This window comes from Solibacillus sp. FSL W8-0372 (assembly GCF_037969735.1).
Taxonomy (GTDB): domain Bacteria; phylum Bacillota; class Bacilli; order Bacillales_A; family Planococcaceae; genus Solibacillus; species Solibacillus faecavium.
The window spans coordinates 2345059-2458387 of the sequence record NZ_CP150204.1 but is presented as its reverse complement, the minus strand read 5'-3'; the positions used below and the strand labels follow the sequence as shown (position 1 = coordinate 2458387).

Below are 113329 nucleotides of genomic sequence, written 5' to 3'. Positions count from 1 at the left end.
ATTAAAAACAAAATATGCCGAAGAGGGTTTATCTTCTAGTAAAGTAGAAAAATCGATTATTAAGCATTCGGACGAAAAACTGGATGAAGATGAAGAAGTTGAAACAGTAAATGAATAAAAAAGTGAGGCTGGGACATAAGTAGAAATTTCTTTGTATAAGGGGAATGCTCTTATTAAGAAATCGATATTATATGAATTGATTGGAGTGAAGGGGCGACTCCTGGGGGAACAGCACGACGCCTGAGACTACAGGCTCAGGCCGTGCCCCCGGAAAGCGTCCCCGTAACGGAAATCAATTCTGACAGAAGCAGAAAAATATCTATTTTTTCTTTGAAAAATAGATATTTTTCGTTTTGTCCTAGGTTCTTTTTTAAAGGAGAAATATAAAATGAAAAAAAAGATTATGCATACAGTAGTTATTATTGGTGCATTAAGTAATGCAGTTATATTAGCCATTATGGACATGCCATCTTGGTTAATTATTTTAATGTCTGTAATTTACATTGTTATTTTTGAAGGGCTTCTACTATTATTAGAACCTAGGCTAGTACGAGCAGAAAGAGAACGAAATGTAAAAGCATATCCTTTTTTAAAGGAGCTAGTTGATGCAAAAAAAGCTACTGTTACATTACGAGACGGCACAGTACTTTACAATGTAACGTTTGAAGGCTATGCGAATCCGAAAGACGCAAAAACAATTTTATTGCATGTACATACTGTAAAGACAAAAAAGGATAAATCTACATTTACGGAACATCCTGTTAAACTAATTAACATAAAGAATGTAAAAAAAGTTCAATAATAAGAAAATGAGACAATTTGCGGAAAGATACTGCAAATTGTCTTTTTTGTTTACAAAGCTTTACGGTCAATTAACGAACGAAATATATGCGCTCAACAAATTTTCATTATAGTTGGAATTGTAAGAAAAAACATTTATTAAACAAGCGGAGGAATTACAAATGAAAAAGTGGCAGTACTTAACATCAACAGCTTTAATTAGTTCAGCAATTCTTTTAGGAGCATGTGGCCAGGAAGAAGATGAAGCTTCGACATCAGCAGAAACTCAAACAGAACAGGCTGAGTCAGGCAGTGCACAATTATCCGGTAACGTAGTAGGCGATGGCTCGTCAACAGTTGCTCCGATTACAGAAGCATTAGTTGAAGAATACGCAGCAGTACAAAAAGATGTACGTGTGGCAGTTGGTGTATCGGGTACAGGCGGCGGATTCGAAAAATTCATTAATGGAGAAACGGACTTCTCTAACGCTTCCCGTCCAATTAAAGAGTCGGAAGTGGAAGAGCTTAAAAATGCGGGTGTAGAATACACAGAATTTGAATTGGCATACGATGGTTTATCGGTAGTAGTACATCCGGAAAATACATGGGCAAAAGATTTAACAATTGAACAATTAAAGCAAATTTGGATTGAAGATGGATCTACTAAAAAGTGGTCAGATATCGATCCAACTTGGCCTGAAGAAGAAATAGTATTTTATTCACCAGGATCTGATTCAGGAACTTACGATTACTTTGATGAAGTAATTTTAGATGGTGAAGATATTGTAAAATCTGCAACATTATCTGAAGATGACAACGTATTGGTACAAGGCGTTACAGCAGATAAAAATGCGATTGGCTACTTCGGTTATGCCTATTACCTGGAAAACAAGGACAAGTTGCAAGTTGTTACTGTAAATGGTGTGGAGCCTACGAATGACACAATTGAATCAGGTGACTATTCTCCTTTGTCACGTCCACTGTTCATCTACGTGAAAAACAGTGCGGTAAAAGATAATGAAGCAACTTATGATTTCATTAAGTTTACATTAGAAAATGCTGGTGAAATGGCGGAAGTTGTTGGATATGTAAGTTTACCGTCCGAAAAGTATGATGAAAGTTTAAAAGTATTGGAAGGTTTAAAATAAGTGCACAGAACAAATAGTGTGGGGTGGCTCTCATGCCCCTCACATTTTTTAGTTCAAATTGTGTGTTAACTACATGGTTAAAAAGTGAAGTGTATAGATGACTACTGGAAGGAGTTTTCGTTCATGGCTCTTAAACAACAGGAGCAAGTAAGTGTCCAGCAATTAATCGAACGATCACGCAATCGTAAAGGAAAGAAAGTAATTGAAAAATTAGTGCCTAAAGGATTGTTTTTGGCAGCGACGATTTCAGTTCTTACAACGTTTGGGATTGTGTTTACGTTAATTTTCGAAACGATAGAGTTTTTCTCGCGCGTGTCGATAATAGATTATTTATTCGGCACAGAGTGGCTGCCATTCTCTGGAAAGGAACCATTGTATGGAATCTTACCGTTAATAATAGGGACTTTTAAAATTGCATTTATCGCAATTTTAGTAGCGGTACCATTTGGGTTAGGTGCAGCAATTTTTTTAAGTGAGTATGCGTCAGAACGTGTCCGAAAAATTATAAAGCCTATTTTGGAGGTGCTTGCAGGTGTTCCAACAATTGTTTACGGGTTCTTCGCTTTAACGTTTATTACCCCAATTCTGCAAACACTTATTCCGAATCTTAAAATTTTCAATGCTATCAGTCCAGGTATTGTTGTTGGAATTATGATTCTACCAATGATTACGTCCATGTCGGAAGACGCGATGAGCTCAGTACCCCGTTCAATTCGCGAAGGAGCTTTAGGCTTAGGTGCCACAAAGTTCGAAGTGGCAATTAAAATTGTATTGCCTGCTGCATTATCTGGAATTATCGCTTCTATTGTCCTAGGTATTTCCCGTGCAATAGGAGAAACAATGATTGTCTCTTTAGCAGGAGGATCTACACCAAAATTCGACTTTGGATTTACAGATTCCATTCAAACGATGACAGCCTATATTGTTCAAGTGACAACAGGTGATGCGGGATACGGCACGACAATTTACTACTCAATTTACGCGGTAGGATTCACATTATTTATTTTCACTTTGGCGATGAATTTGCTTGCAACTTACATTTCAAAACGCTTCAGAGAGGAGTATTAAAATGCGCTATATACAGGAAGACCTAGTCATGAAGCGAATGAATAAACGTCTCATTTCAAATAAAATGTGGAAGGTAATTTTTATTATTGCCACAAGTTTTGCCCTCGTTTCATTAGGAATGCTGTTATACCGGATTATATCTCAAGGAATTGGCTTTTTAGATTTAAATTTTCTCACAAACTTTGCTTCTCGCATTCCCGAAAATGCAGGAATTAAAGCAGCTTTAGTCGGCTCGCTCTGGCTGATGAGCGTTGTGGCACCTGTATCGATTATTTTAGGCGTAAGTACGGCAATTTACTTAGAAGAATATGCGAAGCAAAATAAACTAAATGATTTTATTCGAATAAATATCTCCAATTTAGCAGGTGTTCCTTCGATAGTATTCGGTTTACTTGGATTAACAATATTCGTTAGATTATTCGGTTTTGAAAAAAGTATATTAGCTGCTGGTTTGACGATGAGTTTATTGATTCTGCCAGTTATTATTGTTGCGGCTCAAGAAGCAATCCGAGCAGTACCGAATGAGCAGCGGGAAGCTTCATTTGGAATGGGGGCGACAAAGTGGCAAACCATTGTTCGTGTAGTTCTCCCAGCGGCGATTCCTGGTATTTTGACAGGCAGTATTTTGGCCTTATCTCGTGCAATTGGGGAAACGGCTCCATTAGTCGTAATTGGTATTCCTGTAATTCTACAATTCTTGCCAACAGGCTACTTGGATACGTTTACGGCATTGCCCATGCAAATTTTCGATTGGGCAAAACGTCCACAGGAAGCATTCCAATATGTCGCATCAGCGGGCATTATTGTTTTGATGGTTTTGCTATTGACGATGAACTCGGTCGCAATCTTTATTCGGAATAAGTTCCAAAAACGTTATTAGGAGTGAAGTGGAATGGTACAAATTTTAACTAAATATAATGGAACACAGCATGCGGTGCACGAAAAAAATAACAGATCCATTGTAATGCAATCGAATAATTTTAACTTATGGTATGGTGGGCATCATGCATTGAAAGATATTAATTTAAATATGCAGGAGAATGAAGTGACAGCGATTATCGGTCCTTCAGGGTGCGGGAAATCTACCTATATTAAAGCATTAAATCGAATGGTAGAGCTTGTACCTATTGTTCGTACAACAGGTGAAATCAATTATAGAGGACGTAATATTTTCGGGAATGGATATGAAGTGGAAGAACTACGGACAAAAGTCGGCATGGTTTTTCAAAAGCCAAACCCATTTCCAAAATCGATTTACGATAATATTGCTTACGGTCCACGGATTCACGGTATTAAAAATAAAAAGATTTTAGATGAAATTGTAGAAAAGTCATTACGAGGTGCAGCTATCTGGGATGAAGTAAAAGACCGTTTAAACCAAAATGCATATGGTTTATCGGGTGGTCAACAACAGCGTATTTGTATTGCTCGTTCCTTAGCGATTGAACCAGATGTAATTTTAATGGATGAACCGACGTCAGCACTTGATCCAATCTCTACATTGAAAGTAGAGGAACTTGTGCAGGAAATGAAAGAACAATATTCAATCGTAATTGTCACACATAATATGCAACAAGCAGCACGTATATCAGATAAAACGGCATTCTTCCTAAACGGAGAAGTGATTGAATTCGATCGAACAGATACGATTTTCTCCACACCGTCAGATCAGCGTACAGAAGATTATATATCAGGTCGATTCGGATAGGGGAAGGGGTTTAAAGTGAATATGATACGGGAGCGTTTTGAACATGATTTAATTGCTGTGCAGCAGGATTTAATGGAAATTTGTGATTTAAGCATAGATTCATTGCAAACTGCATTTAAAGCTTTTGTGAACAAAGATATCGACTTAGCCCTTCAAGTGATAAAAACAGATCTCAAAATCAATCGGTTAGAAGAAACAATCAATGATCGTGTAATTTTACTTATTGCAAAGCAACAGCCTGTGGCAACTGATTTACGCAGATTAATTGTAGTGATTAAAGCAGCAGCCGATATGGAACGAATAGGAGATCATGCGGTCAATATTGCAAAGGAAACTATTCGAATCGGCAAAGAACCATTTGTATCGAGTATTGAACCAATCGAGGAAATGTTCCATAAATCGATATCGATGTTGCGACAAATTACCGAGGCATTTTTGGAAGAAAATACGACAAAAGCTAAAGAAATCGCAAAGCTTGATGACGAGGTTGATGAGTTGACCGGCAATACAATCAGCAATTTAATGAAACTAAAGGTTTCCAATGAGCAAGTGGCCCAAATAACGAGCTTATCCTATGTATGCCGCTGTATTGAACGCTCAGCAGATCACGCAACAAATATTGCAGAGCATTTATTCTATCTCTTAAAAGGCAAGCATTATGAATTGAATAACTAATTTTAAAGTATAAGGAGATAAAAACTTCTTATACTTTTTTTGTTTTTTGAAACGTCAACTAATTGGCAATCGTTTACAATGTTAGAAAGGGGGCGGGCGTAAAATGAATGAGAATATCGAGCAAATTGTAGATGATTACAGTACGCATTTATTGCGGATCGCCTATTTTTATACTAAAAATCGACATGCAGCAGAGGATATTGTGCAAGATGTTTTCATTAAATTTTTGCAATCCAACTATTCAGAGCGAGGCCAACTTCGTGCTTATTTAACTAAAATGACCGTGAATCGCAGCAAAGATTATTTAAAAAGCTGGGCGTATAGAAAAATACAATTTGAAACGAAATGGTGGATGAAAACTTCTGACCATGATCATATCGTACAACAAGAAGAGCGCTCTAACATTGGTGCAGCCATTTTAAAGCTACCACTAAAATATCGGGAACCGCTTATTTTGTATTATTATGAAGAAATGTCGGTTATACAAGTTGCAGATTTATTACAAATTAACGAAAATACAGTGAAAACAAGATTAAAGCGTGGGCGGGAACAGTTACGACCTGTACTTGAAGGGGAATGGGAGGTACTACGTCATGAATGATTTTAAAAAAGCGTTAATTAAAGTTGCAGGAGATTTATCCGAAAGTGAAAAGGCTGTGAAAAATACAGTGCTATATAAAAAAAGCAAAAAGAAATACAGTAAAATCATCATTATCCCAGCTTTTGTTGTCGTACTTTTCTTCACAGTAGCCCTTTTGCTATTTCCAAATGAAGTTGACCAAAGACAAGCGGACAATATGTTTTACAATGATTATTTATATGATTATTTTGTCGCCCTGGAAATGATGACTAATTCCGATATTGAAATAACAGAGTTTCATAAAGAGGCAGCATTTACTAAATATATTAGAATAATTGGTGTAGAGCAATTGGCAAAAGGTTATCAGGTAGAGGTTTCAAAACAGGAAATGTCGGAGAGAAAAATTCTATCTGATCAGATAATGAATAAACAGCAGCTCCAGCAAGTTTTATCTAAAGTAAATTTAACATTTGAACAATATGAACAATATGTGCGACCTAAGTTAATCAAAAATTATGTTTTGGTAGAGAAGTTAAATAAAATTTGGCTAAAGGAAAATCCGCCCATGTTTTCTGAATTTGCTGCGGGCTATACGGAACAGTTAGCGAAACGTTATTTGCAGGAACACTTTGAGGAACAATATTTTGCAATTCAAAAAAGGTACAATGTGACTGATGAAAACAGAATGAGTGTGCCTAAGTCAGGCGTAATTGCGGCGATTGAAGGCAATATGTTGTTTTTTATTCAAAATAGTACATTTCAAGAACTACAAGTTTTGTCTGAAGAGAAAAAGTTCCGTTTAGAAGAGGGGAAAATTAAATCCTGGATTGTAAATATAGATGAAATTCCTGTCGAAATTGGAGATTATGTAAAAGTTTCAATTGATGGAGTAGGCTGGATTGATGGGGGAAATACAGCGAATGCTATGAGTGAAGGGTTGGAAGTAATTTTACCGGTGGAAGAGTCGAGTACCATCCCGAAAATAAAATTAGAACAAATAGCCGGTGCACAGTGGAATGAGCTTTTAATCGGTGTACCGTGGGAATCCCAAAATTTTGTTCATAACTTTTCCAAACCACTATATATTGTCGAAGCAGGTGGAAAAACATATACTATTTTCAAAAACGATTACAAGAATTTATTAATCGTACCTTATGGTGAAGCAAAAATTGCAAAAGTTACTCAAGGGAGAACGGAAAAAATAGAAGAGTTTCTTCAGCCATTCCTAACTAAATAATTCATGTATTACTTGGATACATGTTACAATAAAGGCAATACGAATAAGTGGAATTTTACTTATAAATTCAAAGGAGTTTGAAACATGTTAAAAACAATTGTATTTGATCAATTAAAACAAGCGATGAAAAATAAGGACACATTGGCTAAAGGTGTTTTAACACTTGTAAAATCTGCATTGGATTCAGCCGAAAAAGAAAAAGGCTCTGAATTAACACCGCTAGAGGAAACGGCAATCATTAACCGTGAAATTAAACAGACGAATCAGTCACTGGACGGGGCAAAGCAAGCGGACCGTGCAGACCTAATCGAAAAAGAAGAAGCGAAATTAGAGATTTTAAAAAGCTTCTTACCAAAACAACTATCAGAAGAAGAAATTGTTGTAGAACTTCAGGCAGCCGGTATTGTAACTGGCATGAATATGGGGGATGCAATGAAAATTGCGAAGCCTTTATTGGACGGTAAAGCAGATGGCGCAACCATTTCAAAAGTTGTTAAATCATTGATTTCTTAATTTAAAAATATTTGTTGGAGTGTCTAAAGTTTTATTTTAGGCGCTCCTTTTCGCTATGTTTTTATATTTCCATCCCTTACAATATAGAAAAGGGAAACTAATAGGGGGAAACCATTTTGAATTTACATGACCAAATACAATTATATGTACCTTTTAATGAACAAGAAGAAACGGATAAGGATATTATGCTGCGTGCGATGGTTACATTATCGGATGTACTCACACGAAATAATGAAGTGTTGCATTTTACTGCTTCCGCTTTTGTATTTAATCCTGCCCGTACACATGTTTTAATGGTTTATCATAATATTTATAATTCATGGGGATGGACTGGCGGTCATGCAGATGGGGATCCGAATTTATTTCATGTAGCAAAAAAGGAACTCATGGAAGAAGCGGGCCTTACGGAAGTGAATCCAATTCAAGAAGAAATCATTTCCCTGGATATATTGCCGGTAATTGGACATATGAAAAACGGAAAATATGTGGCAGCCCACTTACATTTTAACGCAACTTATGTATTTGAAGTGTCTGATGAAGCAACTCTCCAATCAAAACCCGATGAAAACAGTGCTGTAGGATGGATTGCCATCGATGAAGTTGCTCAAAAATGTTCTGAGCAGCATATGATACCTATTTACGAAAAGATAATAGAAAAAGTAAAGAAAATAGAAGGTTAAATTTAAAAGATGTGTTGATTGGTCATTCAATCAGCACATCTTTTTCACTACCAAGGCTTTAAATTAAATCAACAGGTCTTGTTCTTATAAATTCCTGAAATCTGCGAACTTCACGGTAAGGTAGGAGCCGCTGCTGATTTCTAAAATCCTCTACATCCATTTGGAAAGGCTCAATTCGCCCCTTTTGTAAATAGATGAGACGCTGGAAGGGATTGATCGCAATTGCTTTCGAATATTTTCCGAACAAAGTCAAATTATGACCTTTCATAAAATAGAGATTTAAAATAGCTCGATTATGAGCAATGGCGTGCGGTGTATCACATCGATACCAAACATCTTTAAAGGTTACCCCTAGCAAAACAGCATATTCTATATCTTCATCAAATGAAACTTCAATATAACCAGCATGATGATTGCTTATTAATTTGTAAATTGCTATCGTGGGATCGAAGGCTTTCAATTCATAATATATGAGAGGAATAGCTGATGATTTACTACGATCTCTTACCATTAAGTTTGATGGGGGACGTTTTGAACATAAAAATAAATTATTTTTCGCATAATAGGAAATATCCTTCCCAATTACTTGTTGATGCTGCGAATTTTCATAAACAACGGCATAATATTGATCATTAAATTTAATGACTCGATATAATTCATTGTCATAGTTTGTTGAGTAGATGTATGAGAGACAATCTTCCATTGTCTCAAAGCCTTCGTAAAATGAATAACTTTTATAAATGGATAATAACCATTCCCGGCATAGGCTATCTTCAGTTACGAAGCCGTATGTATCATCTGAAATGGCCCGGGAAGTCGCCAGTTTTCCGTTAAATGGTCGTAAAAAACGGATGGATAATAACTGTTTCACTAAACGAATTTCGTAATCCATTTGAGGAATATTTTGTAGCAAATTAACCTTCCTTTCATCAAGCTAACGCCGATTAATAGAAATACCTATTTTATAGGTAAAAGTAATTATAGCATATGTATAAATATCATTAGGAATAATTTGCCTATGTATTGTTTGCTGTAAAATTACTAAAAATGTCTGAATGGCTCTATGATTTTGAAATAAATACACAAAATTAAACAAGCATATGCTAAAATAACGTTGTATAAACAAAAGGGAGGCTGTTTTTAAATGGCAAAAAAAGTGAAAGAATATACAATTAATCCTGATCGTGTGGAAGAAGCATTATTAGTTCAAAACCGTATGCTTCTTGAATTATTAGTTCAAGTGTTAGATGAGCAATTAGTAATTGAGCGTCCAATTTTGCATGAACGCTTAGCTAACTTAGTTGAGCTTTCAAATCATGATCGCGAGTTAAAAGATACATTACACGGTTTAACTCAAAAATTATAATTACATACTTTATGTATGGCGCGACATCCTTAATTATGGATGTCGTTTTTTTATGGACATGGGCTGTTCACACTACCAAAAATTTGTTGGACTTTGTCAGTTTGAATTACTACTTTTTCATTTTGTTTTTCGCTATACTATCGATATTGATTTGAAAAAAAGATGGAGGAGTTTCGCATGACAAAAGAACATAGGCCTATTTTAACCGATGAAATTCTTCATTTTCTATATCGTAATGCATCTTTTCAAGCTTTGGAAGAAGAGCAGCAACAAATACTTTTCGCTAAATTTAAAAACGAACCATTATTTAAAGAAGTAATTGAAATATCCATCGCGCTTGAAGAAATGATTGAAGAAGTAGAGGCAACAATGCCCAAAATACAGGATAAAGACTTTTTATTCCCACCAGAACAGCAAAAACTACTATTAAAAAATCGAACAGTTTCTCGTGGTAATGTATTGTTTGTACGGTTTGAGGAACTTGAAAAACTTTACTCACCTATGATTGTAATGATCCAACAATCTGATTCAATGAGTGAATATGAAGCATTTAGTAAAGGTACCATTATGCCCCTGTTTAATCTTTGTGCTTTGCAAAAGAGAGATTTAATCATTCTTCCGTTCAGTCATACAACTGCTGAACCTCTTTTCTTTAAAAATGGAACTCTGGATGTTTCGTTATTTGAACGCTTTTTATACAAACACTTAAATGGAACTACACAAATCGTTCCTGCTTTAGAAAAGGTACTTGAACTATTCTCAAAAGATATAATCAATAATCAGCGTGATTTAATGATTATAACAGACAATCAATTTAATGATTTCCAACCTTTCATTGAATCTGATTTCACGGAGCGTTTACACGAGCTGTCTGTAGATGTTTCTGTAATAGCAATGAGTGAAGCTGATTTTGAAGTACAGCCTATACCATTTGCAGATAAAGTATTTTTTGCAAATGAATAAGTATTGAAATGACGAATCCGAAAAGGGTTCGTTTTTTATTTGGGAATATTTATGGAAAGCAAGGAATTTCCAGCAGGAATGCTGAATATTAAATGGAGGGGTACATAAATAGAGAGAAATGGAGTGTTACGATGTATACAGCTTATTGTAGAACATTTCAAAGTTCGATGCGTATGGGTATGAAGCTGATGAACTGGAGAAAGCCTGATTTACTGCAAGGCGAAAACACTATATTAAAATTACCGGTACTTATCCAGAAGTTAAATTTGAAGACTGTCCTGATTATTACAGATGAAGGGATTAATAAGCTCCAATTGATGGATTCATTATTAGAAGAAATGCATGAGCAAAATATTGAATTTGTCATCTACAGTAAAACTGTGCCTAATCCGACATTTACTAATATTGAGGAAGCATTGGCACTTTATTATCTACATGATTGTGAGGGAATTATTGCCTTTGGAGGAGGGTCGCCGATGGATTGTGCAAAAGCGGTCGCGGCTCGTATCGCACAACCTACAAAGTCTATTCCTGATTTGAAAGGCTTATTTAAAGTAAGAAAAGAAATGCCACCATTTTTTGCTGTTCCTACAACGGCCGGTACCGGAAGTGAGGGAACGATTGCAGCGGTTGTTTCAAATAGTGATACACATGAAAAGTTTGCCATTATGGATCCTGTACTTATACCGCATTATGCCGTTCTGGATCCCGTTTTAACGGTTAATTTACCGCCACATATTACTTCTACAACAGGGATGGATGCATTAACACATGCTGTAGAAGCCTATATAGGGAAAAGTAATACAGAGGAAACGAGAAAATATGCCCGCGAAGCTGTTATTCTTATTTTCAAATATTTGTTACGGGCATATGAAGATGGTTCAGATATGAAAGCGCGCGCGGAAATGCAACGCGCCTCCTATTTAGCAGGGTTAGCATTTACTCGTGCCTATGTTGGCTATGTTCATGCAATCGCACATACGTTAGGTGGCTTTTATCAAATTCCCCACGGCTTTGCAAACGCTGTAATTTTACCGCACGTCCTTCGGTTTTACGGAGAAAGTGCAACAAAGCCATTAGCAGAACTTGCTAATATTGTAGGGATAGGGAGCATTACCGATAGTGATGAAAGAAAAGCCCAGCTATTTATTGAGGAGATAGAAGCATTAAATCGGAAAATGAATATACCTTCAAAAATAAAGGGGATTATCAACAGGGATGTTCCGGTAATGGTAGAGCGTGCTATACAGGAGGCGAACCCTTTGTATCCTGTGCCACGAATTTTAAATGAAGAAGAATTGTTTTATTTGTATCAAATAATTCAGGAATAATTAAAAAATTGCGAATGGGACATAACTTAAAAATGCCATTCTCCTTGAGAGAAATGGCGTTTTTTTGCTGGCATAAAAAATTGATTTCCATTCCGGGACGCTTTCCGCGGGCACGGCCTGAGCCTGTAGTCTCAGGCGTCGGTGCTCCTGCGGTTACTCGTCGCAAAATAAATTTTGCTGTTCCCGCTGGAGTCGCCCTCCATTCCAATCAATTTTTAAAGTATCCGTTTTTAATAAGGGTCTTTTCCTTATCTAATGAAATTTCTACTGAAGTCCCGGCCCCTATATTCACTTTGTTACAGTTCAAGCTGGGCATCAAAGTAGTTGAGTAAACCTTGATAAATTCCCAGTGTTGCTTGTTCCCGGTAGTAATCTGTAGTGATTGCACGTTCTTCGGATGGATTACTTAAATAGCCCAGCTCCAATAAAATGGCATTTTGACGGTTTTCACGCAGCACTAAGTAATCACCAAATCGTGCTCCACGATCTTTTAGATCAACTTTGGATGCGAGGCCTGCATGTACATATTCGGCAAGCTCCTGCTGATAGCTATTCGTATAATAGGTTGTAAAACCATTAACTGAACTATCTTCAATTGCATCATAGTGAATGCTGATAAATGCATCGGCATTTGTCTGGTGTGACACAGCGACACGTTTTCGCAAGTCGACAAACACATCCGACTCACGTGTCATTACAACATTTGCACCAGCAGCCTGAAGCTTAGACCTGAGCAATTCTGTTGTCATAATGTTAATATCTTTTTCATCTGTTCCACGAGCACCTGTAGTACCGCGATCATTTCCGCCGTGCCCAGCATCCAGTACTATTGTTACGCCTTTTAAAGTCCCTTTTTTCCGATCTTCCGATTGATTTTCATGGTTTTGATAAGTTTGACCTGTTGCGTTGTTGTTCTCAGTTACAACCCAGTTTGCAACATAGGCTGTTCGTTCTTCATTTAATGCGATTTTATACCAATCGCCTTCGTTGTCTATAATCGGATATGTATTACCAGCATCTGCACGAGTCACAACATTTGAAGAAGTTGATGCAGATTCACGTAGATTTGTCCCGTTATAAATTACAGTGACAAAGTTATTTGTTTGTTCTTTTTTTGAAGATTGTTCAGATTTCAGCTGTTTTGTAAATGTTCCATAAAAGCTATAAATCCAACCTTTAGCGCCTTTTTTATATTCAATTTCAACCCAGTTATGATCCCGGCTAATTACTTTGAATTGCTGACCATTTGTTGCCACCCCAAGTTTTTTTGCAGTTAGATCAGGCTTTTTTCGGATATTTACGGCATTTACATTGATGGTAAATGTATTTGGATCAAATTGCTGAGGCGTTACATTCGACTCTTCATTGTTATTTGAAGGAGTAGAGGGTGTTTCTAATATTGTTTCTTCTTTAATCGTCACATATTTTTCAAATACCCAACCAACCAGTTCTCCATTTTGAATTTGAATCCAATCTTGTTCTTGATGTAAAAACTTACTTTCTGTCCCCGAAGAAAGCTTTGTTAGTACCGGAGAAGATAATGATGGACCTGCTCGAAGGTTTAAATCATTTACTTGAGCAATAACAGTTTTTTCGGATTTGGCAGCAGATCTACTGTCGGCCGATTTGACTAGCCACGCAGCAACCCACCCTTCCATCTCACCATATTTGACATGTTGCCAATCGCCTTCTTTCTTTATCGACAGCAGCTCTGTTCCTTCTTTTAATGTTTCAAGCACAGGATAGGAAAGACCAGGACCTTCACGCAAATATAATTTTTCTGCTTTTACAAATAATTGCTCGCCATTTGCCGCCACTTGGCTAGTGGAAAAATTATAGGGAAAAATGCTTGTAAATAGTAATAAAAGTGATAGACCTATTAATATTTTTCTTTTATTCATAGCTTCCTCCTTTTAGTGAGATTTGTACTTTTACAATACTTTCACATATATTCTCTATTATAAAAGGAAATATGACAAAAAATATAGCGTTTTATTGAAAATGGTTGACAACTTGTCATGACATCATTAAGATTAGTGTTAATTTAACAAAAGTAACATTGCCAATGACCAAAAAAGTAGCGGTTGCCAATGCTGAAAAGAGAGGGAAAGACATAGGCTGTAATCTTTCCTACAGTAAGTAACATGTGAACAACAGTTGAGAGGCGTTTCCTCGAAAAAATTTTTTCTAGTAGGGGAAGACGGAATCGGCCGTTATCCGAATACGAGAGGATGTAGCAATACATCAATTAGGGTGGAACCGCGGAAGAGTATACAAGCTTTCGTCCCTTGCATTTTTGCAAGGGGCGGGAGCTTTTTTTATTTTCTCTTTGTTCAGCTCGCGAACAGTTTGGTCAACTAAGAAAGGAGTGCTTTTAATGAATTTTAAAGTACCTAAAGGGACACAGGATATTTTACCGGGTCAATCAGAAAAATGGCAGTATGTAGAGCGTGTCATTCGAGATTTATGTGATAAATATCGTTATAACGAAATTCGTACACCGATGTTTGAAGCGACAGAATTATTTCAACGCGGTGTAGGCGATACAACAGATATCGTACAAAAGGAAATGTACACGTTTACGGACAAAGGGGATCGCTCGTTAACATTACGCCCAGAAGGAACAGCTTCGGCGGTACGTGCATATGTCGAGCACAAAATGTTTGGACAAGTAGATCAGCCGGTCAAGCTTTACTATACAGGTCCAATGTTCCGTTATGAACGTCAACAAGCAGGGCGCTATCGCCAGTTCGTACAGTTTGGTGTTGAAGCAATCGGCTCTGCTGATCCTGCAATAGATGCAGAAGTAATGGCACTAGCGATGGATGTGTATACAACACTTGGTTTGAAAGATTTAAAATTAGTTATTAATTCATTAGGTGATAAAGATACACGTGATGCACACCGAAGTGCATTAATCGCGCATTTCACACCGTTTATTGGAGAGCTTTGCAGCGATTGTCAAAGCCGTCTAGAGAAAAATCCATTACGCATTTTAGATTGTAAAGTAGATGCGAAACACCCGGCAATGGCTACTGCACCGTCTTTAACAAATTATTTAACAGATTCATCAGCTGAGTACTTTACAAAAGTTAAACAATATTTAGATGTATTGGGTATTTCGTATGAAGTGGATCCAAACTTAGTTCGTGGTCTTGATTATTACAACCATACTGCATTTGAAATTATGATTACAGGTGAAGGTTTTGGATCAATTACGACACTATGCGGTGGTGGTCGTTATAACGGTTTAGTTGAAGATATCGGTGGTCCGGAATCACCTGGTATCGGATTTGCACTTTCAATTGAACGTTTATTATTAGCGCTAGAAGCAAAGAATATTGAGCTTCCCACGGAAAATGATTTGGAAATGTATGTAGTGGCGATGGGGGAAGAAGCAAAGCTAAAAGCAGTTGAGCTTGTAAGTTCATTCCGTGCAAAAGGCATTTCAGCAGATATGGATTATTTAGATCGTAAAATGAAGGCACAAATGAAAGCAGCAGACCGTGCCAAGGCAAAATTTGTCATTGTGCTAGGTGAGACTGAGATAGAAGAGCAAGTAGTAAATGTAAAAACAATGGCAACTGGTGATCAAACAAAAGTTGAATTTGGTCAGCTAGTGCAATACGTTTTAGAAAACAAATAGGTGGAGGAATAACAATGGCGCAAAGAACACATGCATGTGGCTTAGTAACAGCTGCAGAAGCAGGGCAGGAAGTTGTTTTAAAAGGATGGGTACAAAAACGACGTGATTTAGGCGGATTAATTTTCGTGGATATGCGTGACCGTGAAGGCATCGTACAAGTAGTTTTCGGTGATCAGGCAAAGGATGCATTAGAAATAGCGGAAAAAATCCGTAATGAATATGTAATCGAAGTAAAAGGGAAAGTTGTTTTACGTGATGCTTCCCAAGTAAATAAAAATATGCAAACAGGCGAAATTGAAGTGGTAGCTTCTGAGTTAACAATTATTAATGAAGCAAAAAACCCTCCTTTCGCCATTGATAATAATGTAGAAGTGTCTGAGGAGTTACGTTTAAAATACCGTTATTTAGATTTACGTCGTCCAGTAATGTATGACACATTCAAAATGCGTTCAGATGTAACACGTACGATTCGTAACTTCCTACAAAATGAAGGGTTCCTAGAGGTGGAGACACCAATCTTAACAAAATCAACTCCGGAAGGTGCACGTGACTATTTAGTGCCATCTCGTGTACATGATGGTGAATTTTATGCGTTACCTCAATCACCGCAGTTATTTAAACAACTCCTCATGGTAGGTGGTTTTGAAAAGTACTTCCAAATTGCTCGCTGCTTCCGTGATGAAGATTTACGTGCAGACCGTCAACCGGAGTTTACACAAGTTGACATCGAAACTTCATTCTTATCGATGGATGAAATTATCGAAATGAACGAACGTCTGTTAACTCAAGTTATGAAAGATGTGAAGGGAATTGATGTTGTAACTCCATTCGCGCGTATGAGCTATAAAGAGGCAATGGATCGTTTCGGTTCAGATAAACCAGACGTACGTTTTGGATTAGAATTAAAACAGCTTTCTGACATTGTAAAAGATTCTGCATTCGGTGTATTTGCAAATGCTGTAACAAATGGCGGAGAAGTTAAAGCGATTAATGTAAAAGGTGCAGCTGCTAATTACTCTCGTAAAGACATTGATGCATTAGGCGAATTTGCAGGTCGTTATGGAGCAAAAGGTTTAGCTTGGTTAAAAGTAACGGAAGAAGGCTTAAATGGTCCGATTGCGAAGTTCTTTGAAGGCGAAGCGGCAAACGGCATTATCTCTGCAACAGAAGCAGAAGCTGGCGACTTATTATTATTCGTTGCAGACAAATCTTCTGTAGTAGCAGATGCACTTGGTGCGCTACGTTTAAAACTAGGTAAAGAATTAGGATTAATCGATGAGTCGAAATTCGAATTCTTATGGATAGTTGATTGGCCATTATTCGAATACGATGAGGCGGCAGGTCGCTATTATGCAGCACACCATCCATTCACACGTCCATTCGATGAAGACTTGGAGTTAATGAATACAAACCCTAAAGAAGTTCGTGCACAAGCATACGATATCGTATTAAATGGTTATGAGCTTGGTGGTGGTTCATTACGTATTTATGAGCCGGATTTACAAGCGAAAATGTTTGAACTACTAGGCTTCTCTGAAGAAGAGGCACGCGCTCAATTTGGTTTCCTACTGGAAGCGTTTGATTACGGTGTTCCTCCACATGGTGGATTAGCAATGGGACTTGACCGATTAGTAATGCTGCTTGCAGGCCGTACTAACTTACGTGATACAATTGCGTTCCCTAAAACAGCAACGGCAAGCTGTTTATTAACAGAGGCTCCATCACAAGTTTCAGATGCACAGCTTGAAGAGTTAAGTCTTCGTGTTGCTTTAAAAAAATAAAAATAGAACTCGGCAGTTTGAAAAGAAATTTCAAATTGCCGGGTTTTTCTAAATATTTCAATTAACATAGTACATTTTTAATATTTTACTTTAAAAATTGATATTTTAATTGAATTATCAGAAATTTGGTGTTAATATTTGTTTAACACGAATCCTAAAGTGTTCGTCGCTAAATTTGTTACTTAACACTTTTGACCGAACATTAAATCGTTGGGAGCTACTTATTACCGTAGCCGCAAACATGCCCCATTGGAGCGGGACGTTTAAAGCTACGACTAGTGCACCCCCTTGCTATTCATGCGGGATCAAAACGATGTTTTTTAGCAAGACGGCACATTTGGGATTCGTATTTAATTTATTTACTCTTCGACTAATAAGTTGGAAGGGTATTTTTTTTGTTAAAAAGTTCTCGATCCTATTTAAAAGAAAGTAAATTAAAACATTCTCAACACTAGTACACTTTTAATATGTTGCTTGCATATAAGAATTGTTGTCGTTATAATGCCTAGTAGAATGATAAAGATTGAGGGGTAAAATTAGATGTTACATCAATTTTCACGAAATGAGCTAGCTATTGGTACAGAAGGTTTACAAAAACTAAAAGATACAACAGTCGCAATTTTAGGAGTAGGAGGGGTGGGTTCTTTTGCAGCTGAAGCATGTGCACGCAGTGGAATCGGCCGAATAATTTTAGTCGACAAAGATAATGTCGATATAACAAATGTAAACCGTCAATTAGTTGCGTATTTATCAACAGTAGGGAAGTCGAAATCGGCTGTTATGAAAGAACGCATTGCAGATATTAACCCGGAATGCGAAGTTATTGATATGCATATGTTCTATACGGAAGAAACGTATGAAGAGTTTTTTGCACAGGGGATTGATTATGTTATTGATGCATCGGACACTGTCATGTACAAAATTCATATTATGAAAGAATGTTTAAAACGTAATATTCCAATTATCTCGAGCATGGGTGCAGCTAATAAGATGGACCCAACACGTTTCAAAATTGCTGATATTTCGAAAACACATACAGATCCGCTTGCAAAAGTAATTCGTACTAAGCTCCGTAAAGAGGGGATCAAAAAGGGCATAACTGTAGTATTTTCAGATGAATCACCAATTGTTGTGCGTCCGGATGTCGCGCAATATGTAGGCAAGCCTGAAGCAGAGATTCGTAAAGCAAAATTACCACCTTCTTCAAATGCATTCGTACCTTCTGTTGCTGGATTAATTTCAGCCAGCTGGGTGATTAATACCATTTTGAAAGATGTGGAAATTAACCGCGTTCAAGGGTAATATAAGGAAAAGGCAGTGTGGAAGTCAATTTGACTTTTCAACACTGCCTTTTTCGTCCTTATTGAATTATTTTTAATGCTTGTTGATAAGTTTCTTCAATATTTTTTGTTACATCAGTCTGGTCTTTAGTAATTTTCTCTAAGACGTTGCATAGTTGATCGATGGAGCTAGTACTTTGCTCGATTATTGTCGCAAATTCGTTTGTCGCAACTTGTACCGACTCCCCATTTTTTTCGATCGATTTTACGCTCGTTGAAAACTGGGTTAAATTCAATTGTAAATTGTTCATAGCTTTAAATAAATTTGTAAAAGTATTATTCGAGCTTTCAATCATTTGCACTTGTGTTTCGACATGGTTTAAACCATGTGTTAATCGATCAAGCGCAAGTTTATTATAAGAATTGACCTGTGCTAAATTTTCATCAATCTTTAATACAGTATCATCTGTCAAGCTTGCCAATTTACGAATTTCTTGGGCAACTACCGCAAACCCTTTTCCATGTTCCCCTGCACGTGCAGCTTCGATGGAGGCATTTAATGCTAATAAGTTTGTTTGTTCCGTAATTTTATGAATTGAATAAGCGAACTGATTCGTTTCATTAATTTTATCTGATAAAGACATAAATGTTGTATTGAGTTCATTGAAAAATGCAGTAAACTGATCAATTTCCTGCTTGAGCTTTGTCATGGAATTAACTCCCTCTACTGCACTCACACTTCCATCTTCTGCTTCAGTAACAATCTTGTTGAGCTCGGAAACGATGGAATGTAGCTCTCTATGCGTTAACTCCGTACTTTCAACAATAGATTGAACGTGATCGGATTGTTTATGTGCCCCGATGCTCACTTCTTTTAGTGATGCTAACATTTGTTGATGTGCAGCACTCGATTGATTAGTGCTGTCAGTTATAAGCTCAAGTTTTGATGTGATACCTTGAACGGAAGATTCCAGACGCTGATGCAGTTGTTCTTCGTGAACAGCGCGCTCGTTCGCCTGAGTCATATAGTTTTCAATATTATTAAACATTTTTTTGTTTTGTCGCACCTGCAGAAGAATAGCGACAAACATTAAAGTTTGAACTACGAAAACATTTGCTGGATCAACGGCAAAACCTTCAGTATCCATAGTGAAATTAAATACCAAACCAAGAGTAGAGGCAATATATCCCGCGCACAGAACTTTAATCCGATTGTGGACACTACTTAAAATTAGTACAAAAATACTTAAAATAATTGTGGCTAATGTTACTTTATTGGTAATGATTGTACCATACACAGTCAAGACTGACGCGATGATAACGACATATGGAAAGTAAGGATGCAATGCAACTACTTTTCTTTGAATAAAGTAACATATTAGTGTAATAGTCAAAGGGATAATTAACGATAGAGCGACTCCAATGGGACGATCGATAAAAAGTTGTGCCACACCGCCTAAGAAAGCAGCCATCCCATAGACAATCATTAAAATAGTATTTTTTTCATGTAAATCTTTTGCATTTAATTGATGAATCATAAAATCACCTTTCCATAAAATGTCGTTATTTTGTAACAAATTACATGCTTTGATATAATATATACAGTATTTTCCTCACAATGTCACGTCTTTTTGAATCGTTATTCATTAATACTTTTTGGATATTATTATTGTGATAAAATAATAAGGAGATAGGTGAAAGGGGGCTAACACAATGCCAATTCAGCAATTGGAGTACCGCGGGCTTAATCTATACGATGTGGTGGGAACAGTGGAGGTTGCGATTGACGCCGATTTGAAGCAGATTCATATTTATGATACGCAACATATTGTAGAACCCGAGTATGATTTCTTATCGAAAAGTTACATATTAAGTGAAGGGTTTTGGAAGATGGCAAAAATCATAAAAGAAAAACAACTTTTTCTTGAAAATGATGAAAGTAACTTGAATTTGTGGATTACACCTTTTAAATGGGTTTTTTATAGTTCAAATCAAACAATTAAAGTATTTGAAGAAGGAAAGATGAAAATACAACCTATATCATCATGTGCAGAAGATATGCTATTGTATGAAAAGTACTTTTCCCGTTTGAAGAATGAATCTTTGGGTGGCAAATGACATAATATTCTATTAAAGGGGTTAATTATGGCAAAATTATGGCAGGATTTGCGCTAATTCTTCGTTTTTGCCGTATAATACCTTTTTTTTGTTATAGTTAAGGTACGTATTGATTATAATGCATGGGGATGCAAGGAGGACATTAGAATGACAATCGAAATGAAGAATGAATTGTTAAACTTACCGAGTTTACAATTAAAAATGGATAATATCGTTTTTGATAATATTGATACAAAGCCAAACTGGTCTAAGGCATATGAGCAGCTTGACGAGTTATTACAGAAGGTAGCTTTCAATTTTAATAATTATATTGAAAAAAATAATGGAGAAATGCCACCATCAACTACTTATTGGACATTATATATGGACATTACTTCAAAACTTCTCTATTTTACTGGTTTAGCTCATTCGAATTTAATCGCAGAGGATGATGTGGACGCACGCGCACATGTTATTGAGCTTTATCATATTAGTGCAGGCTGTATTCCAAATGCACTTTTAGAAAATAACGAAGAATTGATTTCCGAAATTAAAAAGAGTATCCAACAATTAAATGGTCAACAAAAAGTAGATTTGCAAGTTGCTGAAAATTTAGAAAACTGCATGGAGAAATTCTATACTTTTACAAAGACCTACCAATAAAACAACAGAGCCATTTTCACTTAAACTGAAAATGGCTCTTTTTAAATTAACTTTTCGTATTGTTGTGAAATGATTTTAATTTTTCATAAATGGCAGCCATTCTTTTTTCTTCCCCTGCAATGACAGGATGATAAAATTCTGTTCCGACTAGTTCATCCGGCAAGTATTGCTGTTGAACCCAGCCGCCAAATGTACCAATCGGGGAGTCGTGCGGGTATTTGTATCCGACATGGCCAAGGGTAGCCGCACCCGCGTAATGTGCATCTTTAAGATGGTTTGGTATGGCGCCTGTTTTGCCATCATGTATTGTAGCGATTGCTTTATCAAGTGCTTTATATGCTGAATTTGATTTGTCGGAAAGGCACATTTCCACTACAGCTGTTGCTAGTGGAATACGGGCTTCAGGTAAACCGAGCTTCACCGCTGCCTCAGTTGCAGCCTGTACATGTGCACCTACGCTTGGATTTGCTAGGCCGATATCTTCATATGCCATGACGAGGAGTCGTCGGCATACTGCAATTAAATCTCCGCTTTCTAATAAATGGGCCAAATAGTATAATGCTGCATTTGGATCACTGCCTCGCACTGACTTTTGAAGGGCTGATAATAAATTATAGAAATTTGAGCCACCTTTATCACCAAAAACTCCAATGCGTTTAGCGAGCGCCTCTATCGCATTATCATTTAAGCTTGTTACGCCATCAACTTCATCTGATGCATAATATACAGATTCAAGCAATGTTAAAGCTTTTCTCGCATCACCGTTGGAAGCATTCGCAATATTCTCGATTTGTGTATTTGTTGCTTCTATTTTTTCATTCCCTAACCCACGTTCTTTATCTTCAAGTGCCATGTATAGTAACTGTTTCACGTCTTCAATTGTAAGCCGTTCCAACTGTAAAATTTCTCCGCATCTTGAGCGTATGGCAGGGTTGACATCATGAAATGGATTTTCAGTAGTTGCACCAATAAGGACAATCGAGCCGTTTTCAACATGTGGCAACAATGTATCCTGCTGTAATTTGTTGAAGCGGTGAATTTCGTCCAAAAACAAAATGACCTTTCCGCTCATTCGTGCATCCATTACAACTTGTTCAATATCTTTTTTTCCAGCATGAGTTGCATTTAAAGCAAAAAAAGGGAGCTTTGTACTACCAGCAATGGCATTTGCGATAGAAGTTTTTCCTACTCCTGGAGGACCATATAGCAGCATTGACGGAATATGATCTTTTTCAATCATTTTAAAAAGTGGTGTATGTGGACCAATAATATTCTGTTGTCCGACAATTTCCCGAATGGTACGAGGTCTCATTTTATAGGCGAGCGGTTCGTTCTGCACAATTGTTCGCTCCTTTTCTTTTTTATAGAATTAAACTTTATATCATTTATAATAAAGTATTTCCGAGTGGTTTAAAAGGAGTTATGGTATAATAGATGTTATAAATGGACTAGAAAATAGAGGTGTTACAATGAAAATTTCAACAAAAGGTCGTTACGGTTTAACAATAATGATAGAACTTGCTAAACAATATGGAGGAGGACCGATTCCATTGCGCCAAATTGCAGCAGACAAAGAGTTATCTGAAGCATACTTGGAGCAGTTAGTATCACCACTCCGTAATGCAGGACTTGTAAAAAGTGTTCGTGGCGCTTACGGCGGTTATATGCTGGCACATAAGCCAAACGAAATTTCAGCTGCAGATGTTATTCGTGTATTGGAAGGTCCGATCCAACCGGTCGAAGGAATTGAAAATGAAGAGGCTCCCCAACGTGAATTATGGATGCGCATCCGGGATGCTGTAAAAAATGTATTGGATACAACTACAATTGAAGATTTAGCGAAATATACAAATAATGAAGTAACTGATGGTTATATGTTTTACATTTAGTGTTATTTAAAGGAGTTAGTTAGTTTGAAAAATACAATTTACCTCGATCATGCAGCCACATCACCAGTAGCACCGGAAGTTATTGACGTGATGGCCCGTGCAATGGCGGAGGAAAGTGGAAATGCATCAAGTATTCATACAGTAGGGCGCAGTGCACGTAAAGCATTGGATGAGGCGAGAACGAGCTTGGCTCAAAAAATCAATGCGAAATCGTCTGAAATAATTTTTACAAGTGGCGGTACAGAAGCTGATAATATGGCCATTTTTGGTACTGCATATGCCCGCCAAGATGAAGGTAAGCATATTATTACAACTCAAATAGAGCACCATGCAGTTTTACATGCATGTGAAAAGCTTGAAAAAGAAGGCTTTACCGTGACTTATTTACCTGTCGATCGCACAGGTCGTGTAAGTGCAGATCAAGTAAAGGCTGCTTTGCGTGAAAATACGATATTGGTAACAATTATGTATGGCAACAATGAAGTTGGTACAATTCAGCCAATCGCTGAAATTGGAGAAGTTTTAAAAAATCATATAGCAACATTCCATACTGATGCCGTCCAAGCGTTTGGATTAGAGAAAATCGATGTTGAAGCACTTCATATTGATTTATTAAGCGTTTCTGCACATAAAATGAACGGTCCAAAAGGCATCGGTTTTTTATATGCAAAAACAGGTGTGAAAATTTCGAGTATACTGTATGGTGGCTCCCAAGAGAAGAAGCGTCGTGCAGGAACTGAAAATGTACCTACTGTTGTTGCGTTTGCAAAAGCAGCGGATATAGTGGAAGAAGAGCTTCAGCAACGCAAAGAAAAATATAATGGTTTTAGAAATATTTTAATTGAACAGTTCCGGGAGGCAAATATCGATTTCCATATAAATGGTCATCAAACAGACGTGTTGGCACATGTGTTTAACGTGACATTCCCAGGGACAGATGTAGAGTCATTTTTAATTAACCTGGATATGGCTGGAGTACTTGTATCGAGTGGTTCGGCATGTACAGCAGGTTCGATTGATCCTTCTCATGTACTAGTAGCAATGTTTGGGCAAGATGCGCCTGAGCTTCGTAGTTCCATTCGTTTCAGTTTTGGGTTAGGATTAACAGATGAGTTAGTGCGAGAAGCAGGGAAGCGTACTGCTGAAATTGTGAAACGACTAACTTCGTAAATATATAAGGAAGACTTCGCGCCTTTTACGCGATTTGTCTAAGAAAAGGTGAATAGTAAATGGTAGAAACAAGAGATCCATCTCAAATCAGAGTTGTAGTCGGTATGAGTGGAGGAGTAGATTCATCAGTTGCCGCTTATTTATTAAAGCAGCAAGGCTATGATGTAATCGGTATTTTTATGAAAAACTGGGATGATACAGATGAATTTGGTGTATGTACTGCAACAGAAGATTATGATGATGTAATCGCAGTATGCAACCAAATCGGCATTCCATATTATGCTGTCAATTTTGAAAAACAATATTGGGACAAAGTATTTACGTACTTCCTGGAAGAATATAAAGCAGGTCGTACACCAAATCCGGATGTTATGTGTAATAAAGAAATTAAATTTAAAGCCTTCCTGGAACATGCACTGGCACTTGGCGCGGATTATTTAGCGACAGGCCACTATGCACGTGTAGCACATGACGAAAACGGTGTGAAAATGCTTCGAGGCATTGATAATAATAAAGATCAAACGTATTTCCTGAATCAGTTAACTTCAGAACAACTGGAAAAGGTTATGTTCCCAATCGGACATTTACCGAAGCCTGAAGTTCGTAAAATTGCGGAAGAAGCAGGTTTAGCTACAGCGAAGAAAAAAGATTCAACAGGTATCTGTTTCATCGGTGAACGTAATTTTAAAGAATTTTTAAGCCAATATCTTCCTGCACAGCCAGGCAATATGGAAACATTTGATGGTGAAGTAAAAGGTACGCACGATGGTTTAATGTACTATACATTAGGTCAACGTCACGGCCTTGGAATCGGCGGAGACGGCGAACCTTGGTTTGTTGTAGGTAAAGATTTAACACGCAATGTATTATATGTTGGCCAAGGCTTCCATCATGATGCACTGTATTCCGATGCATTGACTGCTGTAAAAATGAGTTTTACAGGGGAAGCGAAAACAGGTACGTTTAACTGCACGGCTAAATTCCGCTATCGTCAGGAAGACTCACCGGTAACTGTAACAATGCGTGAAGACGGTACAGCTTATATTGAATTTGCCGAGCCTGTTCGAGCGATCACACCTGGACAAGCTGTTGTTCTGTTTGATGGTGAAGAGTGCCTAGGTGGCGGTACAATCGATGGCGTGTTTAAAAATAGCGAAAAGTTAACATATGTAGGGTAATTTACGGTAGACGTTCATAATAATTGAGCGTCTATACTTTTGTTTTGAGGTGGAATAATGGATATAAACTATAATGAAATTGGAATTAAAGCATTCCAGGAGAAGCGCTATGAAGAAGCTGCACAAGCTTTTACCGAAGCAATTGAATCAAATCCAAATGATGCAATTGGTTATGTGAATTTTGGTACACTCCTTGCAGCTATGGGAGATATCGAAAGATCAGAACGATTTTTCCAAAAAGCGATAACAGTTGATGAAAAAGCGGCCACGGCATATTATGGCTTAGCAAATCTATATTATGAAGCAGAGCGTTATACGGAAGCTGCAAAACTGTATCAAAAGTCGATTGATTTTGGTATTGAAGGAGCAGATGCGTATTATATGTTGGCGAAATGTTTTGAGCGTGAACAGCAATTTAAGTTGGCATTGCCTTTCATGCAGCGTGCAGCAGAGCTTGCCCCAAATGATCTGCAAATTCGTTTATCATATGGTATTTTACTATGTTCCTTAGAAATGTTTGACTTTGCAAAACCTGAACTGGAGTATGTAATTGAAGAAGATTGGAATAATGCCGATGCACACTATAATTTGGGTGTATTATATGCAGTTTCAACAACAGATACAGACAAAGCAAAATATCATTTAAAACAAGCGTATACATTACAGCCTGAATTCGATCAAGCAAAATATTTATATGATATGATTTGCCAACGTTCAAATTAAAATTTTTAATTTTATACAAAATATAAGTAAGCGGTGGATGAAAAAGTATTTTTCATTCACTTTTTTTTTGACTCTATAATGATAAATAAATGAAATATATACTAATAATACATATATGATATGATGAATTAAACTGACAATTTGAGGTGGGGATTTGACATGCAGGCTAAAATAGATAAAGCAGATTGTATGTTTTTAATTTCTGATGAGAAGTTGTATGAATTTCAACAATTAATAGATGAACTTGATTTATTTACACTAATCCTTCCGTTTGTTGAAGAATCCTATCAACGATCTGTTTCTATATTGGATATTTGGTATTTAATATCAAATGAAGAGATTAACCGTATATCCAATCCTGAAAATACGATGATATATGCTTATCGGAATTCTTTATTGGAAATCATTAAAAACTTTCAAATAAAACGCTATGTTCAGCTAGCTCTTTATGAAAATACGAAATTAGCATTTATATGTGCAATACATATTTATAATACATTAGATAGTTTTATTAATGAAAAAATGGCATTAAATGAAGAGGTATTACAAAATTTTAATCAATTAAAAAGATACAGCCATAAAAGTTTAAGGCCTTTTTATGATACAAAATACATTGAATATGAAAATTATCCAAAACAATTAGCTACGTTGCAAAGTAATGTAGTAACGCAATTGCAGGAAATTAAACAACAATTCGATATACCATTGGCTTGGACATTAGAGCAGGCAATTGATGAGGCTAGTAAAATGTATGAAGCTGTATTCGGATTGATCAATGATTGGGGTGGTCGTGTGCCATGATTATATCAAACCAAGTAGAACATTTAAGAAGTCTGTATAGAGAACTGAACTATTTTGAAGTAATTCACTTTGGCACGATAACATTACCGATTTCACTTGAAGAAAAACGTTATGATGAGGCGCTTATTTGTTATGAGTACTTAGCTTCAGCTTATTATGAAACTGGTAAATATGAGAAATTCCTCGTCGTTATGAATGACTATGAAAAGCTATGTTTAACATATGGAAAAGATGAAAATAAAATGTATTTTTACTATTTATACAGTCTTTTACAAGTAGTTGTTAAAAACTTTGATGAATCAATTGATGCGACCAAAAAATCAGTTAAATATGCGCATTATTTAAACTCCTATGAACTAATTTCTATTAATTATTATAATTTCGCTGCCCAATTAGTCCATATAAACCAATTTGAGAAAGCAAGAATAGCGATTAGTCTAGCGGAGTTTTATAAAAATAAGATTCCGATACAAGATTTAACAATTGCTAAAGGTTATATAGGTGCGCTCTATTATTTTGCTACAATAGCAGATAATGAGGGGTATCAAAATGTGAAGCAGGAATTTGTAGAACTTTTAAAGAACAAACACAGTTTATATAACGCCAAGATTTTATTTGCTGAAGCTATTTTAGCATTCAACATGGGGCAAAAAGAGAAAAGCACTTTATTATTTGAACAGGCTTACGTTGAATTCAAAAATCAGCAAAATATTATGTTTTTAATAACGGTGGATTACCATATTAAAACCTTTAAACTGTATGATACATTTCAATATACAAATGAGCTGCGTGAAATCATTGAAAATTCTAACCGTAAACCATTGGACGCAAATAATGTAAAAAGTTTGTTATCTGATTTATTTATTGATGAGGATGTTTCCGCCCTTTCTATAAAGTATCCGAAGGTCATTTCAAAAGAATTAATCGTACAACATGTTGAACAGGCACTTCAAAATAATGAATCATTGTATTGTATTCATTGGTGCTTCATAACAACGGAAATTGAAAGCTTATTTGGTGATAAATTCGTTGAACATTTGCTGTTTACAATGTTTGAAACAATTTATCATTTCATTTTTAAACATAATGCAGAAGTAAATGTCCTTTCAAAGAATGAAGGGGAAGCTTTTATAAAAGATATATCCGAACCGAAATTTTTTGAACTGTTAATGGAATTAGAAGAAAAGCTTCAATCTTCAGTAGTACATTCTACATTGGGCATGATGGAAATTCCTGTACATTTCGGATTTATTCATTCAAACCAATTACCTAAAGATCAGGCTACGTATGAACAATTGGCCGCTTATGCGGATGCCAATCTTTATTATGCAAAGTCACATGGTCAATTATATATTTATAATTAATTCGAAATAGTTTGAAAAAAATATCGTTAAGCTTTACAATATAACGTATAGTAAAAGCGATGATGAAAAAAGAGTAGTAAAGTTTTGTTTTCCAGAGAGCTAACGGTCGGTGGAAGTTAGTAAACGCACTTTATGAATGGGATTTCTAGCTGCACGAAGGAAATGTCGTGCCGTAGCTCTCACGTTACGAGATTTGAGTGGACTAAATTATTTTTAGTCAATAAAGGTGGCACCACGGCTCTTTCGTCCTTTAATAGCGAAAGGGCCTTTTGTATGCATTTTTAGTTGAGTTGAGGAGAGATGAGCATGGTAGTTGAGATGAGAAGTTATGTAGTAAAGAAAATAAATGGAGATACGCATACACCGATTTCCATTTATGAATCAGTGCAGGGAACGAAAAAAGTATTATTTGAATCAAATGCTAAATTTAAACATAATGGGCGCTATTCGTTTATTGCGTTCAATCCTGTAGGGGAGCTAAAAGGCGATGGAGCAACGAGTACATTCCAGATTCATGACGAGCCATTGGAAACCGAGCGGCTGCCTGTGCTGGTAAAGTTAAAACAATTACTGCCGATTTGTAATGAGCAATTTCCGTTTGCCTTTTTCGGAGGAGCAATTGGCTACTTCGGCTATGAAACAGCCTTCCATTTTGAAAACATAGGGGAAATTGTAGGCGATAAATATAATATGCCCGATGTTCATGTATATTTTTACGAAACTTTTATTGTAATTGATCACTTATTGCAGGAGATATCGATTATTGCCCTCGATCTTTTTGAAAAAGGCTATTCTGCTGAACAATTGCAGCAAAAAGTGGATGTAATTGAACAGATGATTACTAAAGCGACGCAGTTAACACCGAATAACCCGGTTGAAGTGAAATTCACTCCATCGATTGAAAAGGACAGCTTTATCGAAATGGTGGAAACGGCGAAAGAACATATACGTAAAGGTGATATTTTCCAAGTTGTTTTATCTCAAACTTTTGAGGCGGAATACAGTGAAAATCCATTTACACTATATAGGAAATTACGTACGTCCAATCCATCTCCATATATGTTTTATCTCGATTTTGATGATTATACGGTTTTAGGGACATCACCCGAAAGCCTGGTAAAAGTTCAGGATGGGATTGTGACAACTAATCCAATCGCAGGAACAAAGCCTCGGGGGAAAACAGCACAAGAAGATGAAGCATTGGCGACAGCTCTTTTACAGGATGAAAAGGAAATTGCTGAGCATAAAATGTTAGTCGATCTTGGGCGAAATGATGTTGGACGTGTTGCACAAATCGGAACGGTGCAAGTGACTAGATATATGGAAATCGAAAAATATAAATTCGTTATGCATATCGTGTCTGAAGTGTCTGGTAAATTGCGAGATGATGCACATTTAGTTGATGTTCTTGCATCAAGCCTGCCAGCTGGAACGGTTTCAGGAGCTCCGAAAATCCGGGCGATGCAAATTATTAATGACTTGGAACGTCGTAAGCGCGGCATATATGCTGGAGCAATTGGTTATTTATCTACTTCAGGAAATATGGATTTGGCACTTGCGATTCGGACGATGATTGTAAAGGATGGAAAAGCCTATGTCCAGGCAGGTGCCGGGATCGTGTATGACTCAGTGTCAGAGATGGAATACGAAGAAACGCTTAATAAAGCAAAGGCATTGTTGGAGGTGCGCAAATGATTTTACTTATCGATAACTATGATTCGTTTACGTATAATTTGTATCACCAAATTGCAATGTTAGGTGAAGATGTAAAAGTTGTCCGGAATGATACTGTAACAGTTAATGATATTCGTTCTATGAAACCGAAAGCCATTGTTATTTCACCTGGTCCGGGTAAGCCTAAGGAAGCGGGCATTGTAATTGAAATGATTCAACAGCTATACTCTGAGTTTCCGATTTTAGGTATTTGCTTAGGACATCAATCTATTGGAGAAGCTTTTGGCGCGGCAGTGAGCAGGGCGGAAAATATAATGCACGGTAAAACGAGCAAGCTTCGATTTGAAAAGAAAGGTTTGTTTGAACATTTTGAAGAGGAAATTGAAGTGATGCGTTATCATTCGCTTATTATCGAAAAAGAAACATTGCATAAGGATTTTGAGATTGTTGCAATAAGCGCGGATGATGAGGAAATAATGGCAATTCAACATTGTAAGTATCCTGTATACGGTTTACAGTTCCACCCTGAGTCTATCGGAACTAAGCTTGGTTCCGATATGATCAGGAAATTTCTTGAAGAGGTGGAGGTACGTGTATGATTCCAAAAGATAAACATGATTTAGCCGCAGTTGAACAGTTAAAAGAAGCAGATGCTGAATTGATCATCCCAATATTGCCACAGCTACTTGAGTGGGTTCAGGATATGAACTGGCCGGTAGCTGAGCCAATGGTCGAACTATTGCTTCAGTATCCAAATGAGATAACTCCACTTGTAGAAGAGGTTCTACGTGGAGACGATGATATGTGGATTTACTGGTGCTTAGTAAGAATTGTCCCGAAGCTGCCGTTTTATTCAAAGCTTGTATTGGTAGATGCAGTAGAGAAGATTGCTGCAATGGAGGAAACCCCATTTAATGAAGATAATATTGAAGCTGCAAAAGAAGCATTACAAAGTTTCGAACCCTAAAACTTTCGCCTAATCAGATATCTGGTTAGGTGATTTTTTTAAAAAACTAAAAAGAAAATGAGTCCAACTTTAAATTAGATACGTCTATAAGGTTGAAAGGGGGGCGGCAAGTGAATATTGAGCAGCTTATTGATACATATAGTGATTATTTGTACCGAATTGCCTTTATATATACGAAGGATCGCTTAGCGGCAGAAGAAGTTGTCCAGGACGTATTTTTAAATTTTTATCATAAATCGGATCAATTTGAATAGAAGGCGTCGATTAAAACATATTTAGTAAAAATGACGATAAACCGCAGCTATGATTATTTGAGAAGCTGGAAGAACAAGAAATTTGCTATTTTTCAGTTGTTTCAACCATATGAAAAGGGTGCTGAGCAAATTTATGTAGAGAAGGAGTTACAAGGGGAAGTAACTGCTGCAGTTCTTGCCTTACCCGTCAAAGATCGGGAAGTATTATTGCTCTATTATTATGAAGAGATGACAGTTATCGAGATAGCAGAGTTATTACAATTGGCGGTATCGACGGTTAAATCACGTTTACAGCGTGCAAGGGCGAAGTTAAGGCCAAAGTTAAGTATGGAGGTGATGAATGATGAATAAAGAAAAATGGCAAAAAGAGTTAAGTAAGCTGCAATTAACGGAACAACAGAAGATGAAGATAAAACAAACGATTATTCATTCAAAACGCCCGAAACGTCAGGTGAATTGGACAATTGTGATTGCACCGATTTTTGTTTTTACTGCATTGTTTTTTTGGTACCTAATTAGTAATGCTGATTTTGTTTCACCTATCAATCAAGCATCTAAGCCAGTAACAGATAGTTATGAAACAGAACATTTAACTGAATTAATAAGAAGAGGCAAACATGTAGCCGTCATTAGTTTATTGCTAATTATCAATGGTATCCTCGCGACAATGGTATTTTTTAAGATGAAGCGATGGCAAAAACCGAAAATACTTAAATTACGAAAAATAGTTTATAGTTGGCGATATGTGCTTATCTTTATTGTGCCATTTATCATCTCTGCAATAGGTGGAATGCTTCAGATGTTAGAAATGGACATTCAGTGGCTGAAGTTTAGTATTTTCATCCTAATTATTATTTTTCAAATTTTACTCTCATTTTATTTTGCCCGCAATACAACTGGTAATGTATGTTGTCTGCATTGTAGCCATTCATTTTCAAAAAGGGAGCAAATTAAAATGGTATGGCATTTTAAAATAGAATTGCATTGTCCATCATGTAATGAAAAATTATTTTACACAAAAAAATACCGTCAAATAATAGGGGTATTAACGATGCAAACAACGGCAACTTTAATCTTCTCGCCTTATTTGGGCTTACCGCTTCCATTGAATATTCTATGTGTTGCTATTTTTATACTCGTAATATGTTTGGTGATTATGCCATTATATCTGGATTTAAAAAAGGAAGAAGAGTTTTTGTTTTAAAAAAACTGCAGCCGAATTCAAATATTCGGCTGCTGAGACTGTAGACAAACTCTTAAAACCGTTGATTTCCATTCCGGGACCGATGCTTTCCCCGGGCACGGCTCCAGCTAACTAAATGGTGCCAAGAGCGGCAGGCACCATTTAGTGGATCTTCCGCACGTGCGGTTCCCGGTGGAGTCACGGTCCCTCCATTCCAATCAACTTATTCATCCCTTTAAATAAAGCGAGGTACGAACGATGACTAGCAATAAATTCAATGAACATGAACAACTTGTTCCTGCTAAGCACCTAATTAAAATTTATAATAAAAAGACAAAAGGTTTTTCGAGACCTTTTGTCGACAATCTGTGTAGCCGAATTCAAATATTCGGCTGCTTTTACACGTTAAAGTAATTTGGCAATATCGCTTTCTGCTTTTGTCGGGGAATCCTGTGGTGCATAACGTTTAATGACGTTTCCATCCCGATCGACTAAAAACTTCGTGAAATTCCATTTAACTGATTGGCCTAAAAGTCCTTTTGCTTCTGAAGATAAATGTTTAAATAATGGGTGAGCGTCCGCACCGTTCACTTTAATAATCTCGTGCATTGGAAAAGTTACGCCGTAGTCCATGCGACAAAATTCGGCAGCATCTTCACTTGAAGATAATTCCTGCTTAAATTGATCGGATGGGAAGCCAAGTACGACAAATCCTTCCTCTTTATACTTTTCATAAAGTTCCTCAAGCTGTGAAAATTGATTCGTAAAGCCACATTTACTCGCAGTATTGACAATCATCATTACCTGTCCTTTATAGCGGTCTAATTCATATTGTTCCCCTTTTTCTGTTTTAACAGGGATGTCATAAATATTCATTAATATTCTCCTCCTAAAAACTATTCATATTAAATTTTGTATTATTATCGTACGGAAAAAATGCCATTATGTAAAATAATCCATTTCATCGGAGTATAAAAATAAAATAAAATTTTTGTCGAAAAAATGTCGAACGGTAAATTTTATTAAGTAAAACGTGACAGTTGTCACTGTGTGGGAAATATGTTTGCGCTTACATTATGTTGAGTAAATAATTTTATACATCAAGGGGATTTAGAATGACAAAAAAGATTGCATGGGTTACAGATACAGCAGCACTATTATCGCCGGAATTTATAAAGAAGCATAACATACATGTGCTTGCATTAAATATTGTATTTGAAGAAGGCGCACTACGCGAAACAATTGATATGACACATGATGAATTTTACGATAAATTAAAAAATGCAAAAGCACATCCGAAAACATCCCAACCTGCTTTTGGTGAGCATGTAGCATTATATGAAAAATTAAAACAGGAAGGCTATGATTGTGCAATTGCCATTCATACATCCGAGCAATTATCAGGAACAGTATTAAGTGCTCCTATGGCAGCTGAGCAGGCAGGATTTAAAAATTTTGTTATCGATGCAAAAATTGGCTCCTATCCAATGCAATACATGTTGGAGTTAGGATTGGAACTTGAAAAAGACGGCCTGGAACCAGAAGAGATCGTGAAGAAAATTGAAGCAATGCGTGGAAATGCAGAACTAGCCTTTATACCAGCGAGTTTAGACCAGCTGCATAAAAGTGGACGAGTTTCAGGGACAGCTATGTTTCTTAGTAATTTATTAAATATTAAATTAGTCATTGAATATAATAAAGAGGGCGGCGTAGAAGTAGCACAAAAAGTTCGTGCAGATAAGCGTGCGAAAAAAGCCGTAATCGAAAAACTGCAACGTGCCATTCAGAAATCACCTGTAAAAGAAGTAGCAGTTATACATTGTAACAATATTACGGGAGCAATTGAGTGGAAAAAGGAACTGGAAGAACAGTTTCCTACTATTATATTTACGCCAACGCCATTATCTGCATGTGTAGGTGTTCATGCGGGCGAAGGAACATTAGGTTTAACTTGGGTACGTGAATAAGTAAAATGCAGGGCATCCATTTAGATGTCCTGCATTTTTTTGTTATTCAAATATAAATAATGAATTAAGACAGCGAAAATCAAAGTAATTAATAGGGAAGATACCATAAAAGTTACCGTTCCTATCCAGCCGTATTTAGACCAAAATAATCCTCCAATTGTCCCTCCTATACTAGAGCCCATATAATAAGCAAATAAGTATAAGGAAGAGGCCTGTGCTTTATCACTTTCTGCCAACTGACTTACCCAACCGCTCGCTATAGAATGGGACCCAAAAAAACCAAATGTAAAAATAATAAGACCAATAATTTTCAAAGTTAAACTTACCGGAAATGTCAAAAGAGCCCCTGTCAGCATAATAAGAATACCGCTGTATAAAACCTTTTGACGTCCATATGTATCAGATAAGCTGCCGAACCAGGCAGAGCTCCATGACCCGACTAGATATACGATAAAAAGCCAACTAATAATTGTCATACTTAATAAATAAGGAGGCTCGACTAATTTAAATCCAATATAATTGTACATTGTGACAAAGCTGCCCATTAATGTGAAACCAATTCCAAATAATAAAACGAGCTTTTTGTTCTTAATATGCTGAAATAATGTTTTTGATAATAGCTTAAATTGTAATGGGCGTGGGTTGAAATGTTTCGATTCCGGAAGTGCCCAGACGAAATAACAACTTATAATGATGCTTAATACACCAAGAACAATCATTCCTATTTGCCAACTGTAAAGGTCGGACATTGTACCGATAATGATACGACCGGATAATCCTCCAACAGCATTGCCACTTATATAAAGCCCCATTGCAGCTCCAAAGCTTGTGGGATCCATTTCCTCTCCTAAATAAGCCATCGCAATAGCGGGAACACCTGCAAATACAAAACCTTGCAGAATTCGCAGTACAAGAATTGCCTCGAAATTAGGTGCAAAAGCCAATGCGAAAGTAAGGAAAGATGCTGCAAAAATCGAAATCGTCATCAACTTTTTCCGTCCCCATGCTTCGGATAATGAACCGAAAAGTATGAGGCTAAATGCAAGGACTGAAGTAGCTGCAGATAGCGACAAACTTGCTGTAGCAGGGGAAACATTATAGTCTTTCGAAAACTGGGGCAAAAGTGGCTGTGTAACGTAAAGATTTGCAAAGGTAATAAAGCCCGCGGAAAATAGAGCGATATTCGTCATTGTAAATGCTTTCGTTCCTTTTTTTATGTAATCCATAATACCCCCCAATCATGAATAGCTGACCTGAATATAAAGAACAGCTTTTCGTATTCGCTATTCAATGGATTGTCCTGTTAATATCTTAGCAATTTGTTCAATTGTCATGTCTGAACTTAAATCAAACGCTCCTTTTTGAATGGAGCGCGCATAATCCGGTTTGGATAAAAACAGCTCAAGTTCGCGTCCATTTGCAACAATGCCAAAATCTTCTGCCTGCTGTCCGATTGTATAAATGGAAACATCTTCATATATATAAATCGTCGCTTCGGTAACTTTCTCAGTATTCGATTTTTCTTCATTTATAGAAGAGGAATCATTTGTTTTTTCAGCTGTTTGATTTTCAGATTTTTCATCTGTATGAGAATTTTGCTTGTCCAATTGTTCGGTTAATAAAGTTATTTGATTTTCATAATCTTTTAACTGCTGTTCATATAGTGCTATGTCTTTTTGTTTGGATTCGGTTTCACCAGAAGATAAATCAACTAAAGCGATGCTCGCCCCCGCGACAAATAGACCAATTCCAAATGCTCGCAAAGAGGTTTTCATTGTTTCCCTCCGTTTGCCAAAATCGACTGGATTTGGGCATGTGATAAAGTGGAAAGTTTACTTATTTCATCAATTGATAAACCTTGACCGTTTAATGCCAAAACCTGACTTACTAAAATGCCGTTAATTGGCTTATTATTCTTTTCAGATTTTAAGCCAGATTGGGTATAACTGCTTTGATCTGTCTTGATTTGAGCAGCCACTTTCTGAAAAGAAGTAAAAGCATCGGGTTTATCAACTTCAGGATGCTTAACCTGGAAATTCGGTTCTACTAGCAACTCTTCCTCCAGTAGTTTAATCCGGCGTTTTAAAGCATTTGTTTCTTGATAAATATTAATTGATAAATCTTCTACATCTTTTTCAACCTGAACGGACTTATCTTTTAAAAAGAACGATAAGATAATGACGATAATTCCTGCAATCATTAATATCGAAGAAAGTTCCATATGTAGTCCTCCATTTTATTACTAATCTTATTGAAGATGTAATGAAACATGTCTTGTTTGTATAAAAACTTTCTACCTCATTACAAATTACCTTTATTTTAGCATAGTAAAACTTAATAATAAATCATACTAGATTTTTTGAGAGAGTGTGTTATAATAGGTAAGTCGTATAAATCATGCTCAAATAAATTTATATTCTTAATTTAGAGTGGGAGGGTTAATGATGCGCGTAAACATTACTTTAGCTTGCACAGACTGCGGCGAACGTAACTACATTTCAAAAAAGAACAAGCGTAACAATCCAGAGCGTCTTGAACTTAAAAAATATTGCTCTCGCGAGAAGAAGTACACTCTTCACCGTGAAACAAAGTAATAATCGCTCAGTTAGCCAAAACCACTTGTGGGTTTTGGCTTTTTACTTGGAACATATGAACATTGTTGAACGTTTTTATGATAGATGGATTTAAAATTGATCTATGATAATAACTGTTAACCTATATGAAGAAAGTAGGGGGATTAGTTGGATAAAAGGGATTATCGTAAACAAGTGCAGGAAAATTTGGCACGAATGTCGTATCAAACATATCGTGAGCGCTCATTCAATTTAGCCCGGCAGTTATTACAAGAACCTTCTATTAAAAAGGCTAGTACCATTGCGCTTACTTTATCAAATCAACCTGAAGTAGATACTACGTTTATAATCGAGCAATTTTGGTTATTAAATAAGAAAGTTGTCGTTCCGAAATGCAACCCGGCGGACCGTTCGATGCAGTTTTACAAAATAGATAGCTTTGCTGAGACGGAACGGGCATACAAAAACATTTTAGAACCAATCCCAGAATTGACACAATTAGTCGAAAAAGAGGAAATAGACGTGATAGTTGTTCCAGGTGTAGTGTTTGATCGTCAAGGTTACCGTATTGGTTTTGGTGGCGGTTATTATGACCGATTTTTAGTTGGATACAGCGGAAAGCGCATTTCCCTCGCTTTTGAAGAACAGCTTTTAAATGAAGTACCGAGAGAATCACATGATCTACCGGTACATATACTACTTACAGACAAAGAGCGCATAATTTGCGGATAAATGTTGGAGGAACGACAAATGAAGTCAATGTTGGACATAATTGGATTACTGAAACAATACGGAATCTACATTTATACTAAGGACCGGATTGGTGATCTATATTTGATGGAAGATGAAATTAAGGAATTATATAAAACGAATGTTTTGGATATTAAAGATTTTCAGATGGCTTTGTTAATTTTACGTCAAGAAGAGCAAAGACTAAAAGCAGGAAAATAAACTTTATTTATTGTATAATAATAGGTAACGTTTACCTGACTGCTTGTGTAACTAGGGGTTTTGAACGTTTCTGACTCAATTATACCCTTAGTCAAACAGCGGAAGTTCACCGCTGTTTTCATATTTTACGAAACCTTTTCGTTTCTAATACGTACTAACTAATAGTGTATTTTCAAACTGCACTTTCATAATTTTCCCAACAGAATACTGTTGCGTATTAGACTGAAAAGCTTTAAGATATATTTTGTTTCACGTTGGAATTTACACAAATAAAATAATATATTTAAAAATTTGAATATGTAAAGAGAGGATGTATAGGAGATGAAAGATTTTAAATGGCCTAAACATTCGATATTAGCGATTGCCGTAATAGCAACATGGATTAAAACTGTAATTGTTTATGAAACAAGTTTTGATATGAAAATAGAGAATGCAATGCAATTATTAATTTTAATCATCAATCCATTAAGCTTTTTGTTATTTTTCTATGGATTGGCATTATTTTTAAAATCTCCAAAGGCACGAAATCGTTTTATCGTTGGCGGTAGTATATTACTGGCATTCGTCTTATATGGAAATGTAGCGTTCTACCGTTTTTATAATGACTTTGTCACATTACCGGTATTATTTCAAACAAGTAACTTCGGAGAGCTGGGAACATCTGCGGCTGCAATTATTAACTGGACGGATATTTTATATTTCGTCGATGTAGCGATTATTTTAATTGCACTTAAGCTTATGCCTAAATCTGTTGAATTCACGCCAATTCGCAAAGATGCACGTAAAGCATATTTCGTTATGACAGCAGCTGTATTATTTTTGAATTTGGGATTAGCGGAAACAGAACGTCCACAGCTATTGACGCGTGCGTTTGACCGTGAGCTATTAGTTAAGAATATCGGAACATATAACTATCATTTATATGATGTGTATGTACAATCTAAATCATCTGCCCAACGTGCTTTAGCAGACGGTAGTGAACTTGTGGAAGTGAGCAACTATGTTCGTGCCAATCAGGCAGAGCCAAATATCCAAATGTTCGGCAAGTATGAAGGACGTAATGTCATTGCTATATCATTAGAATCATTGCAATCCTTTGTTATTAATAATGAAATGAACGGGGAAGTTATTACACCTTTCTTGAACTCATTAACACAGGATAAAGATACGTACTACTTCAACGATTTTTATCACCAGACAGGATTAGGGAAAACATCCGATTCTGAGTTTATCTTTGAAAACTCGTTATATGGTCTAGGTCGTGGAGCGGTATTCTTTACACATGGTGAAAATACGTATAACTCCTTTGCAGAGCGTTTAGGGGAGAATGGCTATTTCACGAATGTTATGCACGCTAACAATAAATCATTCTGGAATCGTGATATGATTTACAAATCGTTTAATTTAAATGAATTTTACGATATTGAGTCATATGAAGTAACAGAAGAAACATCAGTAAACTGGGGATTAAAAGATATTCCATTCTTTGAACAATCAGCAGCATTGATGAAGGAAATGCCACAACCGTTCTATAGTAGATTAATTACATTAACAAACCATTATCCATTCTACTTGGATCCGGAAGATGTAATGATTCCAGAATATGATTCAAACTCTGGTACATTGAATCGCTATTTCCAAACGGTTCGCTATTTGGATGAATCAGTGAAGGAATTCTTCGATGATTTAAAAGAACAGGGATTATATGAAGACTCAATTATCGTTATGTATGGTGACCACTACGGAATTTCGGAAAACCATAATAAGGCGATGGCAAAGTATTTAAATAAAGAAGAAATTACACCTTATGACAGCGCATTATTACAGGCTGTCCCATTATATATTCACATTCCGGGCGACAATGAGGGACAAGTGATGGATAATGTATCTGGGCAACTGGATATTCGTCCGACACTATTGCACCTTCTAGGTATCGAAACATCTAAAGATATGCAGCTTGGTGCAGATTTGTTTTCAGAGGAACATGAAGATTTCGTTATTTTCCGTGATGGACGTTTTATTACGGATAAAGTAGTTTACGCAGGGGAAGTATGTTATGACCGTGCTACAGGCGAATCAATTGAAATCGATGCTTGTCAACCATATATTGACAGAGCTACCCAGGAGTTAGAGTATTCCGATCAGATTATCAATGGCGATTTATTACGCTTCTATGATTCTGAAACAGGTAATTTACTAACAGATCAAAATTATAAATAACAAAAAGCTGTTCTTGAACATTTCAAGAACAGCTTTTTTTACTTTACAGAAAAAAACGCATCGCTTAGATAGCGACACGTTTTCCCATTGCAATTAGTGTGTTGGTGGATAGCCTTGATTTAAAACTGTCATGATAACAAACCAACCAAATACACCTGCTGCTAAAGCATTGAATGCTACAGCTAAAAGATTTTTTTCTTTGATTGATTGGAATATGCCAACTACGCCAAGAATTGCAACTAGACCAAAAATAACCATTAATAAGTTCATAAAAAATTGACACTCCTTTAAGACATTCCAAAAAATGTCGCAACAATATTCCTCTTTTATTGTAAAGGTTTCCAATTCGTTTGTCGAGGACTAAAAATGACGTTTGTTTGAACGTTAGTTTTCACTATCTAGTAGGAAGAAAAAATGTATAATGAGAATTGAGGTGATTAGATGTTAAATATAAGAAAATATAGTTTAGGGCCAGTTCAAACAAATTGTTACATTGTAAGCAATAAGGAGAAAGATTGTCTGATTTTTGATCCGGGTGAAGAAGCAGGACGCATTATTGGTGAGGTACGAAAAAACGGATTAAGACCTTTAGCTGTTTTATTGACGCATACACATTTTGATCATATTGGTGCAGTGGATGCTATAAGAGAAAAGTATAATATACCGCTATATGTACACGTAAAGGAAGTTGATTGGTTAGCAGATCCGTTGAAAAACGGTTCAGGGAAATATGCGGAGTTACCAAATTATATAGTGGGGAAACCTGATGAAGCGCACGTTATTCGTAAAGAAGGCGAGCTGGCAATTGGCGAATTTAAAATTGACGTTGTACATACACCAGGGCATTCACCAGGCAGTATTTCTTTTATTTTTAAAGAAGATGGCTTTGCTATTGTTGGGGATACGTTATTTGAGCAAAGTATCGGTCGAACAGATTTAATTGGTGGTTCAATGGAAGTATTGCTTAAATCGATACATGAGAAATTATTATCGTTACCGGAAGATACGATTATATATCCGGGGCATGGAGAGTATACGACTCCTGCAGCAGAAATGAATTCGAATCCTTTTTTAAACGGATTTTAAGCGTATTTTCTATATAGTATGATTTAGTTTAATATAAAAAAACGACCGCTCTTAAAATAAGAGCAGGTCGTTTTTTTTAGTGTCCACCACCAGGTGTGTGGATGAAAGTTGTATAATATGTGAATCCGGCGAAGAATACTGTTAAATATGCTCCGAAAATGTACATGTACATGCGTTCTGAAAGATTTAAGAAGCCTAATAATAAGAATAAACCTGTATTACCTACGAATAATAGCGAAACCTCGTTCATACCACCAAGGTAGAACATAACGGCGAAAATAGCAGTCCAGAATGCCATAACTTTATACATATTGCTCATGAATTTCCCTCCTTTTGCAAAAAAATAGAGTAATCTCTTAACCATTATAAATCAAGTTTCTTAATAATGTAAACTGGAAGTTATGGAAGAGTTGTGACAATCGCGTGATTTTTGCCATTAATTGTGAACGGCAATTTTATATTTACAGAAAGAACATGCATCCATCATACTTTCTACTTGAGAAATTTCATTTTTGCCAAACAATATATCAACTTGTCCTTTTAAGTAAGATTCGTGAAGTTGGCATACAATATTTCCGTATTTTTCTAATTGGTTATGGAACGGACAGTTGAAAATTGAAAATATAAGGGATTTTGTTTGTTCATTTTCAATAACTTCAGGAACATAGCCGATTAATTTGGCGCTTTTTGTTAACAGGGCAATTTTATCTTCGAAAGTTAAAGGGAATTTCCTTTTTATTTCATCGAGCATTACCTGCATGGACTGTTTTCCATCCTCATAACTAATATCTCGCGCTTTGTCCAATGCCTCGTCACCTAGTTCATATATAAGTTCGAGTGACCATCGGATTAGAGAAGCCGGATCTCGTCTAGGAAAGCTTAGGTTAATTCCTTCATCATTAACTTTATAAACTCGCCCAGGCCGTCCACCTTTTCCCGTTTTTAGATATTCCGCTGAAATTGCATCGATTTCTGACAACTTTGTTAAGTGTAAACGTGCCACATTTGAATGAATGTTAAATCGTTCAGCAATTTCCTGAACCGATACAAATTTTTTGTATTGTAACATATACTCATAAATGGAAAATCGAGTTTCATCTGCCAATGTACTAGTGATTTTAATAGGATGTAGCATTTTTCCACCTCCATCAAGCTAAATATAATATAAAAGTGCCTACTTTTCTATTATTCTACATGAAATGCCATTGAAATTGTTAATATTCATACAAAAAATACCTTAAAAAGAAATTATTTCACCATTTCTATTAATTTTGTATAGACGGTTTTATAATATAAATAGATAAAGGATATCAAGTTAAAAGAGGTGATTAACATCGAACAGCAATCTATAATTGAACAAAAATGTTTAGAGCTTTTGTCGAATGCAGCAAAGCTTGATGCAACGGATATTCATTTAATTCCAAGAGAAGAGTGTTTTGATGTATTGCTCAGGAAGTATGGCCGGTTTGAAAAGACTAATGAAATTCCCAATGATCTCGCCTTACGAATGATTTCTTACTTTAAATTTTTGTCATCCCTCGATATTAGTGAAAGGCGAAAACCCCAAAGTGGTGCGTTTCAAAAGTTTATCGGCCAATTGATGTATGCATTCCGAATTTCCACATTACCTTCTAGTTTTTACAAAGAGAGCTTGGCGATTCGATTATTGCGTCAAAATCATACCGTCCCCTTAAAAACATTATGTCATTTCCATGAGAGTGTTCGACAACTGGATAGGCTGGCTCGTATGGATAGCGGCTTAATATTGATAAGTGGGGCGACCGGCAGTGGGAAGACGACCACACTATATTCAATGTTGCAATACTGTGCTCAGCATCTTTCACGACATGTTATATCAATTGAAGACCCTGTGGAAAGTACACAGGATCATCTGTTGCAAATTCAAGTTAATGAACGGGCTGGTATAACGTATTCAGCCGGTTTGAAGGCAGTATTGAGACATTCACCTGAAGTCATCATGCTGGGGGAAATCCGTGATCAGGAAACAGCGAAGGTTGCGATGGAAGCCGCATTTTCAGGGCATTTAGTTATCTCTACTATTCATGCGAAAGATACTGTCAATTGTTTATATCGGCTTCAGGATTTGTCTGTTTCTTTAGAAGAGATGAGGCAAATGCTTAAAGCTGTCATTTCACAGCGTCTAATCGAAACTGATAAACAGGGCTATAAAGCAGTTTTTGAGTTTTTGACAGATAAACAATTACAGAGCGCGATAGAATCTATAATAGAAGGCCATCGTTTTACACTGCCTTATGAACAAACAATAGCTGGACAAAAGGCGCTATTAAAAGGAGAAGGCTATGAATATACCTCTCATTAAAAACCTTCCGACCACCCCGTTATTTCAAAAAACAATTATTAAGCCTTCCGAGTTCCCTACATTACTTCAACGAATTTCAACATTATTAAGTGAAGGCTATACATTTGCCCATAGTATAGAAATGCTGCTTCCTTATCATGTGAAGCAATATGAACCGGTACAACAGGAAATTTCGAATATCCTGCACAATGGAGGGAATGTGACGCAGGTTTTTCAGTTCCTCCGGTTGGATAATCAGTATTTAGTATCAATAGAAATGGCTGAAGTAACCGGTAGATTGAGCGAAGCAATAGAAATAGTATCGAAGCAACTTACCTTCCAACAACAAGCGAAACTAAAATTGTTAAAAGTAATTTCTTATCCAATAGTGTTATTTTCCTTTTTAATCCTGCTGTTTTTTGCGTTCCGTACGTATTTTTTGCCGAATATGGCTTCAGTCGTAGCTTCGCGCGGTCAAGGTGAGGAATCAGCAAGTATCCAATGGTCGGCATTTTTCCTCCATATGCCCGACTATATCGTAGCAGTTAGTGTTTTTTTATGTTGTCTGCTAATAACGTTTATTTTCTATGTAAGAAAGAAACGCATCGACATACAACTCCATCTGCTATTTAAGCTCCCTTTCTTCAGCCTATTTTGGCGATTGATATTAACAAGACAATTTTCAAGACATTTAGGCAATCTATTGGTCGCGGGAATTTCTCTTCAAGATGCATTTGACCATTTAAAATTCCAACAGCATCAGAAACAAATAGCATATATTGCCGAAACGTTACAGGAACGTATTCTTATTGGTGATTCTTTATCGCGTGCTGTTGTGCTTGTCGGTTATTTTTATCCTAAGTTTGAACATTTTATTGCCCACGGAGAGGCTAGTGGTTTACTGGGGCGGGAACTAATTTTGTATTGTGAGCTTCTTGATGAAAAGCTGCAGAAAATTATAGAACGGTTACTGGCAATTGTTCAACCATTACTTTTCATCATTATTGCCATGTGTGTCATTGCTGCTTATTTAAGTATTTTAATTCCTATGTATGATGTGATTGATTTTATTTAAGAAAAGGTGGAAGAAATGATGAAAAATGAAAAAGGATTTACATTAGTTGAAATGCTTGTTGTATTGTTAATTATTTCTATATTGATTTTAGTAACCATTCCTAATGTATCCAAACATTTCGCGTCAATTGATGAAAAAGGCTGCGATGCCTATGTTTTAATGCTTCAAGGACAAGTGGAGGCATATAAGTTGAACCATAAAGAATATCCAAGTTCCATATCAGACTTAATAGAAGAGAACTATGTTATGGAAGAAGATTTACGATGCCCTGATAATACGCAAATTAAAATTGAGAATGGTAAAGTGATAGCTTCGACTTCGAGTAGCTAGCTAACACGGTAATAATAAATGAAGTTAAAAATAAGAACAGTTTTAACGAATGCAAAAGGATTTACTTTATTGGAAATGCTCGTTGTCCTCTCAATCTTTATGGTGGTAAGTACAGCAATTCTCTTTTTTTCACATAAACCATTGTTAGATTTTACAGAAAAACAATTAATGAATCAAAATGAACTCTTAATAAGAATGACGCAGTTGATTTCAATTGATAAAGAGAATCCGCATAGTTTTGAAATCGTCAATTGCCGTAGAATTCGTATAAGGGAAATGAATAGAGAGGGCGTTATATACGAGCAGATGGTACCTAAAAACATTGAAATATTTATAACGACCCCGAACTCAAGGCTCAGCTTTAATACGAAAGGAAATGCGCATGCGTTTGGGCGAATTACGTACCATTTTGAAAATGTGACCTATCAATTCTCTGTGAATATTGGGAAAGCAAGAATTTTGGAAAAGGAGGTTTTTCATGACACAGAGAGGCCTAACGCTTGTAGAAACACTGTTGGCAGTCGTCATTTTATTTTTCCTGACTTCAACAATGATTCCACTCACTTATAATATGAAACAGCAAATAGCAGATCAAAAATTACAGACCCATGCCGCTGAGGTCGCCTTCATGGGTGCGTTAAAGTATAAAAGATACGGTCAATCAGCCGGTACTCAAGAAATCGATCAAACTGTTTTTCATTGGACCTATAATGGCCAACAACTTTGTGTACTGTTCGATAACAACGAGGTGGAAAAGGAGCAATGTATATGAAACGAGCTCGGATAAATGAGGCAGGATTTACACTGTTGGAAAGTCTGTTCCAGTTAACTGTTTTCGGTTTATTCGCTTCGATTAGCTTACTAATCCTAATTCGGGTAAACGATATCCAGCAAATCCATAAGATGAAGGATGAAGTGAATTGGGAGTTTTTCGTCTATGATTTGCATCAATATAATATGAATTCCGCATCTGGCAGATTATATAATTCCAGCACACTGCAGCTTGAAATGCAAAATGACCCAAACGACCGGTTATTTGTATTTGATAAATCAGAGCTGCATTTACGGAAAAGGTCGAATAAAGGGGGCAATGAGATTCTATTGCCATTCGTTGATAAATGGCATCTAGAAGGAGATGGCAATAATCTAAATATGAAAGTGGTGATGCAGGATGGAACGGAAAGAGAACGATCCCTCGTGTTACCATTGGATCCAAAATGAAAAAGGGGCATTATTTTTAATGGCAATTCTCTTATTATTCATCGTAACTGGATCTGCCATTTTATATACAAATGCATATTTTGCACAATTAAAATTTTATAATTCATTGGAATTTCCCAATAAACGTTGGTATAGCTGCATTTAGAAGGGCACAGGAGAGGGTGTACCCCAAACTGTACCCCAAATCACAAAAAAGAACGTATATTTACCCTTCGCCAATATTAAAGTGATTAAATAATTCTACTGTTTCTTCTTCAACTCGACTGAGTGAATGTGCATATACATTCATAACTGTTGTCGGGTGATCTCCAATAATTTTTGCTACTGATACAACCGGAATTTTATTCGCTATTAAGATCGATGCAAAAGTATGACGAAAACCGTGTGGTGTGATTCTTGGTAAATCATATGTGCACTTATCTAATAAATAATCCAATGCATCATTTACATAAGTGTCACTGATAGGGGTGAATTTGTATCGATCAATAAATACATAACTATCTTTTTCGACAGTCATTTGTTTTTCCCATTTATTTTGAATGCACCAAACTTTATATTTCTTTAATTGATTAATTAGTATTTTGTTTATTGAAATGGTTCTGTAGCCATTATCTGATTTAGGCGGGCCAACTTTTTTATTTGCGCGTGTTCGCTCAATCGTAATCGTATTGTTCTCAAAATCGATATCAGACCATCGTAAGCCAGCCAATTCACCTTTTCTGATACCAGACATACCTAATGTTAAAAAGATGGTGTAGTAGCTCGTAGGTTCTGTTTTATAAACATAGTTTAAAAATAATTTTAACTCTTCCTCTGAAAAATAGTTACTATCCTTTTTCCCATTAAATTTCCCATAGTCTAATTTGGTAACTGGATTATTCCTGATAATACGTTCATCCACAGCACTATTGAGAGCTGCAATAACTATTCTTCCGACACTTTTTAAAGTCCTTTGTGATAAACCTTTTTCGATAAGAGGATTAATTAAATCTCTTTGCATCACCATGTTGGTAATCTTAGTTAACTTCATTTTTCCAATCAATGGTGAAATGTGAAGCCTAATATGTCGTTCGTATAATTCATAAGTGCCTATGCGCCAGTTAGTTTTATTGGCATCCATCCAAATAGTCAGCCAATCGATTAGTGTATAGTTAGCCGATGTAACATAACTTTCATTCCCATCTAAAATATCGGCTTTCACTTCAATTAATGCTCTTTCTGCATCTTGCTCAGTCGAAAATCCTTGTTGTGACTTTTCCTGACGATTTTGAAACTTATCATAGAATTTATAACGATACGCATATTTAGTGTTTCCGGCAGCATCTTTATATTTATAGATGCTGTCTTTTTTTGTTTTTGTCATTTTATATCTTGCCATTTTGATTACCCCATTCATTTGCACGGGCAGGTGCTTTAGCTTAATGATGGTAATCTATTAACCTCACCCCCCTTAAATGGGAATGTATGTTCGTTTTTTAGGTATTAAATTAGCTTCTCACATTTCAGCTCGACTAATTCAATCGGTACCTTATGTAATGAAGCTATAGTTTGAATCGTTTCATATTCATTAAAGGATTCGTCTGGTATTAATAATTCGGCAGCAAAGCAATTCGCTTCACGTTCGATTTTACTGACTGACAGAAAAGTATTTTGATTCATAAAAGGTGTATTTACATTTTTGTGGAATAAGGCATGTCCTAGTTCGTGAGCACAAACAACTTTCTGGGTATGCTTCTCCAATTTCGAATTGATAACAATATACTGATTTCTACGATCGTATTTATAATAGCCATTGATTTCGTGATGAAGGTCATGCTGCATGACCTGTATTTTTAAATGATTTGCCAACTGATATGGACAGTTAGTGTTGTATTTTTGTTTTAACTGATTGGTTTTCTCTTTTATCCACATGCAATCACTCGCTTTACCTAATATTATTCATCATCACGGTACTTCTTAGGTGTAAATTTCTTGTTGATTCGTTGTGTTTGTCTAAATAATAATTCCATTGATTCGAGTAATGATTCTTTCGCTTCTTCTGACATCGGTTCACCATCAAAAGCTAAGCCATTGCTGTTTTCTATTTCTTTTTCAAATTGTTTTAAGCGTTTGGCGATGTCTCGTTCGTCTTTGTCTGAAAATACTTTAGAGTTCTTCGTTTGAGTAGGATTATTAGATTTTCCTAATAAATAATCACTAGAACAATCTAATACTTCTGAGAGTCTACTTATATCTTCAGCACTTGGATCAGTGTAACCACGCTCCCAATTTGAAATTACTTGTGGAGATGCAGATACCTTGTCAGCTAGCATTTTTTGAGTGTAACGATTTTTTTGTCTTTGTTCTTTTATACGTGCCCCAATCATTAATTACACCTCATCTTTCTATTTGAAATATACCACTAACTAACGTATTTAGATACATTTATAACGGAATTTGAGAATTATAATATAAAAACAGTTGACATTAACGGAAAACGTTAGTATATTGTTATTAACGGATTACGTTACTTTGGAAGGAGGGGCTAACATGGTCCATGAAAACTTAAAAAAAATCCGAACAGCTATGGGTGTAACTCAATCTCATTTAGCAAAAAAGATTAATGTAACAGGCATGACATACAGTCGGATTGAAAATGGAGAAAGTAAACTAGATGTTGAACGTTTAAAGGTGATTTCAAGAACATTAGGTATTGATATTTCAGTTTTTTTTGATGAAAAACTAACGAAATCCGTTATAGAGAGTATTGATAAGGCTCATTATCACGATAAGCAACTAGCGTAGGAGGAATGAAGATGAATCAATTAGCAATTATTCACCAACAACGTGTATTAAATAAGGATTTAGCAGTGTACGGCACTTTCGAAAATCCACTGTTCTTAGCAAAAGATGTTGCAACTTGGATTGAACATTCAGCTACTCACATGATGCTAAAAAGCATTGACGAGGAAGATAAGGTTCGAAACATTATTTCTACCCTTGGTGGTCCTCAAGAGATGTGGCTTTTAACTGAAGATGGTCTTTATGAAGTCTTAATGCAATCACGTAAACCGATTGCAAAGCAGTTCAAAAAACAAGTCAAATCCATCTTAAAAGAAATTCGAACAAACGGCGCGTATGTTCATGCCGGTGAAGATGACGACGAAACGATCATCATGGCTAAAGGTTTACTTGCAGCACAAAGAGCGATGGAACGTCAAAAACGCGAAAACCAAGCACTTCATAAACAAATTGAAGCTGATTCTCCATATACGAAGTTCGGTAAGGTTGTAGCGCTTTCGGATAGCGCAGTGAATATTGGAACTTTTGCAAAGATGGTTTATGAAAAACATGGCATAAACATCGGACGTAACAAACTGATTGCCTGGCTGAGAGATAAAGGTTATCTCATTAAGCAGCACGGGGCAGAAAGAAATTTACCTAAACAGCGATATATCGAGCAAGGTTGGTTCCGTGTCCGTCCAGCAGTGGTGGCACGTACAGATGGTGACATTCAAACAGGAACAACATTAATTACAGGCAAAGGGCAAATCGCCTTAACAGATATTTTAATTAAAGAATTTGCACAAAAAGCAAATTAAGCGGAGGTAACGATCATGACTCAAACTCATGAAGAACTTGAAAGTTTAGACGAACAACTCGTTTATGACATTGAGGATTTAATCCGTATTACTAAATTTAAAGAAGATATGTTGAAAGAATATTTTTTACATGATCCACGGATATTGCGTTGGCAACGTCGAGGCAAAACACGGGGCAAACGTGTTTGGTTAGCTAAAGAAACGCGTAACGCTATCCGTGAAATCATGTTAAATGAATGGCCAAGCTAAAAATAATTGCACGGGCAGGTGCTTTAGCTTAAGACCATGAGCCGAGGGCAATCGGCAGAACTAGGAGAGCCAGGGCAATGGCTCAATAGCAAGTTATCTTGCTAATTAAAGTATATCTCTATTTCACAAATAAATGTGTTCTTAGCTGGAACATCAAAGTGTTCGTTCCATTTTGGAACACGGGGGAGAAACGAAAATGGATTATGGAAAGATACTGAAAGGATTCAGAGAAACGGCAGGCTTTACACAACAGGAACTGGCTGACTTATTAAACCGCAGCCGTTCCTGCATAAGTAAATTTGAGAGTAATCGTAAGTTAACGGATATTGCCACTTTTAGAGAATGGGTTACAGTAACAAATTGTGAATTTCAAGCAATGGTAGTTTTATTCGGCACAGATATTTTTGCAAACGTATCACAAGCTTTATCGCTAGTACCGGCATTTATACGTGTTATTTCAATTTTTTAGGGGGGAGTTAGGTGCGCATTAAACCAAGAGTGTGGAGAATCATGACAGTCAAACAACGCTTACAAGCTATGTATTTTATGGCACAAAAAAACCGCTAATCACGGGAATGATTAACGGTTTAGGGATTTATAACAAATGTAAACTCATTATATCAAATTTTTACAGACAGCGCGAGAGATTTCTCGCTCTCGTCAAGCAGTCCTCAATCGGTTGGTTAGCCGGTCCTCATGGAGAATTGAGGGTTGCTTGATGGGATTCCGTCGGAAAGTAGGTGATTGAATGTCAGCAATTGAAAAGATAAAACTAGCTATAGCTGTAATTGAAAAGTACGGATTTAAATCGATTATCGGTATCGAAGCAACGAAATTTGACAATACGACAGCAAATGTTCATTTATCGGATGCAACAGAATTAACCGGCTTCGATTGCCAAGTTGTAGACCATGACCAAATGCGAGAAGTGTTAGCGATGGTAGACGGAGTAAGGGTGTTTGTAATGTTGGAAATCGAATCTACCGTGGCATGAAAAAAACCACTGCAGCAACAGTGGTCTTGAAAAACATTATTTCTGAAATTATATCACAGGAGGTTTATTTATATGAAGAAAATCGAATTAATCTTTATCAAATTACGCAATTTTAAAGGCATTAGCAAGCTAGATGTTGATTTAAAACGTGAAAACGCTCGAATCTACGGTGACAACGCAACAGGTAAAACAACTGTATTTGATGCTTTCCTTTGGCTGCTTTTCGACAAGGACAGTAACAACGATTCTAAGTTTGCACTCCAAACATTAACCGGCTCAGGTCTCAAAGTGCACAATTTGGAACATACAGTTGAGGGGACTTTTTTGGTTGATGGTGTAGAGGTTCATCTAAAAAAAATTTACAAAGAAAAATGGACAAAGAAACGTGGTCAAGCTCACCAAGAGTTTTCTGGTTATACAACTGACCATTATGTAGATGAAGTACCAGTTAACAAAAAAGAGTATGTCGCAAAGGTAGAGTCGATTGTTCAAGAGGACGTTTTTAAACTTTTAACTTCACCAACTTACTTCAATGAAAACGTGAAATGGCAAGAACGACGTAACATTCTATTAGCTGTTTGCGGCGATATTTCAGATGAAGATGTTATTGCATCAGATCCAACATTAGCAAAATTAAATGATGTACTTAGCGGAAAATCAATCGAGGATATGAAGAAGATTATAGCTAGTCGTAAAAAGCACATTAATGCTGAATTAGAAAAGATTCCAGTGCGAATTGACGAGATCCACAAAATGATTCCAGAAGTACAAGTGGATGATACTGCTTTAAAAGCCAAAGTTGAAAAACTAGAAACGGAAATTAACGGCTTAAAAGACCAACGTTACCATATTACGAACGGTTCGGCAGTATTGGACAAGCAACATGAATTAAAAGAGCTTGAAATGCAGTTGGCAGATTTCAAGAGGACATTTGAAGCGGACAGCAAGCAAGATATTTATAAGCTTCAAACGCGCATTCAAGAGTTACAGGGGAATGTTCAAATCATTAAAGCTGAAATTCGTATGAATGACATGGATAAAAATGATGCAGAACGCGAAATCAAAGCATTTACAGACAGAATTTCAAACAACGAACAATCAATGCAGCGTTTGCGTGAAGAATTTGCACTATTAAAAAAGCAAGAATTTGAATACAACGACGAATGTGAATGTCCAACTTGTAACCAACCTTTACCTGAAGAACAAGTTGAAGCAGTACGTGCAGAGGCACTTGCACAATTTAATGAACGTATTTCAAAACGGCAAGGAGAAATAAAAGCAGAAGGTCCAGTATTTGCAGAGCAAAATAAACAAATTCAAGCAGAAATTCAAACAATTAACGAAAATCTCGCTTCTATAATTATTCCTAAATCAGAGGAACTGCATGAAAAATTAGCTTCCGTCGAAAAAGAGCTATCGAAATTCAACGAGAAGCTCCAGCAAGCACAAACAGCTGTGCCGGATGTGACAACGACGGAGAAATATCAAGAAATATTAAGCGAAATTAACTTAACGCAAGCTCTTATTGCAGAAATAAAAGCGAATGCCAATGAAGTTGTAGCAGACATTGACGCAAACATCCGTCAACTGGAGGAAGAAAAGCGTGCTGCTAATGCTGAATTGGGTCAACTAGCCAATGCTGAAAATCAACGTAAGCGAATCACAGAATTAGAAGCAGAGCAACAACGTTTAGCTGCTGAATATGAGGTGCTAGAGGGCAATTTATACCTCATTGAAACATTCACTCGAAAGAAAGTTGAAATGCTTACAGAGCGCATCAACAGCAAGTTTAAATATGCTCGCTTCAAATTATTCGAAGAGCAAGTCAACGGTGGTCTTAATGAAGTGTGCGAAACATTGTATGAGGGCGTACCATACGGTTCCGGCTTAAATAACGCTGCAAAAATCAATGTTGGCTTAGACATTATCAATACTTTATCGGAGCATTACGGCATCCTAGCACCAATTTTCGTAGACAATGCCGAGGCAGTTACGAAATTCATCAATGTAGATGCGCAATTAATTAGCTTAGTCGTTTCAGAGAAGGACAAGCAGTTACGAGTTGAACTTGATCCAATCGAATTGAAGGAGGCTATCTAATATGCCAGTTAAAACGGTAGCAATTGACGCTAGTTTAGCGTTTAACAGTAATACCGAGGATTGCATGGTACTACGATTAAGTGGTCAGTTTGAGCACTTAGTAGAAATTGCATACCCATTCCATGAAGATACACCGAATTTCCGTTTATCAATTCCACAGGCGTTAAGTTTACGCAATGCAATTGATGATTTAATCAAAGTGAATTTTATCGAAGTACCTAAGGAGGATGTTAAGTAATGTCAAATGAGCTAATGACAAAAGCAATTCAATTTGAGGTAAATGGTGAGCCGGTTAAGTTATCCGGCAACACCGTTCGCGAGTATTTAGTATCTGGCAATGGTGCCGTATCAGACCAAGAAGTTGTAATGTTCATGAACCTTTGCAAATTCCAAAAGTTAAATCCATTCCTTAACGAAGCGTATTTAATCAAATTTGGTAGTCAAGCTGCACAAATTATCGTTTCAAAAGAAGCGTTTATGAAACGCGCTGAAAGTCATCCGAAGTACCGTGGTTTTGAAGCTGGTGTAATCGTAGACCGTGGAGGACTTTTAGTTGAAATCGAAGGGGCTGTAAAGCTAAAAGACGATGTGCTAATCGGTGGTTGGTGCAAGGTTTATCGTGACGATCGTAAAATGCCAATTACTTCAAAAATAAGCTTTGAAGAGTTTTCCAAAGGGCAAGCAACTTGGAAGCAAATGCCTCTTAATATGATTCGGAAATCAGCCATTGTAAACGGCTTACGTGAAGCGTTCCCGGAAAGCTTAGGAGCTATGTACACGGAAGATGATGCAGACGTTAAACAACGCCCGATAGAGCAATCTATTCAACAAGAAATTATCGAAAATGCAAATCAAGAAATTATTGATATTAAATCCGATACGCAACCGCAAAAAGAGCCAGTCACTCATGTTCAAGATGCTCAGGTTATTACAGAATATGAGCAACAACAAGAATTACTTTCATCAGAAGATGACCCAGGATTCTAAAAATGATTGATATTCAAACAATCGCAACAGGTTCAAAAGGTAACTGCTATCGCGTGAGCGATGGCAGTACAGCCTTACTTTTAGAAGCAGGCATAACCTTTAAAGCAATTCAACAGGGACTAGATTTTAAAACTTCTGAAATAGACGGTGTTCTTGTATCGCATGAGCATATGGACCATTGCAAGGGCGTTGAGGGCTGTTTAAAACGTGGCATGACAATTTATATGTCTCAGGGCACAAAAGACGGCATGGGCTTAGACAATGCTCAAATTCGCATTATTAAAAGCAAAGAGCAGTTCCGAATTGGTACATGGACAATCCTTCCATTTGACGTGCAGCACGACGTAAACGAGCCATTAGGGTTTTTACTTCAATCAGACAATGGCAGCAAGCTCTTATTTGCAACAGACACCTACTATATTAAATACAAGTTTAGTGGATTAACACATTTAATGATTGAGTGTAACTACGATCAGCAGACACTCGATGAAAATGTCGAAAGCGGTCGTACACATCCAGTTATGCGAAAGCGTGTAATGCGCTCTCATTTTTCACTGGAAAACTTAATCGAATTTTTCAAGGCAAATGATTTATCGAAAGTTGAAGAAATCCACTTGCTGCATTTATCAGATTCAAACAGCAATGTTGAACGAATATTTAAAACAGTAGCAAGAGCAACAGGAAAATTAATTCACATTCCATAGGGGGGTCAGGGCAATGTCTCTCAAAAACACAAATAGTTACAACAAAACATTCCCAGTACGTAAATCGTTGGCACATTTAAACGAATTTATTGCTGAAAAAGGCAAGCAAGGTTGGAAGTTAAAGGGCGAAATTAAGCAAAATTACAATGGAGATTATCAATGCATGATGGTGCGAGAGCGCGTTTTGCAATGAATTAGGAGGGCTAGGGCAATGGCTAAATACAGACAAGTACACACAACATTTTGGGATGATGGCTTTGTTATTGATCTTACACCAGAAGAGAAATACTTCTACTTGTATTTAATGACTAACAATAATACAACGCAATGTGGCATTTATGAATTGCCATACCGAGTAATCGAAATGCACACAGGTTACAACCGAGATACGGTTCTCAAGTTACTGGAGCGCTTCAAGGAGTACGGAAAAATCGAATATAACGTTTCTACTAAAGAAATTATGTTAATTAATTGGGCGAAATACAACTTCATTAATTCACCAAAAGTGAAGAAATGTATCGAAAAAGAGCTCCAATCTGTGAAGCATAAACCATTCGTGAATATGTATATAAACAGTCTCGCAGAAAACGGATACCATATCGATACCGTATCAATAGGGTTAAATGAAATTTCTGCAACTAAAGTAACCGAATCTAGTAACAGCAAGGGTTCGATACCGTATCAATACCCTATGGATAGTCCATGCATAGACCTGGGGGAAGAAGAAGAAAAAGAAAGAGAAGAAGAACAAGAAGAAGAAAGAGAACAAGAACAACATAAAGAACAAGAATCGGCTTCGCCTTCTTCTGTAGCAGTAGTAAATCCTTTCAGTTTTTATGCACAAAATGGTTTTGGATTAACCATGAATGATATAACCCGTGAAAAAATTGTTGCCTGGTGTAACGACTTATCAGATGAACTTGTTGTTCATGCCATGCAAATTGCCATGGAACGAAATAGAGTCAGTTGGTCTTATGCAGAAGGTATCTTAAAGAATTGGCATTCAAAAGGCGTTAAATCCTTAGAAGATGTACAAGCCTTAGTTGCTCAATTTGAAGCGCAGCAAAGTCAAAAGAATCGTGGTTTCGGAAATCAACGAAGTGAAAATATCCCAGATTGGTTTTATAAACATCAAGCGGAAAAGAAAGAGAAACCTGTAACTAATGAGCCAATTGATTTTGAAGCTGAACGCAGAAGAGTTTTAGAAAAGCTAGGTGGCGCATGACAAAACAACAGGTAGATCAAGCAATCAGTGAATTAATTAGCGCATATGTATTTCCTTTGGAAGCTTTACTGGATGTACATACGAGATTGCTAGGCTGTACAGATGTACATTATGCAGCCCAGCAGTTGCGCTACCTTCAAAATTTAGTGGCTGCAGGAATGGCCAAAAGGAGATGAAGAAATGAAACTAGTGTTCATGAAAATAGACAACATCGTTGAAACGTCTAAAGGAAAAGTTATCAATATTCCAACAGGAGGCATCCAGTTTGAATACCGTGGGAACGTAATTCAATCTATAGAGCCAGTGCAGCTTGAAATGAGCCACGATGGAAGATTCCAAAATATCGTTCGTCAAATGGACTTCGTAGTCTATACAGATCAATCGCTATTTGCATCAGGAAAAATGATGTACGGGTCAGTGTTTAGTGTTGTAGCTCATGAGGATGTACAACGTGCCGTTTATAAAGAGATTGTGAAGCGTTGCAAGGTTGTTCCGATGTACAAGCCAGTGAACGAACGAGAGCTGTTTGCAAGGGAATATGAATCTGCTTATGCGCAGTTACTGGGGGTGTAAGGATGAACTTGCAAAAATTATTTGAGACGCAGGCAAAGTTGGATGAACACATATACGAAAAGCATCCTGAGCTACGAGGACAAAACAATCTGGATTGGAAGATCCTTGCGCTACAAGTTGAACTAGGTGAGTGTGCGAATGAATGGCGTGGGTTTAAGAAGTGGAGTAATGACCAGGAGCCACGTACTTATGTTCCGAATCCTAATGATCTATGCAAAGCGTGTGACGGACAAGGTTACACAGGTAAACATTTAGACATCAAGCACTGGAAATTTTGCAAAGAGTGCGATGGTTGCGGTGCTCATTATCACAATCCTTTGTTAGAAGAATACGTAGACTGCTTGCATTTTATTTTGAGTATTGGCAATGACTACACCTACGACAATTTTAAAGATGTTCAATACATGTTGGAACGTGCAACTATCATTAGTAACACATCACGAAAAGATACCGTAGAGATATTTAACTTTCTATTTCATAGAGTAGGTAGTCTGGCAACAGGTAGAGATGATAGACCTTACAGAGATGATATTTTACCTTTATTTCTCGTGTTAGGTGAAAGACTTGGCTTCTCATGGGATGAAATCGAACAAGCCTATTTCGCCAAAAACAAAATTAACCATGAACGTCAGGAGAGTGGTTATTAATGAAACTATGCGAACGCTGCAACAGACAGTTAAAGACAGCCAAAAGTATGGAGTTAGGGTTTGGTCCAACTTGTTATAAAAAGCATTTAAAGGCACTAGCAGACGCTGAATTTGAGCGTAATCAAGTGACGATTGATGAGGTGATAGAAAATGATAGAGAAAATCGCAAGTCGGCTTAAAACACTTAGACAAGCCTATGACTATTCGGGCGCTTATGTAGCTGATCAAATCGGTTATTCTCCTAATCAGTTGTGGCAGATTGAAAAAGGTAATTGCATTCCGAAGATTGATTTTATCGCAAAAGTTTGTACGGTGTATGGAATCTCCATTGACTTCCTGGTGTTTGGATCAGATGAGGATTTCCAAAAGCATATCAATGAGCTATTTAAACATGACATGGATGCAGAGCTTGTAGCGGTAATGATCCAACAGGGTTATGGCAGGGCCAATACAAGATGGCATCGGTAAAGTAGGTGGGATGAGATGTGTTACATGGAGCTTTTCAAATTGGTAGATGGCAAAGAGTTGATGGTTGCAGGCATGTTTACGGGAGCAGAAATAAAATTCCATCGGGCAGAGGGTTATCGTGAACGTCCAGTAAATAAAAATGGGATTCGAGTGGCATAGGAGTGATAGAGCAATGATTCAAAAAAACAGATCATATGCCAATCGAGGTGCGTTCTTAGAGCGCATCATCGATATGGCTAATAATAAATACCGTAATGCAGGTGTGGCAGATATACGCAAAGTTCCTACACCAGTAAAAATCCTAAAGCAAACAGGCAACAAAATTACTGGACATACGGAAAAGCCTACATGGGTGGACTATTCAGGGATTTATAACGGACGAGCGATTATTTTCGATGCTAAGCAAACGGCACTTACAAACTTCCCGCTTGAAAATCTATCAGAGCATCAATATAGATTACTAGAATCATGGGCAAATAAAGGCGCTGTTGCGTTCCTAGTCGTTTATTTCAGTAAGTATGATAAATACTTCATGTTACCTTTTGAAACGCTTAAATGGGCCTGGGAGCGTTCAATAACGGGTGGTCGTAAATCAATTGCGTATAAGGAATTTGAAACGATGGCTCATGAGGTTAAAAGTAAGGATGGATACACGCTGCATTATTTGGATGCGGTTTGATGAAAAAGCTACGAATATTTATAGACTGGCTGGTTTATTTGGTGGATCGGATTATTAAGTAATAACAAATTATGTGCAGTAAGTAAGGAGTGATTTTTTGGAACAGTTACCAGAGAACGTCGTGAGTATTGATTTAATAAAATTTGAACGAAATAGAAATAAATTGTGTGAATGTAATAGTTTGCACATAACGATTGATACCAAAAACCGCAAACTGTATTGCCAACATTGTCAAGCTGAACGAGACCCGTTTGAAGTAGTTTCAGCGATGGGAGCAAGATTTGGTGAAATAAACGAACGTCTTGAAAAGTCTTTACAGCAAAAGAAAGAGCTAGACAATTACAAGCCTCATTTAAAAATCATCAAAGAACTTGAAAGTAAGACGCGTGCTGGCAACAATCAAATGCACCCGATTTGTCCATGCTGTGACGAGCCGTTTATGTTAGCAGAGTTAACAAGATTTTACGGTGCAAAGTTTGTAAACGGACAAATCGTCGAACGTATTGCAGCTAAAAGAAAATTAGAAAACGAAGGGAGCAAGTGAAATGACAGAAGAAATTAGATTCTTAAATGATGGTGGCATTATTTTAAAAAATGAAGAGGGAATTTTTTATCACAAATCAAATGCGGAAAGTTTACCACTTACGGTAGATAGAGAAGAAGGTGAACGCCTATTCGAAGCAGGCAATGAAATTTACGTATTCCAAGTTTGCGAATGTGATGCAGTGGCAGCCTCTTCGCTTAAAGAAGCACTTGCTTGGTACAAAGATCTAACGGGATTAGAGGATGATGAATTGTACGAGTACGATGGAGTAGAGCTAATTGAACATGCTCACAAGGTTAATAAAGCAGAAGAGGATAAAGGTCTTATTACCGTCCGCGAAATCCTTGAGAAACATTGGAAAGGTGAACCGTTTATCGCAGTTACAACAGGTGGTTACTAAGTAATCCGAACAGTAAGTTTAGCAAATTAAAAGAAAAGGTCCTCTCTTGTGAGAGGACAATATTAATTATTCGAATAAATCAAGACCAAATGCTGCTTTAGCCGTTTCAATTATTTCTTCGGCAGACTTAAAGCCTTCGTCAGCTCTATTATCTTCATAATAGTGTTTAATATCAATGCCTTCTAATAAGGCTAAAATCGCTTTTACTTTAAGATCATGATTCCAAAAAGGCATATTGGATTCACCCTCAATTGTAACTTTAACGTCTGTTTTTCCAGATTCAATTGATCCAGATGCAATTGTAATAGTTTCATGCGGCATTTTAGAAAGCCTCCCAATATATGTATTATGTAAAATATTGTAACTTATTTATTGGGAATGGTATACAATTTATTGCACAAAAAAAGACTCAAGCCACAGCTCAAGTCAGCAAAACTATCGAGATTATTATAGCAAGTGTGTACGGTTAACGCTAAAGAATTAAACACAAAAATTCAAAAATTCCAAAATTCCAATTCCAATTTATTTTGTATCAAGCAAAATATATAAATTTTCAGCAAGTTTTTTGTAGCTATCCTTTGTTTTTTCTATCGCTAACAACAATGTTAAAACAAAATACGGAAGATGAATAGTGAATCCACTTTTTAAAGAAAGAAGAGAATATACAATATATATTAATGTAAAGATGGTGCCTGCAAGCCATATAATAAACAGTCTTTTGGATTTTACAAATTTATCTTGTGTAGTGTTCTCAGTCATAGCAAAAATTCTAATAGTAAGATAAATGGTAATAGAGATGGTAATAAAAATTAAATATGAAACATCGTTTTTAATTAAATTATTATAAGAAGTTTGTTCTATAAAAACCGTAATGGCCAACATTTGTAAAACAGTAAAAGCTATTACGAAAAATAAAAAGAATAAACCTTCAAAATATGCTTTGGAACTATTTATTCTAGGAATAGAGTATTTTATCACCTCTAGGAAATTTAAAATTCTCTTTGTAAATAAATAATGTCTATTATTGAAATTTATAATTATTTGGATCATCAATATTAAACAAAATAACAAGGGTATTGTCCAACCGTATTCATAATTTACATCTTGTTGTTTTACATTTATTGTAACTGCTATTGCAAAAATAAATGCGCTTACAATATAAACAGAAATTAACATAGCAAAAACAGAAATTAATCTAGAAATGATTAAATTTATTTGCCCTTCTTTGTTAATATATTTAGATTCTAATTCTTCTACGCCTTTTAATATTCCTATAATAAGTACTATTAAATTATTTTCTTTCGGCATATGTATTTTCTTTTTATTCATAGAATCACTCCTTTATTAAAGAATACGAGTGTGTTTGGGAAAAGTTTCAAAATTTAAAAAACCGCAGCGAGTACATGCGCTACGGTTTACCTCTTGCTATATTTGGGTGACATACCAATTATAGCATAAGGGGGCAATCTTATGTATTTTCCAGAGTTATTAGAAGAATACAAGCAGTTGTTGAAGCAAATGAAGTCTGAGGGCGTGACAAGCGGTGATTTATACCGTGAAGTAAAACAGGCAATTGAATGGATGGAAACAGGTTATGACCCTGCAGAGTATCGGGCAGCTACTCGTGTGGACGCATTTCCGATGGATCCGTACCATATGCAGACTTATATGGCTTATGCAAACAACGATTATGAAATGTTGGATAGTATGGCCAACCTACAGAACTATTTAGAATCACATCAAGATGAACAGCGTTTTAGAGCCGACTGGCGAAAAGCTGAAGAAAATAAGAGAAAAGTTAATTGTGCATTAAAAGGGTTAACAGCAGATGAAAAAGCGGTATTTGTTGCAATTGAAGCTGAGCGCCTGCCATTTAGTAAGGTTGCTAGAATGCTAGATATTAGTAAAAGCACGGTGCAGAGTTATTACAATCGGGCTAAACGGAAGATTCATGCAAATATTACTCATGGCACGCAGGAAAGTTTGTTTGATGATATTGCATAACTGAACAAAAATTGTAAGTAAAGGAGTTTTAATAATGGCGAACAAGTATAAATGTATAAACGAATTTGTTGTAGATTCATATGACGAAAACGAGCAAGTGGAGGAGAATGATTTTTTTATTGTAGAAGTCGGTTCCATTTGGGAATTGCAAGATGAATCTTATTTAAGCGATGTAAGATTAATGGACAATGAAGGAAGATGGTTAGAAATTGCTCAATCACATTTAGTTGAAGATTTCGTTAAGTTAAATTAAACAACAATTTAAGTTTTTGCCATACGAATTCCCTATATATAAGAGCACTTATTTTTACCACAAAATAAAAATGAGAGGCTACAGTATTTGAGATTTACCGAGGAGCACAGATAATTGGTGCTCCTTTTTCTGTACATAAAAATGGGGGTGAGCGTTATGATGACAGCTTTGAAATGTGAGAAGTGTGATAGACCAGCGCAGTTAAAGAAGCAGGCTACTGGACGAACACGGAATGGGCATTTGAATGTTAAGAAGGTGTATGAGTGTGTTTGTCCTTGTGGAGCAGAAATAAAGCCTATGATAGAGTAGGGCTATGAGATAGTACGTATTGCTAATACTCCGAGTAGAAGTAATTTGTTGATAGCAAAATTTTATTAAAGCAATATTTCCTTAATACTAGTAATATAGCGTTGAGGTGTTTAAATTGAATAAGATTTTAGATTTAATATTAAATATAGTAATTATTTTTCTATATATTTTTATTATTACCATTATTATAGTTGTATTAAGTGGTTCTATTTATTATTTCTATAAAGATAGCGATACCTTGCTAGCTGGAATAATAGCATTTGTTGGTGCCATAATAGGTGGGAGCATTACCTATCTAGGTGTAATTTATACCGTTAATGAAAATAAAAAAGAATCAGACTCCAAACAATTAGTTCAGAAATCATATAATTTAGCATTTTTAGAATATCAACTACAAAAACTATATTTAAATTTTGCTGCATTTCCAATAAGTGACGAAGAAAAAGCGATTAAATTTTTTAAAGAGTTTAGAGAATTAATGGATGACAACATAATAGAAAAAGCAACAATTGTAGATATAAGTTTATCTAAAAGAATTTTAAATATGTTATTTTTATTTAATCATTATGAAGGCCTTCTTACTTATAAAAGAGAAAATTTCATAGAGAGAAATTACACAGAAGAATTATTAGATACCTATGAAAGGTTTAAAAAATTAAGAAAAGAAGTAGTATTAATTCGTGAAAAAATCCAAACTGAAAAATAATATGTTTATTAATTAGACATGGTTGGAGTTGGTGTTGATGAAGCAGACGATAATCAGTATCGATGAAAATTGAAAAAGTCAATTTAAGGACATATGCAGAGCAAAATGAATATGATAATATGTAAGTATCGACAATTTATGAAAACATCGACTCCCCTAGGGTCGATGTTTTTTCTATTTACAGTGAAATATGGCAATGTTAAAATAGGAACTAATGTTCTATTTTGTATTCGTTTGATTCCTTTTACTTATCTGGTATAATTTTGTATAAAATTGTCGAAGATTGCTAGGGGGAAATAATGATGGATTTAAGGGAAATAGAAAATATTCTTGGAGAATATTTCGAACCAGAGGGAAGACTTTCTGTGTTATTTGTTAATAAGAATGGTGTTAATTATAAAGCCTACAATCCAGAAGTTTCCAGTGATGTACAAGAGAAAATCATAAGAATTTTCTATAATACAATTGGAGAATATATAGAGAGTGGGGTGGAGTCAGCGGAATTTAATCCGAGTGGGCAGGAACCAGGCACTTTTTCTGTATGTCTAGAAGAATACGTTGGAAACTTTGATGAAGTGATTAATTTGTTTGAAGCAGATGATCACGAAGAGATAGCTGCAGAAGATATTAGCTTTCTAATTCACAGGTTGCGAATTAATAAGGATGAAGAAGATGTTAAGTATTTATATTTGTTTCGTAGAAATACAAAAATGAAAAAGCTTAGAAGAGGGTTCTGGCTTCGAAAAGTACGTAATGAGTATGATGTATTAGATTCTGAGTTAATCGGTGTCGATAATTATATTGATGCAATTTCATATGAAGGAGAAATTGCTTTTTTTGCCCATATCTCTGCTGAACGAATATTCAATTTGAGAGAAAAATTTGCTGAAAATGCACAATTGGTACTGGAACAACTTAGGGGACTTAATTTCTTTGAAAATTTTGAAGATTTTTTTGAGGATTCTTTAGAGGATGCGAGAGTAACAAGAAGATTAACTAAAATTCATCATAATCCCGATATCCTTCAATTATTCCGACAGAATTACGAAAATGTCCCTGATGTAATCGAAGAGTTTGATCTCAATATCAATTTCGATGGAACCATTAATAGAATTATTTATGAAGATAAAGAACAATTAAGTGATATCACCATGTTGATAAGGGACGCATATTATAAAACAGTTTTAGCAAACCGAAAAGGTGTCGATGACTATAATAACTAGGCCATAGATGGGAAGGGGTGAAATGTAATGTTAACTAACACCTATAAAGGTTTATTGTTCATTTCATCTTTTTTACCTTTGTATATTTTATTGATGGTGCAATTTTCTGATTTTGATAAAAGCATAATGTATAACCTAAACGAACATAAAGTTGCATACAGTGTTTTAATGGGATTAATTGTAGTATCAGTTGCTACTTTTTTATATTTTATATTTTGTAAGATGAACAAAGAGGAAAATTTTGGGAAAGTTGAGAGTGTAAATAATGAAGTTTTAACTTACTTTATTACTTACATTGTTCCGCTAACTACACTTAAAGAAGATGATATTAATTCCATAATAATTAATTTGATTTTATTTTTTGTTATAGGAGTATTTTATATAAGTGAGAATCAATTCTATCTTAATGTTCTATTTAAATTTACAGGTTTTAATGTTTATCAAGATGATAATAAGAAAATTATAATTTCAAAAAAGCCGCTAGTTAAAATTAGCAACAAGTCGCATGTTAAAGTAAAAAAATTGGGCAATAGGATTTTTCTAATAAATAAAAAGTAGTTGCTTTTAAGTCGCGTATTTCTGAGCGTGGCTTTTTGTTATCAAAAATGTATTATGTTATTTTTCTAATTAACTTTATAATAGTAGGGAGGAGGGGATAATAATGAATAACGAAGGAGAGGTAAATTGGATTAACAATTACCATCATTTCGACAGAATCCCATCTGAAGGAGAATATTTGGCAACTGAGGTCGCTGGCGATTGGTATAAAGTTGAATTGGTTGTACATACCCCAATCTCCGAAGAGATGAGCGCAGAAATCTATGCAGTGAAAGTAAATTAAGAAATGAAAATGAAATTAAAAAATTAAATTTAACAATAAACATCCTTCGGGGTGTTCTTTTTATTTTATAAGCAATTAGCATAATGAGGTGATGCCATTGATTGAGAAGAAATTAACATTGAAGCAACAAGCGTTTGCGGATTACTATATTGAATTAGGGAATGCAACAGAAGCTGCAATAAAGGCTGGATATAGTCAAAAGTATGCAGCGCAGAATACAGATAAATTACTAAAAAATACTAATGTTTCTGCTTATATAGAAAATCGTATGAAGGATATCCAGTCTCAACGAATTGCTGATCAAGAAGAAGTAATGGAATTGTTAACTGCTGTTCTGCGTGGTGAGGCTAGGTCAGCGGTTCTGCGTGGTATTGGTGAAGGTGCACAAGTAATTGAAGAGTATATGCCTCCTACGACAGCCGAACGTATTCGTGCAGCCGAATTAATCGGAAAACGATACGCTCTATTTACTGATAAGCAAGAAATTAACGCTACTGTAACGCCAATATTTGTAGATGATATAAGTGGTGATAATAATGGCAGTTAAAAAGTTATCAGAACTCATACCGAAAGCGTTTCATCCATTATGGAATGCAGCACTGACAAAAGATATTCTTCATGTTGTTTGCAAAGGTGGGCGTGGGTCAGGTAAATCATCGGACATCGCACATGTATTTGTGCAGTTATTGATGCGCTATCCAGTAAATGCAGTGGGTATTCGTAAAGTAGACAATACGATTGAAACGTCTATATTCGAGCAGATTAAATGGGCAATCCACGAACAGGGAGTGGCTCACTTGTTCAAAATTAATAAATCACCGATGCGAGTCACCTACATGCCACGTGGCAACTATATGATTTTTAGGGGTGCTCAGGACCCGTCGCGTATTAAATCATTAAAAAGCGCAAATTTCCCTTTTGCTTTTGCTTGGGTAGAGGAAATGGCTGAATTTAAAAGTGAAGATGAAATCACGACCATTACCAACTCGCTATTACGTGGCGAACTGGAGAATGGTCTTTTTTATAAGTTTTTTTATTCATATAATCCACCAAAGCGAAAGCAATCATGGGTGAATAAGAAATATGAAAGCTCATTTCAACCTGAGAACACGTTTGTACACCATTCCAATTACTTGGATAATCCATTTATCTCCAAACAATTTATAGAAGAAGCAGAAGCAGCTAAAAAGCGTAACGAAATGCGCTATCGTTGGGAGTACCTAGGGGAAGCAATCGGATCAGGTGTTGTACCTTTCGATAACTTACAAATTGAAAAAGGCAGCATTACAGACGAAATGGTTGATTCATTCGACAACATTCGAAATGCAGTCGATTTTGGTTATGCTACTGATCCATTAGCATTTGTACGTTGGCACTATGACAAAAAGAAAAATGCTATATATGCCATCGATGAAATATATGGAGTCAAAATTAGCAACCGAAAGCTCGCTCAGCGATTGAAAGATAAAGGCTACCAATCGGACCGTATAGCTGCAGATTCTGCGGAGCCGAAATCTATCGCAGAATTACGTGATGAATTAGGCGTGCCAAGGATATATGGCGTTAAGAAAGGACCAGACAGCGTTGAGTATGGAGAAGAATGGTTGGACGATTTAGATGCAATTTATATTGATCCATTACGTACACCAAATATTGCAAAAGAATTTGAAAATATTGATTATCAAACTGATAAAGACGGCAATCCAATCCCACGTTTAGAGGATAAGGATAATCATACAATTGATGCCACACGTTATGCCTTTGAAGGGGATATGCGCCAGTCTACTTACAGTTTTAATTAGAGAGGTGATGTAAATGACAAACTTATTCCCCTATCAAGGGGCAATTACAGATACGGAAATTTTAAATGAGCGTATCGTTTCAGGAGCAAACAAAATTATCAGCAATATTAAATTGCTAGAAAATGAAATCAATAAATTTAAAGCATCAGAAAAGCGCAAATGGATGTTAACCGGTGAGCTTTATTACGAAGGTGAACAAGATATTTTAAAACGTGAACGTATGGTTATTGGTAAAGGTGGAAGGTTAGAAATCAACAGGAATCTTCCAAACAATAAAATACTCGATAACCAATACGCCAAGCTCGTTGACCAAAAGGTGAACTATCAGCTGGGTAAACCGATTACGCTTGAATCTGAAAACCAACAGTATTTAAAAGCCCTTGAAACCATTTTAAATCGTCGCTTCCATCGGACATTAAAGCAGGTAGGTCAAGATGCATTAAATACAGGTATCGGTTGGCTTTATCCGTATTACGATGAACAAGGGAACTTTTCTATCAAACGTTTCGCACCTCATGAAATCATTCCTTTCTGGAAAGATTCAGACCGTACAGAAGTAGATTTTGCGGTACGTATTTATACAACGATTGCTTATGAGGGCGATAAAGAGGTAGTTGTTGAGAAAGCGGAAGTGTATAGTGCAAACGGTGTTGAATATTACGAATGGTTTAACGGTCAATTGGTGCCAGAAGTAATGAATGAAACTAGAGCTTACATTACCGTTTACGATGGCGAGGAAAAGCTTGATGTGAATTGGCAGCGAGTACCGTTAATTCCTTTTAAGTTTAACAGTAAGGAGATTCCGCTGATTAAGCGTGTTAAATCGTTGCAAGATGGTATTAACACCATGCTTTCAGATTTTGAGAACAATATGCAGGAAGATGCGCGAAACACCATTCTAGTGCTGCATAACTATGACGGACAGGATTTAGGAGAGTTCAGACGTAACCTATCTCAATACGGTGTCGTAAAAGTACGTTCTGCAGATGGATCGAAAGGTGGCGTTGAAACGCTAACAGTTACAGTAAATGCGGATAACTACAAAGCAATCCTAGCACTGTTTAAAAAGGCGCTCATTGAAAATGGCCGTGGCTACGATGCAAAAGACGAGCGCATGAGTAATAATCCAAATCAAATGAATATCCAGTCGATGTACAGTGATATAGAGCTTGATGCTAATGGGATTGAAACCGAGTTTCAGGCATCCTTTGAGCAGTTACTTTGGTTTGTTAATCAACACTTAGCCAATACTGGACAAGGGGACTTCGCGGGAGAAAAATTGGACATTACCTTTAACCGAGACATCTTGATTAATGAAAAAGAAGTAGTTGAAGTATTGGAAAAGTCTACTTATCTATCTGAAGAAACGAAGATAGCGCAACATCCTTATGTAAAAGACGTGCAACTGGAGCTTAAACGCAGAAAGCAAGAACAGCAACAGCAGATGGATCTACTGGATAACTACGAAACTACTTTCCGACAGAAACAAGGTGAGCTAAATGGCGAAGAAACCCCGTAATTATTGGCGAAATCGCTTTGAAGCATTAGAAGATGCTCAACATAATCGCTCCGTCTTTTACTATGCCGACTTAGAAAAATCTTATATCCAAACAATGAACTCGCTTGAAGCCGATATTTTACGTTGGTATGAACGTTTTGCTAAGTCTGAGGGTATTTCATTGGATGAAGCTAAACAACTGCTTAAAACGCAAGAATTGAAGGAATTTAAGTGGTCTGTAGATGATTACATTGAGTACGGTAAAAAGAACGCGATTAATCAGCAATGGATGAAACAACTTGAAAATGCCTCATCTCGTGTTCATATTTCTAGGTTAGAAAGTTTGAAGCTACAATTACAGCATCATGTTGAAAAACTTTATGGTGACCAAATAGAGAGCTTTGAACGTTTGATGAAAGAAGTATATCAAAATCAGTATTATCACACGGCTTATGAAGTGCAGAAAGCTTTCAATGTAGGCTTTGCATTTCAAGCATTGGACGAAACTAAACTTTCAAAAATCATTAGCAAGCCATGGACAGCTGATAATTTGACGTTCAGCGCTAAAATTTGGCGTGATAGAGGTCAGTTGATAGATACACTTCATAAAGAGTTAACGCTCTCTATAGCGAAAGGTGAGAGCCCTCAGCGTTTGATTAGTGTTATCCAAAAGAAAATGAATACTTCTCGTTCAAGTGCAGCCCGTTTGGTATTAACCGAGCAGGCTTTTTTTAGTGCCTCGGCATCAAAAGATGCTTTTGGTGAACTGGATGTAGAGCGTTATGAAATCATTGCGACATTGGATAGTAAAACAAGTGATCTTTGTCAGTCGATGGATGGAAAAGTATTTAAGTTATCGGATTTTGAACCCGGGGTTACTGCCAATCCCTTTCATCCGAGGTGCAGAACCACGACAGCTCCATTTTTCGAGGACGATTATAGCCAGCGGATTGCACGTAAAAAGAATGGCGAAGTGTATTACATTTCTAGCAATATTAAATACCCTGAATGGAAAGAAAGGTTTGTTGCTTAGTTTTTGCCATACAAATGCCTATTAATAAAGGGAAAGGATGATTTCATGAGTCCATTAATATTTTTCTTGTTTGTCGTTACAGTTGCAGCAGTCTGTTATGTATTAGGCCATCAAATTGGCTATCTGAACGGAAAGCGGGAAGTTTCAAATATTGTACGCGGTGAGCCTCCCTAAAGCGACATTTGAAGATGATTTGGGCAGTGAATTGCAACATGTCCTTGAATATGTCGAATCGGGAAAGGTTTAGGTGGTCTGAATCTCGTCTTTTTAACGCTTTATGACGTTAAACTGAAAGTGTTTAAACCTATCGAGTCGTTACTCGTAAAACACGTATTAGGAGGATGAAATGATGAATAAAGAAGATTTAATTGCTATGGGTTTATCTGAAGAACAAGCAGATGCGCTTGTTAGTAAATATGGCAACATGGTTCCACTAGAACGCTTCAATGAAGTTAATGGAGCAAAGAAATCACTTGAAGAACAAGTGAAAACACATGAAACACAACTGAAAGAATTACAGGGCAAAGCAAAAGGTAATGAGGAATTACAAGCAGAAATCACAAAGTTGCAGGAAACACAAAAGCAGGCAAAAGAGCAGTATGAACAGCAACTTCAAGATGAGCGCATGTCTACCGCCTTAAAATTAGCGATTGCCAACAAAGTACATGACGTTGATCTAGTTACGGGATTGGTCGACAAAACCAAAATTGAATTAGACGACAAAGGCAATGTCAAAGCAGGACTTGATGAGCAACTTAAAACGTTGCAGGAATCAAAGTCCTTTTTATTTGTGCCTGAAAAGGAAGAGAAGAAGCCTGAATATAAAGGATGGACTCCTGCTGGTGGTGATACAAGTGCTAACAATGAATTAGATCCTGGTGCGGTATTTGCCAAGCAGTTCAATGAAAGAGGAACAGTCGGCTCGGACGTCCCAAATCCATGGAACAAATAACATAAAAGGAGGGCATACACATGCCATACGTAAGCAATGTAAACAATTATTCTCGTGTTAACTTTTTGAAATCTTCAAAGGTACAAGCCTTTACTACTTTAGTCAGCGATGTTGGTGTATCAGCAAATGCAAAAGGTCAGAAAATTGTTCCTGCCGGTACAATCTATCCAGCTAATGATGCAACAGCAGAAGGAATCATCTACAACGATGTGGACGTTACAAACGGACCGCAACCTGGTTCATTAATTGTTGAAGCATATATTCTGGAAGAACGTTTACCAGTAGCTCCAACAGAAGAAGCAAAAACAGCATTAAAAGAAATTAAATTTTATTAATTGAAGGGTGGAAAAAGAGAATGCCAGATATCTTAGAATTATTTAATCAGAAAACAGTTTTAAATTACTTAAACAAACGCGAATTGCCAAAGTTCGTTGGTGAGGGTCTATTCCCTGAAAATAAGTATGATACGTTAGAATTTGAGTATTTAGTAGGTGCTAGCAATTTACCTGTTGCAGCTAAAATTCATGCTTTTGATACTGAGGCGGAAATCGGGTCTATCGAGGCAGGTAATCAGGCGCTAGAGGCTGCTTACATCAAGAAGAAATATCAAATTAAGGAGAAAGATTTAATTGCGTTGCAGTTCCCACGCACACCACAGGAGCAAGATATGTTAACTGGTCGTGTATTCAATTTAATTGACCGTTCAGTTAATGATGTGCGCGCTGAAAAGGAAATTATGCGTATGCAAGCATTAGCAAACGGTGCATTAGCCCTGCCTATGGAAGGTGGCGGTACATTAACGGTGGATTACAAAGTGCCGAACAATCACAAAGAAGCTTTAGCTGGTGCTGCTACATGGGATTCCCCAGATGCAGATATTATCGGGGATATTACTCGTGCTGCTGATGCACTTGATGAACGTCCTACGCGCGCTTTAACATCTACTACTATTCTTAGCCATATCTTACGTAACGCTTCTGTTATCGCTGCATTATTCGGAAAAGATAGCGGTCGTTTGGCAACACTAGCAGATTTAAATGGCTTCATGCAGTCTCATGGCCTGCCAACAATCGCAACATACGATGCTAAATATCGTGTGCAGAACGCAAACGGAACTTATACAACGCAGCGTTACTTCCCAGAAAACAAATTCGTCATGTTTGGTGATGCTGAATTAGGTGAAACGTTGCTAGGCCCAACGCCGGAAGAAAGCCGTTTATTACGTCAGGGTAATGAAGATGTCCGCAACGTTGGTAATGTTATTGCAATGGTTTATGAAGAAGGGCTAGACCCAGTAACAACATGGGTGAAAGCTGCAGCTACTGCAATTCCTTCATTCCCTGAAGCTAATAACGTATTCCAACTACAACCGATTGCATAGGAGGGCTAATAGATGAAATTAGTTGAAGTAATTAAAGTACCGGTACGCTATGAGGGTAAAACCTACCCTCGTGGTGAGCAGTTTGAAATGGAAGAAGATCATGTAAATGAAAGTCTCGTCAAAGTGCTGGGGGATGTTGCTCAAAAGCAGTCAGAAACACCAGATAATCCCTATGAAGGTATGACGTTAGAAGAACTGAAAGCACATGCTGAACAAAAGGGAATCGACATTGGCAAAGCCACAACGGAAGAAGGCATTATCAAGAAAATTGAAGAAGCCGAAAAAACTAAATAGGGTGTGAGTTTATGCTCGCTACAGTATTGTTACGTTTAGGGGCCTTGGGTGTCCCTGTTTCAAACGATCCAACCAGTACCGATATGTATTTGTTAAATTTCGCAGTCAATAAAACCATTGATCATATTAAAAATCAAACGAATTTAAGTGCTGTACCCGAAGGACTCACTCACATTGCTATTGATATGGCAGTGGGTGAGTTTTTGTATGCGAAAAAGTCTATGGGTTTACTTGATGTGAGCTCACTGGACTTTTCGACAGCTACTAAACGTGTCAAAGACGGTGACACAGATGTTGAATTTCTTGTAGATGCCAAATCCACGCCAGAAGCTAATTTTTACGCCTTTTTAAATTACCTGCAGCACAATGATACTGATTTTGTTAAATATCGGGTGCTCTCATGGTAAGCACTCGTAGAAAGGCGCTTGAAACATTATGGCATGGTACATGTGATGTTATCGGTTGGGGCGAGGTAACAGATCCGCTAACTCATATTACAAAGCCCGGGGAATTTATTTTGCATCAGAGTTTAAAATGCAAGCTCTCTCATAAAAATATTAGCGCTACATCTCAAACAGGTGCTGGTGCTATTATCGTGCAACAAATTAAGTTGTCGCTCGGCAATGAGCATGATATCCCTGCAGGTTGCAAAATCATCGTTTCACAAAACGGTAAGACTGCTGAATATGCGCGTAGCGGTGAACCTGCTGTCTTCATTGACCACCAAGAAATTGTATTAGACGTTTTCAAGGGGTGGACTTAATGGCTAGATGGGGCAAAGTAGATTTTCGTCAGTTGAAGCGTATGCAGAAGAAGATGGAGCAACTAGAAAAAGCAAGCTTTGAAAAGTTTTGTGAAGATGCAGCAAAGGAATTAGCAGCTCGTTTATTAGCGAAGGTTATCAAACGTACCCCTGTTGGTGTATATGAAGATGGCACAACAGGCGGTACTTTACGTCGTGGTTGGACTGCTAATAGTAATCGTGAAGCTGAATTATCAGCTACATTTGGCGGTGGCGGTGGAGCAAAGAAATTTGCCGATTCCATGACAGTTAAAAAGTATGGACCTTATTACGAAGTAGAGGTAATCAATCCTGTTGAATATGCATCTTACGTTGAATATGGCCACAGAACACGTAATCATCAAGGGTGGGTAAACGGTCGCTTTATGATGACCATTTCAGCAGATGAAGTAGAACGTGCAGCACCTGCTATTTTAGAAGGGAAGTTAACGCGATTACTAAAGGAGGCTTTCGATGGAAATTGATGATATTGTTGTTGCTATTTCACGGAAGCTCCAGGAAGCTTTCGGTAGTAACTATAGAAAATATATTGATGAAGTGCCACAGGGGTTTGTGACTCCTGCTTTTTTTATTCAGTTTTTGAACTTTGAGCACATTATGCAAATCGGAAATCGGTGGAAAGTAACGCCGTTATTTAACGTTCAGTATTTCCCGAGCAATGGCGCATCAGAAAGCGCGAATATGTGCTTGAAAGTTCAGCAAGCATTAAAGGATGTCACGCTCTTAAATGGCGCTGTGATGCTTGCAAGAGGGAAAAATAGCGAGGTTGTTGACGGTATTGGTCATAACTTTATACGCTTTGATTTCTTTCTTCAAGAAGTCGAGATGAAAGTGCTAATGGGCTCGTTGGAACAATTTACAAATGGAGAAAGGGTGGTATCAGTTGGCGAGAACGATTAAAGCAAAAGTAGAACCTGTTACTGCTGAATCAGTCGGTGAAACGATTCAATCAGTGGTACCAACGTTTACAAAAGCACAGCTTGTTACAAGTCGTAAATATATTCATCGTCGGGATGCACTGAACGCATTGTTAAAAGGTGATGAACATTACTCATTTGCTCAGGTAGATGAGGTATTAAAACAGTTTGACAAAGGAGTGAAGAAGTAATGGCATTAGGTGGAGGCTTTTGGTTAACGCAGAATAAAGTGTTACCAGGTACGTATCATAATTTCATTTCCAAACAACGAGCATTCGTAAATTTATCTGATCGTGGATATGCAGCATTACCTATTGTTCTTGATTGGGGCGTAGATGATGCAGTAATGACAGTTACAAAAGAGGATTTCCAAAAGGACTCTCTTAAATTATTTGGCTACGATTACACACATGAGAAATTAAAGGGCATCCGTGATTTATTCAAGGGTGCTCTTACTGTTTTCTTCCATAAGCTAAGCCTTGGAGGCTCTTTTGCTGAAAATGATTATGCTAAAGCAAAATACAAAGGCGAGAGAGGTAATGCGATTCGTAATGTAATTCGAGCAAATGTCGATGAGCCTTCTAAATTCGATGTGTATACGTATTTAGATAATACCTTAGTTGATGAACAAGTTTCAGTTGCAGATGCAACAATGTTAAAAGATAACGATTATGTTGATTTTAAGAAAAATGCAACATTAGCTGTTACAGCTGGTGCACCTTTAACAGGCGGTGCAAACGGGGCTACTGCATTAACCGCAGGTACACCACATCAAATGGCATTAGATGAACTTGAAGGTTACGGCTTTAATACAATCGGCTGTTTATCGAATGATCCACTTATTAAATCACTTTACGTAGAGTACACAAAGCGTATACGTGATGAGGTTGGAGCTAAGTTTCAGTTAGTAGGTCATAAGCTTGGAGCTGTAGATCATGAGGGTGTTATCGATATTCAAAATGATGCTATCGGTGAAAGTGAAGAAGTATTTGGTGCCACTTATTGGGTTACAGGTGTGCAGGCTGGTGTTGCTGTAAATCAATCAAATACAAACCGTACTTATGACGGTGAACATACACTTGATATGTCAGAGACAAAGACACAACCTCAATTAACATTGCTATTAAACAATGGTAAGTATGTTTTCCACCGTGTTGGAGGGAATTTTAATGTTTTAGAAGATGTAAATACATTTACTTCATTTAGACCAGATAAGAATGAAGATTTCTCTTTTAATCAAACGATACGTGTATTAGATCAACTAGCCATTGATACAGCTCACTTATTCAATACTCGTTACCTTGGAAAAGTACCAAATGATAATGATGGTCGAATTTCGCTGTGGAAAGATATTGGTGCACATCGAATGGAAATGCAACGGATACGAGCGATTCAAAACTATGACAAAGAAAAATTACTTGTAGGACAAGGACAATCGAAACGTGCCGTTGTTATACAAGAAGAAGTAATTAATACTTTAACCATGTCACAACTTTACATTAGCACAGAGGTTGCTTAAGGAGGGAATACTAGATGAATAAACTGATTAAACGTATCGTGGCAGCAACTATGTTGTCACGTTTTTTAAAACAAAAGAAAGCACTTCAATTACCATTGAAGTTGGATCTACAGTTCTTTGCAGAGACAACAATGCATGCGCGCGACGCTGTTCACGGTGCCCAAGGGCGAGCTTTCGTTACAATCGAAGGCAATCGATATTTGTTCGCCAATCTAATTAATTTAGAGGCACGTATGGACAAAACGAAAACACAAGTGCCGATTATGGGTCGAACAGGTAAAGGTAACAAATCTACTGGGTGGGAAGGTACTGGATCTGCTACATTCCACTTCAATACATCGATTTTCCGGAAGCTATTAAAACGCTACAAAGATACGGGGGAAGATATTTATTTTGATATCCAAGTGACAAATGAAGATAGCTCTTCCTCCATTGGTCGTCAAACAACAATTTTAATCGATTGTAATATGGATGGTGGTATTATTGCAGCACTAGATGCAGATGCGGAATACCTTGAAGATTCAGTTGACTTCACTTTCGAGGATTGGGATATGCCGGAAGAGTTTTCTATTTTAGCAGAAATGCAATAACGAGCTTGCCGTTCATCGGCAGGCTTTTCTTATACTTAAAAATAACAAAGGAATGGTGAATATAAATGAGTAATTTAACAGCTTTCTTAGCACAAAATGCAATTAATCCAGAGGCAGAGGAACATGTAGTTTCTAAACGTTTCATAGATCCTGAATCAAAGCAACCAATGAAATGGCAAGTAGCTTCGGTGGATTCAGATCGTGATGAAGCATTACGTAAACAACATACTAAACGATTACCGGTACCAGGAAAGAAAAATGTATTTCAACCAACAACAGATTATGATGCATATTTAACTTCATTAGCGGTAGAATGTACTAAATTCCCGAATTTGCATGATAAAGAGCTTCAAAATTCTTACAAAGTGATGGGGGCAGAGGCTTTACTTAAAAAGATGCTTTTACCAGGTGAATATGCTGAATATCTAAAAATTGTACAAAATGCAAACGGCTTTGATGTCGGCATGGAAGAGGCAGTAGAAGAAGCAAAAAACTAATCGAGGACGGCGACTATGATGCAAATATTGCTTATTATTGTTTGCATAAATTACATAAGTGGCCGTCTGAATATGATTCTTTGCCGAAGTGGGAAAAAGCTTTTGTAATTGCTGCTGTACAGATAAAAATGGCAGCTGATGAAAAAGCTCAAAAAGAAGCTGAAAGAAAGAATAAAAAAGGCAAGCGAAAAAGGTAAACTAGAAAACCCATTCCTAATTATGTATATTTATGTATGAAGGAGGGTGTTTGATGAAAAAAATCTTATTAATTGTGTTAACGTTATTAGCATTATACGGATGCTCGGATTCTACACAAGGAGATGATGTAGAAATGATCATTGATGCAACTCAATTTAGTAACTTAACATCAGATGAACTTGTGAATATTATGGGTGAGCCGGAATCAATCGAAGATTATGAATGGTCTATTCCTAAGACAAATAAAAGTATCGTAGGAAAACTTTATATTTATGAAAACAATAAATTTGAATTTATTCTGTTTGAAGATACTGTTACACGATTAAACGCATATTCCGGTGTTTATTGGGGCTATGATGATTCAACTTTTGTTTTCAGTTCTGGCAAAGATGCGATGAAAACTTTTGGCATTACTGATACTTATAAAAACATGGCGAGAACCGTGAATACAGAGGTGGTAGAAAAATATGAGCCTGTAACAGAAGGAATTCAAAAAGTAGAAATCCATGACATTAAAGAAAATACATTCGGCTTAATACGTTTCACGTACGATAGCAATTTTTACGAATAAGCGCTCATTAATTTGAGTGCTTTTTCTTTTGGAGAAAGGGGGATATCAGTTGGCTACTATTCGAACAGCAATTCAAATTCAAGATGGCTTATCGAATACATTTAAAGCCATGAATGTAGCGATGCAAGCAACAATCAACAGTTTTGAACAGCTGAATCGTGCGTCGGGTAACGCAATGGACATGTCCAGTATCGAGATTGCCAGACGTGAATTAGCGCGCGCTGAACAAGCATTTGACCAGATAGAAACGCAAATACGTCAGGCTGATCATCAACAAGGCCGATTTAATAATTCTGTTCGGGAGGGAACAGGTGCTGCTAATGCATTATTAAGTAAAATGCTGGCCATTGTTGGTACCTATATCTCATTTCAAGCTTTCAAAGATTTAATAGGCACAGCGGTAAATCTGTCTGATGAAGTGACCAATATTACTGCTCGCCTATCCTTAATGAATGATGGCTTACAAACAACTGCTCAATTGCAACGAATGATTTTTGATAGCGCACAAAGAGCATATGGGTCGTATTCTCAAATGGCGGATTTAGTTGGTAAGTTAGGTATGAATGCAAAGGATGCCTTTAGTAGTAATGCGGAAGCAGTTGCATTCGCGGAATTACTAAATAAACAGTTCGGTATTGCCGGAACAAGCGCTGAAGGTGTTTCAGCAGCTACTTTGCAATTGACACAAGCGTTGGGTTCAGGTGTTCTAAGGGGCGAGGAATTAAACTCTGTATTTGAACAAGCTCCAAATATCATTCATACAATTGCTGATTATTTAGATGTTCCAATCGGTAAAATTCGCGAAATGGCGAAAGAAGGAAAATTGACGGCTGATGTAGTTAAGTTATCCATGTTTGCTGCTGCAGATGAGATTAATGATAAATTTAACAACATGCCATTAACGTTTAGCCAAATCTGGCAAAACTTCAAAAACGAAGCGCTTTGGGCTTTTCAAATCTTATTGAGTAGCATGAACGATACCTTTAATAGCGAGCGCTTTTTATCTTTTGTTGAAAGTGCAAAATCAGCTCTATATACAATTGGTAGTGCTACTCTTGCAATTTTTAATCTATTAGCAAGTGTCGGTGCATTTGTATATGATAACTGGTTTTGGTTAGGTCCAATTATTTTAGGGGTGGCAGGAGCTTTAGGAGTTTTAATCAGCTATTTGGTCCTCGTTCAAACATGGACTTTGTTAGCTGCTGCTGCACATTGGGTTTTAAATGCAGCGATGGCTGCCAATCCAATTGGTCTAGTTATTGCAGGTATTGTACTTTTAATTGGAGTATACTATGCCGCTATAAACGCTATAAATCATTTTGCAGGTACATCTATAAATGCAACTGGGGCTGTAGCAGGTGCAATTATGGTGGCAGTTGCATTTATTAATAACCTTTTTGTCGCCTTTTACAATTTAGTGATGGATATTGTAGCGGCGTGTTGGAACTTATTTGCTTCATTTGCCGAATTTTTAGCAAATGTTTTTATAGACCCTATAGGCTCTATTATGAGGATGTTTGGTGATATGGCGGATTATGTTTTAGTGATTATTCAAAGTTTAGCAAACGCAATCGATGCCGTTTTTGGGTCTAGTTTAGCTGGTGCAGTTAACGGTTGGAGAGGTTCGCTTGATGCTTCTATCACGTCAAAATACGGTGAGGCAGCTGTAAAAGTTCCGAGAATGGAAAGTGCTGAATATCATCTGGAGCGTTACGAATATGGTAAGGCTTGGGATGTGGGGAACGAATGGGGATCAAATCTATTTAGCGGAGGATTAGGAAATATAGGGACACAAGAATCTTCAAGGTCTTGGGAAGATTTAATGAATAGCATTAACATGCCTGATTTAAGTGCTCTTGGCGCTGGCAAAGATAGCCCAGCAGCCAAAAAAACTGCTGATAACACAGCTAAAATGGCAAAATCGCTGGATGGCACAGCCAATGAATTAAAATATCTTCGCGATTTAGCTGATCGTGAAGCCATTAACCGCTATACTACAGCCGAAATTAAAGTAGATATGAAAAATGAGAACCACATCAATTCCGAAATGGATATCGATGGGGTTATTGATCGTTTTGGTGAAAAAGTCGAGGAAGTAGTAGCAGTATTAGCAGAGGGGGACGATACGGATGTATAACTTTTTTATGGATGGTGTACAGCTTCCTGTCGCTCCATCTGCTATGAGTATGAAAGTTAACAATAAAAATGAAACGATTACTTTAATTAATGAAGGTGAAGTTAACCTGTTAAAAAAGGCTGGTCTTACTGATATAGAATTTGAAGTTGAGTTCCCCAACGTTAAATATCCATTTGCTGTATATCCAAGCGGATTTCAATCAGCTTCATATTTTTTAGACCATCTCGAAAAATTAAAAGTATCTCAAGAGCCTTTCCAGTTCATTGTTAATCGAATGAAACCGGATGGCTCTTTATTATTTGATACGAATATGACGGTTTCAATTGAGGACTATACGATTGATGAAGATGCAGAGAATGGATTTGACATCAAAACAACAATCTCTTTAAAACAATTCCGTCCATTCGGTACAAAAAAGCTAAACATTAAATCGAGCCCTAGTGCTTCAAATACGGCTAGTTCTGCACAACCTAAACAAAAGGTCACTGTAGAGAAATCAAGACCGACAACAGGCAAGCAGACACCAAAAACGTATACTGTCAAAGCAGGTGATACTTTATGGTCAATTGCTAAAAAGGAATTAGGTAATGGTGCGAAAACCGATGATTTAGCAAAGCTTAATAATTTATCTAACCCCAATTTAATTAGAGCCGGGCAGGTGATTAAACTTGGGTAAGTATCAATTGCTCATACTATCACGTGGCCGTATCTTTGATGTTGCCGTACAAGAGCCTATTATATGGGAGACACATCGTAAGTCGATGCCTGGTAAATTAACGTTTAACGTAATTAAAGATGAACTATTAGGCTTCCATGAAGGAGATATGGTCCGCTTTGATTATGACGGTGATAAAATCTTCGCTGGATTTGTATTTACGAAAAAGCGTACCAACAATCGCATTATATCCGTTACGGCTTATGATCAATTGCGCTACTTTAAAAACAAAGATACCTATGTATATAAAAATAAAACGGCAGCTCAGGTTCTTCAGATGCTCATTGCTGATTTTGGTTTACAAGGTGGCATGATAGCAGATACAAAGTTTGTCATTGCTTCTCGTGTTGAAGATAATCAAGAGCTATTCACGATTATGGATAATGCTGGTGCAATCACTACGAAAAATACAGGTAATTTATTTGTACTTTATGATGATTACGGGAAGTTAAATTACCGTAATGTTAAGCAGTTAAAGCTTGATATTTTGGTGGATGAAGATAGTGGTGAAACGTTTGAATACACCACTTCAATTGATGAAAATACTCACAATAAAATTAAGTTGTCTCGGGAAAATAAAAAGACCGGTAAACGAGAAATCTTCATTGCTCAGGATAGCGCCAATATAAATCAATGGGGTGTTCTTCAGTTAACTGAAAGCGTTGATGAGGGCGAGAATGGCAAAGTGAAAGCTGATGCACTGTTAGCACTGTATAATCAAAAATCACGTAAGCTGCACATAAATAAAGTGTTTGGAGACCGACGTGTAAGAGGTGGTTCAACATTAGGCGTGCAAATGTATCTTGGTGACTTAACTGTTGCTAATTTTATGATGGTCGAAACAGTAAAACATTCTTTTTATGAATCAGATCATCGAATGGATTTGAAATTGATTGGCGGTGATTTTGTTGCGTGATATGTCGGATATTATCCGTACCTTACGAAAAGTCGTACTGGATGCAGTAAATGCACAAAAATTAACGGATATTGTTTACGGCACAGTAGAGTCAATTGCTCCATTAAAAGTTCGTGTAGACCAAAAGCTTTTACTTGAGCAAGAACAACTCAAATTGACACGTGCTGTTATGGATTATGAAGTGGATATGACAGTGGACCATTTAACAGAAAATCGTTCTGGTGGTTCGGGTGATGCAGCATATGCATCTCATAATCATGAATACAAAGGTCGTAAAAAGTTTCTAATACACAATGGATTGATTATTGGGGATAAGGTAACAATGATCCGTGCACATGGTGGTCAGCAGTATTTAATAATTGATAAAGAGGTGGTTTGATGCTACCAAGACAGATTGAAAATGATGGTTTAACTGCAGACTTTGAGGAAGTGGTCGAGCCTACAAAAGCTCATTATATAAATTTTAATAAAAATCGCTGTTCAGGCTTCGTTGATGAAAGAGAAGCATTGAAACAAGCGATTTTTATTATGCTTTCTATTGAGCGTTATGATCATATTATTTATTCTTGGAACAATTTTATTGAATTAAAAGATTTGTTTGGAATGCCGACTGCTTATGTAGCCAGTGAAGTACCGAGGCGTATCAAGGAATGTTTATTGCAAGATGATCGTATCAATGATGTGGATTCCTTTGTGGTTACTACTAACAAAAATAAAGTACATGTGCAGTTTATTGTCCGTTCAATCTACGGAGAAATTGAAGCAGAAAGAGAGGTGATTTATGCATGACACAGCCTTTCAATTTAGATTCGACTTTTGAAGATATCCAGGCAATTAAAAGAACAAATGTAGCTGAACTTGATGAACGCTTGGATATGCGTGAAACTTCACCGCTATATAATGCTACCGCGGTTAACAGTATCGAAACTATTCAGATGCTAACGACATTAAAAAACTATGTAGATATGGTATTTGCTGATACAGCCCCTAGAGAGACTTTAATTCGACGTATGGCAGAACGAGGTTTAACTCCAAAGCCAGCAACTAAAGCAAAATGGCGAGCTATCTTTAACATAGATGTACCAATTGGAGCGCGTTTTAGCTTAGATCAACTGAACTATACAGTTATTGAAAAGATTAGTAATGGAAAATTCATTTTAGAGTCAGAGACTTTTGGGGCTATTGGAAATACAGAATACGGTTCATTAATTCCAATCAACTATATTGACGGCTTGCAAACGGCTGAATTAGTTGAGTTACTCGTCCCAGGTGAAGATGAAGAAGATACAGAAGTAATGCGCCGTCGTTATTTTAACAGTTTTGGCTCCGTATCTTTCGGAGGGAATCGTGCTAATTATAAAGAAAAGACACTCGCTCAACCTGGTGTTGGTGGTGTACGTGTTTATCGTGCTTGGAATGGTGGGGGCACAGTTAAGTTAGTCATTATTAACTCACTCTACCAAAAACCCACGCAGACGCTTGTAGATGATGTACAAGAAGCTGTAGATCCAATGCATGCACAAGGCGAAGGGGTAGGTTATGCACCTATTGATCACATCGTAACAGTTTTTGCGGTTAATGAAGCAATTATTAATATTGGTCTCAATATTACGTATCAAGCAGGCTGGACATGGGCTGATATTCAAACGAATGTACAAAATGTTATTGAGGAGTACTTCGTGGAATTAGCTAAAGAATGGGCTGAAAGCGAAGATGATAACGCAGGACTTGTGATTCGGATTAGTCAAATAGAATATCGCTTGTTAAATGTTTCGGGTGTGCTGGACATTGCAAATACTCAATTAAATGGTGGGACTGCTAATGTTCAAATTGCGCCTGATGCCATTCCAAAGGTAGGTGTTATAAATGGCTAGAGAAGTTGATTTTCTTAGTTATCTACCGCAAATCTTTAAGGAAATTGAGGAAATTCAAGCAGTTGCTCATGTAGAGACGCCAATTCTAAATGGATTGTGGCAAAAAATTGAGGATATATTAAATGATCAATTTATTGTAACAGCTACAGACAGTGGTTTATCGCGCTTAGAAAAAATGCTGAAGCTCAATGTACCAGCAACAGATACCATTGAAACGCGTCGATTTAGACTTTTATCACGGTATCAGGAGCAAGCACCTTATACGAACAAAGTATTGAAACAGCTACTGGATAGCTTGCTAGGTGAAGGAAAGTACTACTATGAACGTAACGTTGCTGAAAAATGGCTAAAAGTGAAGCTTGAATTAACTGTAAAAGGGCAGTTTGAAGCGGTTGAACTGATGCTTGAGCGCATTATTCCTCAAAATATGATTTTGACGGTTGAATTACGCTATAACCAATACAGTAAATTGGCTCAATACACACATGCTCAGCTTGCGACGTTTACACATCAGCAATTAAGAGAGGAAGTGATTTAATGGCGGAGCAAACAACTAATTACGGTTTAGTTAAGCCTGGACCTGATGAATTTTATGACGTTAATGTTCCTAATGGGAATATGGATATTATCGACACAAAATTAAAAGAGTTAGAAAATAAGGCTGACATTACACAAATAGAGCAAGAATTAAGCGATTTAGAAACAGAATTTACTAAACATTATGGCGATAAAACAGCTCATATTACATCGCAAGAACGCTCTAAGTGGAACGGCGGTTTCTTAGCTAAATCCAACAATTTTATATCTGGTCAGGAAGTGAATTTTGATCTTTTGGAAGCGAATAAGTCATACAAAGTCGGTGAGGCAACAGGGCATAATGCACCTCCAACAGGTTATGGTATCTTAAATTACTATTTTCCTGAACAAGGTTATGGGTTACAAGAATTTACAACAATGGTTGGAGACATTAAGTATACAAGACGTTATGACGCAGGTGTTTCTGGAGGAGAATGGTCAGCTTGGAAACAAGCAACATTCTCACAGTCAACTATTACTGGATGGAATAACGGGGCTGAAGTATATTTACGATTTTTACCGTATTGTACTCAAATTACGAACTGGAATTTTGCAACTAAAAACGGTATGTATATGGGTCTTGATGCTGCAAATGCACCAAATGCTCAATGGCATATGGGTGAAGTAATATCCCATGCGGATAACTGGTTAATTCAAAGAGTTGTTAGATTTGGTGCTAATTCAGAAAATGGTAAGAAATTTGAACGTATGCGAATTGATAATGTATGGGAGCCCTGGAGGGAAGTAGACCAAAATGTTGTATACGACAAGGCTCATTTAGGTGGAGGCGCTTACCCTGACCCTAATACATTTCTAGATAGAGCCTTTATCACTAACCATGCAAATGCTCAAAGTGGTGGACAGACGAGCATGTTCTGGTATATAGAACAAATATTCTATTCAGGAAGTGGCGCTAGTCATAGCCGTTCTCAGTTCGCCAGAAGTTATGCTCATCAAGCTGGCGACATGAAAGTACGGCATTATTATAATGGTGCATGGACTCCATGGTCACCTTCTATCCAAGAGCTTTTTACATCTGTCAGTAATGGGAAAACAGCCGTTGCGAGCGCCATTTCTGACGGAGGGGTTTACACAAGCCCTATTGAAACGTTCGCTAACATGGCAAATAATATTAGAATAATGGCAGGTATGGGTATTAGATACGCTAGGGGTTTTGTAAATAACGTCTCAACTCGTATGGATATTCCCGCCGGAACTTTCGGTTTTACTCCAAAACTAATCATTACACGTGGTAGCGTTCTTACTGCTAATTATTTATCGATTTATTCTCCTCCAAATACTGGCCTTTTTGGTGGTGGTTATGGCTATGCAGTACAAGGAGCACTAGGTAGAGGAGGGCATACATCTAGTGGAGAAGAGGAGCAGCGTACCGCAGTCATTAGAAATGGTGGTTTCGTTGTTCAGGTAGCACCTAGTAATCATTACCCTATTCCGGCTATACAAATGGAATGGATGGCGTTCGGCTAATTTAAAGGAGGTATACAATGGAAAAGGCATGTACTCGCGTATTTTATGACGCTACTGACGGACGAATTTTAGCTACCTTACACAGAGTAGAAGGTGGACTACCTAGAAAGCCAATTGAAAAATTACAATACCTAGATATTCCATATGAGAATTTCGACCCAATGAAATACGATATTGAGCGTATAGAAAATGGGAAACCTGTTCTCGTTTCTACTTATGTAGAAACTGAACAAGAACGTCAGATCCGCGAATTAGAAGATCAGCTATTATTACAAGCAGAAAATGAAATTGGAGGGATTTTATAATGGTAAATTCAGTAGTGGTACGTATTGCAGCAGAAAGAATTATGAACGGTGGTTTAAATCCAAAGACTGGTGAGACATACATCCTCGATGATATTACAAATCCAGATTACCGAGAGGCTGTTGAGGATTATATCTTGGAGAATACTGAAGGCGTTTAATTTATTTTGTCTTTACCACTCCTTAAATTTAAGGAGTGGTAATTATGGAAAACAGATTTTTCATAGGCTTATTTAATGGATTGATTTTAAGTGTTGTAATATGGGTCTCTATTTTTGGATGGATAAGAATAATATCCAGTCTATTTAAAATTTAAAAAATCTTGAGAATTTGATGGGATATAATATAAAGATATAGATCATATTTATTATATGAAATAAACAGCAGGGGTGATTTATGACATATCATTTTGGAGTGAAGGTACACGAAGGGAAAAGGGGACTAAAGTTAACACGGGAAAAATATGCTGTAGTCAGTAATAAAAGCTCATTTGGTAATAACAAAGTATATGATGAAGAATGGTGTGAAAAACAACTCAAAAGGAGTATGGAAAATTTCGATTTAAATATTGAATATCTCTCTTTATTAGATCGCAACGAATTTCGAGAAGGAATAGAGAAATTTCTCGAAATGAATACTCAATTTATTGAGGTATTTGATTTGAATTTGTATGATGGGAAATCAGGATATTATTTAATGGTACTCGATGAATATTCACAAGTATATATTGGTACTTCAAGTAATATTAAAAGGCGTATTAGGCAACATTGGTCGAGTAGTAAATCTTTTGATAGACTTATATTTGGTAATGTTAATACCTCGAAACTTTCAATTGATAGTTTTCGTGCTCTTGATACTACCAGAATTTATGCGTATGTAACCACCCAAATTTTTAATATTGAAGATAACTTCATAAATCAATTTCCAGATATATTCGTGTGTAATAGGACGATTGGTGGGGAAATGCCTGGGGGTTTACTTCAGGCAATTTCTATGGGGAAAAAACGAAATTTAACAAGATAATTATTTATTCGTAACAAAAGAATTGTTCCAAAATGTTGAGTAACATATAATGTAAAATAGTAGAGAACTTTATAAAAGGTAGTTTTCTTCTTTTGTCGAAATTTAGATGAAGGGAGGAACAGAAATGAAAAAGATTTTAATTATTGTATTTTTATTTTCATTAAGTTGTATATTCATAATTAATTTTATTTGGAGTAACACCCCAGAGTTTTGGGAATATGGTAATGAAACAGGGGTAGTTATTAGTGGATTAAGCATGAGTTTTGTAGCAGCTTATATTTTTTATTTATTAGATGTAGTTTTACCCAAACTTCAAAGGAAAAAATTAATAGACGCTAAAATAGTTGATCCTGGTATCCTAATTATAAGGGATATAGAAATGTTATTTGAAGACTTAATTTTCCTTAGCGAAAATAAAATTGAATTTCTATCAAACTCACCTCTATCGAAGGAATATTTAACAAAAGTGATATCTAATTTAAATATAATGGAATCTAAAATACCATACAAATTAAATAGTAACTTAAAAGAATCAACTATATTCGAAAGTATGCTTTCTTTAAAGAGCAGAACACTTTTATTTTCAAAACAAATAACTTCTTTACAAGAAATCGATTTGAAGCTTTTTTTATGTATACAAAATATAGAGAATACTTCGTTATGGAGAATAATTAATCAAATTGAACAAATAGCAATATTACGACCTGAAATAAAAAATGCTTTTGAAAGTAGTATTTTTATCGAAAGTCTTTATGAATTGCAATTGAATAAAGAAGAATTAAAAAAAGTATTATTTAATAATATTAGGGTATCAAAAGTAAGATATGAAGAATCGTTAATAGAAGATGAACGCATTATTGAATTAAGAAAAAAATTTAACATTACTAATTAGTCTAGCACCCTCATCCAAGGGTGCTTTTTCTATTGGTTTTCAGACGAATCGAAACGGACACCAGTGCACAAACAAAACATAATCTCGATGCGTCTCACAGCACACACTTTATATGTAGCAGAGGAATTGGGGGGAGAGGATGGCTGTTGATACAATTGGAGGGGGTGCATCTATGATTAAAATGATGGAAGAGCAAGGTAAGACCCTTAAAGAACATGATAAAGCCATTAATGTAGAAATCTTGCCACGTCTCGAAGTATTAGAGAAAGAGCATCAAGAATTTAAAATGGAAGTGACATCGTTAAAATCAGATTTACTAAATGTTCAGAAGGGGCAAAAAGAATTGGAATTAACGGTCATGAAGGATGGTAACCAAACAAGGGATTTACTTAAGCCGTTTGCGGACCATGTATTGAAGCAAGCGGAATTCGAAGCACAGTCCGAAAAAGATATTGCTATTAAAAGAATGGACACAAGAGAAAAAATATTTTTGGGTATTTTCGGTACTGGTGGAGTAGCAGGAATAATTGCAGCTATCGTTACATTTTTACAATTTATAAAATAGGAGGGAAACATTATGAAAATCAATTTGAAAGTGCGTTTCAAAAACCCATATTTTTATGTAGCTTTAATTTTAGCAATTGTAGCACCTATAGGCGTCTACTTTGGCGTCAATGCCGAGGATTTAACTACTTGGTCAATGGTAGGCTCCTTAGCCAAAGAGGCAATATTAAACCCATATGTGGTCGTTACAGTGATTGTCTCTGTAGCGACTTTTTTAATTGATCCGACTACCCCTGGTATTGGAGATAGTAAAAGAGCATTGGGATATGACAAACCAAAGGACGATAAATTATGAGTGTAACTACAACTTGTCGTGATTTATCCGAGCTTTCGGCTAACGCACAATTAGCCTGTAGGTTATTATTCCAGGAGTGTTACAAAGCAGGCATTCGAAATATCTTCATCACCGAAACATATCGCAGTCCAGCTCGCCAAAAGTATTTATACGGTCAAGGTCGTACACGTCCAGGACTAATTGTTACTTGGACACTTAATAGTAATCATAGCAGTCGTTTAGCATGGGATATTGCGGTAGGTCCTCCACAGGCTCTATACGATATTGCTACATTAAATAAAGTTGGTGCCATCGCTCGTAAACTTGGTATTACATGGGGTGGCGGTTGGTCTAATAATATCGACCGTCCGCATTTTGAGGTTAAATCGAATTGGCGTATGCCAGCTGGATATATGTTGGAGGGACAAGTCATTGTTCCATCTAACAGTAGTTTGAAGGTGCAATTAATCGTAGAGGATAAAAAGGAGGAAACGAAAATGAGTAACATATGGAATCCTGGTAGCCCAGCCATCCGAACAGAAACGGAGGATTTTCTGACAAAGGCAGTTAAAGATGGAGTTATTAACGACTCTCATTTAAAAGCTTTGCAAAATGGTACTATGACTACAGATCGTTTGGTTGGTTTACAAATGACGGTGTTAAATCGTAGAGAAAAAGCTAAAAAATAATTAAAAGCCCTCTGCTTATTCAGCAGTGGGCTTTTGTAATTCATCTTTTTTAGAAAAAGATTTATAAAAATTCCATTTAAATAAAAAGAAAAAATCTTTACGATTAATTGCAATTAAAAAGTAGAAAAACCAAATTAAAGGTACAAACCACCATAAACCTTGTAAAGCAAATTTTAATTGAATATTACTTAAAGTAAGGGCTGCTCCTACTAGTGCAATTCCTATTAAAATCCCATGAGACATAACAATTGTCGGATGTTTATCGAGTAAAGTAGTACTTTCAGAATCGCTGCTATTTAAACTTCTACCAGTGAGCTTAGCAATTCCGTTTAGTAAAAAGAAAAGTATTAGTAAAACAGAGGATGCCCCCATAGAGCTAATGATCAATAAATTACCTAATGGAATATCACTAGCATTAGCAAAAATATTAGCAAACCCTTGTATTGCACCGAAAGCCCCCATTAATATCGCTGCAAAAATACCTAAAATTGAGATAAACTGAGTCAACATATTTCTATATTGAGTATCTGCTTCTTTTTTTAATTCGAGATAATTTTGTTTTAAGCTCGCATGTTCAGTTTTCAACTCATCCATTTCTCTAAGTCGAACATTCGCTATACTATTCTTTTGTATTAATGCTAAATCGATGTGTCGTACAATTTTCAAAAACATTATTTCTTCTTTAATATGATCAGTTACTTTTTTAAATTCGTTCGCTATAGATTGAACTTCTTCATTTAGAATTCTGTTTTCAGTAATTTGCAACATGTCTGCAGCAACTTCTTCCAAACTGACATCTTCCTCATTGCTAGGAGATACCGTCTTACTTTGAAAGTATTCGTTACCTCTATTGCGTAGCTCCCCAGTAAATGTATATAACATTTCTGGTGGCGTATTATCAAATACACATTCAGTTATTTTATCGTAAGGAATTAATCCTTGATAAAACTCCGTTTTTTCAAGTTGTTCTACAAACTCATTAAATTTAAAATCTAGATTTGTATTAATTCTATGACTTTTCTTGGGACTAATATTTTCGTGATTAAGTAAAGTATCTAAAGTTAATGGCTGACTTGTATTTGAAGGCATTTTATCAGGTTGAAATTCTTTTATTAATTCTGCGAGTTTTGCTAGAAAACGCTCTTCACTCTTATCCATTCAAAAAATCCTCTTCAATTTCTTTTAGAGTATAAGGTTCTACGTAATTACGGTTTAATATATCTTGTTCATATTTTGCCCATGAAGGAAGATCGTGAGAAAGTTTTACTAAATCGAAGACATTAATATCCAATAGAGTCTTGATGAGTCCATCTAAGTGAGCGTATTCTGGACTATACCTACCTTCTTCTACAGATGTGACATCTTTATCTTTCATGTGATTTAATCGATAATAAATAGATTCAACAACAGGACCATATTGCCATTTCTCGAAAGGTACATCATATGTTCTTCTTACTAAGTTATCAATAGCCCCTGTTTGTCTTATGTGCATACCTAAAGAGAAAAACATCACCTTTTGAACTTGTAAATTAGTTACAGGTAGGTCATTTTGGTTAGCGACAGCAATAATATGATTTGCTAAGTCTCTCATACCTGCCATAATGTTCACTCCTTTATTATATTTTTATTATATATATTAATTAAAATATATAATTATGTATTAACACTAAATTACATGATTAAAACTATTATGTAAACGGTTTAAATATATCTTATTAAGTATTCTAAATAGTTTAATATACAAAAAGAACCCTTGTTCTCATAATAACACACTTATTAAAAAAGTAAGTGATTATATGAAAAAATTATTAGGAAAAGGAATATAATAATGATCGGAAAATAGGAACGCTTGTTCTATAATTTATAAAAAAGAGCGAGGTGTTTTGCAATGAAAGAACAAATTAAGAAAGCAATGCAACACAATCAGGTCGTAGATATTATGTACATAGCTAAAAATAATACCCTCACTAAACGACGAATTAAATTAATTAAAATTGTTGATGATGCTGTGCAAGCGTACTGTTTTACACGTCATGCAAAACGCACTTTTAAATTCGATAACATCTTAGCTGCATACCCAGTATTAAATAGGGCGAGTGGTTTAAGGAAATTAGGGATATCTGCGATGACATTCAACGATAACATTGGAATTGTTCCTAAAGACACTGGAACGCGATAAAAAACATTTAAATCAGTGGAAAATGAGTAAAATCTTTGAAGAATGATACGATATGAAAATAAACGAAACCTTTCAGGAATTAAAAAAAGTGAACGACTTCCTTTATATTAAGAGTGTAAAGTTGAAAAGAAATGTTGAGACGACAATATATCCGAGTATTTGTTTTATTCAGACTACTTATATACTGGCTGTTGTTCAAGAGGACGTTTGTATTTAGTTAAAGCGGTAGATGATAATCCTTAAATTCAAAAGGCTTTAGATTACAAATTTGAAGTAGGAATGACCGGAAAGAAATAAAAATATTAAATGACCTTTAAAGGGAGAGATTCTTATGAATAAAAGTAAATTATTCTTAGCGACAATAATTGTAACATCAGCGATTGTAGTACCAACGCAAACAGAAGTATCAGCAAAATCATTTTCGGATGTATCATCAAAAAATCCTTACTACGACATTATTCATACCATGACGGAAAAAGGGATCATTAAAGGCTACGAAAATGGCACATTCAAGCCGAATGAAACGTTAAGCCGAAAACATGCTGCAACGTTAATCAATCGAGCAGTATCTTTAAAGGAAACTAAAAAAGTAGCTGTGCCGAAAGATTTAACAAAGTCGAATCCTTATTATAACGACATTATGGCTCTTTTAAATGCAGGATTAATTGATGTGGATTCAAAAGGTAATGTTAATCCGAATAAGGCTCTTAGCCGAGGTGAGATGGCTAAAATTCTTGCAACTGCATTTAACTTAAAAGGAAGCAAACACTCATTAAAAGATGTTTCTAAGACTTACGATGTGTATGTATCTGCATTGTTTGAAAATAACGTTACAACAGGCTTTGAGGATGGCACGTTTAAAGAAAAACAATCCTTAACACGTTCGCACTATGCAGTATTTATGTTTCGTGCAATGGACTTAGAGAAAGAAACTGGCGGTGAAAAAAATTCAAAACCGACAACGCCATCTAAAGGCGGTATTACAATGAATAGCTCGGAAAAAGAGGTTAATGAGTACATCAAGTCGAGCGATTTATTTAAGAAAAATATTGAGATGCCACACCCAACTGCTGTGAAAGAATTTGTAGGTTATAAAGAAGTTATTGTAAATATGGAGAACATTCTATCAGGCACAGATTTAAAGGTGATTAGTATGCTTGCAGGTGGTATAGATTTTAGCGTGAAAGATTGGAAACCTGTAGGTAAACTTTTATCAACACCAGTTTTTTATGTAAGTGATCGAGATAAAACATTCCAAAAAATTTCATTTGACCATACCATGCCACAATCACAAGAAGTTGCAAAACGTATTTTAGAAACAGTTTATAAAAATGACTTAGATACAACAGAAGTTAGCCGAATTATTGATGAAAAGGTAAAAGAAGCTCTTGAAAGTCCACAAGGGGAATGGTTCACGAACTTTAAATCAATTACTGTAGATGGATTTACATTAAAACTAGGTGTGACAAGAGACAATGAATATAATCATTTTACTCTCGAACTGCACAAATAAATTTTGAAATACAATTTAAAGGAGATAGGTAGTAACAATGGAAGGCGTGTAGATAGTAGAGGTTTATCGGGCGTGCAATATTTAGGCGAATGCCGTTATGCGACTATTTATGATGGGAAACTAACCCTTCATCTAATAATACAACTTTCAACATAAGTGGTAAATCATTAAGAGCGTATGCAGGAGATAATCATAACCCTAAAAGTTTTAGCCAAGAAAATGGGATATCGTACACTTTAAAATAGAAATAATTAAATCGTATTTTGTCAGCAACATGCTCAAAAAAATTTTTATGGAATATTTTCTTCACTCTCGATTTATTATATTGTAAATTAAATGGTAATGAGGGGGTGAGGTTATGTATAATTATCAATTCGAAACTAACTGTGGTCATATTTTAGCATTTAAAAGCAAGTATCATATAGCTTCATTGACACCTGTGATATTTAAGGACGCAACTTTTATAAGGTTTGAAGATGTAGAATATGTAGTGAAATTAACAGACATGAAGGAAGTAAAAATTAATGGAGTTAAACATCAAATTAGAGCTTACACAGTACAGTAATAGATAAAACCTTCCGTATTATTGAAATGGAAGGTTTTTATTTGTAATATTGTAAATAATACCAATCGATTATATACTCTAAGCAGGGGGTATATTATGAAAAAAATACTAATTTTATTATTTTCAATTGTGTTAATAGTCTCGATTACAATGCCAACAGCAAGTGCAAGCACTAAGCAATTAGAAGTGCATTTTATTGATGTAGGACAAGGGGATTCCATTTTAATTCAAACGCCGAAAGGTGAAAATATTCTAGTTGATGGTGGTCCTCGAAAAGCAGGGAAAGGGCTTGTAGACTATCTAAAAAAATTAGGAATTAAGAAACTTGACTATGTTGTAGCTACACATCCTGATGCAGATCATATTGGCGGATTAGTTAGTGTTCTAAATTCTATTTCAGTTAAAAATTTTGTGAATAGTGGGAAAGCCCACACTACCGATACGTATAGTCAAATTTTATCTTTAGTAAAGAATAAAAAGATAAAATATATAGAACCTGAAATAGAACAGATTATTATAGGGAATTGGACATCAGATTTCTACATGCAAGCGTTATTTGCAGATCCACTTGCTAAAGATACAAACGATGCTTCCATTGTATTAAAAGTAGGTTATAAGGATGTAGAATTTTTGTTAATGGCTGATGCGAGCGAGGATTTAGAAGAGTTACTTGTTGATTCATACGATTCCTTAAAAGTACAAATCTTAAAAGCCGGACATCATGGTTCTAACACTAGTAGCTCAAAATATTTCTTAGATGCAGTTCAGCCAGAGGTAACTATTTTAAGTTATGGAAAAAATAATAGTTATAAGCATCCTCACAGTGGTGTATTAGAGAGGTTAAAAACAGCTGGATCAAAGGTATATTCAACGGCTGAAAATGGGACGATTATAATAAAGACGGATGGTAAGTCTTATAAGGTTTCTGCCAAGGAAATGACTTTGCCGGGTAAGACTGATACTAAACAACCGCCTCAATCGAAGCTTGAAACAAAGCCTGTAGAAACCCCAAAAAGTTTATACAAAAATTGCACAGAATTAAATGCAGTTTACCCGAATGGGGTAGAGGTGGGTCATAAAGCATACGAATTAAAACATGATGCAGATAATGACGGATGGGCATGTGAGCCTGTTGAAGATAGTAGTGTCTCTCAACCGTATGTTCCACCTGTTGTGACAACACCAACACCAACACCAACACCAACACAGACAAGTTTTAGTAATTGTACTGAACTGAAAAAAGTGTATCCAAACGGTGTATCATCAAGTCATCCAGCTTATCAGAAAAAATTTGATCGCGATGGAGACGGCCATGCTTGCGAGTAAAATATTCAGAGTGTGATTGAAGTTGAAAAAAGATTAGCAAAAAAACCTTCCATTAAATAGTGGAAGGTTTTTTATTTTAATAAATGTAATCGCACCTGCCTATGCTTAGTATTTAAAAATAAATTTAATTTAGAACTGTACCCCAACTGTACCCCAACTTGTTCAATAAGATTCGGTTAGAATCGGGATTAACTTTATAATAAATAAATGTCTTGAAATATAATAAAAACACCCTAATTATAAATAACTGCGTTTTATTAGGGTATATACTACAAAACATCAGAAAAGAATCAATATTTATTTTTGAAAAAAAATACCCCAAATACTTGATTACAAATTTTTATAATTCATTGGAATCTATTTACGTTCGTGCTACGATAAACATACTAAATACTCATTGAAGTTTCGACTTCTTTCAACAATTGTCTTTCATCTCAAAAAATAGAGACGGATTGCAGTGTAAATTTCAAATGAAAGAAGTTAATATCTCGGCTATTATCGGAAATGGGGAAGAAATACTTAAAGTGAGAGTTGCAAAAGCATCTTTATAGGGAATTAATAAGAAATGCATAAAAAATTGGAACTTCACATTTAAATTCAAAACCGGTTTTCGATACATTAAAGTTGAGGTGCTATGTATAAAGTAGTTCGTAATTAGAAGAAGGTGAACAGCATGCGAAAAATATATTTAGTTGGATTTATGGGATGCGGAAAAAGTGCAATTGGCAGAAGATTAAGCTATTTCTTAAAGATGCCCTATTATGATATGGACCATGAAATCGTTCGGCAACAGGGAATGTCAATTCCGGAAATCTTTGAACAATACGGGGAAGCACACTTTCGAAAAATAGAGACGGAATTTTTAAAAAACTTCCGTGATGAAGCATGCATTATCTCGACTGGCGGTGGGGTAGCTGTTAATGGAGAAAATCGTAAAATTATGCGAAAGACAGGGTTAGTCTTTTTCCTTGACGCCAAATTCGAAGATATATATATGCGAATTCGTAATGATAAAAACCGTCCCATAGTACAAATAAAGACAGAACAAGAGTTGGAAGAACTGTATCATAGCCGTAGAAAGGCTTATCGGGAAGCGAGCCATATACAAGTACTTACAGTAGGTAGATCTTTAAGACAAATAGTTGAATACATTGCTTTTCAAGTGAATAGATTAAAAGGCGAATAATTAATTTTAAAAATATGATAATGTTCGTTTATTGAGTAAAATTAAAAAAAGATTGCGTTTACAACACATTCAATGTTAGGATATTGCTAAGAGTACAGTTAATTTAAATTAGTTGAAAAACTAGCGCGGATGATGATGCGGGGAGAGAACGTGAAGTCACGTCGCCGAAGGAGCAAATAGCGGTGCTATGAATCTCTCAGGCAAAAAGACTCGTATTTGACGCAACTCTGGAGAGTGCTGTTGTAGTACAAGTTACTGGCAGCCACCAAAGGGGAAAGCCTAAAATGTGATAGAATATCAAATTTAGGTGTAACTTTCAGGTGCAAGGACAGAGAATCCCATTAAAAGGGATTCGTCTGTCTTTTTTTTATGGAAAAAAAGAAAATACGTTTTCCAATTTCAAAGTAAAAAGAGGCAGCTAGCTGTACCGCACAAAGTAATCATTCCCCGTCACATTTTTACAATGGTTATAACATAAAAAATTTAAGGAGGAAATGACATGACAAATGAATTAAAACGTACACCGCTATTTGATGAATACGCAAAATATGGTGGGAAAACAATTGACTTTGGTGGGTGGGAATTACCTGTGCAATTTTCTTCTATTAAAGAAGAACATGATGCAGTTCGTAACCGTGCTGGTCTTTTTGATGTTTCACATATGGGAGAAATTTTTGTAGAAGGTTCAGATGCATTACCATATTTACAAAAAATGCTGACGAATGACATTTCCAAAATTGCAGTTGGCGGGGCACAATACAGTGCACTATGCTATGAAGACGGCGGAGTTGTAGATGATTTATTAACATATCGTTTAGCAGATGAGCGCTATTTGCTTTGTGTCAATGCCTCTAATATTGAAAAAGACTTCGAATGGTTGCAAAATCATGTAGAAGGCAATGTTACAGTAACAAACGCTTCAGATGACTATGCTCAAATTGCATTACAAGGTCCATTAGCAGAGGAATTGCTGCAATCGTTAACGACGGAAGACTTGGCAGCGATTAAATATTTCAAATTTAAAGACAATGTTGATGTAGCTGGACAATCGGTACTTGTATCACGCTCTGGTTATACAGGTGAAGATGGATTTGAACTTTACGGTACACCAGAAGCTATTATCGAACTATGGAATAAAATTTTGGATGCAGGTAAAGACAAAGGTGTTGTTGCAGCTGGTTTAGGTGCCCGCGATACATTACGATTTGAAGCATGCCTGCCATTATACGGACAGGAACTGTCTAAAGAGATTACACCACTTGAAGCTGGGATTGGGTTTGCAGTGAAATTAGCTAAAGAACCACAATTTATCGGACAACAAGCATTAATTGATCAAAAAGAAAAAGGTCTAGCTCGTAAATCAGTAGGTATTGAGATGATTGATAAAGGGATTCCACGTACCGGCTATAAAGTATTTAAAGATGGTATTGAAATTGGAGAAGTTACAACAGGTACACAATCTCCGATGACGAAACGCAACATCGGTCTAGCTTTAATTGACGCAAAATTCGCTGAAGTCGGAACTGAGTTAGAAGTTGAAATTCGCAAAAATAGAGCGAAAGCAGTAATTGTGGAAAAACCGTTTTATAAACGTACAAAATAATACTTTTGAAAAGAGGGTTAACAATGAAACATCGTTATTTACCAATGACGGAACAAGATAAGCAAGAAATGTTAGATCGCGTCGGAGTTGCTACAATCGATGAACTTTTTGCAGATATCCCGGAAAAAGTTCGCTTCCAAGGAAACTACAATATTAAACCTGCAAAATCAGAAGCAGCTTTAATGAAGGAATTATCGCAACTGGCGTCCAAAAACAAAGATACTGCTAGCAATGTATCGTTTTTAGGTGCTGGTGTATATAATCACTACAAACCTGTAATTGTTGATCATGTTATTTCCCGTTCAGAGTTTTATACAGCCTATACGCCATACCAACCGGAAATTTCCCAAGGTGAGTTACAAGCAATTTTTGAGTTCCAAACGATGATCGCCGAGCTTACAGGTATGGATATCGCAAACTCCTCTATGTATGATGGGGGGACAGCGTTAGCAGAGGCAGGAATGCTTGCTGCAGGCCATACTCGCCGTAAAAAGCTATTAGTTTCCGGTGCAGTACACCCTGAGTATAAAGATGTAGTAACGATGTATGCATACGGTCAATCAATTGAAGTGGTAACAATCCCTACAAAAGACGGTGTAACAGATGTTGAAGCGTTAAAAGGATTAATTGACGATCAAACAGCTGGCGTTATCGTGCAATATCCAAACTTCTTCGGACAAATTGAAAACTTACAACCTCTTGCAGATATTACACATGATGCAAAAGGATTATTTATCGTATCTGCAAATCCATTAGCACTTGGCGTTTTAACACCTCCAGGAAAATTAGGAGCGGACATTACAGTTGGTGACGCACAGCCATTCGGCATTTCCGAAGCATTCGGTGGTCCTCACTGCGGTTACTTCGCTGTTACGACTAAATTGATGCGTAAAGTACCGGGACGTTTAGTTGGGGAAACAGTAGACCAAGATGGACGTAGAGGTTACGTATTGACATTACAAGCACGTGAACAACATATTCGTCGTGATAAAGCGACATCAAATATTTGCTCAAACCAAGCGTTACTTGCTCTTGCTTCATCAGTTGCAATGACAGCACTTGGAAAGCAAGGTCTGCAAGAAATGGCAAAACAAAATATCGTGAAAACACGTTACGCAAAAAATGCGTTTGAAGCAGCTGGATTCGAAGTTGTATACCAAGGTGCGCACTTCAACGAAATCGTAGTAAACACAAAACATAATGTGACACAGTTAAATAAAGCATTAATTGAAAAAGGTATCATCGGTGGATTTGATTTAGGGCGAGTTTACCCTGAATTAGAAAACCATGCACTAATCGCTGTTACTGAAATACGTACAAAAGAAGAAATTGATGCACTAGTTGCAGAAATGGGGGCTTATAATGAATAACGAAAACCAAACACTCATTTTCGAAATTACAAAACCAGGCCGTATTGGTTACAACTTAGAGCCACTAGATGTTCCTGATTTTGATCTTGAGGAGCTTATTCCATCAAATTTAGTACGCCAAGAAGCAGCTGAGCTACCTGAAGTTTCTGAATTGGATATTATGCGTCACTATACAGCACTTTCCCGCCGTAACCATGGTGTGGACTCAGGATTCTATCCACTAGGTTCTTGTACGATGAAATACAATCCAAAAATTAACGAAACAGTTGCACGTTATTCTGGTTTCGCGAATATTCATCCATTACAGGATGAGTCAACAGTTCAAGGGGCAATGGAATTGTTGTACGATTTACAGACATCCCTACAGGAAATTACGGGTATGGATGAAGTAACCCTACAACCGGCAGCAGGTGCACATGGTGAATGGACAGCACTGATGATGATTCGTGCATTCCATGAAGCAAATGGAGAAGGGCATCGAAATAAAGTAATTGTTCCGGACTCAGCGCATGGTACAAACCCGGCTTCTGCAACGGTTGCAGGATTTGAAACAATTACTATTAAATCAGGGGAAGACGGTTTAGTCGACTTAGAAGATTTACGTCGTGTAGTTGGACCAGATACAGCAGCATTAATGCTGACAAACCCAAATACTTTAGGCTTATTCGAAGAGAATATTATAGAGATGGCGAATATCGTTCACGGTGTTGGCGGAAAAGTTTACTATGATGGCGCAAACCTAAATGCCGTTATGAGTAAAGCGCGTCCTGGTGACATGGGCTTTGACTGTGTTCACTTAAACCTTCATAAAACATTTACTGGTCCACACGGTGGTGGCGGCCCAGGTTCAGGTCCTGTAGGTGTAAAAGCGGATTTAATTCCATTCTTGCCAAAACCAGTACTAGTGAAAAAAGAAGATGGTACATACCACTTCGATTACAACCGTCCACAATCAATTGGTCGTGTAAAACCATATTACGGAAACTTCGGCATAAATGTTCGTGCTTATACGTATATCCGTACGATGGGACCAGATGGCTTAAAAGCTGTTACAGAATATGCAGTATTAAATGCAAATTATATGATGCGCCGTTTAGAAGAGCATTTTGATTTGCCATATAACCGTCATTGTAAGCATGAGTTCGTTTTATCGGGGCGTCGCCAGAAGAAATTAGGCGTACGAACACTGGATATCGCAAAACGCCTGCTTGATTTCGGATATCATCCACCAACAGTATATTTCCCATTAAATGTTGAAGAGGGAATTATGATTGAACCGACTGAAACAGAATCGAAGGAAACTTTAGATGCATTCTGTGATGCAATGATTCAAATCGCACAAGAAACAATAGATAATCCTGCGTTAGTTCAGGAAGCCCCTCATACGACAGTTGTTAACCGTCTGGACGAGACACGTGCTGCAAGAACGCCAGTATTACGTTATAAAAAACAAGAACAAGTAACAGTGTCTTAATATTTTCAAAAGGGTCAGAGATATTCTGACCCTTTTTCTAATGGAGAAGTTAGACTTCTTACAATTTACTTTATAATAGTAGAAACTCATAATTAAAAGCCCTCTAATGATTTAGAGAGCCTTTAAGATTAGTTTTTTGATTTTACTTTACCTGTCCAAGTTTTAAAGCCACCCTGCAATTGATAAAGCTGGCTATAACCCTTTTTCTTTAAAGATAGCGCTGCTCGTGCACTACGGCCGGAATTTTGGCAGTAAAGGTAAACAGGCAGGTCAGGACGTATTTCTTTATGACGTGTGTTGAATTGCGTCATAGGAATGTTTCGAGCGCCTAAAATATGGCCGGCTTCGAATTCTTTCGGTTCGCGTAAATCGATCAATTGTGCTTTACGATAACCTTCAATAAATTGTTCCTGCGTTAAATTTGTTACCGCTTTTTTCAATCGCATTGAATTGATTACTACGTAAGCAACGATTACGACTAAAATTGCTAGAATCGTGTATAAAATTGTCACAGCGATATTGCCCCTTTCTTTCTGTACTTTCTATTATAAGAGATGAACTAGAGTTAGTCGAGCCAGTTTGCTAAAATGTATTATTGGAGGCGAGAAATTATGAAAAAACAATGGTATTTTATTAATTCCGGTCCATGTAGCCCGGCATTTAATATGGCGTTAGATGAAGCTTTGCTTGATTGGCACAGTGAAGGAGATATCCCCCCTGTCATTCGATTTTATGAATGGAATCCTGCAACTTTATCAATCGGTTACTTCCAGCAAGTACATAAAGATATTAATCTACAAGCAGTCCAAAAGCAAAATTTAGGTTTTATTCGCCGTCCTACTGGTGGGCGTGCTGTTTTACATGATCAGGAGCTAACATATTCAGTGATTGTATCAGAAAGCTATCCGAATATGCCTGAGACGGTAACAGAAGCATATCGTGTTATTAGCGAAGGGATTTTACAGGGGTTTCGTCATCTCGGGTTAAATGCCTATTTCAGTGTGCCAGAAACGAAGGAACAGCTGGATGATCTGAAAAAGCCGAAAAGCGCAGTTTGCTTCGATGCGCCAAGTTGGTATGAGCTTGTTGTAGAAGGAAAAAAAGTGGCAGGTAGTGCGCAAACACGTCAAAAAGGTGTCATACTACAGCATGGTGCAATATTATTGGATTTGAATGAAGAATTGTTATTATCGGTATTTAATTTCGAGTCTGCTGAGGCAAAAGAAAGAATGAGAAAAAAATTACCTGAAAAGGCAGTAGCGATGAATCAGTTTGTGGATAGCCCATTTACAATTGAGCAATGTGTAAATGCATTTTCAAAAGGATTTGAAGAGGCACTAAATATTGATTTGATTCCTTATGAATTAAACGAAAAACAACAGCAATATGTGGATCAATTAATGCAAAAAAAATATTTAACAGATGAGTGGAATTTCAAAAAATAGATTACGAACATTTGTTTTTATTTTTGCAAAAAAAATTTTGATACTCGAAACGTTGATATACAGGGATTTAACATAATCTGAAAAAAATCAACCCTTGATTGAAATAAATATTTGGTGTAATCTTTTTTAAGGAATTATATATAACTCAACATATGGGATAGTCCTAATGAATCAAACACAAGATATGGTGTTTGATTCTCGTTTTTGTTGGGAATGTTAACATTATTAAATAGCGTTCAAAGGGGGCTTGCATGGTGGTAAGTGTTTTAGAACAATCCATCCCATTCAATCAGTTAAATCAGGATATTAAGCAATTTCCTCAAGTTCATCCGATTACACCGGATATGCATATTACGCATAAAGGTGTGTCGCGTCTTGTCATGATTGACCGGTATTCTTTTAAGGATACAGAAAAGAAAACATTAAAAGCAGGAGATTTTGTTGTACTGACAGTAAAGCAGGATCCCAAATTCCCAGCACGTGGACTGGGCATTATCCAATCAATTGATCTAGAAAAGAAGAGTGCACTTATTGAAATTGAAGAGGATTATCGCCACGTACTAGAGGGAGAAGAGCAGACAACAGGAATAATTGAGCGCTCTTTAGATATTATTGAAAAGCCTTTGGAAATTTTCTACGAGCAGATTGCAAAGCGAAATGCAACAGGTTTAGCATCTGTAGAAAAAACTGAAGAAAAGCGAAAAGAATGGTTCGAGAAGTTTTACGAACAGCTTGTATCGATGAACTTCATTCCGGCAGGCCGTGTAATTTATGGCGCTGGCTCGGAAACAGAAGTAACATTCTTCAACTGTTACGTAATGCCATTTGTGGCAGATTCTCGTGAAGGAATCAGTGACCACCGTAAGCAAGTAATGGAAATTATGAGCCGTGGTGGTGGTGTTGGTACAAACGGTTCAACGCTCCGTCCACGTAACACATTAGCGCGCGGTGTAAACGGTAAATCGAGTGGTTCTGTGAGCTGGCTTGATGATATTGCCAAGCTGACACATCTTGTTGAGCAAGGTGGTTCTCGCCGTGGTGCTCAAATGATTATGCTGGCAGACTGGCATCCAGATATCGTAGAGTTTATCATTTCAAAAATGCAAAACCCTCGTATTCTACGTTATTTAATCGAGAATACCGATGATGAATCGATTATTCGTCTAGCAAAAGAAAAATTAAAATTCAAGCCTTTATCACAGCAGGAAGATGCGATGTATCAAGGGATTGTGAACTATAAAAATATTGAAGGCTTTGGTGGATTTAATGAAGCGATTATCCGTGACGCTGAAACGAAACTTCGTGATGGCGGAACGTATTCAGTCCATAATGCAGACTTCTTAACGGGTGCGAATATTTCAGTAACATTAACTAAAGAATTTATGGAAGCTGTAGAAAATGACGGGGAATTCCCACTGCGCTTCCCGGATGTAGCAAACTACACGCCAGAGCAAATGAAAGATTACAATGAAAAATGGCATGAAGTTGGCGATGTTCGCGAATGGGAAAAGCTTGGGTACCCAGTGCGCACATACCGTACAATTAAAGCAAAAGAACTTTGGAATTTGATTAATATTTGTGCAACATATGCTGCAGAGCCAGGGATTTTCTTCATTGATAACGCAAACGACATGACGAACGCTAAAGCTTATGGTCAGCAAGTTGTTGCGACAAACCCTTGTGGTGAGCAACCATTAGCACCATATTCCGTTTGTAACTTAGCTGCAGTAAACTTAGCGAAGTTTGCAAATAAGGAATCAAAAACAGTTGATTTTGAGGCGTTACGTGAAACAGTAAAAGTTGGCGTGCGTATGCAGGATAACGTAATTGATGCCACACCTTACTTCCTTGACGAAAATAAAAAGCAAGCACTTGGTGAACGTCGTGTAGGTCTTGGTGTTATGGGGCTTGCGGATTTACTAATCTATTGCGAAAAAGAATATGGTTCTGAAGAAGGCAATGCACTTGTTGATCAAATCTTCAAAACAATTGCGGTTGCAGCTTATGAGCAGTCAATTGAATTAGCAACAGAGCGCGGAAGCTTCCCGTTCCTAGAAGGACAAACAGAAGCAGAAACAGCGCGTTTACGTGAAGCATTTATTAACACAGGCTTCATGAAAAAAATGCCACAGCATATTCGCGAAAATATTGTGGCAAACGGTATTCGTAACTCGCATTTATTGACGGTTGCACCTACGGGTAAACAAGTTGCCCCGTACATTTGTAAAAATGTAGCGTAAACTTGGCTATATGCGGGAAACCCTGGCGTATCTTTTACTACCTAGCTTTGCCAGCACCATAAAGGTAAAAATGTAAAAGTGTTGATAAGAAATTATCTACCAGACAATCCGCAGGGAAGTCGTGGCTGACCCCTCAACGACTACACGCCGAGCACCATTATTTTACGAACATTCGTTCTTGTTTTATAATTAATAAAACAGGTGAAGGGTGATTCGATGAAAAAGAATTGTCTTAATTGTGGAAAAGAAATTAATGTAAAACCCAGTAAATTTGAACGGAAGAAATATTGTTCTAGAATCTGTAAAACAGAGTATCAAAAAAACAATCCACCTCAATTTTGGAGTGTAATGTCAAAAAAGATATTGATTCAATGTTCTTATTGTAAACAACAAATATTGAGGAAACCTTCTAATGTTAATAAAAGAAACTTTTGCAATATAAATTGCAAAAAACTATATCAAATACAAAATGGTCATTTATTTAATCAGCATTTAAGAAAAGATGTTGAAGTTAAATGTCTAACCTGTCATCAATTGTTTATTGTGCCTAAAAATCGTGAGCAGACAGCAAAGTTTTGTTCTAAGGAATGTTTAGGAAAAGCTAATGGTATTAGAGGAAAGGAACAATATCGTAATCGAATTATTGTTTCTTGTAGTAATTGTCATAAGAAATTTGAAAAAACTCCCTCTACTATTAGAAAATTAAACTTTTGTACTGTAGCATGTATGTCTACTTATTATGCGGAGAAAGAAATGTTTGCTGGTGCTAACAGTGGTACATGGACAGGTGGTAAGGTCTCATATTATGGACCTAATTGGTATAGCCAACGGAGGAAGGTTAGAGCAAGAGATGAGTATACTTGCCAGGATTGCGGAATTACAGAAGCAGAGTATGGACAAGAGCTTTCCGTACATCACATTATTCCTTTTAAACAATTTAACGGGGATTGGAAGAAAGCAAATCAGCTTTCAAATTTAATTTCACTATGTGAATTCCCATGTCATAGAAAAAGACATTCTAGAATGGTTGATGATATAGTCTGACCCATATGGCGACATATGGAGTGGGTAATAATAGTCCCACCCTCTAAAATTAGAGAGTAACAAAAGTGAGTACAGGTACAATGGTCGGAGTTGCGACAGGGCTTGAACCTTACTTCAGCTTCACTTACTACCGTTCAGGTCGTTTAGGGAAGTTTATTGAAGTAAAAGCCGAAATCGTAAAAGAATATTTAGATGCGAACCCAGGTGTGGATGAAAATAACTTACCAAACTGGTTCAAATCTTCAATGGAGCTTTCTGCTGAAGCTCATGCAGATGTTCAATGTATTATTCAAAACTGGATTGATTCATCAATTTCGAAAACAGTAAATGCACCAAAAGGCTATGGAGTAGAGCAAGTACAACAAGTGTACGAGCGTCTATACCGCGGCGGTGCAAAAGGTGGTACGGTGTATGTTGACGGTTCTCGTGATACACAAGTATTAACTTTAAAAGCTGAAGAGGCAAATTCAGATGAGCAATTAGAGTTTGAAGAGTTCAAACAAATGGAAGACCAAGTAAAACGTCAAGTTGTGTTAGTGGATACGATTAAACCGTTAACAGATACTGACGTAACAATCGGTTCGGAAGTAGGTAATACATGTCCTGTTTGCCGTCAAGGTACGGTAGAGGAAATGGGCGGCTGCAACACATGTACAAACTGTGGCGCACAGCTGAAATGCGGACTATAAATTTTTCCTTGTGAATTTGAAATAAACATTAATAAAATCACCTCATCTCTAAAGAATTATTAGAGTTGAGGTGATTTTTTAGTGGATATTTATGTGATATAGAACTGGATTGTAAAAATATCTTACTCTAAAAACTTAACCGGTTCGTAGCGTGGTGTACTAATGGCCAGGCACGCACGTCAATCCTTTTTGCGAAGTGGACGATAGGAACTGTATTTTCCACTTCAATGCCTTGCTTTGAGAGTATCGTATTTATCGTAATCTCGGCTTCAGCTTTTTGTATAATCCATGGTCTATGCAAAATATCACAGCGGACAGGGGTCTTTGACGAATTTAAAGTATAGAAGCAGTAACGCTCCGACATCCATTCATCAAAAGAACCCTTTGCTGCTAAATAGGGATCTGAAACGGGTCTATAGCTACAAGCAAATTCAATTTCCAAGTCATGGCGTCTTTTACTTTCAAATTCTATGGATGAGCCACGATTGATAATTTTCATCTTAGAATACCAATACGGTAAATGGAAAAATGTTCGGGCTCCTTTAACAGCCGGCCAATTGTCAGCATCCAAACTAAAAAAGTATACGCCGGGTTTCCCATCCATCGTCACATATGTACGTACATTAAGTTCCGGAAAGCGATCAGTTCTGGGAATTGGCGGCAGCCCCCTCATTCTAACTCCTGACATAAGGAAAGGAACAACTCCTATCCAATAAGTTCCTTCATATGAATCCAGTTCCAGCTCTTTAGGTACTATCTTTCTTAACATTTCATATTTAATCGGGTAATGGGCAAACAAAAGATCACTCCATGTCTGCTTCATACCCCATGGTAAATTTGGTAGTGCCCATGGACGATGACTGTCATCCCACTTATTTTTTTCTGTTATCATCTGTTCTTTCACCGCATTTCGCTTCCTTTGCACTAAATTATTTATATATAAAATATATCACTATTTATATATTCTCTGTAAAAAGGGTGGGAAAAGGGAAAATTGTCCTAAAATATCAGTCTAAATACTGATAGGAAATGATTGTGCAATACCTTATCATTGTAAGGTAGTTTTAAACTATCAGGTATATCCTGCAAATATATGAATGATAGGTGGAAAACATGAATTATCAAGTATTATTATATTATCATTATACAACGATTGAAGATCCGGCAGTATTCTCAGCGGAGCATTTAGCTTTCTGTAAAGAAATCGGTTTAAAGGGACGTATTTTAGTAGCTAATGAAGGCATTAACGGGACAGTTTCTGGAACAATTGAGCAAACAGAAGCCTACATGGAAAAGATGAAGTCAGATCCTTTATTTGAAGGTATCGTATTTAAAATTGATGCGGTAGAAAGCCATGCGTTCAAAAAAATGCATGTTCGTCCTCGACCAGAGCTTGTTAATTTAGGCTTAGAGGAAGATGTTAATCCACATGAATTGACAGGACGTTATTTATCCCCTGAGCAATTTATGAAGGAACTGCAAGATGAGAATACGGTTGTTTTAGATGTGCGCAACACATATGAATATGATGTTGGCCATTTCCGTGGCGCGATTCGACCAGAAGTACAGAATTTCCGTGATACACCTCAATGGGTACGCGAAAACCGTGAACTATTTGAAGGTAAGAACGTATTAACTTACTGTACTGGCGGTATCCGCTGCGAAAAATTTTCCGGCTGGATGAAGCGTGAAGGATTTGGGGATGTTGGTCAATTACATGGTGGTGTAGCAACATACAGTAAAGACCCAGCAACAAAAGGTCAACTTTGGGACGGTCAAATGTATGTATTCGATGAGCGTTTAACAGTGCCGATCAACCAAGTAGAGCATGTCGTAGTTGGTCGTGATCATTTCGATGGTACACCATGTGAGCGCTATATTAACTGTGCAAATCCTGAATGCAACAAGCAAGTTTTAGCATCAGAAGAAAACGAAGCGAAGCATTTAGGCGGCTGTACAATAGAGTGTACGAAACATGAACGTAACCGCTATATTGTACGTAATGGGCTATCTGAGCAACAAGTTGAAGAAGCAATTGCGTTACTGGAAGCATAAAAAATCACCCATCATAATAATAGAAAGGTAAGCTATTACATAGCTTACCTCAGACTGTAGACAAACTCGAAGAAATTCGAGTTTGCCTACAGTCTTTTTTGTTTTAAAATAAATTTAAAATGATGAAAACCGTTGATTTCCATTCCAGGGGACGCGTTTCGCGGGCGGGTGCCAATCCTCCTCGTCGCTACGCTCCTGCGGTGTATCGGCAGTCCCGCTATTCCCGCAGAAGTCGCCCCTTCCATTCCAATCAACTTGATCTATTCTTTCTAATATAGTTTATCTAAATCAAAGAGGTGTCCCGATATGATGACTAAAAACCAAATGAATGAACGTAATCAATTAGAAATGTTGACGATTGAACAACTTGTCCCAGAAAATCATCTCGTACGTAAATTAGAGGCAGCCATTGACTTTTCGTTTGTATATCCATTAGTTGAAAACTTATATTCACCTTTCGGTAGACCAAGTATTGATCCTGTTGTCTTATTTAAAATGACAATGATTCAATACGTTTTTGGTATTCGTTCGATGCGTCAAACGATTAAGGAAATTGAAACGAATGTAGCGTATCGCTGGTTTTTAGGCTTCGGTTTTCATACAGAAGTGCCTCACTTCTCAACGTTTGGCAAAAATTATACACGGCGTTTTGAGGATACAGATGTATTTGAACAGATTTTCTATCGCATCTTGAAAGAAATTGTGGATGCGGGTTTATTATCAGCTGACCATATCTTTATTGATTCTACGCATGTTAAGGCAAGTGCGAATAAACGAAAATTTGATAAGAAGATGGTTCGAAAAGAGACACGTGCTTATGAAGAAAAGCTACAAGAAGAGTTAAACATAGACCGTGAAAAGAACGGGAAAAAGCCGTTTCCACCGGAGAAGTTTGAAAAGGAAGAATGGAAAGAAATCAAAGAGAGCACAACGGACCCTGAAAGTGGTTACTATGTGAAGGACGAACGGACAAAACAATTTGCCTATTCATTTCATGCAGCGACAGATGAACGTGGCTTTGTATTAGGTACGATTGTGACACCGGGCAATATCCATGATAGTCATATGCTGCAACCGCTTGTTGAAAAGGTCATTCATCGTGTGAAAAAGCCTGTGGCTGTTGCTGCGGATGCGGCTTATAAAACACCTGCGATTACGAACTTTTTATTAGAAAATCAAATGTTGCCTGTTCTTCCTTATACAAGACCGAAAACGAAAGATGGCTTCTTCCGTAAACATGAGTATGTCTATGATGAGCACTATAATTGCTATATTTGCCCGAATGACCAGATGTTGCGCTATACAACGACGACGAAAGAAGGCTATCGCCAATACAAATCGAATCCAGCGGTTTGTGCAGATTGCCCATTTCTAGCACAATGTACGGAAAGTAAAAATCATACGAAAATGATTCAGCGACATATTTGGGCAGATTATCTAGAAGAAGCCGAACATCTTCGTCATCATCATGAAATTAAATCCATTTATGCAAAACGAAAAGAGACGGTTGAGCGTGTCTTTGCGGATGCGAAAGAGAAGCATGGTATGCGATGGACAACGCTAAGAGGCCTTAAAAAATTGTCCATGCAGGCGATGCTTACTTTTGCTGCCATGAACTTGAAGAAACTTGCCACATGGACTTGGCAAGGAGCTTAGATGAGGGCATCTTCCCTCGAAGAGGAGCCCTTTTACAGAACTTCGGAGCCTAATTTGATAAAAGAAATGACAAAAGGCATCGAGAGACGAGCTCTCGATGCCTTTTGTCGACAACCTGAGGTAAGCTATTACATAGCTTACCTTTTTTGTGTCTTTAGGTAAACTTTCTAGTACATTAGAATATCGTAATTTATTAGGGTAAAAAAGGAAGAGGGATCTTTATTGGGCAACAAGAAATATTCGCTACTGTTCAGATGTTTTTTGGCTACACTTATTGTGGCGGGCTGTACAAATGACGAAAATACAATGTCCCGTTCGGATAATAAACATGGAAATACTATAAGTAAGCTTGAACAAACACTTCAGGATCAGCAGGAAACGATTGTAGACCATGAAAATAAACTGACAGCATTGGATGAGTGGGAGCAAGTCATGAATGAATTATCGTTGCTCAAAGAGTCCACTTATTATTTGCAAAATCGACTTGATTTACAAGAAGCCGTTATAAACGAAACAACTAATTATAAAACAGCTATTTTAAATAGTTTCGATATTAACGAAGAATCATTTGTTATAAATATTACGTATACGAATAAACTCATCGATGAGGATGCGCCGAATGGTTATAGACTAATTGAATCCACAGAAGGAACGAAAGAGATAAGTATAAAAAAGGATGTGCCAATCTGGATGCTCGAAAACCCGGGAGAATCAGTACAAGTAACTTGGGAGGAATTTGATCCAATGAGCGGATTTTTGAAATTATATGAAAAAGATGGGGAAGTAGTATTCATTTCTGAAATATATTTACCTTAATTTTCTTGTTTCACAGTCTATTTCTTTAAATAGGCTGTATTTTTCATGAATAAACATTGTGTATAATAAGGAAAAATGCTTTAAAGGGGTACTTTTTGTGCAAAAAATTTATGTAGTAGAAGATGATACGGTAATTTTGGAAGAATTAAAACAGCTCTTAAAAAGTAATGGCTATTTACCCGTGGATGCACCCCCGTGTGACTTAGCACTGTTAGATGTCAATCTTCCAGGAGAAAGTGGCTTTGAAATTTGCCGTAAGCTCCGAGAATCTTCAGATGTGCCAATCATTTTTTTGACGGCACGGGATTCTACAGAGGACGAACTTATTGGTTTTGGCGTTGGTGCGGATGATTATATTCGCAAACCTTATAATTCTTCGATCCTATTAGCGCGCATTTCGCGATTATTGATGAGAAAAATAACGAGTCATCAGTCAGTGCGCGGATTAACATTGGATGTAGGGAATATGATGGTTAGCTTTGAAAACAATTCTACCGAGCTTACCAAAAATGAAACACGTATTTTAGCTTGTTTAATGAAAAAAGAACTTGTTACAAGGGAAGAAATTATAGAGGATTTATGGAATAACTCGCTGTATATTGATGAAAATACATTGTATGTCAACATTAACCGATTGCGCGAAAAGCTAAAACTACTAAATGCGACAGACTTTATTAAAACAGTACGTGGCGTAGGATACCGTCTATGATCAGAGGATTTCTTCAGTCTAAACTAATATCGGTAGGTTTCTTATGGATTGGTTATCTTTTATTCCTGTTAATTTTTATGTTAATTGATGTACCATTTGGAACGATTGCCATGATATCATTAGCCTTCATTTTCATACAGCTCAGTTGGCTTATAACAAGCTTTTTTTATGAAAAGAAGCGCTATGAAGAAATGAAGCAGCAGATGGAAAAGCTAGAGGAAATATATTTATTAGGTGAAGTTTTACGAAAACCAAAATCTTTAGTAGAACATAAATATTATGAGGCGATGATGGCTGTTTCTCAAGATGCTATATCCCGTGTAGAGCAAAGCCAACGTTCAGCGAAAGAATATAAGGAATACGTCGAACAATGGATTCATGAAATCAAAACGCCTCTAACTGCGATGTCGTTAATTTTAGCCAATGAGCAGGATGTTTGGAAATTGCGTCGGGAACTAAAGCGTGCGGATAATTTAACTGATAACATTTTACATTATGCGCGACTGGATTCCATCGAAAAGGACAAGCAGCTGAAAGAGCATTCACTGAATGCCATTTTAAATGATGTGGTGAAAAACCAAATGGATTTATTAATTGCATCAAAAATGAAGGTTGAAATTGATGGGGATGCCAATATTTATACGGATAATAAAGCTCTACAATTCATCGTCAATCAGCTATTGACGAACAGTGCCAAATATTGCCCTGGTGCGAAGATTACAATGCGTGTAAAGGGTAAGGAACTAATTTATGAAGATGATGGAATCGGTATTTTGTCTCACGAATTAGAGCGTATTACCCAACGGGGATATACAGGGTCAAACGGTCGTAAATTAGGGACAAGTACTGGAATGGGCTTATATATTGTGGCACAGCTGTGCAAAGAGTTACATATCGAGTTGAATATAAAATCAGAACATAACAGCTATACTCGATTTCAGTTAATCTTTCCAAATCTAACGGAAATGTAAGAATTCTGCTACCAGTCTGTTAGAAAAGAACCGTGCACAGCGTGATATGATAATGTCGAAGCGGAGGGTGTTTCGATGAAAAAAAGATTACAAATTGAACAGGTAACAAAATATTATGGTGCTGAAGCCATTATAACAAAAGCACTTGATAGCATTTCCTTTGAAGTTGGGGATGGAGAATTTATAGCGATTATGGGTGCATCAGGTTCGGGGAAAAGTACACTTTTAAATTGTATTGCGACAATTGATCGAATTAGCGCAGGGAACATTTTGTTGGACGGAGAGCAAATATCGAATAAGAAGGAAAGGGAGTTAGCAGATTATCGACGTGATAAGCTAGGATTTATTTTCCAGGAATATAATTTACTCGATACTTTAACAGTAGAAGAAAACATTACACTCCCTCTTAATTTACAAGGAGTATCTCCTAAAGAAACGGAGAAGCGCTTAATAGACATTGCAAATAAGTTAGGAATTCAGGAACAGCTAAAGAAGTTTCCGATGGCGCTTTCTGGTGGGCAACGTCAGCGTGTTGCTTGTGCAAGAGCACTTATTACAAATCCAAGTATAATTTTAGCTGATGAGCCTACGGGGGCATTAGATTCAGCCAATTCCAAAAAGCTGATGGAAACACTTTTATTTATGAATGAACAATTACACTCCACAATTTTAATGGTGACACATGATGCTCTTGTTGGTAGCTTTGCAAAGCGGGTATTGTTCTTAAAGGACGGAAAGATTTGGAATGAATTGTTTCGAGGAAATCAAAGTCAACGTGCGATGCATGAAGATATTTTAGCGACGATGGCATTGCTCGGAGGTGAGGGGCATGTATCGTAAGCTAGCCTTACGCAATGTGCGAAGACAAATTGGCAATTATTTAATTTATTTTATAACCGTTGCATTAACGATCTCCCTTATTTTTGCAATGAATAACTTGATATTTAATGATCAGTTACAAACTCAAGCTCAATCCATAGCGGAATTGGCATTAGGATTAGTGTTTCTATCGATTATAATTTGTATCATTATAGCTTTTGTACTCGGTTACGCGAATGCCTTTATGCTACGACTGCGAAAAAGAGAATTTGGAACTTATTTAACAGTCGGAATGAAACGAAAGCATATTGTGAAACTGTTTTTATTTGAAAATAGCTTACTCGGTATTTTTGCGATGGTTGTTGGATTTTTTATGGGGTCACTTTTTTATCAGGGACTCATGCTGTTAATGACTCAACTTCTGGATATTCCATTTGAGTTTTCGATGTTTTCATTAAAAGGTGTTCTATTAACGATCGGAATGGTTTGTAGTATATTCCTGTTCTCATCCATAGTATCAAGCTTTTATTTAAACCGTGTTACTATTTACGAACTCATTCATGGAGAGAAGAAAGTGGAGCAGGGGGTAAAACATCCGTATGTCGCCATGCTAGTGACAGGCGTATCCTTAGTGGGAATCATCGTATCATTTATCTTTTTTTCTCGGGAATTAAAGCATATCTTTTTAGAAGTCGATTCAAATCCGGGGAACCTCGTATGGCTGATGCTATTATTAGCCATATCCTTGGTGACATTCCATATTGGACTTGCCAAAAGCTTAATGTATATTTTATTAGGGTTTAAACATTTTACACAACGTGGGACAAATCAATTTTTACTACGTCAATTGAGTGCGATGTTAAGCTCTAATGCCATTCTACTTGGGGCGCTGTCTTTTTTAATTGTATTTGCCATGATTGCTGCTAATTTCAGCTTTTTATATAAAGAAATTGAAGAAGCAAATTTAGATAAACAATATCCGTTTGATATTATAGCCAATATTAATGCGGAGCAAGAGGGCAGTATTCCATTGGAACAAGCAAAGGAAACGATTGAATCTTATATGCCTATAGATTGGTCGAAGGTGTATAACGGCTATTCCACAAATGAAAGGACATTCCATAAGCATACAATTTGGCAGGGCGATAAATATCAGGACGTCGATATGTTCATGAAAGAATCGGATGTAAATGAGCTATTGCAAGAACTTGGCAGC

At 36.6% G+C, this 113329-nt stretch carries 141 protein-coding genes, 1 other RNA gene, 1 pseudogene, 1 riboswitch and 2 other annotated features (2 of these 146 running past the window's edge); of the genes and pseudogenes, 123 read left to right on the top strand and 20 right to left on the bottom strand.

Going from position 1 to position 113329, the window contains the following annotated elements:
• The 11 genes from MKY13_RS12515 to MKY13_RS12465 all read left to right on the top strand — a co-directional run.
• On the top strand, nt 1-118 hold the end of the coding sequence (locus MKY13_RS12515) for a penicillin-binding protein 2 (protein ID WP_339213060.1). It extends 2093 nt beyond the left edge of the window; the window shows 118 of its 2211 coding nt (coding positions 2094-2211); the start codon falls outside the window, past its left edge; the stop codon is at nt 116-118.
• 270 nt (nt 119-388) lie between these two features.
• Nucleotides 389-802 carry a response regulator gene (locus tag MKY13_RS12510; RefSeq protein WP_339213058.1) on the top strand — a complete coding sequence of 138 codons (414 nt, stop codon included), beginning with the start codon at nt 389-391 and terminating at the stop codon, nt 800-802.
• A gap of 160 nt (nt 803-962) precedes the next feature.
• On the top strand, nt 963-1928 hold the full coding sequence (locus tag MKY13_RS12505) for a PstS family phosphate ABC transporter substrate-binding protein (RefSeq protein WP_191700249.1): 966 nt from the start codon (nt 963-965) through the stop codon (nt 1926-1928).
• Between the two features lie 123 nt (nt 1929-2051).
• Nucleotides 2052-2996 carry a phosphate ABC transporter permease subunit PstC gene (pstC, locus tag MKY13_RS12500; protein ID WP_339213056.1) on the top strand — a complete coding sequence of 315 codons (945 nt, stop codon included), beginning with the start codon at nt 2052-2054 and terminating at the stop codon, nt 2994-2996.
• A 1-nt stretch (nt 2997) separates the two neighbouring features.
• On the top strand, nt 2998-3876 hold the full coding sequence (gene pstA / locus MKY13_RS12495; protein ID WP_191700247.1) for a phosphate ABC transporter permease PstA: 879 nt from the start codon (nt 2998-3000) through the stop codon (nt 3874-3876).
• Between the two features lie 12 nt (nt 3877-3888).
• The gene (gene pstB / locus MKY13_RS12490) at nt 3889-4704 is read left to right on the top strand and encodes a phosphate ABC transporter ATP-binding protein PstB (protein WP_191700246.1); all 816 of its coding nucleotides are present in this window, start codon (nt 3889-3891) and stop codon (nt 4702-4704) included.
• 21 nt (nt 4705-4725) lie between these two features.
• Nucleotides 4726-5379, top strand: a complete 654-nt coding sequence (gene phoU / locus MKY13_RS12485) for a phosphate signaling complex protein PhoU (RefSeq protein WP_191700455.1) — start codon at nt 4726-4728, stop codon at nt 5377-5379.
• 103 nt (nt 5380-5482) lie between these two features.
• The gene (locus MKY13_RS12480; protein ID WP_191700245.1) at nt 5483-5980 is read left to right on the top strand and encodes a sigma-70 family RNA polymerase sigma factor; all 498 of its coding nucleotides are present in this window, start codon (nt 5483-5485) and stop codon (nt 5978-5980) included.
• Nucleotides 5973-7196 (top strand): hypothetical protein, encoded by a 1224-nt coding sequence (locus MKY13_RS12475; protein ID WP_339213053.1) that lies wholly within the window; start codon nt 5973-5975, stop codon nt 7194-7196. Before MKY13_RS12480 ends, MKY13_RS12475 begins: the two co-directional genes overlap by 8 nt.
• Nucleotides 7197-7280: 84 nt before the next feature.
• On the top strand, nt 7281-7709 hold the full coding sequence (locus tag MKY13_RS12470; protein WP_191700243.1) for a GatB/YqeY domain-containing protein: 429 nt from the start codon (nt 7281-7283) through the stop codon (nt 7707-7709).
• 116 nt (nt 7710-7825) lie between these two features.
• Nucleotides 7826-8389 carry an NUDIX hydrolase gene (locus tag MKY13_RS12465; protein ID WP_191700242.1) on the top strand — a complete coding sequence of 188 codons (564 nt, stop codon included), beginning with the start codon at nt 7826-7828 and terminating at the stop codon, nt 8387-8389.
• Nucleotides 8390-8447: 58 nt separating this feature from the next.
• On the opposite strand, the gene MKY13_RS12460 is transcribed toward MKY13_RS12465, so the two are convergent.
• Nucleotides 8448-9281 carry a hypothetical protein gene (locus MKY13_RS12460; RefSeq protein WP_191700241.1) on the bottom strand — a complete coding sequence of 278 codons (834 nt, stop codon included), beginning with the start codon at nt 9279-9281 and terminating at the stop codon, nt 8448-8450.
• Between the two features lie 252 nt (nt 9282-9533).
• On the opposite strand from MKY13_RS12460, the gene MKY13_RS12455 reads away from it, so the two are divergent.
• The 3 genes from MKY13_RS12455 (at nt 9534) to MKY13_RS12445 (ending at nt 12049) form a co-directional block, all read left to right on the top strand.
• Nucleotides 9534-9755 (top strand): phosphate-starvation-inducible protein PsiE, encoded by a 222-nt coding sequence (locus tag MKY13_RS12455; protein ID WP_191704997.1) that lies wholly within the window; start codon nt 9534-9536, stop codon nt 9753-9755.
• A 177-nt stretch (nt 9756-9932) separates the two neighbouring features.
• Nucleotides 9933-10718 carry a hypothetical protein gene (locus tag MKY13_RS12450; protein WP_339213047.1) on the top strand — a complete coding sequence of 262 codons (786 nt, stop codon included), beginning with the start codon at nt 9933-9935 and terminating at the stop codon, nt 10716-10718.
• A gap of 131 nt (nt 10719-10849) precedes the next feature.
• Nucleotides 10850-12049 carry an iron-containing alcohol dehydrogenase gene (locus MKY13_RS12445; protein ID WP_339216928.1) on the top strand — a complete coding sequence of 400 codons (1200 nt, stop codon included), beginning with the start codon at nt 10850-10852 and terminating at the stop codon, nt 12047-12049.
• A 296-nt stretch (nt 12050-12345) separates the two neighbouring features.
• On the opposite strand, the gene MKY13_RS12440 is transcribed toward MKY13_RS12445, so the two are convergent.
• Entirely contained in the window at nt 12346-13950 is a 1605-nt protein-coding gene (locus MKY13_RS12440) for an N-acetylmuramoyl-L-alanine amidase (RefSeq protein WP_339213045.1), read from the bottom strand.
• Nucleotides 13951-14105: 155 nt separating this feature from the next.
• Nucleotides 14106-14341, top strand: a binding site (T-box leader).
• 85 nt (nt 14342-14426) lie between these two features.
• On the opposite strand from MKY13_RS12440, the gene hisS reads away from it, so the two are divergent.
• The 4 genes from hisS (at nt 14427) to MKY13_RS12420 (ending at nt 18778) form a co-directional block, all read left to right on the top strand.
• Entirely contained in the window at nt 14427-15695 is a 1269-nt protein-coding gene (gene hisS, locus MKY13_RS12435) for a histidine--tRNA ligase (protein ID WP_339213043.1), read from the top strand.
• 14 nt (nt 15696-15709) lie between these two features.
• Nucleotides 15710-17476, top strand: coding sequence for an aspartate--tRNA ligase (gene aspS / locus MKY13_RS12430; protein WP_339213041.1), 1767 nt, complete (start codon nt 15710-15712; stop codon nt 17474-17476).
• 148 nt (nt 17477-17624) lie between these two features.
• Nucleotides 17625-17824, top strand: a non-coding RNA gene (ssrS, locus tag MKY13_RS12425) — 6S RNA.
• 192 nt (nt 17825-18016) lie between these two features.
• Complete coding sequence (locus tag MKY13_RS12420) at nt 18017-18778, top strand: tRNA threonylcarbamoyladenosine dehydratase (protein ID WP_339213039.1); 762 nt, start codon at nt 18017-18019, stop codon at nt 18776-18778.
• A gap of 58 nt (nt 18779-18836) precedes the next feature.
• Here the strand turns inward: MKY13_RS12420 and MKY13_RS12415 are convergent, their stop codons facing one another.
• Nucleotides 18837-20333: a methyl-accepting chemotaxis protein gene (locus MKY13_RS12415; protein WP_339213037.1), complete on the bottom strand. Its 1497-nt coding sequence runs from the start codon at nt 20331-20333 to the stop codon at nt 18837-18839.
• A 136-nt stretch (nt 20334-20469) separates the two neighbouring features.
• On the opposite strand from MKY13_RS12415, the gene MKY13_RS12410 reads away from it, so the two are divergent.
• Together MKY13_RS12410 and MKY13_RS12405 are read left to right on the top strand one after the other, a co-directional pair.
• Entirely contained in the window at nt 20470-20874 is a 405-nt protein-coding gene (locus MKY13_RS12410) for an aminopeptidase (RefSeq protein ID WP_339213035.1), read from the top strand.
• Between the two features lie 147 nt (nt 20875-21021).
• Nucleotides 21022-21516, top strand: coding sequence for a GTPase (locus tag MKY13_RS12405; protein ID WP_191700231.1), 495 nt, complete (start codon nt 21022-21024; stop codon nt 21514-21516).
• Nucleotides 21517-21562: 46 nt separating this feature from the next.
• Here MKY13_RS12405 and MKY13_RS12400 read toward each other — a convergent pair whose 3' ends face one another.
• Nucleotides 21563-22855 (bottom strand): replication-associated recombination protein A, encoded by a 1293-nt coding sequence (locus MKY13_RS12400; RefSeq protein WP_191700230.1) that lies wholly within the window; start codon nt 22853-22855, stop codon nt 21563-21565.
• 130 nt (nt 22856-22985) lie between these two features.
• On the opposite strand from MKY13_RS12400, the gene MKY13_RS12395 reads away from it, so the two are divergent.
• The 12 genes from MKY13_RS12395 (at nt 22986) to MKY13_RS12340 (ending at nt 32740) form a co-directional block, all read left to right on the top strand.
• On the top strand, nt 22986-23405 hold the full coding sequence (locus tag MKY13_RS12395; RefSeq protein ID WP_191700229.1) for an Rrf2 family transcriptional regulator: 420 nt from the start codon (nt 22986-22988) through the stop codon (nt 23403-23405).
• 24 nt (nt 23406-23429) lie between these two features.
• Entirely contained in the window at nt 23430-24575 is a 1146-nt protein-coding gene (locus tag MKY13_RS12390) for a cysteine desulfurase family protein (protein ID WP_339213031.1), read from the top strand.
• Between the two features lie 59 nt (nt 24576-24634).
• On the top strand, nt 24635-25753 hold the full coding sequence (gene mnmA, locus MKY13_RS12385; protein WP_191700227.1) for a tRNA 2-thiouridine(34) synthase MnmA: 1119 nt from the start codon (nt 24635-24637) through the stop codon (nt 25751-25753).
• 63 nt (nt 25754-25816) lie between these two features.
• Nucleotides 25817-26476 carry a tetratricopeptide repeat protein gene (locus MKY13_RS12380; RefSeq protein ID WP_191700454.1) on the top strand — a complete coding sequence of 220 codons (660 nt, stop codon included), beginning with the start codon at nt 25817-25819 and terminating at the stop codon, nt 26474-26476.
• 159 nt (nt 26477-26635) lie between these two features.
• The gene (locus MKY13_RS12375; protein ID WP_339213029.1) at nt 26636-27277 is read left to right on the top strand and encodes an ATPase; all 642 of its coding nucleotides are present in this window, start codon (nt 26636-26638) and stop codon (nt 27275-27277) included.
• Nucleotides 27274-28641 carry a hypothetical protein gene (locus tag MKY13_RS12370; protein WP_339213027.1) on the top strand — a complete coding sequence of 456 codons (1368 nt, stop codon included), beginning with the start codon at nt 27274-27276 and terminating at the stop codon, nt 28639-28641. The genes MKY13_RS12375 and MKY13_RS12370 overlap by 4 nt, the downstream gene beginning before the upstream one ends.
• Nucleotides 28642-28691: 50 nt before the next feature.
• Nucleotides 28692-28895, top strand: a binding site (T-box leader).
• A gap of 52 nt (nt 28896-28947) precedes the next feature.
• Nucleotides 28948-30336, top strand: a complete 1389-nt coding sequence (gene trpE / locus MKY13_RS12365; RefSeq protein WP_339213025.1) for an anthranilate synthase component I — start codon at nt 28948-28950, stop codon at nt 30334-30336.
• Nucleotides 30333-30914: an aminodeoxychorismate/anthranilate synthase component II gene (locus MKY13_RS12360; protein WP_339213024.1), complete on the top strand. Its 582-nt coding sequence runs from the start codon at nt 30333-30335 to the stop codon at nt 30912-30914. Before trpE ends, MKY13_RS12360 begins: the two co-directional genes overlap by 4 nt.
• The gene (locus MKY13_RS12355) at nt 30911-31282 is read left to right on the top strand and encodes a DUF5071 domain-containing protein (RefSeq protein ID WP_339213023.1); all 372 of its coding nucleotides are present in this window, start codon (nt 30911-30913) and stop codon (nt 31280-31282) included. Before MKY13_RS12360 ends, MKY13_RS12355 begins: the two co-directional genes overlap by 4 nt.
• Before the next feature lie 110 nt (nt 31283-31392).
• Nucleotides 31393-31536: a sigma factor gene (locus MKY13_RS12350; RefSeq protein ID WP_339213021.1), complete on the top strand. Its 144-nt coding sequence runs from the start codon at nt 31393-31395 to the stop codon at nt 31534-31536.
• Between the two features lie 9 nt (nt 31537-31545).
• Nucleotides 31546-31887 (top strand): sigma-70 family RNA polymerase sigma factor, encoded by a 342-nt coding sequence (locus MKY13_RS12345; protein ID WP_339216925.1) that lies wholly within the window; start codon nt 31546-31548, stop codon nt 31885-31887.
• The gene (locus MKY13_RS12340) at nt 31877-32740 is read left to right on the top strand and encodes a TIGR04104 family putative zinc finger protein (RefSeq protein ID WP_339213019.1); all 864 of its coding nucleotides are present in this window, start codon (nt 31877-31879) and stop codon (nt 32738-32740) included. The genes MKY13_RS12345 and MKY13_RS12340 overlap by 11 nt, the downstream gene beginning before the upstream one ends.
• Nucleotides 32741-33124: 384 nt before the next feature.
• Here the strand turns inward: MKY13_RS12340 and MKY13_RS12335 are convergent, their stop codons facing one another.
• Nucleotides 33125-33595: a redoxin family protein gene (locus MKY13_RS12335; RefSeq protein WP_339213017.1), complete on the bottom strand. Its 471-nt coding sequence runs from the start codon at nt 33593-33595 to the stop codon at nt 33125-33127.
• Between the two features lie 239 nt (nt 33596-33834).
• On the opposite strand from MKY13_RS12335, the gene MKY13_RS12330 reads away from it, so the two are divergent.
• Nucleotides 33835-34686: a DegV family protein gene (locus tag MKY13_RS12330; protein ID WP_339213015.1), complete on the top strand. Its 852-nt coding sequence runs from the start codon at nt 33835-33837 to the stop codon at nt 34684-34686.
• Between the two features lie 20 nt (nt 34687-34706).
• On the opposite strand, the gene MKY13_RS12325 is transcribed toward MKY13_RS12330, so the two are convergent.
• From MKY13_RS12325 to MKY13_RS12315, 3 genes are read right to left on the bottom strand one after another with little or no spacing between them, the layout of a single operon-like run.
• A complete protein-coding gene (locus tag MKY13_RS12325; protein ID WP_339213014.1) occupies nt 34707-35912 on the bottom strand; it encodes an MFS transporter in 1206 nt (401 codons plus the stop codon).
• Nucleotides 35913-35969: 57 nt separating this feature from the next.
• Nucleotides 35970-36461 (bottom strand): hypothetical protein, encoded by a 492-nt coding sequence (locus MKY13_RS12320; protein ID WP_339213012.1) that lies wholly within the window; start codon nt 36459-36461, stop codon nt 35970-35972.
• Nucleotides 36458-36907 (bottom strand): hypothetical protein, encoded by a 450-nt coding sequence (locus MKY13_RS12315; RefSeq protein WP_339213010.1) that lies wholly within the window; start codon nt 36905-36907, stop codon nt 36458-36460. The genes MKY13_RS12320 and MKY13_RS12315 overlap by 4 nt, the downstream gene beginning before the upstream one ends.
• A 223-nt stretch (nt 36908-37130) precedes the next feature.
• Between MKY13_RS12315 and rpmG the strand changes: the two genes are divergently transcribed.
• The 4 genes from rpmG (at nt 37131) to MKY13_RS12295 (ending at nt 40430) form a co-directional block, all read left to right on the top strand.
• Nucleotides 37131-37280 carry a 50S ribosomal protein L33 gene (gene rpmG, locus MKY13_RS12310; RefSeq protein ID WP_008408521.1) on the top strand — a complete coding sequence of 50 codons (150 nt, stop codon included), beginning with the start codon at nt 37131-37133 and terminating at the stop codon, nt 37278-37280.
• Nucleotides 37281-37427: 147 nt separating this feature from the next.
• On the top strand, nt 37428-37991 hold the full coding sequence (locus MKY13_RS12305) for a 5-formyltetrahydrofolate cyclo-ligase (protein ID WP_339213009.1): 564 nt from the start codon (nt 37428-37430) through the stop codon (nt 37989-37991).
• Between the two features lie 18 nt (nt 37992-38009).
• On the top strand, nt 38010-38210 hold the full coding sequence (locus tag MKY13_RS12300) for a YqgQ family protein (RefSeq protein ID WP_191700213.1): 201 nt from the start codon (nt 38010-38012) through the stop codon (nt 38208-38210).
• A gap of 321 nt (nt 38211-38531) precedes the next feature.
• The gene (locus tag MKY13_RS12295) at nt 38532-40430 is read left to right on the top strand and encodes an LTA synthase family protein (protein ID WP_339213008.1); all 1899 of its coding nucleotides are present in this window, start codon (nt 38532-38534) and stop codon (nt 40428-40430) included.
• 93 nt (nt 40431-40523) lie between these two features.
• On the opposite strand, the gene MKY13_RS12290 is transcribed toward MKY13_RS12295, so the two are convergent.
• Nucleotides 40524-40700: a DUF2759 domain-containing protein gene (locus MKY13_RS12290; protein WP_191700211.1), complete on the bottom strand. Its 177-nt coding sequence runs from the start codon at nt 40698-40700 to the stop codon at nt 40524-40526.
• Nucleotides 40701-40871: 171 nt separating this feature from the next.
• Here MKY13_RS12290 and MKY13_RS12285 point away from each other — a divergent pair, with 171 nt between their 5' ends.
• Nucleotides 40872-41516, top strand: coding sequence for an MBL fold metallo-hydrolase (locus MKY13_RS12285; protein WP_191700210.1), 645 nt, complete (start codon nt 40872-40874; stop codon nt 41514-41516).
• 76 nt (nt 41517-41592) lie between these two features.
• On the opposite strand, the gene MKY13_RS12280 is transcribed toward MKY13_RS12285, so the two are convergent.
• Nucleotides 41593-41835, bottom strand: coding sequence for a DUF2626 family protein (locus MKY13_RS12280; protein WP_008404362.1), 243 nt, complete (start codon nt 41833-41835; stop codon nt 41593-41595).
• 117 nt (nt 41836-41952) lie between these two features.
• Nucleotides 41953-42651, bottom strand: coding sequence for a helix-turn-helix domain-containing protein (locus tag MKY13_RS12275; protein WP_191700209.1), 699 nt, complete (start codon nt 42649-42651; stop codon nt 41953-41955).
• A 189-nt stretch (nt 42652-42840) separates the two neighbouring features.
• Between MKY13_RS12275 and comGA the strand changes: the two genes are divergently transcribed.
• From comGA to MKY13_RS12245, 6 genes are all read left to right on the top strand, one after another.
• A complete protein-coding gene (gene comGA / locus MKY13_RS12270; RefSeq protein WP_191700208.1) occupies nt 42841-43857 on the top strand; it encodes a competence type IV pilus ATPase ComGA in 1017 nt (338 codons plus the stop codon).
• Nucleotides 43838-44911 (top strand): competence type IV pilus assembly protein ComGB, encoded by a 1074-nt coding sequence (gene comGB, locus MKY13_RS12265; protein WP_191700207.1) that lies wholly within the window; start codon nt 43838-43840, stop codon nt 44909-44911. Before comGA ends, comGB begins: the two co-directional genes overlap by 20 nt.
• Before the next feature lie 18 nt (nt 44912-44929).
• Nucleotides 44930-45241: a competence type IV pilus major pilin ComGC gene (comGC, locus tag MKY13_RS12260; RefSeq protein ID WP_191700206.1), complete on the top strand. Its 312-nt coding sequence runs from the start codon at nt 44930-44932 to the stop codon at nt 45239-45241.
• 478 nt (nt 45242-45719) lie between these two features.
• Nucleotides 45720-46013 (top strand): type II secretion system protein, encoded by a 294-nt coding sequence (locus MKY13_RS12255; protein WP_191700204.1) that lies wholly within the window; start codon nt 45720-45722, stop codon nt 46011-46013.
• Nucleotides 46010-46462: a competence type IV pilus minor pilin ComGF gene (gene comGF / locus MKY13_RS12250; protein WP_225231246.1), complete on the top strand. Its 453-nt coding sequence runs from the start codon at nt 46010-46012 to the stop codon at nt 46460-46462. Before MKY13_RS12255 ends, comGF begins: the two co-directional genes overlap by 4 nt.
• 19 nt (nt 46463-46481) lie before the next feature.
• Nucleotides 46482-46607: a hypothetical protein gene (locus tag MKY13_RS12245; RefSeq protein ID WP_339213004.1), complete on the top strand. Its 126-nt coding sequence runs from the start codon at nt 46482-46484 to the stop codon at nt 46605-46607.
• A gap of 60 nt (nt 46608-46667) precedes the next feature.
• Here the strand turns inward: MKY13_RS12245 and MKY13_RS12240 are convergent, their stop codons facing one another.
• The 3 genes from MKY13_RS12240 to MKY13_RS12230 all read right to left on the bottom strand — a co-directional run bounded on the left by MKY13_RS12240 (nt 46668) and on the right by MKY13_RS12230 (nt 48828).
• Nucleotides 46668-47840: a site-specific integrase gene (locus MKY13_RS12240; RefSeq protein WP_339213002.1), complete on the bottom strand. Its 1173-nt coding sequence runs from the start codon at nt 47838-47840 to the stop codon at nt 46668-46670.
• Between the two features lie 104 nt (nt 47841-47944).
• Nucleotides 47945-48373 carry an ImmA/IrrE family metallo-endopeptidase gene (locus tag MKY13_RS12235; RefSeq protein ID WP_339213000.1) on the bottom strand — a complete coding sequence of 143 codons (429 nt, stop codon included), beginning with the start codon at nt 48371-48373 and terminating at the stop codon, nt 47945-47947.
• 23 nt (nt 48374-48396) lie between these two features.
• Entirely contained in the window at nt 48397-48828 is a 432-nt protein-coding gene (locus MKY13_RS12230; RefSeq protein WP_339212998.1) for a helix-turn-helix domain-containing protein, read from the bottom strand.
• 163 nt (nt 48829-48991) lie between these two features.
• Between MKY13_RS12230 and MKY13_RS12225 the strand changes: the two genes are divergently transcribed.
• From MKY13_RS12225 to MKY13_RS12130, 20 genes are all read left to right on the top strand, one after another.
• Nucleotides 48992-49246 (top strand): helix-turn-helix transcriptional regulator, encoded by a 255-nt coding sequence (locus MKY13_RS12225; protein ID WP_339212996.1) that lies wholly within the window; start codon nt 48992-48994, stop codon nt 49244-49246.
• Between the two features lie 11 nt (nt 49247-49257).
• Nucleotides 49258-50043, top strand: coding sequence for a phage antirepressor KilAC domain-containing protein (locus MKY13_RS12220; RefSeq protein WP_339212994.1), 786 nt, complete (start codon nt 49258-49260; stop codon nt 50041-50043).
• A 15-nt stretch (nt 50044-50058) separates the two neighbouring features.
• Nucleotides 50059-50292, top strand: coding sequence for a hypothetical protein (locus tag MKY13_RS12215; protein WP_339212993.1), 234 nt, complete (start codon nt 50059-50061; stop codon nt 50290-50292).
• 196 nt (nt 50293-50488) lie between these two features.
• Entirely contained in the window at nt 50489-50761 is a 273-nt protein-coding gene (locus MKY13_RS12210; protein ID WP_339212992.1) for a helix-turn-helix transcriptional regulator, read from the top strand.
• A 279-nt stretch (nt 50762-51040) separates the two neighbouring features.
• Nucleotides 51041-51286, top strand: a complete 246-nt coding sequence (locus tag MKY13_RS12205) for a hypothetical protein (protein ID WP_339212990.1) — start codon at nt 51041-51043, stop codon at nt 51284-51286.
• Nucleotides 51287-51358: 72 nt separating this feature from the next.
• On the top strand, nt 51359-53386 hold the full coding sequence (locus MKY13_RS12200; RefSeq protein WP_339212989.1) for an AAA family ATPase: 2028 nt from the start codon (nt 51359-51361) through the stop codon (nt 53384-53386).
• Between the two features lies 1 nt (nt 53387).
• The gene (locus MKY13_RS12195) at nt 53388-53624 is read left to right on the top strand and encodes a hypothetical protein (RefSeq protein WP_339212988.1); all 237 of its coding nucleotides are present in this window, start codon (nt 53388-53390) and stop codon (nt 53622-53624) included.
• The gene (gene bet / locus MKY13_RS12190) at nt 53624-54373 is read left to right on the top strand and encodes a phage recombination protein Bet (RefSeq protein ID WP_339212986.1); all 750 of its coding nucleotides are present in this window, start codon (nt 53624-53626) and stop codon (nt 54371-54373) included. The genes MKY13_RS12195 and bet overlap by 1 nt, the downstream gene beginning before the upstream one ends.
• Nucleotides 54374-54375: 2 nt before the next feature.
• Nucleotides 54376-55077, top strand: coding sequence for an MBL fold metallo-hydrolase (locus tag MKY13_RS12185; RefSeq protein WP_339212984.1), 702 nt, complete (start codon nt 54376-54378; stop codon nt 55075-55077).
• Nucleotides 55078-55090: 13 nt separating this feature from the next.
• Nucleotides 55091-55270 carry a hypothetical protein gene (locus MKY13_RS12180; RefSeq protein WP_339212982.1) on the top strand — a complete coding sequence of 60 codons (180 nt, stop codon included), beginning with the start codon at nt 55091-55093 and terminating at the stop codon, nt 55268-55270.
• Nucleotides 55271-55288: 18 nt separating this feature from the next.
• Entirely contained in the window at nt 55289-56302 is a 1014-nt protein-coding gene (locus MKY13_RS12175) for a DnaD domain protein (RefSeq protein ID WP_339212981.1), read from the top strand.
• Nucleotides 56299-56478 carry a DUF6877 family protein gene (locus MKY13_RS12170; protein WP_339212979.1) on the top strand — a complete coding sequence of 60 codons (180 nt, stop codon included), beginning with the start codon at nt 56299-56301 and terminating at the stop codon, nt 56476-56478. The genes MKY13_RS12175 and MKY13_RS12170 overlap by 4 nt, the downstream gene beginning before the upstream one ends.
• 4 nt (nt 56479-56482) lie before the next feature.
• Complete coding sequence (locus MKY13_RS12165) at nt 56483-56875, top strand: molecular chaperone (RefSeq protein ID WP_339212977.1); 393 nt, start codon at nt 56483-56485, stop codon at nt 56873-56875.
• 2 nt (nt 56876-56877) lie between these two features.
• Nucleotides 56878-57522, top strand: a complete 645-nt coding sequence (locus MKY13_RS12160; RefSeq protein WP_339212975.1) for a dUTP diphosphatase — start codon at nt 56878-56880, stop codon at nt 57520-57522.
• On the top strand, nt 57522-57701 hold the full coding sequence (locus tag MKY13_RS12155) for a DUF6011 domain-containing protein (protein WP_339212973.1): 180 nt from the start codon (nt 57522-57524) through the stop codon (nt 57699-57701). The genes MKY13_RS12160 and MKY13_RS12155 overlap by 1 nt, the downstream gene beginning before the upstream one ends.
• Nucleotides 57673-57990, top strand: a complete 318-nt coding sequence (locus MKY13_RS12150) for a helix-turn-helix transcriptional regulator (protein WP_339212971.1) — start codon at nt 57673-57675, stop codon at nt 57988-57990. Before MKY13_RS12155 ends, MKY13_RS12150 begins: the two co-directional genes overlap by 29 nt.
• A gap of 24 nt (nt 57991-58014) precedes the next feature.
• Nucleotides 58015-58149: a hypothetical protein gene (locus MKY13_RS12145; RefSeq protein ID WP_339212969.1), complete on the top strand. Its 135-nt coding sequence runs from the start codon at nt 58015-58017 to the stop codon at nt 58147-58149.
• A 13-nt stretch (nt 58150-58162) separates the two neighbouring features.
• A complete protein-coding gene (locus MKY13_RS12140) occupies nt 58163-58669 on the top strand; it encodes a Holliday junction resolvase RecU (RefSeq protein ID WP_339212967.1) in 507 nt (168 codons plus the stop codon).
• A gap of 97 nt (nt 58670-58766) precedes the next feature.
• Nucleotides 58767-59213, top strand: coding sequence for a hypothetical protein (locus tag MKY13_RS12135; protein ID WP_339212965.1), 447 nt, complete (start codon nt 58767-58769; stop codon nt 59211-59213).
• Nucleotide 59214: 1 nt separating this feature from the next.
• Complete coding sequence (locus MKY13_RS12130; RefSeq protein WP_339212963.1) at nt 59215-59613, top strand: hypothetical protein; 399 nt, start codon at nt 59215-59217, stop codon at nt 59611-59613.
• A 66-nt stretch (nt 59614-59679) separates the two neighbouring features.
• On the opposite strand, the gene MKY13_RS12125 is transcribed toward MKY13_RS12130, so the two are convergent.
• Nucleotides 59680-59934, bottom strand: coding sequence for a hypothetical protein (locus MKY13_RS12125; protein ID WP_339212961.1), 255 nt, complete (start codon nt 59932-59934; stop codon nt 59680-59682).
• Between the two features lie 201 nt (nt 59935-60135).
• On the bottom strand, nt 60136-60942 hold the full coding sequence (locus MKY13_RS12120) for a hypothetical protein (RefSeq protein WP_339212959.1): 807 nt from the start codon (nt 60940-60942) through the stop codon (nt 60136-60138).
• A gap of 141 nt (nt 60943-61083) precedes the next feature.
• Here MKY13_RS12120 and MKY13_RS12115 point away from each other — a divergent pair, with 141 nt between their 5' ends.
• From MKY13_RS12115 to MKY13_RS11920, 40 genes are all read left to right on the top strand, one after another.
• Entirely contained in the window at nt 61084-61617 is a 534-nt protein-coding gene (locus MKY13_RS12115; RefSeq protein ID WP_339212957.1) for a sigma factor-like helix-turn-helix DNA-binding protein, read from the top strand.
• A gap of 34 nt (nt 61618-61651) precedes the next feature.
• Nucleotides 61652-61870 (top strand): hypothetical protein, encoded by a 219-nt coding sequence (locus MKY13_RS12110; RefSeq protein WP_339212955.1) that lies wholly within the window; start codon nt 61652-61654, stop codon nt 61868-61870.
• Nucleotides 61871-62294: 424 nt separating this feature from the next.
• Nucleotides 62295-62885: a hypothetical protein gene (locus MKY13_RS12105; RefSeq protein WP_339212953.1), complete on the top strand. Its 591-nt coding sequence runs from the start codon at nt 62295-62297 to the stop codon at nt 62883-62885.
• A gap of 299 nt (nt 62886-63184) precedes the next feature.
• Nucleotides 63185-64108, top strand: coding sequence for a Kiwa anti-phage protein KwaB-like domain-containing protein (locus MKY13_RS12100; RefSeq protein WP_339212951.1), 924 nt, complete (start codon nt 63185-63187; stop codon nt 64106-64108).
• 27 nt (nt 64109-64135) lie between these two features.
• Complete coding sequence (locus tag MKY13_RS12095; protein WP_339212949.1) at nt 64136-64666, top strand: hypothetical protein; 531 nt, start codon at nt 64136-64138, stop codon at nt 64664-64666.
• A gap of 103 nt (nt 64667-64769) precedes the next feature.
• Nucleotides 64770-64949 carry a hypothetical protein gene (locus MKY13_RS12090; protein ID WP_339212947.1) on the top strand — a complete coding sequence of 60 codons (180 nt, stop codon included), beginning with the start codon at nt 64770-64772 and terminating at the stop codon, nt 64947-64949.
• 97 nt (nt 64950-65046) lie between these two features.
• A complete protein-coding gene (locus MKY13_RS12085) occupies nt 65047-65496 on the top strand; it encodes a terminase small subunit (protein ID WP_339212945.1) in 450 nt (149 codons plus the stop codon).
• The gene (locus MKY13_RS12080; RefSeq protein WP_339212943.1) at nt 65486-66751 is read left to right on the top strand and encodes a PBSX family phage terminase large subunit; all 1266 of its coding nucleotides are present in this window, start codon (nt 65486-65488) and stop codon (nt 66749-66751) included. The genes MKY13_RS12085 and MKY13_RS12080 overlap by 11 nt, the downstream gene beginning before the upstream one ends.
• Before the next feature lie 13 nt (nt 66752-66764).
• On the top strand, nt 66765-68270 hold the full coding sequence (locus MKY13_RS12075) for a phage portal protein (RefSeq protein WP_339212941.1): 1506 nt from the start codon (nt 66765-66767) through the stop codon (nt 68268-68270).
• On the top strand, nt 68251-69282 hold the full coding sequence (locus MKY13_RS12070; RefSeq protein ID WP_339212939.1) for a minor capsid protein: 1032 nt from the start codon (nt 68251-68253) through the stop codon (nt 69280-69282). The genes MKY13_RS12075 and MKY13_RS12070 overlap by 20 nt, the downstream gene beginning before the upstream one ends.
• Nucleotides 69283-69327: 45 nt before the next feature.
• Complete coding sequence (locus MKY13_RS12065) at nt 69328-69456, top strand: hypothetical protein (RefSeq protein ID WP_263617046.1); 129 nt, start codon at nt 69328-69330, stop codon at nt 69454-69456.
• 172 nt (nt 69457-69628) lie between these two features.
• A complete protein-coding gene (locus MKY13_RS12060) occupies nt 69629-70234 on the top strand; it encodes a phage scaffolding protein (RefSeq protein WP_339212937.1) in 606 nt (201 codons plus the stop codon).
• Nucleotides 70235-70254: 20 nt separating this feature from the next.
• Nucleotides 70255-70569, top strand: coding sequence for a hypothetical protein (locus MKY13_RS12055; protein ID WP_339212935.1), 315 nt, complete (start codon nt 70255-70257; stop codon nt 70567-70569).
• Nucleotides 70570-70589: 20 nt separating this feature from the next.
• Nucleotides 70590-71615 (top strand): major capsid protein, encoded by a 1026-nt coding sequence (locus tag MKY13_RS12050; protein WP_339212933.1) that lies wholly within the window; start codon nt 70590-70592, stop codon nt 71613-71615.
• Between the two features lie 12 nt (nt 71616-71627).
• Entirely contained in the window at nt 71628-71909 is a 282-nt protein-coding gene (locus MKY13_RS12045; RefSeq protein ID WP_339212931.1) for a hypothetical protein, read from the top strand.
• Nucleotides 71910-71920: 11 nt separating this feature from the next.
• Complete coding sequence (locus MKY13_RS12040) at nt 71921-72316, top strand: hypothetical protein (RefSeq protein ID WP_191700165.1); 396 nt, start codon at nt 71921-71923, stop codon at nt 72314-72316.
• On the top strand, nt 72310-72672 hold the full coding sequence (locus MKY13_RS12035) for a hypothetical protein (RefSeq protein ID WP_191700163.1): 363 nt from the start codon (nt 72310-72312) through the stop codon (nt 72670-72672). Before MKY13_RS12040 ends, MKY13_RS12035 begins: the two co-directional genes overlap by 7 nt.
• A complete protein-coding gene (locus MKY13_RS12030; protein WP_339212928.1) occupies nt 72672-73175 on the top strand; it encodes an HK97 gp10 family phage protein in 504 nt (167 codons plus the stop codon). The genes MKY13_RS12035 and MKY13_RS12030 overlap by 1 nt, the downstream gene beginning before the upstream one ends.
• Nucleotides 73165-73611, top strand: a complete 447-nt coding sequence (locus MKY13_RS12025; RefSeq protein ID WP_191700159.1) for a DUF6838 family protein — start codon at nt 73165-73167, stop codon at nt 73609-73611. Before MKY13_RS12030 ends, MKY13_RS12025 begins: the two co-directional genes overlap by 11 nt.
• Nucleotides 73595-73819: a hypothetical protein gene (locus MKY13_RS12020; RefSeq protein ID WP_191700471.1), complete on the top strand. Its 225-nt coding sequence runs from the start codon at nt 73595-73597 to the stop codon at nt 73817-73819. Before MKY13_RS12025 ends, MKY13_RS12020 begins: the two co-directional genes overlap by 17 nt.
• Nucleotides 73819-75147, top strand: coding sequence for a phage tail sheath subtilisin-like domain-containing protein (locus MKY13_RS12015; protein WP_339212925.1), 1329 nt, complete (start codon nt 73819-73821; stop codon nt 75145-75147). The genes MKY13_RS12020 and MKY13_RS12015 overlap by 1 nt, the downstream gene beginning before the upstream one ends.
• A gap of 14 nt (nt 75148-75161) precedes the next feature.
• Nucleotides 75162-75737 carry a phage tail tube protein gene (locus MKY13_RS12010; RefSeq protein WP_339212923.1) on the top strand — a complete coding sequence of 192 codons (576 nt, stop codon included), beginning with the start codon at nt 75162-75164 and terminating at the stop codon, nt 75735-75737.
• 65 nt (nt 75738-75802) lie between these two features.
• A complete protein-coding gene (locus tag MKY13_RS12005) occupies nt 75803-76234 on the top strand; it encodes a phage portal protein (protein WP_339212921.1) in 432 nt (143 codons plus the stop codon).
• 41 nt (nt 76235-76275) lie between these two features.
• Nucleotides 76276-76431 carry a hypothetical protein gene (locus tag MKY13_RS12000; protein WP_339212919.1) on the top strand — a complete coding sequence of 52 codons (156 nt, stop codon included), beginning with the start codon at nt 76276-76278 and terminating at the stop codon, nt 76429-76431.
• A gap of 53 nt (nt 76432-76484) precedes the next feature.
• Nucleotides 76485-77003: a hypothetical protein gene (locus MKY13_RS11995; RefSeq protein WP_339212917.1), complete on the top strand. Its 519-nt coding sequence runs from the start codon at nt 76485-76487 to the stop codon at nt 77001-77003.
• Between the two features lie 49 nt (nt 77004-77052).
• A complete protein-coding gene (locus MKY13_RS11990; protein ID WP_339212915.1) occupies nt 77053-79140 on the top strand; it encodes a tape measure protein in 2088 nt (695 codons plus the stop codon).
• A complete protein-coding gene (locus MKY13_RS11985; protein ID WP_339212913.1) occupies nt 79133-79816 on the top strand; it encodes a LysM peptidoglycan-binding domain-containing protein in 684 nt (227 codons plus the stop codon). The genes MKY13_RS11990 and MKY13_RS11985 overlap by 8 nt, the downstream gene beginning before the upstream one ends.
• Nucleotides 79809-80771 (top strand): hydrolase, encoded by a 963-nt coding sequence (locus MKY13_RS11980; protein WP_339212911.1) that lies wholly within the window; start codon nt 79809-79811, stop codon nt 80769-80771. The genes MKY13_RS11985 and MKY13_RS11980 overlap by 8 nt, the downstream gene beginning before the upstream one ends.
• Complete coding sequence (locus MKY13_RS11975; protein WP_339216920.1) at nt 80755-81150, top strand: DUF2577 domain-containing protein; 396 nt, start codon at nt 80755-80757, stop codon at nt 81148-81150. The genes MKY13_RS11980 and MKY13_RS11975 overlap by 17 nt, the downstream gene beginning before the upstream one ends.
• Complete coding sequence (locus MKY13_RS11970; RefSeq protein ID WP_339212909.1) at nt 81150-81560, top strand: DUF2634 domain-containing protein; 411 nt, start codon at nt 81150-81152, stop codon at nt 81558-81560. Before MKY13_RS11975 ends, MKY13_RS11970 begins: the two co-directional genes overlap by 1 nt.
• Nucleotides 81557-82645, top strand: coding sequence for a baseplate J/gp47 family protein (locus MKY13_RS11965; RefSeq protein ID WP_339212907.1), 1089 nt, complete (start codon nt 81557-81559; stop codon nt 82643-82645). Before MKY13_RS11970 ends, MKY13_RS11965 begins: the two co-directional genes overlap by 4 nt.
• On the top strand, nt 82638-83183 hold the full coding sequence (locus MKY13_RS11960; protein WP_339212905.1) for a putative phage tail protein: 546 nt from the start codon (nt 82638-82640) through the stop codon (nt 83181-83183). The genes MKY13_RS11965 and MKY13_RS11960 overlap by 8 nt, the downstream gene beginning before the upstream one ends.
• Nucleotides 83183-84709, top strand: coding sequence for a pyocin knob domain-containing protein (locus MKY13_RS11955; RefSeq protein ID WP_339212903.1), 1527 nt, complete (start codon nt 83183-83185; stop codon nt 84707-84709). The genes MKY13_RS11960 and MKY13_RS11955 overlap by 1 nt, the downstream gene beginning before the upstream one ends.
• A gap of 17 nt (nt 84710-84726) precedes the next feature.
• Nucleotides 84727-85014 carry a hypothetical protein gene (locus MKY13_RS11950; protein ID WP_339212901.1) on the top strand — a complete coding sequence of 96 codons (288 nt, stop codon included), beginning with the start codon at nt 84727-84729 and terminating at the stop codon, nt 85012-85014.
• Nucleotides 85014-85172 carry a hypothetical protein gene (locus MKY13_RS11945; protein ID WP_339212899.1) on the top strand — a complete coding sequence of 53 codons (159 nt, stop codon included), beginning with the start codon at nt 85014-85016 and terminating at the stop codon, nt 85170-85172. Before MKY13_RS11950 ends, MKY13_RS11945 begins: the two co-directional genes overlap by 1 nt.
• Nucleotides 85173-85407: 235 nt before the next feature.
• Nucleotides 85408-86034, top strand: a complete 627-nt coding sequence (locus MKY13_RS11940) for a GIY-YIG nuclease family protein (protein WP_339212897.1) — start codon at nt 85408-85410, stop codon at nt 86032-86034.
• 124 nt (nt 86035-86158) lie between these two features.
• On the top strand, nt 86159-86926 hold the full coding sequence (locus MKY13_RS11935; RefSeq protein WP_339212895.1) for a hypothetical protein: 768 nt from the start codon (nt 86159-86161) through the stop codon (nt 86924-86926).
• Between the two features lie 139 nt (nt 86927-87065).
• Complete coding sequence (locus MKY13_RS11930) at nt 87066-87491, top strand: hypothetical protein (protein WP_339212893.1); 426 nt, start codon at nt 87066-87068, stop codon at nt 87489-87491.
• Between the two features lie 12 nt (nt 87492-87503).
• On the top strand, nt 87504-87785 hold the full coding sequence (locus MKY13_RS11925) for a phage holin (protein ID WP_339212891.1): 282 nt from the start codon (nt 87504-87506) through the stop codon (nt 87783-87785).
• Nucleotides 87782-88453, top strand: a complete 672-nt coding sequence (locus MKY13_RS11920) for a M15 family metallopeptidase (protein WP_339212889.1) — start codon at nt 87782-87784, stop codon at nt 88451-88453. Before MKY13_RS11925 ends, MKY13_RS11920 begins: the two co-directional genes overlap by 4 nt.
• A gap of 15 nt (nt 88454-88468) precedes the next feature.
• Here the strand turns inward: MKY13_RS11920 and MKY13_RS11915 are convergent, their stop codons facing one another.
• Nucleotides 88469-89611 carry a hypothetical protein gene (locus MKY13_RS11915; protein WP_339212887.1) on the bottom strand — a complete coding sequence of 381 codons (1143 nt, stop codon included), beginning with the start codon at nt 89609-89611 and terminating at the stop codon, nt 88469-88471.
• On the bottom strand, nt 89604-90053 hold the full coding sequence (locus MKY13_RS11910) for a type II toxin-antitoxin system antitoxin SocA domain-containing protein (RefSeq protein WP_339212885.1): 450 nt from the start codon (nt 90051-90053) through the stop codon (nt 89604-89606). The genes MKY13_RS11915 and MKY13_RS11910 overlap by 8 nt, the downstream gene beginning before the upstream one ends.
• Nucleotides 90054-90341: 288 nt before the next feature.
• On the opposite strand from MKY13_RS11910, the gene MKY13_RS11905 reads away from it, so the two are divergent.
• The 8 genes from MKY13_RS11905 (at nt 90342) to gcvPB (ending at nt 99669) form a co-directional block, all read left to right on the top strand.
• On the top strand, nt 90342-90632 hold the full coding sequence (locus MKY13_RS11905) for a transcriptional regulator (RefSeq protein WP_339212883.1): 291 nt from the start codon (nt 90342-90344) through the stop codon (nt 90630-90632).
• 331 nt (nt 90633-90963) lie between these two features.
• Nucleotides 90964-92145, top strand: coding sequence for an S-layer homology domain-containing protein (locus tag MKY13_RS11900; RefSeq protein WP_339212881.1), 1182 nt, complete (start codon nt 90964-90966; stop codon nt 92143-92145).
• Between the two features lie 358 nt (nt 92146-92503).
• On the top strand, nt 92504-92710 hold the full coding sequence (locus MKY13_RS11895; RefSeq protein ID WP_339212879.1) for a hypothetical protein: 207 nt from the start codon (nt 92504-92506) through the stop codon (nt 92708-92710).
• A gap of 96 nt (nt 92711-92806) precedes the next feature.
• Nucleotides 92807-94036 (top strand): excalibur calcium-binding domain-containing protein, encoded by a 1230-nt coding sequence (locus tag MKY13_RS11890; protein WP_339212877.1) that lies wholly within the window; start codon nt 92807-92809, stop codon nt 94034-94036.
• A 673-nt stretch (nt 94037-94709) separates the two neighbouring features.
• Nucleotides 94710-95222, top strand: a complete 513-nt coding sequence (locus MKY13_RS11885; protein ID WP_339212875.1) for a shikimate kinase — start codon at nt 94710-94712, stop codon at nt 95220-95222.
• Nucleotides 95223-95351: 129 nt separating this feature from the next.
• Nucleotides 95352-95444, top strand: a riboswitch (glycine riboswitch).
• Nucleotides 95445-95721: 277 nt separating this feature from the next.
• Entirely contained in the window at nt 95722-96825 is a 1104-nt protein-coding gene (gene gcvT / locus MKY13_RS11880) for a glycine cleavage system aminomethyltransferase GcvT (RefSeq protein ID WP_191700105.1), read from the top strand.
• 23 nt (nt 96826-96848) lie between these two features.
• Nucleotides 96849-98195 carry an aminomethyl-transferring glycine dehydrogenase subunit GcvPA gene (gcvPA, locus tag MKY13_RS11875; RefSeq protein WP_339212873.1) on the top strand — a complete coding sequence of 449 codons (1347 nt, stop codon included), beginning with the start codon at nt 96849-96851 and terminating at the stop codon, nt 98193-98195.
• Nucleotides 98188-99669, top strand: a complete 1482-nt coding sequence (gcvPB, locus tag MKY13_RS11870) for an aminomethyl-transferring glycine dehydrogenase subunit GcvPB (RefSeq protein ID WP_339212871.1) — start codon at nt 98188-98190, stop codon at nt 99667-99669. Before gcvPA ends, gcvPB begins: the two co-directional genes overlap by 8 nt.
• 128 nt (nt 99670-99797) lie before the next feature.
• Here the strand turns inward: gcvPB and MKY13_RS11865 are convergent, their stop codons facing one another.
• Nucleotides 99798-100181: a rhodanese-like domain-containing protein gene (locus MKY13_RS11865; RefSeq protein ID WP_191700099.1), complete on the bottom strand. Its 384-nt coding sequence runs from the start codon at nt 100179-100181 to the stop codon at nt 99798-99800.
• Nucleotides 100182-100280: 99 nt separating this feature from the next.
• Here MKY13_RS11865 and MKY13_RS11860 point away from each other — a divergent pair, with 99 nt between their 5' ends.
• From MKY13_RS11860 to MKY13_RS11845, 4 genes and pseudogenes are all read left to right on the top strand, one after another.
• Nucleotides 100281-101114 (top strand): biotin/lipoate A/B protein ligase family protein, encoded by an 834-nt coding sequence (locus tag MKY13_RS11860; RefSeq protein WP_339212868.1) that lies wholly within the window; start codon nt 100281-100283, stop codon nt 101112-101114.
• Between the two features lie 251 nt (nt 101115-101365).
• A pseudogene (locus MKY13_RS11855) lies at nt 101366-103315 on the top strand (vitamin B12-dependent ribonucleotide reductase); the annotation flags it as partial.
• A 255-nt stretch (nt 103316-103570) separates the two neighbouring features.
• Nucleotides 103571-104398, top strand: a complete 828-nt coding sequence (locus MKY13_RS11850; RefSeq protein WP_339212866.1) for an HNH endonuclease signature motif containing protein — start codon at nt 103571-103573, stop codon at nt 104396-104398.
• A 65-nt stretch (nt 104399-104463) separates the two neighbouring features.
• Complete coding sequence (locus MKY13_RS11845; RefSeq protein ID WP_191704044.1) at nt 104464-105087, top strand: response regulator SirA; 624 nt, start codon at nt 104464-104466, stop codon at nt 105085-105087.
• A gap of 127 nt (nt 105088-105214) precedes the next feature.
• Here the strand turns inward: MKY13_RS11845 and MKY13_RS11840 are convergent, their stop codons facing one another.
• Nucleotides 105215-105979: a DUF2071 domain-containing protein gene (locus tag MKY13_RS11840; RefSeq protein WP_339216918.1), complete on the bottom strand. Its 765-nt coding sequence runs from the start codon at nt 105977-105979 to the stop codon at nt 105215-105217.
• Nucleotides 105980-106200: 221 nt separating this feature from the next.
• Between MKY13_RS11840 and MKY13_RS11835 the strand changes: the two genes are divergently transcribed.
• The 7 genes from MKY13_RS11835 to MKY13_RS11805 form a co-directional block, all read left to right on the top strand.
• Nucleotides 106201-107142: a rhodanese-related sulfurtransferase gene (locus MKY13_RS11835; RefSeq protein ID WP_191700095.1), complete on the top strand. Its 942-nt coding sequence runs from the start codon at nt 106201-106203 to the stop codon at nt 107140-107142.
• Nucleotides 107143-107448: 306 nt separating this feature from the next.
• The gene (locus MKY13_RS11830) at nt 107449-108798 is read left to right on the top strand and encodes an IS1182 family transposase (protein ID WP_191701905.1); all 1350 of its coding nucleotides are present in this window, start codon (nt 107449-107451) and stop codon (nt 108796-108798) included.
• A 222-nt stretch (nt 108799-109020) separates the two neighbouring features.
• Nucleotides 109021-109614, top strand: coding sequence for a hypothetical protein (locus MKY13_RS11825; protein ID WP_339212862.1), 594 nt, complete (start codon nt 109021-109023; stop codon nt 109612-109614).
• Between the two features lie 97 nt (nt 109615-109711).
• Nucleotides 109712-110323, top strand: coding sequence for a response regulator transcription factor (locus MKY13_RS11820; protein WP_191700091.1), 612 nt, complete (start codon nt 109712-109714; stop codon nt 110321-110323).
• Nucleotides 110320-111294: a sensor histidine kinase gene (locus MKY13_RS11815; RefSeq protein ID WP_339212859.1), complete on the top strand. Its 975-nt coding sequence runs from the start codon at nt 110320-110322 to the stop codon at nt 111292-111294. The genes MKY13_RS11820 and MKY13_RS11815 overlap by 4 nt, the downstream gene beginning before the upstream one ends.
• Nucleotides 111295-111369: 75 nt before the next feature.
• Nucleotides 111370-112134, top strand: a complete 765-nt coding sequence (locus MKY13_RS11810) for an ABC transporter ATP-binding protein (RefSeq protein ID WP_191700087.1) — start codon at nt 111370-111372, stop codon at nt 112132-112134.
• Nucleotides 112124-113329: the 5' portion of an ABC transporter permease gene (locus MKY13_RS11805; RefSeq protein ID WP_339212857.1), read on the top strand. Its footprint extends 753 nt past the window's final position; the window shows 1206 of its 1959 coding nt (coding positions 1-1206); it begins with the start codon at nt 112124-112126; its stop codon lies off the right edge, out of view. The genes MKY13_RS11810 and MKY13_RS11805 overlap by 11 nt, the downstream gene beginning before the upstream one ends.

Bases quoted from the DNA above. Each gene is read 5' to 3' on its own strand.
- MKY13_RS12510 (WP_339213058.1), top strand. From the start codon at position 389: ATGAAAAAAAAGATTATGCATACAGTAGTTATTATTGGTGCATTAAGT.
- MKY13_RS12505 (WP_191700249.1), top strand. From the start codon at position 963: ATGAAAAAGTGGCAGTACTTAACATCAACAGCTTTAATTAGTTCAGCA.
- pstC (WP_339213056.1), top strand. From the start codon at position 2,052: ATGGCTCTTAAACAACAGGAGCAAGTAAGTGTCCAGCAATTAATCGAA.
- pstA (WP_191700247.1), top strand. From the start codon at position 2,998: ATGCGCTATATACAGGAAGACCTAGTCATGAAGCGAATGAATAAACGT.
- pstB (WP_191700246.1), top strand. From the start codon at position 3,889: ATGGTACAAATTTTAACTAAATATAATGGAACACAGCATGCGGTGCAC.
- phoU (WP_191700455.1), top strand. From the start codon at position 4,726: ATGATACGGGAGCGTTTTGAACATGATTTAATTGCTGTGCAGCAGGAT.
- MKY13_RS12480 (WP_191700245.1), top strand. From the start codon at position 5,483: ATGAATGAGAATATCGAGCAAATTGTAGATGATTACAGTACGCATTTA.
- MKY13_RS12475 (WP_339213053.1), top strand. From the start codon at position 5,973: ATGAATGATTTTAAAAAAGCGTTAATTAAAGTTGCAGGAGATTTATCC.
- MKY13_RS12470 (WP_191700243.1), top strand. From the start codon at position 7,281: ATGTTAAAAACAATTGTATTTGATCAATTAAAACAAGCGATGAAAAAT.
- MKY13_RS12460 (WP_191700241.1), bottom strand. From the start codon at position 9,281: ATGGATTACGAAATTCGTTTAGTGAAACAGTTATTATCCATCCGTTTT.
- MKY13_RS12455 (WP_191704997.1), top strand. From the start codon at position 9,534: ATGGCAAAAAAAGTGAAAGAATATACAATTAATCCTGATCGTGTGGAA.
- MKY13_RS12450 (WP_339213047.1), top strand. From the start codon at position 9,933: ATGACAAAAGAACATAGGCCTATTTTAACCGATGAAATTCTTCATTTT.
- MKY13_RS12445 (WP_339216928.1), top strand. From the start codon at position 10,850: ATGTATACAGCTTATTGTAGAACATTTCAAAGTTCGATGCGTATGGGT.
- MKY13_RS12440 (WP_339213045.1), bottom strand. From the start codon at position 13,950: ATGAATAAAAGAAAAATATTAATAGGTCTATCACTTTTATTACTATTT.
- hisS (WP_339213043.1), top strand. From the start codon at position 14,427: ATGAATTTTAAAGTACCTAAAGGGACACAGGATATTTTACCGGGTCAA.
- aspS (WP_339213041.1), top strand. From the start codon at position 15,710: ATGGCGCAAAGAACACATGCATGTGGCTTAGTAACAGCTGCAGAAGCA.
- MKY13_RS12420 (WP_339213039.1), top strand. From the start codon at position 18,017: ATGTTACATCAATTTTCACGAAATGAGCTAGCTATTGGTACAGAAGGT.
- MKY13_RS12410 (WP_339213035.1), top strand. From the start codon at position 20,470: ATGCCAATTCAGCAATTGGAGTACCGCGGGCTTAATCTATACGATGTG.
- MKY13_RS12405 (WP_191700231.1), top strand. From the start codon at position 21,022: ATGACAATCGAAATGAAGAATGAATTGTTAAACTTACCGAGTTTACAA.
- MKY13_RS12395 (WP_191700229.1), top strand. From the start codon at position 22,986: ATGAAAATTTCAACAAAAGGTCGTTACGGTTTAACAATAATGATAGAA.
- mnmA (WP_191700227.1), top strand. From the start codon at position 24,635: ATGGTAGAAACAAGAGATCCATCTCAAATCAGAGTTGTAGTCGGTATG.
- MKY13_RS12375 (WP_339213029.1), top strand. From the start codon at position 26,636: ATGCAGGCTAAAATAGATAAAGCAGATTGTATGTTTTTAATTTCTGAT.
- MKY13_RS12370 (WP_339213027.1), top strand. From the start codon at position 27,274: ATGATTATATCAAACCAAGTAGAACATTTAAGAAGTCTGTATAGAGAA.
- trpE (WP_339213025.1), top strand. From the start codon at position 28,948: ATGGTAGTTGAGATGAGAAGTTATGTAGTAAAGAAAATAAATGGAGAT.
- MKY13_RS12360 (WP_339213024.1), top strand. From the start codon at position 30,333: ATGATTTTACTTATCGATAACTATGATTCGTTTACGTATAATTTGTAT.
- MKY13_RS12355 (WP_339213023.1), top strand. From the start codon at position 30,911: ATGATTCCAAAAGATAAACATGATTTAGCCGCAGTTGAACAGTTAAAA.
- MKY13_RS12340 (WP_339213019.1), top strand. From the start codon at position 31,877: ATGATGAATAAAGAAAAATGGCAAAAAGAGTTAAGTAAGCTGCAATTA.
- MKY13_RS12335 (WP_339213017.1), bottom strand. From the start codon at position 33,595: ATGAATATTTATGACATCCCTGTTAAAACAGAAAAAGGGGAACAATAT.
- MKY13_RS12330 (WP_339213015.1), top strand. From the start codon at position 33,835: ATGACAAAAAAGATTGCATGGGTTACAGATACAGCAGCACTATTATCG.
- MKY13_RS12325 (WP_339213014.1), bottom strand. From the start codon at position 35,912: ATGGATTACATAAAAAAAGGAACGAAAGCATTTACAATGACGAATATC.
- MKY13_RS12320 (WP_339213012.1), bottom strand. From the start codon at position 36,461: ATGAAAACCTCTTTGCGAGCATTTGGAATTGGTCTATTTGTCGCGGGG.
- MKY13_RS12315 (WP_339213010.1), bottom strand. From the start codon at position 36,907: ATGGAACTTTCTTCGATATTAATGATTGCAGGAATTATCGTCATTATC.
- rpmG (WP_008408521.1), top strand. From the start codon at position 37,131: ATGCGCGTAAACATTACTTTAGCTTGCACAGACTGCGGCGAACGTAAC.
- MKY13_RS12300 (WP_191700213.1), top strand. From the start codon at position 38,010: ATGAAGTCAATGTTGGACATAATTGGATTACTGAAACAATACGGAATC.
- MKY13_RS12295 (WP_339213008.1), top strand. From the start codon at position 38,532: ATGAAAGATTTTAAATGGCCTAAACATTCGATATTAGCGATTGCCGTA.
- MKY13_RS12290 (WP_191700211.1), bottom strand. From the start codon at position 40,700: ATGAACTTATTAATGGTTATTTTTGGTCTAGTTGCAATTCTTGGCGTA.
- MKY13_RS12285 (WP_191700210.1), top strand. From the start codon at position 40,872: ATGTTAAATATAAGAAAATATAGTTTAGGGCCAGTTCAAACAAATTGT.
- MKY13_RS12280 (WP_008404362.1), bottom strand. From the start codon at position 41,835: ATGAGCAATATGTATAAAGTTATGGCATTCTGGACTGCTATTTTCGCC.
- MKY13_RS12275 (WP_191700209.1), bottom strand. From the start codon at position 42,651: ATGCTACATCCTATTAAAATCACTAGTACATTGGCAGATGAAACTCGA.
- comGB (WP_191700207.1), top strand. From the start codon at position 43,838: ATGAATATACCTCTCATTAAAAACCTTCCGACCACCCCGTTATTTCAA.
- comGC (WP_191700206.1), top strand. From the start codon at position 44,930: ATGAAAAATGAAAAAGGATTTACATTAGTTGAAATGCTTGTTGTATTG.
- MKY13_RS12255 (WP_191700204.1), top strand. From the start codon at position 45,720: ATGACACAGAGAGGCCTAACGCTTGTAGAAACACTGTTGGCAGTCGTC.
- comGF (WP_225231246.1), top strand. From the start codon at position 46,010: ATGAAACGAGCTCGGATAAATGAGGCAGGATTTACACTGTTGGAAAGT.
- MKY13_RS12245 (WP_339213004.1), top strand. From the start codon at position 46,482: ATGGCAATTCTCTTATTATTCATCGTAACTGGATCTGCCATTTTATAT.
- MKY13_RS12240 (WP_339213002.1), bottom strand. From the start codon at position 47,840: ATGGCAAGATATAAAATGACAAAAACAAAAAAAGACAGCATCTATAAA.
- MKY13_RS12235 (WP_339213000.1), bottom strand. From the start codon at position 48,373: ATGTGGATAAAAGAGAAAACCAATCAGTTAAAACAAAAATACAACACT.
- MKY13_RS12230 (WP_339212998.1), bottom strand. From the start codon at position 48,828: ATGATTGGGGCACGTATAAAAGAACAAAGACAAAAAAATCGTTACACT.
- MKY13_RS12225 (WP_339212996.1), top strand. From the start codon at position 48,992: ATGGTCCATGAAAACTTAAAAAAAATCCGAACAGCTATGGGTGTAACT.
- MKY13_RS12220 (WP_339212994.1), top strand. From the start codon at position 49,258: ATGAATCAATTAGCAATTATTCACCAACAACGTGTATTAAATAAGGAT.
- MKY13_RS12215 (WP_339212993.1), top strand. From the start codon at position 50,059: ATGACTCAAACTCATGAAGAACTTGAAAGTTTAGACGAACAACTCGTT.
- MKY13_RS12210 (WP_339212992.1), top strand. From the start codon at position 50,489: ATGGATTATGGAAAGATACTGAAAGGATTCAGAGAAACGGCAGGCTTT.
- MKY13_RS12205 (WP_339212990.1), top strand. From the start codon at position 51,041: ATGTCAGCAATTGAAAAGATAAAACTAGCTATAGCTGTAATTGAAAAG.
- MKY13_RS12200 (WP_339212989.1), top strand. From the start codon at position 51,359: ATGAAGAAAATCGAATTAATCTTTATCAAATTACGCAATTTTAAAGGC.
- MKY13_RS12195 (WP_339212988.1), top strand. From the start codon at position 53,388: ATGCCAGTTAAAACGGTAGCAATTGACGCTAGTTTAGCGTTTAACAGT.
- bet (WP_339212986.1), top strand. From the start codon at position 53,624: ATGTCAAATGAGCTAATGACAAAAGCAATTCAATTTGAGGTAAATGGT.
- MKY13_RS12185 (WP_339212984.1), top strand. From the start codon at position 54,376: ATGATTGATATTCAAACAATCGCAACAGGTTCAAAAGGTAACTGCTAT.
- MKY13_RS12180 (WP_339212982.1), top strand. From the start codon at position 55,091: ATGTCTCTCAAAAACACAAATAGTTACAACAAAACATTCCCAGTACGT.
- MKY13_RS12175 (WP_339212981.1), top strand. From the start codon at position 55,289: ATGGCTAAATACAGACAAGTACACACAACATTTTGGGATGATGGCTTT.
- MKY13_RS12170 (WP_339212979.1), top strand. From the start codon at position 56,299: ATGACAAAACAACAGGTAGATCAAGCAATCAGTGAATTAATTAGCGCA.
- MKY13_RS12165 (WP_339212977.1), top strand. From the start codon at position 56,483: ATGAAACTAGTGTTCATGAAAATAGACAACATCGTTGAAACGTCTAAA.
- MKY13_RS12160 (WP_339212975.1), top strand. From the start codon at position 56,878: ATGAACTTGCAAAAATTATTTGAGACGCAGGCAAAGTTGGATGAACAC.
- MKY13_RS12155 (WP_339212973.1), top strand. From the start codon at position 57,522: ATGAAACTATGCGAACGCTGCAACAGACAGTTAAAGACAGCCAAAAGT.
- MKY13_RS12150 (WP_339212971.1), top strand. From the start codon at position 57,673: ATGATAGAGAAAATCGCAAGTCGGCTTAAAACACTTAGACAAGCCTAT.
- MKY13_RS12145 (WP_339212969.1), top strand. From the start codon at position 58,015: ATGGAGCTTTTCAAATTGGTAGATGGCAAAGAGTTGATGGTTGCAGGC.
- MKY13_RS12140 (WP_339212967.1), top strand. From the start codon at position 58,163: ATGATTCAAAAAAACAGATCATATGCCAATCGAGGTGCGTTCTTAGAG.
- MKY13_RS12130 (WP_339212963.1), top strand. From the start codon at position 59,215: ATGACAGAAGAAATTAGATTCTTAAATGATGGTGGCATTATTTTAAAA.
- MKY13_RS12125 (WP_339212961.1), bottom strand. From the start codon at position 59,934: ATGCCGCATGAAACTATTACAATTGCATCTGGATCAATTGAATCTGGA.
- MKY13_RS12120 (WP_339212959.1), bottom strand. From the start codon at position 60,942: ATGAATAAAAAGAAAATACATATGCCGAAAGAAAATAATTTAATAGTA.
- MKY13_RS12115 (WP_339212957.1), top strand. From the start codon at position 61,084: ATGTATTTTCCAGAGTTATTAGAAGAATACAAGCAGTTGTTGAAGCAA.
- MKY13_RS12110 (WP_339212955.1), top strand. From the start codon at position 61,652: ATGGCGAACAAGTATAAATGTATAAACGAATTTGTTGTAGATTCATAT.
- MKY13_RS12100 (WP_339212951.1), top strand. From the start codon at position 63,185: ATGATGGATTTAAGGGAAATAGAAAATATTCTTGGAGAATATTTCGAA.
- MKY13_RS12095 (WP_339212949.1), top strand. From the start codon at position 64,136: ATGTTAACTAACACCTATAAAGGTTTATTGTTCATTTCATCTTTTTTA.
- MKY13_RS12090 (WP_339212947.1), top strand. From the start codon at position 64,770: ATGAATAACGAAGGAGAGGTAAATTGGATTAACAATTACCATCATTTC.
- MKY13_RS12080 (WP_339212943.1), top strand. From the start codon at position 65,486: ATGGCAGTTAAAAAGTTATCAGAACTCATACCGAAAGCGTTTCATCCA.
- MKY13_RS12075 (WP_339212941.1), top strand. From the start codon at position 66,765: ATGACAAACTTATTCCCCTATCAAGGGGCAATTACAGATACGGAAATT.
- MKY13_RS12070 (WP_339212939.1), top strand. From the start codon at position 68,251: ATGGCGAAGAAACCCCGTAATTATTGGCGAAATCGCTTTGAAGCATTA.
- MKY13_RS12065 (WP_263617046.1), top strand. From the start codon at position 69,328: ATGAGTCCATTAATATTTTTCTTGTTTGTCGTTACAGTTGCAGCAGTC.
- MKY13_RS12060 (WP_339212937.1), top strand. From the start codon at position 69,629: ATGATGAATAAAGAAGATTTAATTGCTATGGGTTTATCTGAAGAACAA.
- MKY13_RS12055 (WP_339212935.1), top strand. From the start codon at position 70,255: ATGCCATACGTAAGCAATGTAAACAATTATTCTCGTGTTAACTTTTTG.
- MKY13_RS12050 (WP_339212933.1), top strand. From the start codon at position 70,590: ATGCCAGATATCTTAGAATTATTTAATCAGAAAACAGTTTTAAATTAC.
- MKY13_RS12045 (WP_339212931.1), top strand. From the start codon at position 71,628: ATGAAATTAGTTGAAGTAATTAAAGTACCGGTACGCTATGAGGGTAAA.
- MKY13_RS12040 (WP_191700165.1), top strand. From the start codon at position 71,921: ATGCTCGCTACAGTATTGTTACGTTTAGGGGCCTTGGGTGTCCCTGTT.
- MKY13_RS12035 (WP_191700163.1), top strand. From the start codon at position 72,310: ATGGTAAGCACTCGTAGAAAGGCGCTTGAAACATTATGGCATGGTACA.
- MKY13_RS12030 (WP_339212928.1), top strand. From the start codon at position 72,672: ATGGCTAGATGGGGCAAAGTAGATTTTCGTCAGTTGAAGCGTATGCAG.
- MKY13_RS12025 (WP_191700159.1), top strand. From the start codon at position 73,165: ATGGAAATTGATGATATTGTTGTTGCTATTTCACGGAAGCTCCAGGAA.
- MKY13_RS12015 (WP_339212925.1), top strand. From the start codon at position 73,819: ATGGCATTAGGTGGAGGCTTTTGGTTAACGCAGAATAAAGTGTTACCA.
- MKY13_RS12010 (WP_339212923.1), top strand. From the start codon at position 75,162: ATGAATAAACTGATTAAACGTATCGTGGCAGCAACTATGTTGTCACGT.
- MKY13_RS12005 (WP_339212921.1), top strand. From the start codon at position 75,803: ATGAGTAATTTAACAGCTTTCTTAGCACAAAATGCAATTAATCCAGAG.
- MKY13_RS11995 (WP_339212917.1), top strand. From the start codon at position 76,485: ATGAAAAAAATCTTATTAATTGTGTTAACGTTATTAGCATTATACGGA.
- MKY13_RS11985 (WP_339212913.1), top strand. From the start codon at position 79,133: ATGTATAACTTTTTTATGGATGGTGTACAGCTTCCTGTCGCTCCATCT.
- MKY13_RS11970 (WP_339212909.1), top strand. From the start codon at position 81,150: ATGCTACCAAGACAGATTGAAAATGATGGTTTAACTGCAGACTTTGAG.
- MKY13_RS11965 (WP_339212907.1), top strand. From the start codon at position 81,557: ATGACACAGCCTTTCAATTTAGATTCGACTTTTGAAGATATCCAGGCA.
- MKY13_RS11960 (WP_339212905.1), top strand. From the start codon at position 82,638: ATGGCTAGAGAAGTTGATTTTCTTAGTTATCTACCGCAAATCTTTAAG.
- MKY13_RS11955 (WP_339212903.1), top strand. From the start codon at position 83,183: ATGGCGGAGCAAACAACTAATTACGGTTTAGTTAAGCCTGGACCTGAT.
- MKY13_RS11950 (WP_339212901.1), top strand. From the start codon at position 84,727: ATGGAAAAGGCATGTACTCGCGTATTTTATGACGCTACTGACGGACGA.
- MKY13_RS11945 (WP_339212899.1), top strand. From the start codon at position 85,014: ATGGTAAATTCAGTAGTGGTACGTATTGCAGCAGAAAGAATTATGAAC.
- MKY13_RS11940 (WP_339212897.1), top strand. From the start codon at position 85,408: ATGACATATCATTTTGGAGTGAAGGTACACGAAGGGAAAAGGGGACTA.
- MKY13_RS11935 (WP_339212895.1), top strand. From the start codon at position 86,159: ATGAAAAAGATTTTAATTATTGTATTTTTATTTTCATTAAGTTGTATA.
- MKY13_RS11930 (WP_339212893.1), top strand. From the start codon at position 87,066: ATGGCTGTTGATACAATTGGAGGGGGTGCATCTATGATTAAAATGATG.
- MKY13_RS11925 (WP_339212891.1), top strand. From the start codon at position 87,504: ATGAAAATCAATTTGAAAGTGCGTTTCAAAAACCCATATTTTTATGTA.
- MKY13_RS11920 (WP_339212889.1), top strand. From the start codon at position 87,782: ATGAGTGTAACTACAACTTGTCGTGATTTATCCGAGCTTTCGGCTAAC.
- MKY13_RS11915 (WP_339212887.1), bottom strand. From the start codon at position 89,611: ATGGATAAGAGTGAAGAGCGTTTTCTAGCAAAACTCGCAGAATTAATA.
- MKY13_RS11910 (WP_339212885.1), bottom strand. From the start codon at position 90,053: ATGGCAGGTATGAGAGACTTAGCAAATCATATTATTGCTGTCGCTAAC.
- MKY13_RS11905 (WP_339212883.1), top strand. From the start codon at position 90,342: ATGAAAGAACAAATTAAGAAAGCAATGCAACACAATCAGGTCGTAGAT.
- MKY13_RS11900 (WP_339212881.1), top strand. From the start codon at position 90,964: ATGAATAAAAGTAAATTATTCTTAGCGACAATAATTGTAACATCAGCG.
- MKY13_RS11895 (WP_339212879.1), top strand. From the start codon at position 92,504: ATGTATAATTATCAATTCGAAACTAACTGTGGTCATATTTTAGCATTT.
- MKY13_RS11890 (WP_339212877.1), top strand. From the start codon at position 92,807: ATGAAAAAAATACTAATTTTATTATTTTCAATTGTGTTAATAGTCTCG.
- MKY13_RS11885 (WP_339212875.1), top strand. From the start codon at position 94,710: ATGCGAAAAATATATTTAGTTGGATTTATGGGATGCGGAAAAAGTGCA.
- gcvT (WP_191700105.1), top strand. From the start codon at position 95,722: ATGACAAATGAATTAAAACGTACACCGCTATTTGATGAATACGCAAAA.
- gcvPA (WP_339212873.1), top strand. From the start codon at position 96,849: ATGAAACATCGTTATTTACCAATGACGGAACAAGATAAGCAAGAAATG.
- gcvPB (WP_339212871.1), top strand. From the start codon at position 98,188: ATGAATAACGAAAACCAAACACTCATTTTCGAAATTACAAAACCAGGC.
- MKY13_RS11860 (WP_339212868.1), top strand. From the start codon at position 100,281: ATGAAAAAACAATGGTATTTTATTAATTCCGGTCCATGTAGCCCGGCA.
- MKY13_RS11850 (WP_339212866.1), top strand. From the start codon at position 103,571: ATGAAAAAGAATTGTCTTAATTGTGGAAAAGAAATTAATGTAAAACCC.
- MKY13_RS11840 (WP_339216918.1), bottom strand. From the start codon at position 105,979: ATGATAACAGAAAAAAATAAGTGGGATGACAGTCATCGTCCATGGGCA.
- MKY13_RS11835 (WP_191700095.1), top strand. From the start codon at position 106,201: ATGAATTATCAAGTATTATTATATTATCATTATACAACGATTGAAGAT.
- MKY13_RS11830 (WP_191701905.1), top strand. From the start codon at position 107,449: ATGATGACTAAAAACCAAATGAATGAACGTAATCAATTAGAAATGTTG.
- MKY13_RS11815 (WP_339212859.1), top strand. From the start codon at position 110,320: ATGATCAGAGGATTTCTTCAGTCTAAACTAATATCGGTAGGTTTCTTA.
- MKY13_RS11810 (WP_191700087.1), top strand. From the start codon at position 111,370: ATGAAAAAAAGATTACAAATTGAACAGGTAACAAAATATTATGGTGCT.